This window comes from Spiroplasma mirum ATCC 29335, assembly GCF_000565195.1.
In the GTDB taxonomy this organism is placed as follows: domain Bacteria; phylum Bacillota_I; class Bacilli_A; order Mycoplasmatales; family Mycoplasmataceae; genus Spiroplasma; species Spiroplasma mirum.
On record NZ_CP006720.1, the window covers coordinates 980414 to 1095756 of the forward strand.

A 115343-nucleotide genomic window follows, 5' to 3' on the forward strand; every position below is an offset into this window, starting at 1 on the left:
TTTTATAACGCGTTGAACCCGCCGCAATTGAATTATGCATGATTTGTTTTTTCCGATCAAGTAACGACATGTCAGTTGGAAAATCAGTATTGATTTGATAAGTCTTACGAATAATATTGTGGAATTTACTATTAACCTCTTTTTGTTTTTCAATTCCTTCAAACATTGTTGTTTGTTCATAAATATCATATAAATTTTTACGCGGATCAGTTTTTTTAATTTTTTCTTTCAATTGTTCTAACTCTACTGTTAATTCTTCGGTACGATCACCAAAAATATTCTCACCATTTTTACGTGGCTTGAATAAAAAGGATTGGGTTTTTTCAGCTTGCTCAGATAATTTCTCTGGCTTTTTAACCATCGATTTAATTATTTGCTCATCTTGTTGCAGGTCATATTTTTTATAAATTGGTTGATAAGTTTTTGTTGTTGGTGTTGGTTTTTCTTCAACTCCATTATCCCCAATTTTTTGTTTAATTTCTGCTTCCACTATTTTGGCAATCGGAGAAGTATCATCACTAGTATAATTAATTATTGTTTGATAATGGGCAGAATTAAGATCTTTTCCAAATAATGGTGAAATTACTTCTGTTAATTTTGAAACTTGTTTTTCAGAACTTGCTGGTGGTACAGCGTCTGCTGGTTGTTTTTTTTCAGAAGTATTTTGTTTTGAATTATTATTTTCAAAAAAAGTGCCTTGGTGATTATAATAAGACGGGATTTTTTGATTATCTTTACTATTCATAACTAATTCTCCTCCAAATATATCTTAATTATACCTAAATTATTTGTTGTTAACTTATTTTTTTTGTAATCGGGTTGACTCGATATTATGGCGTCCATATTTTGCCTGGGGTTGACCGTTTATTAAGACCGCATCACCAGTAAAACCAATTGTTAACTTTGCTAAACTTTGGCCAACCCCATAAAAATCAACGGGAATATTTTCTTTTTCAAAATCTTCAATAATTTTTGCCGTAAAACCAGAAGAAACAATAATCTTGACATTTGTAAAATAATGGCGATCTAGTTCTTGACGCAAGGCTTTGATCAAATGTTTATTAACCCCATGAATATCTTCACCTTTAAACTCCGCTTCTTTTCCAATAAAATACTTATCAACTAAGGCTTTTGAAGTGTCAATGCGAACGGCAAATAAATCAGGAAATTCCTTAGCAATTTTTAAAGTATCATTAATAACATCATTATTATAATCAACCAAAGCAACTAATTTTTCCGTTGGAAAATGTTTTTTGTAGGCATGTAAAGCAGCAATTAAATCACCATTAAATGCTTGGATTAATGCATGGGGAACAGTTCCAATTGGTTCCGCATTAGGATTAACTTTTGCTAACTGCGCTTGTGTTACAAAATTGCTAATCCCACCCACATTAGCAGCATAACCATCATTTTCCTGCGTATAATAATAATCATTACGATCATTCATATAAATAATTGGCTTATTATTAGCAACTTGGATTAAACGATAACAATTAGTTGCAATACTTGTTTGACGAGCAAGAATTCCATCAATAATACCTTCTAAATAACCAAATTGATAATAATGACCGGTAATTTTTAGAACTGGCTCAAAAGCATTAATAAGATCACCATCTGTTAAAGCATAAATTTCCAAACTTGCTGGATCAATCGCTTCTGCTTTAATTAATTTGACACATTCATTAACCCCTGCTAATTTAACATTATTTTCTCTTTGAAAAAATTGGATGGTAATTATATCGTCTGGCCGTTCATTTTTTAAAATGGCGGCTGTTTTTAAAAAATAAATAGCACTATAGTAACCTTCTTTTATTTTACTCATCTTTATAGTAGTCCTTTCAAAAGCTATCTCCAATTTTATATTTATTATCCGTTAACACCATAATAACTTTCCCCGCTTGGGTAATTGGTAAACCAAGTTCTTGTTCGGAACAAATCATTCCATCGGATTTTTTACCCCGTAATTCTGAAGGAATAATTTGTAATAAGTTTGGCATTCGTGCACCAATATTAGCAACAACAACTCTTTGCTGATGATTAATATTAGTAGCTCCACAAATTATTTGTCGTTGTTCATCACCAAGATTAACTTCGCAAATATTTAACTTATCTGAATTTGGGTGTTTTTTAACAGTTAATACTTCTCCCACTATAAATTGGGTTGTTAAATTAATATTTGCCAAATTATAGCCATACTGTTGAAATAAAGTAATTATTTCCGCAATTAAATCTTTATTGTCACTATTAATGCCACTAGTTAACTTATTTTTAAGCATTGTTTTGGCATTTAAAATATTAAAACCAACTAGTTGTTGTTTATCATTACGGAAGAAAACTAAGTTATCTTGGATTATCCGTTCGGGATTATTAACAACTTGTAAGTAACCAAATAATGTATCAAAATTTTCATTATAAAATAAACCAACTGTATTATTTTTCATCTTTTTTCTCCTTACTAGTAAAATTAAACTGACAGATTTTTTCATGATTTAAATCCTTAATGATAGTAGTCACTAATTTAATTGTTTCATTAAAATCATCTAAATCAATCACCCCACCAGTAGTGTGCAGGTTGCGAGCAATCAAACAAGCCTGAATGGTAGGTACTCCATAATCATGTAAATGCACAGCTCCAGCGTCTGTTCCACCTGACGAAATATAAAACTGATTTTTAATATTATATTTTTTCATTAAAGCAATTTGGTATTGAATCAAATCATATCTTGTAATATATTCGCGGTCCATTCCTCTTAAAATTACACCATTCCCAAGTTGACCAAATTCACTATTTGAATAATAATCTTGGCCGGGAGACACATCAGTAACAATTGCAAAATCAGGTTTAATTAAATTAGTTGCTGTAACAGCACCTCGGGTTCCAACTTCTTCTTGAACACTAAAACCAATATATAAATCAAAGTCTAATGCTAAATCTTTAATGTTTTCTAAAACTTCTAATCCTAAAATAACTCCCATCCGGTTATCAATGGCTTTTGATAATAATCGCTTTCCATTTAATAAGACTGTCTCTCCTTCGCAAATTAAAAAATTACCCAAACGGATTCCATTAGCATAAGCATCTGCTTCAGAAGTAAATCCAAAATCAACTAGCATCGTATCAATTTGAGCTGGTTTATTACGAGCTTCTGGTGATAATAAGTGCGGTGAAATCGCTGAAATTGTTCCTTTAATAAAAGTCCCATCATCTTTTAAGAGTTTCACGCGATTTGCTAATAAAGTTTGTTCTCAAATTCCACCCAGGGGATTTATTTTAACTAAACCCTTAGGATTAATTTGGCGGACCATAAAACCAACTTCATCACCATGGGCCATCAGCATTACTTTTTGAGGGTTAACAATATTTTTTTTATTTCTAATAACAGCAAAGCAACTACCTAAATTATCTTGAATAATTTCATTAGTATATTGCTGATAATATTTCTTCATTAGTTCAATAACCCGAAATTCACAGCCACTTGGTCCAAACTCTTGCAAAATTGCTTCATACATTTTAAATTTTTCTGGATTAATTTTCATAATAACACCTTCTTGTTCTTGAAAATATTATATCAAAGTTTATAATTAATTTATTGTTAACAAATTAACAATTTTATTAAATTTGTAGAATTAAACGAGGGATAAATATGAAAAAAGTAGCAATAATAGTTGACTCCTCATCAGGAATCAAAAGAAAAGACTTAGAAAAATATGATGACATGTATTGAATGCCATTACTATTAACCTTCCCCGATGGTAGTGAAGTTGATGACGATGATGAAATTATTTCATTCGACGAATTTTATGATATTTTGGATCAGCAAGTTATTAAGACAAGCCAAATCCCAATGGGAAAAATAATTAACAAGTGAGATGAACTGTTAAAAACTTACGAAAAAATTGTTTTTGTTGGTTTATCAAAAGGTTTATCTGGTCAACATGAAAATATTTATATGCTTTCACAGCAAGATAAATATAAAGATCGTGTTTTTGTTATCGATACTGATGGTGTTAGCGAAGTATTAAAACATATGATTGACCATATTTATCAGTGTTTAAACGAAGGAGTGGTTCCTGAAGAAATACAAGCAAAAGTTGATGAATTAAAAAAACAATTTTCTGCTTTTATTATTTCAAAAAGTTTAGAAACTTTAAAACGTGGCGGAAGGATTACCCCTGCCGCGGCCGCTCTTGCTTCGCTTTTAAAGATCACACCGATTTTAAGATATGATGGAAAAATTGATAAATTTGAAAAAACAAGAACTTTTAAAAAAGCAATTGAATTAACATTACATCAAATTAAGAAAGAACGTACAAATTGAAAAGAAATTATTTTAATTCATTCAAAAACAGATGAAGAAGCATTAAATGATGTTAAAAAAATCATTACTGACTATGGTTGTGAAATTAAAAAAACAGTAATTTTAGCCAATGTCATAGCAGCCCATACCGGACCTAATACTGTTGTCCTAGTATGTTGAGAAAAATAAGAGGTGAAAAAAATGAGCAAAAAAATTGCAATCTTAACTGATTCATCAGCAGGATTTACAGAGGAAGAAATTAAAAAATATCAAATTCATGTTTTACCACTACACATTATTTTAAATGGTGAAACAGATATTTTAGATAATGAACAAGAAGTTGCAGCTAATAATTTCTATGAAGTTGTTAGAACTGGCATTACCAAAACTAGTCAAGCATCAACCGGGGAAGTTATTAATATGTATCAAGAATTACTAAAAACGCATGATGAAATAATTCATTATCCAATTGCTGAAAAATTATCTAGTCAATATTCAACAGCTTATATGATTGCTCAAGATGACGAATTTAAGAAAAAAGTTACTGTTGTTCGTAACCATACAGCAGCTTATTCTTTAAAACAACTAATAATTTTAGCAAAAGATTTGGCTGATAAAGGAATGGATAGCAAAGATATCATTGCCGAAACAACAAAATTTGAAAACTCAACCTTAATGACAATGATTCCTGGTAGTCTTGATCGTTTATCAAGCGGGGGAAGAGTTAAAAAAGTTTTACTTTCCTTAATTAATTTATTAAAAATTAAAATCTTATTACAATGAGGAGAAAACCCCAAAAAAGTTGCCTCATCCCGAACAATAAACTCATTAGTAGAGAGCTTTATTGATCTATTAAAAAACTTTACTAAAAAAGTTAAGTTAAAATATGAATTATTTGTTTTAAAAACTTCAGAATGTTCAGCAAAAGTTTGAGATGCAATTGTTGGTGTTCTAAATAAACATAAAATTAATTATCATGTTGAAAAATTACCAAATGTATTTGTTGCTCATGCGGGATTAGATACAGTTGCTTTTGTAACAATTCCGAAACTTGATAAATAAAATAAAAATCCATTCTTAATAAAATGGATTTTCTTTTTTTGATGTAAAACTTAAAAATATGGCGGAAGTAAAGAGATTCGAACTCTTGCGTGACTTTCATCACCTAACGGTTTTCGAGACCGGCCCCTTCAACCAGACTTGGGTATACTTCCTTATTTTTTATTTTGTTATGGCAGGGGTGACAGGACTTGAACCCACAGCATACGGTTTTGGAGACCGTTGTTCTACCATTGAACTACACCCCTAGTTTCTTTAAAATAATAACATAAAAAAAATAAAATCTTGGGTAAAAATAAAAAAGTATTTTTTAAAATACTACTTTTAAAATATGGCAGGGGTGACAGGACTTGAACCCACAACACTCGGATTTGAAGTCCGATGTTCTACCATTGAACTACACCCCTAATTTTATTGTGCTAAATTAACACTTATTTATTTTAACAAATAAATTCTTAAAATTAAATAATTAAATCTTAAATTTATATTTTTTAAAGCACAAAAAATCTGAAACTAATCTAAATCATCATCAAAATGAGTATGTTCCGTACGGTTTAACCGTTGACATTCTTCACACAAACCATGTCCTTCAATTTTAAAATGAATTGGTTTTCAGTAAATTTTTTCTAAAGCTTTCCCTAAACTAACAATATCAATTGATTTTAAAACTGCTTCATCTTTAATATGAAGAACTTTCTTACATGAGTCACAAATGGCATGAAACGAAGGATTCTCAGCGAGGTCATATCAAATTTGTTTACCATCAAAAGTATTGCTAAAAAGTATATGTTCTTTTAAGAGCATATCAATAGTATTGTATACTGACATTAAATTGACATTTTGGTATTCTTTTTCTAAATATTCAACAATTACGGACAAAGTTAAGTGTTTTTTATCAGTTAAAATTTTAATAATTGATAAGCGAATATCCGTTAACCGATAGTTTTTATCTTTTAAAATTTGAACAATCTTATCGTACGATAAAGCCATAAAAATTCCTTATTTCTTTAAATTATCAATAATTTTAACTAAGTCATTTAATGTTTTAATTTCTGTTAACTTATCATCTGGAATGCGAATTGATAATTTTTCTTCAGCTAAAATAACCAAATCCATTAAATCTAATGAATCAAGACCAAGATCTTTAAAATTAGTATTCAAATCAACTGTTTTACTAATCCCCCTTTGTTTTAAAACTTTCTTTAGTTCTTCCATAATATTCATAATGCAATATCACCTCTATTTATTACTATATTTATAATTATAACAAATAAAATTAAAAATAAATCTTTTCCACTTTTTTAAATGAAATCTTAAATTTTAATACGCTAAGAATTAATTATTATGTTAGCTAACGTATAATGAATAATTGTATTTACTTTTGATAACCCATAATATTCATTACTGCAATCAAAAACGAGATAACTATCTTCATTATTAATAGTTGGAAAGACATTAATTCACTGCGCTAAAAATATTTTTTTAACGCGCAAGTTTAAAAAAATAGTCATTATGTTGGAAAGTAAAAGCATTATTAAATTGGTAACTAGCTAAAGCCAGTTCATAAGAATAATCATTTGTTGGGTGGGGGTTGGTGTTGCTTAATAATAAGATTTTGGTAAATTAAAACTCCGAGACAAGTTAGAAAAGCTAAAATAACAATAATAAAAAAACTGACAATAATTTGGCGCTTAAATTTTCATTGTTTAAACTTGGTAACACTTTTCTTGTCATAAGTAACTTCCATTTGCTTATTATCTTTTGCCTTTAAAAAGGATTTAATTTTGGAAATAAAATTCTTAAACAAAGTTAGCATTGCTCGTCATCAAAAGGCTGATTATAATAATAAGAAAGTTGATTATTATTAATTAAAAATATAGTTGCCTGGGGATTAATAAAATTATTAAAAAAGATTTTTTCTGATATAGCATATACTAATAGTAACCAAGTTATGAAAATTATGATTATCAAAAACTATTTTTTAATTAATAATAATTCCTGATGTTGGAATAACCGTTTGCAAAACTAATTCCTCGTGGGCCAGAAAGGGATCTATTAATAATCTATTATTAGTCAACATATTATCTGTGATTTCAACTCGCTGTTTTTGGAAATTATACATAGTAGTATTATTACTAAAATAGTGGTAAAAATGCCGATCATGATATTTTAAATAACCGTTTATTTTATCAAAATTATATTTGGTAGTACTGCTTAAAATATAAGTTGTAACTGGTAAAGTTAAATTTGGGTTTGGCAATTTGGTGCGAAGTTTATTAATCTTTGTAATAATATCATTAGGATATTTTTTGTAATCTTCTAAATTATAGTTAAAATTATTATCAAAGTAAAACAGACTGGGAAGACTAGGATTATTAATTTTATTTATTATAATAAGTAAAAACTAGTTCATTTTTTAGTAAACTTTTTTGATAATCAAATTGCTGATTATTTTCGTTAAAATTCTTATATTCAAAAAGAGCATTAATTACAAGATTAGGAGCATCAACCGGCTGAGGGGCGAGATTTCAATAAATTTCTTGGTATGAATTTTTGGCAACTAACGCATTATTATCATTATAATCTAAGCTAACGACAACTGCGATTTGGTTTAAATTATCATTATTTAAGCAAGTTGTTGGAATACCCTCTTTTGCTCAATTACCATAACTTAAATAGTGATTTTTAGTAGCTAATAAAGTTTCAGAACTAGTTGCTAAAAATTCACGGGAATTTTCAACATATAATGAATCTGTAAATAAATTAGTGCCCAACATAAAAAACCTCCCTCAATTAAGATTTACCTAATTAAAATAAGGTTTCCTTTATTTTTTAATAAGCTCTGGCAAAATATACTAAATATTGGGCGGGATTATCACAGCGGAAACACTGTTCTGATACGTCTTGGGAAATATCAAACGGAATACAACGAGAAACGGTTTGAGTTTCTTCTTTAATAATATTTTCACAAGCAAGCGCCCCACAAAATGGTACTAAAAATAACGCATTTTTCTGTTTTAAAATTTCTTTATATTCTTCATAACTATTAACTTTAATAGTTCGCTGTTGACGATTTGCAAGTGCCCGGTTGAAAAGATTAGCACTAATTTCTGTAAATAATTTATTAACTGTTGCTAAAACTTCTGAAATTTTAACTTGGACTTTTTCAAAAGTATCACGGCGAGTGATTATTACACTTTCTTGTTCTAAGTCCCGCGGACCAATTTCAATACGCACGGGAATTCCTTTAATTTCCGCATTTGCTAATTTATAACCAAATGACTTTTCCGATTCATCAATGACCACTCGGAAATTTCCTAATTGTTTTTTAATTTGTTCAGCAACTGTTAATAAGGTGTCATCATTTTTAACAGGAACAATCATTACTTGCGTTGGAGCAATCATTGGGGGTAATACTAACCCGTGATCATCACCATGGGTCATAATAATTGCCCCAATTGTGCGGGTTGATACACCTCACGAAGTTGAGTAAGCATATTCTAATTGGTTATCTTGGTTTGTAAATTTAATATCAAATGGTTTTGCAAAGTTTTGCCCAAAATAATGGCTTGTTCCACATTGTAGAGCTTGCCCATCATACATTAAAGACTCAATGGTATATGTTTCTAACGCACCAGCAAATTTTTCGCGTTCTGTTTTTTGGCCACGAATAACTGGTAGCAATAAGGCTTCTTCGGCAAATTTACTATACACATCCAAAATTTTTAGCGTAAAATCTTTAGCTTCTTGGGCGTTCGCATGAATAGTGTGTCCTTCTTGTCACAAAAATTCACTGGTGCGTAAAAACGGGCGCGTTGTTTTTTCTCATCGTAAAACATTTACCCATTGGTTATATAACAATGGTAAGTCACGATAACCTTGGATTTCTTTCGCAAAAAAAGTTCCGAATAATACTTCCGAAGTGGGGCGAATATATAATTCTTCTTCTAATTTTTTGTCCCCCACTTTAGTAACCGTTGCAATTTCGGGGGAAAATCCTTCAATATGTTCTTTTTCTTTATCAAATAATGATTTAGGAATTAATAAGGGAAAATAAACATTAGTTACTTTTAATTCCTTAAATTTTTGGTCTAAATATTTTTGAATATTTTCTCAAATGGCATAACCATACGGTTTAAAAATCATCGTTCCCTTCGCTGGTCCATAACTAATTAAATCAGCATTAACAACAATATCAGTATATCATTGGGCAAAATTCTCATCGCGAGGAGTAATCTTCTCTAATTTTCTACTCATAACTTACTTCTTTCTATTTTTATTAGCAACTTGTTCAATATTTCCTTTTTCACCTTGGAAAACTTTAATTTTTAAATTAGTGCTTTTGACATAATTCTGAATCCGGTTTAAATATTCATTATTTTTCATTAAAATTCATTTAATACATTCTGGCTTCACATCTTCAAATAAGTGAACACGCCGCGTTGTTTCTTCATAATACCAATCAGTTTTTGTATTTTCAAATAATTTTTTAATATTAATTGCAATCACGGCAATTTGATTAGGGTCAATTTTTTGATCAGCAATTCAACTTCAAAAATAATGGCGGGTTGAATTATCTAGTTCAAATTCAATATGATCAGGTTTTTCCAGGTATGTTCATACAATATATTCGCTATCTTTAGCTAGGTGAATATTTTTAATGGGTTGGATTCCAAACTCTAACTGACGTAGAACATTACTTACATCCGTATAAAATAATAACGTACGAATTTTTTGGGCATTTAAATTCTTAATAATTTTATGGCTTTTTCTTCTTTTAAAACTAAACCCAGTTTTAATATCTTTACTGTCTTCTTCATCGTCAAAAAAATCACTCGGTTCTAGTTCCTGTGGTTTTGCCTTTTTTTCATCTTGTAATAAATTATGTTTGCCTGGTTTTTGTTTTTTATCTTCTTCCGGAGTTTTATTTTTTAATTTATTAAATAACATTGCTTCACCTCATCTTTTACCACTTAAATATACCATTATTATACTTGATTTTTAAAAGATATTATAAAATTGGACTAACTAATTTTAAGCATTGGAGTCCCACCCGGTATTTTAATGGTTTGTACTTAATTGGTCATTCGCGTCATAAAATTGCATGGTTATAATCTCACTTTCAGCGGGTTAAAAATGTTTTCACAACTTCCTTATCATAAATAATGGCGGTTGTTTGGTGGTCTGAGAAAAAACTGCGGTAATCTAAATTACATGTGCCAACAATCGCAATTTCATCATCAAAAATAGCTATTTTATTATGGCAAAAGACATTATTCATTTCATAAATCTTAACACCAGCCGCTAGTAATTCTTTACAATAAGTTTTAGTAATATCTAACACAAAAATTTTATCAGTTAAGCCGGGAATCGTTAACCGCACATCAATACCTGCTTGAGCCGCTGTTTTAAGGGCTAAAATTAATTCTCCGGGAGCAATAAAATAAGGTGTTGATAACCAAATTCTTTTTTTTGCATTATTAATTAATGAAATATAAACATCACGATTTAACGATTCTGAAAAACTAGGATAGTCATTAAAAATTTGCACTAAAGTATTATTAGTTTGACGATGATCTTTTTTGGTAAAGATATCATTTTCTAACTCACTAATGCGCTCACGTTGTTTGCTGGCAAAATACCAATCATCAGCAAAAATAACTTCCAAGGCACGGACCCCATCACCTTCAATTCGCAATTGGACATCATGAAAAAGACCAAATTTTGGAGATTGGTTAACATATAAATCAGATAAATTAATTCCGCCGGTATAGCCAATTTTTCCATCAATAATAGCATCCTTGCGATGGTTACGATAATTAGCATTCCCATTTAAGAACGGCGTAATAATCGGTAAAAATTTATACATTTTGACTCCAATTTTTTTTAGTTTGCGCAAACTCTTTTCACTAATTTTAAAATAACTTCCTACATGATCATAAATTAAATAAACTTTCACGCCAGCTTTCAAACGTTCTTTAATAATTTCGGCAAATGCTTCAAATAACTCCCCATCCGCAATAATAAAATAAGTTAAGAGAATGTATTTTTTGGCTTTTTGTAAATCAGAAAGAATCCGGTAAAAAGCAATTGTCCCGTTTGGCAAAATTTCAACAGTACTATTACCATAGACTGGTTTTTCCGCTTTATGATTAAGTAGTTCAAAAGTTCTTGTAAAATTAGGACTTAACGTATTAATCTTTGCTAAGTTTGCAAGATTATCTTCTTGAAATTGTTGGTATTCATTTTTATTAATTGCTTCATAATAAATTGTTCTTTTATTGGAAAAATGATATTTTCGTCCAAAAAAAATGTATGAACAAAGACCAATAAAGGGAACAAAAATAACAAAAATTATTCATGACAACTTAACTTCATATCTTCTTTTTGAAAAAAATATTCAAAATGCCATTAAGAAGTCAATAATTAAGATAGAAACAAAAATTCAGATAAAAGCAATATTAAAAATGATTGCTACAACCACAACAGCCGCAACTGCTAGTCCGAATAAAAATATCATTGATAAAATTATTTTTAATCAATTTTTCATTAATTTTTCCCTTTCGTTGTTTTGACTATAATATTATTTTACCAATAAAAAAAGTTATATTACTACATATAACTAAGTTTTTCTTTTAAATTAATGGCGGAACAGGAGAGACTCGAACTCTCGCGCCGGTTGCCCGACCTAACACCTTAGCAGGGTGCCCTCTTTACCAACTTGAGTACTGTTCCAATTGGTATTTTCCACTCCTATATTATATACAAAATCGCATTAATATAACAAGTATTTTTAATAATTAATTTAAAAAACGAATTTTAAATTCGTTTTATTCTATGACATGTACTTCAGTTAAATCACTATTAACTGAAGCATCGTCTTGCGATAATTGAGATTGTTGCGCAAGATTTTGTTGATGCTTTTGAAGATTTTGTTGACGACGATTGGAAAGTAGTCTTTGCTGTGTCCTCGATGATTTGGGGGTATTATTAAAAAGAGGAGTATTTTCATTAATTTCTTCGGGACGATTTCAATAAGAAGTCATTAAATTTGTAATTTTTTTAATAATACTAAAAGCACCCCGGGTACTATCAACAATTGAAGAAAATGCTGCTGGTAAAACAGCTTCTAAAATTGTTTTCAAAGAATTTGTTAATCCTTGGGCCGTAATTAGGTTTCTTGTTAAAACACCATAAGTCATTAAATTTAATCCCGGTGATACTAGCCCCGTTATATTATTAATAACTTGCACCCCTAAATTTTCTTTTTTTGAACAAATTGTGGCAATTAAGTTTAATATTTCCATTCCCTGGGTCATTGTTGATCAGAAGTTAGTTCCCTTGAAATAAATTTCTTTAAATAGTTCAAATCCCCCATCATGTTCATAAGCTTCATAGGTAGTTTCATAAGTATGAACTAATTGTATTAAAATATTGCAACCAACTGATAAGTAAATACTAGTTGCGAGAACTTTTTGGGCATATTTTGTTAAGTTATGCTTTTCATTATTAAGATACTTTTCCACTAATGGTTTAATTGATAAATAAGCAATATCATAGTAATAAAAATATAATCCTTCTGGTTTTCATAAATTAAAATTAGGCATTGTGTATTTTGCAACACAAATACTTGCCGATTCTAAAAAGTTTAGAAAGGTATCTATAAGTTCTTCTTTTTTAAAACCGTTTTGGACAATTGCTTTGACATGCATAAAAAATGATCTAACATCCGGTTCAGAAATATGTTCATTAACAATTTCATCAATTTGCGCAATAAAATCAGTAGTTTCTGAATTTACCGAATGGTTAGGTTCAACACCAACTTCTAGGTTAGTGGCACTTGCTGCTCTTGAAATAGTTGGTTCTGATGAGTTAATTTCTGCGGTGTCCTTTGTTTCTGTGGAGTTTGTTAAGTCAGATGTATCTTGGGCTGTTAGTAAAGGAGAATCTTCGTGGAAAAGAAATTCGGGGATGATATTTTCATCTGGTTCAGAAATTTCACTAGTTTCTGAGAAAGTTTCAAGATCTAAAGAAGAATCATTTCTTGGAAGATCATTAGGTTTTGATAAATTTTCAGTTGAATTATTTTGCGATTTTGGCATAGTTTTTTTCCTTTCATAATAAATTAATTATAAAAAAGCATTTTAAGTTTGAAAACTTAAAATTAAATATTAAAAAATAATTTTAAACAAAAAACACCTAATAAAATATACTTTATTAGGTGTTCTTGACACTCGTTAAAATTGATAATTATTAACTTTTCGCTTTGGAAAAGTACATTATCATTTTATCACTATAAAAATAGAAAACAATGATTATTTAATAAAATAAATTCTCATTAAATAAATTTTAAAAAATAGATTTTTATTTAAAGATTCGTTTTAGCCGAATTAAAAATTTATTAATTGTTTTATTTGAACAACTCAGAACTAACCGGAACCATTTATTTTTTAAATCATAAAAATCATCATTAAATTTTACTAATAATTTCTCTTGAAAAAATCGTTTTTTATAAAATTCTAATGTTTTTTTATCATTATTAATTAAAATGACAGTGGCAAAACTACTTGGCATTGCCATTATTGTTAGTGGTAAATGGTTTTCCCGAATAAAACATTCAATAATTTTATAGTTTTCTTGAAAAACTAAATGTAATTTATCAATTCATTTTGCCCCTTTTATTGAATAAACAGCTTTTGTTACTTCGGTTCCAAAAATATCACTTTCATATAACCAATTTTTTGATAATACTGGTAAATTTTTTGCCGTAGTTCTTGGTTTGGGCAAATAAAATAACCAGTTGCTAACCCCCCAATATTAAACCCTTTACTTGGAGTGGTACATACAATTAAATTATTAAATAATTTTTGATCACTAAGATTAAGAACTGAATTAAAACCTTGGACATTAGTTAATAAATCCCCACCACTTTCATCAGATATTAAAATAACATTATTTTGATAACATATATTAGCAATTTTTTGTTAACTGCTCAACTATGCATAACTTTCCCGGGGGATTTCATTGAGTTACAAAGCAAAAATGCTTTTACCATCGGATTACGCAACTGTTCATTCAAAACATTAAAATTAAATTTAAATTTATTATTTTTAATTTGTAATTCATTAAAAATAACTTCTCGATAATTAAAAGTACAAATTTTTGGTAGTGCTGAACGCACTGGACTTGTAATTACAAACTTAGTTCCCACATGACTAATTTGGCGAATAATAGCTACAATCTCCAACAATTCAGCATAACAATAATTAATCCATTCTTGTTTTAATTCCACATTTTCTCGAATTTTATATCATTTGATAATACTTCGGTAATATTCATCATCTAGTACAATATAACTAAGTGATTTAAACGGCATCGTTTAATGATTTGGCAAAAGATAAAACTCGGCATTGGAAAATCTAAATCAGTAAGTTGACAGGCAATAAAACTATCATCAATTCCGTATTTTTCTTTTAAATATTTTAAGTTTCATCGCCGGTCATTTGAATTTTTTCTATTTATTTCTTTCATTTATAAATAAACCAACCTTCCGCCTTAATTTTAATTTTTCTGTAAAATTATTACAACTTTATTGTGTCAATATAAAAAATATCTAATTTTATAAAGGCGTACTAAAAAGAAAAAAAGAGCTTTCACATCTTCTTTTGATAAATTTCAACCCACCATTCTTTAAAATTTGGGTCTTCTTAACTTATTTTTAAAAATTACTAGCCTTGCAGTCTTATCCAATTGTAACATCTTCTTCGACATAACTATATTCTTTGTCCCCCGTTCCCTTAATCGAAACTAATAAGGTTGAAGAAATTCCTAACTGCCCAATAAACATGTTGGCAATTAATAATAATAAACTAAAGGCGCCTAAACCATAGGTTTGTAAAAAATTAAAGGCATTTAAGCCTGTTGTCCCAAAAGCACTACATACCACAAATAAAATGTTTAAATAATCTAAGGTTGGGTTTTCAATACTAATTCCTAGCACTGTTCCTCCAACCAGCATTACCGAAATAATAGTTACTACTAAGGCTCGTTTAACAGTTTCATTCGGGATTTTCCGCTTGAACGCATTGACACTATTATTATTCCGCATAATGGATCAAATGGTAATTAGCACAATCGCAAAGGTAGTTGTCCTAATTCCTCCGGCGGTTGAAGAAGGCGCCGATCCAATAAACATCATAATTGACATAATTGCTCGTGACCCGGGTAATAACTTTGTACAGTCAATTGTTGAAAAACCAGCATTGCGGGTTGACATAGTATTGAATAAAATATTCATGAACCCATTTCATTTAGTTGGTGCATCCCGTAAAATTGTTTCAATATAAACGGTATTTCCAAAAGCATCCATTGTTGTCATATTTAAATTAACATATTCCACTAACCATACTAAGAATACTCCGACAATGGATACTAACGAATAAGATATGAAGTTAATTTTGGTAAACAAACTAAATTTTACTTTTTCTTTGCGTTTTCAAGCCGCAATTTTTCTTTTAATATCATAGAAGGTTGGAAAACCAATTCCTCCCATTACAAATTCAATCATAAAAATAAATTGTAAAAAGTAATTAGTATTATAAGGCATTAAGGACGAATTTCCAACAATATCAAACCCCGCGTTGTTAATTGCCGAAATCGAGTGGAAAACTCCACTTCATAAACTTGCTCAGAACCGGTGGTATGTTACATTATCAATCATAAATTTTCCAGTTGTACTTCCTGGTGAAAAGTAAAAATTAAAAAACAGCAAAATTACAGCAATTACTTCAACAATAATTAAAAAGTAAAAACTACTTTTAATTAAATCTAACGTATGGCCAAAACTATTATTTCCCCGTTCACCCTGTACTAACATTCGGTCCTTAATTGAAATTTTACGACCTAATAAAACTAAGATCATAATTTTAAAGGTTAAAACCCCAAAACCACCAAACTGAATTAAAATAATAATAATTAATTGACCAAAAAAGGTATAATCTGCGGCAGTAACCGGGATAGTTAACCCCGTGTCAGAAAAGGCACTCGAAGCAGTAAACAACCCAATTAAGAAATTTCACCGAAAATCATATTGCCCCAACGGAGTTCCACTCCCATTGGTAATGTCCCGGGCCCCATTATATACCACCCCAGGAATACATAGTAAAAACCCTGAAATTAAAACTACTAAAACATAAATTAAAAATAGTTTCCCTGCTACTTTTGAAAAGGGAATAAAATGAATTCTCCTTTTTTTAATTGGTGCAGCGATATCGTCTTCATTGCGTTGATTTAAAAGTTCTTTTCTTTTTTTAAAAATATTTTTAAAAAAAGGCTGATAAACTCTCATAGACTATACCTCTATTCAAATATAATACTTACATTATACCAATATTCTCTATAAAGTTTCAAAGATTGCTTATAATTTTAAAAATAGTATAATTAAGCGTGATAAGGAGAGTAATAGGATGGCTCGTAAAAAAAGTTTTGCAATAATTGGATTAAGTAACTTCGGAAAAGCGGTTATTGATACCTTAGTTGCTAAAAAACAACATGTCATGGTGTTTGACGCTGACCAAGCAAAAGTTAATAACATGATTGCTAGTTACGAACAAATTGATGGCGTGGCCTTAGACTCAACCATTAAAGCTAATTTAATTGAACAAGGTCTAGACCAGTACGATAATGTTATTGTAACAATGGCCACCAATATTGAAGCTAGTGTTTTAACAATTATTAGTTTACAAGACATTGGGGTTAATAACATAATTGCTAAGTCAAAAGATTCTCGCCACGCGCGAATTTTAAAAGCCTTAGGAATTACTAATATTGTCCAACCTGATCTTATTGCCGGAAACATTATTGCTGCGAAAGCAATGTTTGATGTTGCAATTGAAATGCAAACAGTTGACGAAAACTATGCTTCAGTTGTGATTAAAGTAACCGAACCATCAATTAATGGTAGCTCATTGTTAGATTTACGGTTAATTAATAACAAAGATTACAACATTGTCCATATTAAAAGAAAAGGAAAAGTTATCTTGCCCGGGGATATTGACAGTTTAAAACTTGGTGACGAATTATTATTTATTGCTAAAATTAATGCAATTAATGATTTAACAACCAAATTACAAGCTGTTGAAGAACCAACCGAAGTAGATAAATAATTATCTTAAAAAAACTAGCCACCAATAAGTTATCTTACTGGTGGCTAGTTTTTTTATAATGAACTAAAGCATCCCGGAGCATTTTAGACTTATTTTCCACAATTAATAAATGAGGTTTTTCATCATCAACCACAGTGTGGGCACCATATTTAATAATTAAACCCTTGATAATATTTTGCACACCCCCAGCGTTTTCAGCAAAATCACTCTATAAATACTTGTTTTGGATTTGCCTACTCACGCTGTGTGCTTAACTGAATTTAAAATATTATAAATGCGTTCTAAAAGATCTAATTCCTGGTCTGAAATTTCAACAGGTTAGTGTGAATCATCATTAGCAAGATTCCCTTCTTTTGCAGTTACTAAAAAATGGTTCTTTCTTTCGTAACATTTGGTCGTTTTTTTAAGGTTGCTAGTTCCATACTAATAGGTAATAGTAAAACTAAATAGTCATTTTAAAACATTAGCGCTTGGCTCTCCATTCTGGTTTAATTTTGCCCATAATTTAAAACTCCGAAAAATTATTATCAATCCTAAAATAGCCGGAATGATAAAAATAAAAGCAAAACTTTTGCTTGCACTGGCTGATATAAAACAACGCAAATAATTTATCTTTTTCTTCCACCGGTAAGTTTGGATTAATCATTGTATTATCAATAATGTAACCAATCGCAGCGGCAAAGACAGAAAAAGTGATAATTGAAAATAACGCAAAGAAAATAATTGCGCAAATTAATTTCTTATAATATGTTTCACTTCTCATTTCTTAAGTTTCGTACGGTCTTTCTATTTTTCAGTATTTTTACATATTAAATATAGCACTTTATATCCTTGATTAGAATAAAATTTTAATAAAAATTAAAAAAATTGAATCTTTTTTCAAAAGTAATTCAATTCTTCTCTTGCTGGTTTAAATTAAATTAGTTGTGATCTTTTTTCTTAGTAATTAATTCAAGAACAACTTGTTGGCCAATTTCGGGAGCCACTTGTCCCTTGGTTAGTTTCATTAACTCACCCATAAAGAATTTAATTACCCGTTCTGGACGTTCATGATATTGCCCTAACATTACTAGATTATTTTCAATCACCGGAGTAATAATTTTAATAATTTCTTGGGGATCAGTAATTTGTTTTAATCCTAATTTAGCAACTAAAACTTCTGGTTTAACATCCGTAGTTAAAATATGAGTTAACACCGTTTTTGCTTGTTTAGTGGAAATCACATTTTTAACAATTAAATCAATCATTTTACTTAAATTAGCAGGTGTTAATTTAGTTTCCTTAATAGTAATATTTTTGGCATTCAGATAAGCAGAAATATCACCAATTAAATAATTAGCAACCATCTCATAATTAGAATTGTTTTTTACACTCGCTTCAAAAAAATTCATTAAATCATAGTCCTGTAATAACACTTCAATATCGCTTTCTTTTAACTGGTATTCTTTACGATAGCGTTGACGTTTTTGATTAGGTAATTCTGGCACAGAAGATAAGATTTTATTAATTCACACCTTATCTAATTTAATTGGAAAAATATTAGGTTCCGAAAAATATTTATAATCGGTGGCATCCGTTTTTTTCCGCATTAAAACGGTTTCTTTGCTTTTTTCATCAAATCGTCGCGTTTCTTGTTCCACAACCCCACCGCTCAGAATAATTTGGGCTTGGCGTTTAATTTCAAAATTAATTGCTTTTTCAACATTATTAATTGAATTTAAGTTTTTAATTTCTACTTTGTTACCTAATTGGTTACTTCCCCAGGGGCGTAAGGAAATATTAACATCACAGCGTAAAGAACCCTCATTCATTTTGGCATCACTAACATTTAAATATAATAAAATTTCTCGTAAGGCTTCCACATATTTTTTTGCTTGATAGGCACTGCGTAAAACTGGGCGAGTTACAATCTCAATTAACCCAATTCCTGCACGGTTATAGTCTAACAATGTTTTATCAGCTAAATGCAATTGTTTAGCCGTATCTTCTTCAATATGTAAACGTTCAATTTCAATATTTAAGGGTTGATTATTTTCATATATTGTTAAAAAACCATTTTTCCCAATTGGAAAATATTGTTGGGTAATTTGAAAACCCTTGGCTAAATCCGGATAGTAATAGTTCTTGCGATCAAACTGTACAATTGGATCAATTTCTAAATTTAACGCCTGACAAGCTAATAAGGCTAAGGCAACCCCTTGTTTATTAACCGTTGGCAACGCGCCCGGATAACCCATATCCATGATATTTACCATTGTGTTGACAGGAGCATCATAACTAACTGGCCCTTTTGAAAACATTTTTGTTTTGGTTTTTAATTCCACGTGGTTTTCAATGCCAATAACAACTTCAAAATTATGCATTATTTAACACCTCCTTTCACTGCTGGCACCACAAGATTTTTTAAGTCAATAATATCTTCTAATAAATAACCCGCATTTAAAACTGCTTGGTCATTAAATGGTTTTGCATTAATATTAATCCCAATTGGCAACTCATTAATTAAAGCTAACGGAATTGTCAAAGACGGATTTCCCATAAAATTAGCTAATACTAAGACATCATCAATATAATGCTCAACATCTTCTTCTTTTAAAACTTGTTGTTTAATATCAGCAATTTTAGGGGCAACGTCACTAGCCGAAGGTAACAATAAAATATCGTACTGGCTAAAGATTTTTTCTAGTTCCGTAACTATTAACCGGCGGATTCTTTTTGCTTTCAAAAATAATAATGTTTGGTTTTTTCTAGTTAAAGCATATGAACCAATAACATATCTTCTTTTCACAACATCGCCAAAACCTTTCCCCCGCGAATTCAGCATTACTTCTTCATAAGTTTCACCTTCTTTGCGAACCCCAAAATTAATTCCATCTAAATTTGAATGACTACTTACTGCTTCGGCAAAGGAAATAATCATGTAAACTGGTAATAATGCTTTTAAGAGATCTTCGGGAAAATCAACTGCCGTTAACCTAATATTATGAGCAGTTAACTTTTGATATAGTTCTTCATAAATTGCCTTAATCGGAGCAGGTAACTGCTGATGAATTTTTTTAATATAAGCAAATTGGTAGTTCTTAATATCAGTTGTTAAGTTTTGATAATAATTTTGTTGATCACTTGGTAATGAAGTCGCATCCTTGCCATCTTGTTTTGCTAAATAATCTAAAACAATCGCACAGTCTTCAACTGTTCTAGTAAAATACCCTACCGTATCTAATGAGGGAGCATAGGGAAATAACCCAAAACGAGATAGAATTCCATAAGTTGGTTTTAAACCAACAATTCCGGTATAACTAGCTGGTTTACGAATTGAATCACCAGTATCAGAACCCAGGGCAAATGGAACAACACCAGCTGCAACTAATGCAGCAGACCCCGAAGAAGATCCCCCGGTAATTCTAGTTTTATCCCACGGGTTTAAAACTTCGCCAGTATGAGCATATAACCCATGACCTCCCATCCCTAATTCGTCAAGAGCTGTTTTTCCTAATAAAATAGCATTGTTATTAGCTAAAATTTTAACAACTTGGGCATCATAAGGTGGGATAAAATTATCTAAAATATGCGAACTAGCTGTGGTGCGGATATTTTTTGTTGCAAAATTATCTTTGGCAAAATACGGAATTGCAAAAAGATAATCATCTGGTTTAATTTCTAATGCTTCTAATTCTTTGGCAACTTTTAAAGCCTCAGTTTTTAAAATTGTTACTGTTGCATTTAAGTCGTGATAACTTTCTAGCGCTTGAAAAGCAGTTGTGATAATTTCTGTTGGTGTTATTTTCCCTTGCAATAATAATTCATGTAATTCTTTAATTGTATAATAATTCATTTTTTACTTAACCACCTTATTAATCACAATATAATCATCTTCAACTACGGGGGCATTTCTTAATAATTCTGCTTGGAGAACTTGTTCAATTTCTTCATCATCACGTAAACTTGTTACTGTAATTTCAAAAGGAAAGTGCATTGAATGAACATTTGTCGTATCAATTTTTTGCACTAAATCCATTTGTTTTAAAATAACATCAAATTCATTGCTTAACTTTTCTAATTCTTGTTCTGATAAATCAAGCATAATATTATGCGCTAACTGGCGCAACTTTTCTTTATCAATTCTTGCCATTTTAAATTTCCTTTCTGCTATGAATTTAATAATTTATTAAAATCCTCTTCACTTATTATTTTAACATTTAATTTCGCTGCTTTTGTAATTTTACTTCCTGGATCAGCTCCTGCTAACACATAAGTTGTTTTACTACTTACACTATCCGAAGTTGCCCCCCCCATGCTTTCAATCAAATCTTTGAAATATTCGCGGGGTTTTGATAAAGTACCGGTAATTACAAAACGATAATTTTCAAATTTATTAGAATTATTATTAGTACTTGGGTGGTATGTCATGTTAATTCCTAACTGCGCGAGTTTTTTTACTTCGTTAATATTTTCAGCAATTTTAAAATAATCAACAACACTAGTTGCCACAATTGGACCAACATCATTAATAGTTGCCAATTCTTCAAAAGTAGCCGTTACAATCGCTTCCATTGTTAAAAATTTATGAGTAATTAATTTTGCGGTTTTTTGCCCAACATGGCGAATCCCTAAGCCAAATAATAATTTTTCTAAGGAATTAGTTTTTGAATTATTAATTGAATTAATCATATTTTGATATGATTTCTCGCCAAAATTCTCTAACCCCACTATTTCTTGGTGGTATTTTTCTAATTCATACAAATTACTAAAACTTTTTAAATAATTTAAATTAAATAATTTTTCAATAATTTTTTCACTAACTCCTCCAATATTCATCGCATTGCGTGAGCAAAAATGTTCTAATGATCTTGTAATTTTTTTACTACATAAAGAATTTATACAGTACTGATCAACTTCACCTGCTGTGCGTTCTAATAGCGAATGACACACCGGGCAATGGGTTGCTTCTTGTCACTTCTTGGCATTTTTACTTCTTCTTTCTGGTAAATAACCTATCACCTCTGGAATAATATCGCCCGCTTTTTTAACTTTAACATTATCACCAATGCGAATATCTTTATCAATAATAAAAGAAGCATTATGTAATGTTGCGGCTTTAACAATAGTCCCGGCAATCCGCACGAGTTCTAAATGCGCATTATAAGTAATTCGTCCAGTTCTTCCAACAGTTGGAAAGATATTTAAAATCTTGGTAATAACAATTTCGGCCGGGAATTTATATGCAATTGCTCATTTGGGATTTTTAGCCGTATATCCAATTCGGTTATATAAACTTAAATCATTCACTTTAATAACAATCCCATCAATTTCATATTCTAAATCTTCACGTTTTGCCTGGTATGTTTGAACATAGTCTCATACTTCCGCAATATTTTTACAAATACGAAATTCCTTATTAATTTTAAACTTTAAAGCAGCTAAGCGTTGTAAAGCTTCACTTTGGGTTTTAATCCCATCATTAGTAGCATTAACATAATAATATAAAAAAGCACTTAAATTTCGTTTCGCAATAATACTTGAATCTAACTGGCGTAACGTTCCTGCCGCAGCATTCCGAGGGTTAGCAAATAACGGTTCTTCATTCGCTTCGCGCTCTTTATTAATTTTTTCAAAATTATTTTTTGATAAATAAACTTCTCCGCGGACAGTTAAATTTTCCTGGTCAATTTTTAACGGAATTGATCTAATTTTTTTAATATTAACAGTGACATCTTCACCCGTTGTACCATCCCCGCGGGTCGCCCCAATTTTTAATAAATGATTTTCATAAATTAGTGAAATTGACAACCCATCAATCTTTAATTCACAAGTATATTCAATCGCACTTAATCCCGTTAGTTCCTTGATTTGCTCATCAAAATGTTGTAGATCTTCCAAATTAAAAGCATTGCCCAAACTTAACATTGGGTTTTGGTGTTCATATTTATTAAATTTATCACTTACTTCTCCTGACACTCGTTGGGTCGGCGAATCAAAAGTAATTAATTCAGGATGTTCCGTTTCTAACGCCATTAATTCTTGCATAGTCCAGTCGTATTCTTGATCACTAACACTAGGATTATTTAAGACATAATATTCATAATTTCATTTGTTAATTTGTTCTTTTAAAAATTCAACTCGTTTTTGTGCTTCACTAAAATTCATAGATACCTCCTATTTTCTGGTTGCCTTTATTTTATGTTTAAAAGTCAGTTTCTTAGGGGATGGAAAAAACCGGCTTAACTTAAAATTAAACGGTTTTGTTTTAATCGTATAAACTGTTGTATTAATAGCAACCAGCAAGGCGACAATAAAAACCGTGGCGTTATTTAATAACGCTTGACTGTTGAAGATCCAAATTAAGAATCGCCCCACTAAAGGATTGAAAAAAGAAACTGTTAAAATTGATAGCATGGTAATTTGGGTTTTCGCCACAAAGTTGGGAATTCTCTCTATAAATAAAATCCAAACTAAAGCAAAACCTAAGAAGAAGAAGGAAATTGAGGTAAAAACAGTATCCGTAATTTCACGCCATCTTCCTAATTCTAACTGGACAAATAACGGTTGGGCAATTTTTTCAAGGGTCCAAAAATCCAAGTTAATCTGGTTAGTAGCTAAGACGATAACCACGGAAATAATGGTAAAAATAATTGGAATCACAAAAATAAATCCTCTTCGGCATTCATAAATTGCAAACTCAATTTCACAAATTCTTGTGTAATTTCGATACAATAAAAAAGCAATAAAGAACATTAATAATAGTAATGCTAAAAAGATAAAGATTAATAATAAGTTTTTTAATCGGGCATTATAAACAATAAAACAAACACTTGATACGGCACTAAACTTTACAAAATCTTTTAAGAAGTTTGTTCGGAATCGTAAAATACTAATTCAAGTTGTTACATAAATAGTAAATAAAATAATATAACTAGCATCTCAGTCAAAAGTTATGTAACTCGCAAAAATAAACCCAATAATTCAGGGCATATTACGACTGCGATATTCCCGGTTACTGTAAATACTAATGAGGATAAACAACACAAAAAATAAATTAGTTAACATGTTTTCGGGGTGTCAGGCATCATAACCAAAATAATAAATTAATAGTTTAGAAGCTAATAAAGTAACCAGGGACAATAAACCAATAATAATTTTATTACTATTTTTTTTCGAAAAGTTATTAAGTAAGGTAATAAAAATAGAAGCAAACAATAGCGCATCAAAAATATCTAATAAATTAGTAGTAATATCAATTGGATTTAATTTTGTCATTGCAAACCACATTGAAACATTAGTAAACCATGGTAAGGCTGATAAGGTAGAATTCGCACTTAAGGTAACCTCCGAATTTAAATTAAAAATAACCTTCCTATTATCAAAATTAAAATTATAGAAGGTTAACACAAAACTATTACTCAAGTTTTGTCCAGAAGGAGTAATAAATAAATTTTTTAAATAGTATAAAAAGATAAACATTGTAAAAACCAACACAAATAATAAGTGGTTTCAGTCTAATAAGCGATAATTAAATCAAAAACGAACAAATAATAATAAAATAACAGCATATAATATATTAATTGCTAATAAATAATAAACTAATACAATATATTTTAAATTACCAATAAACTCCAAGGGAATTAATAAAAAAGCGATTGTCGCAAAATAAAAGAAAAAACCCATAATCATACTTAAATAAATATTACGAGTTCTAATTTTTAACAAGTCAGCTAAAATTGTTCCTGTCGAAGAGAAAACTCAATAATAATATAAGAAAAATACAATTGCAATTAAAATTAGCTTTGTCATTAATTTCTCACCTTTCACTTAGATAGATTATAACAAAAAAAAGAATAATAATATTTATCATTCTTGTAAATTGGCATTAAATTATCTTTGACAAGTCTTATTTAATAATCGCAATTACATCTCCTTGACTAACTTTTCCTTTTTTAACAACTTCAATTGTTTTCCCATTCATTGAATCTGGGGTAAAAACCATTGGTGTATCTAAACTAGGAACTTTGTCTTTAATTTTATCTAAATCAACATTACATAATAAGTCTCCTTGACTAACAGTTTGATCTTGTTTAACTTTAATATCAAACCCTTCACCATTTAAAGAAACAGTGTCCATCCCAACATGTAATAACATTTCAACTCCTGACTTATGTTTAATTCCATAAGCATGACCAGTTGGGAAAACTGTCATTAGTTTACCTTCCATCGGAGCCACAAAATTTCCTTTCGCTGGTTTAATTCCTAAACCATCTCCTAACATTTTTTGTGAAAAAATTTCATCTGTTACTTCTTCAATTGCAATAACTTCACCATCAACTGGTGCGATAATTTGAATTTCTTTATTTTTATGTCCGAATAATCCCATAAAAATTCCCTCCTCTAATGTACTTTTTAATATATAACTACATTAAGTATACTACCAAATAAAAGAAAAATGCTAGACTTTTCCACTAAAAATGGCAAAATTGTACATTTTATGTTATTTTTGGAAAATTAATATTTTTTGAATTAATAATTTTGTAATTATTTTTAAATAAAATGTAATCCCTTCGTGCTGGATTGAAACCCATAATACTGCTTTACTTTTTGATGTTAAACATCTTACCGGTACAAGATTACCCCGGGAAGAAAAACAAAAAAGTAATAATTTATTTGGCCTAATCTTTGGCACAATTATTACTACTATTTCAGGAATAATCTTAGCTTCCATCGATGGCGCGGCTTTCGGTGCCCTCTGAACTAGTTTAGCATTATCAGCAACAATTACAGAAGTGTTAACTGTAATTGGAGAAGTTGGAACTGATTTTTTAATCAATGAATTATATGATGTGATTAATAATAATGTTAGTGCTAGTAATGCATTGCTAAATTTATTATTACCCTTAGATGAAAGTAAATTTGCAAAAGCAATCGAAAAAATGGTCTCTTAAAAGGTCTTTCTAAAACAAGCATTAAGAGAAAAGACAGTTATGATCAAAAATTATTACCAAAGGAAAACTTAGTTATGATTTAACAAAAATGATTAAGGATTATTTAAACCAGGATTCTAAACAAAATAATCCGATGTTTTATCATTTTACTAAACCTATTAATTTACAAAAAAATATTAACCAAAAATTAGGTTACCAAGCAAAGCAACTTAATCAATTAGATTACTTTAATTATCAACAAATTAATTTAATTAAAAAAAGTTGCTAACCTAATTACTAATCAACAATGAAAACAAGCAACTAATAATTTTAAAATTAGTCCGCATGATATTAATTATGTTAATAATATTTTAAATTCTCTTAACAGAACTTGGTCACAAATTATCACACTAGATTTTGAATCCTGATTAGCAATAACCAACGAGTTAATTCAAAAGAATGTTAATCCGCAAGATATTGCAAAAATTAGTTTACTAAGAACTTATCTAACTCAGTAAAAATTAATATCAGGTTTAACTAATAAATTTAATTTTTCAAAAATGCTATTAAATAATTCATCAGGAATTAAAAACCTGTTTAAAGAATTGAACAATGAAACTGAAAAATTAAGTTTAATAATTGATGAATTAGCATGAGAATTAAAAACTAATCAAATTAACTTATTAAATTTAATTAATAGTTTTTTAAATAAAAATAGTGATAATTTATCTTTAGCAAGTCAACAAGTCCATTCATTAGTTAAGCCCGTTAAATTTAAAAATATTCTTAATTTACAAAAAAACTACTAAATATAACTTATCTTCATTAAAATATTTTAATAATTATTAACTAATTCTTTGAAAATTAAATAAATATTATACTTGTCAAGAATATTACACTTTGCAAAGAAAAGATAAAAGACAATGGTAAAATTTCTTTCGCACAACCAAATACAAAATCTTTTAAAAAATAAACTAACTATATCCAAAACTATTTTTCAAAATTATGATATTAACAATTTTGATTATCTGCAAATGTTAACTAACTATGTTAGTGATCAACAAGCTAATAAATTTAATCCTTTGGATTTAAATTTAACAATTAATTCCCAAAATAAATTAGTTACTAAAATTAAAAATTATTTAACAACAAATAACTTTTATCAACAAAACTAGTTAAATGAAAAAAGAATGTCACAATGTGGCCAAGCTGCCTACTTAGTGTACCAGTATAATGACAATTTACAATTTAAAACTGTCAAAGTTATTAGTAGTGATCAAAATATCATTAACCACATTAGACTATGAACAAAATAACTGACCAAAGTTTCTCTGAAACTGAAACTTTAAAAATTAGTTATTTACCAATTATTATTTTTAAAAACACTTCATCTGTAACTAAAGATTGCGGATACCAAATTGAAAAAATTAAAACATTAGATTTAATTTATGAACAAATTATTTTAGGAACAATTTTAAGTAGTACCAAGTTCTTCTTAAATACTAATGATATTATTGGAAATAACCAAGAACAAGTTAATAATATGATTCATAAATTTATTAAAAATAATATCTTGGTAATGGAAAATGACCCTGATCATAATCCTGACTCAATCAGTGCTATTATGGGAACTTTTAACCCCGAACCGTTGACTAATTTATATTTAAAAACGTGGAACCATTTATTAACTAACTCTAATTTAGAATTATCCGAAGAAAAAACAATTAAAGATAATACCATCACTATTGCTAATAATGGTTTAGTAAATTTAACTAACCAAACCAAATTAACATTACGTGAGCAATCCTTAGCAGCCTTCATTAGTTTATTATTAACTTTTGATAAAGATATCCTAAAAGCAAAAACATTTGCTCTTAAAGATAACGCCGATAGTCTAAAAATCTTGGTGCAATTAAAAATTAATCCGTTTGGTTCATCACCATTATCTTAAGAACTTTATCAATGAAAAATATTAACGATAAAATAAAAAGAACCACTCGGAAAAGATTTTTATATTGACCAAATCCCATTAGACTTTGCTAACCTTGCAGAAAGTAAAAGTGATGCTGACTTATCATTAATTTATGGTTCGGACCGTAAACATAAATTATATATTTATTCTTTGAAACGACTATTTAATGATAGTGAAAAACTAACCTTAGAATTTGGTCCTAATATTGTTCAAATTAGATTTATTAACCCAGATGATGTTATTGTTACTGATGCTTATGAAATTAATGACTTTCAAATTGATTTAAAAGTAATCCCAATTAACAACCCCCAAAAACAAGCAACTAAATATAGTGAAATTGATACTAAAGTAATGGTGCTACAATTACCAAACTAGCTAATTTAACCTTGTTAAAAGATTCCAAAACAATTGATGGAAATGCAGTTTAAAATCCAAAAACCATTACCTAGTGATACTGAAATCACCGGGATTAAAATTAAAGATCCCAAAGCAATTAAATGGGGAAATATTAAATGTTGAGGAAAGATTGAAAATGAATATTGCTATCCACAATTATTCATAAAAAATTCCCAAATGTTTCCGTTATTTTCTTTACCAATTGAAACAACACCAAACATTAGAATTTTTGAATATTGATTAGGAAAAAGTTTTTTACCATGAAATTTGGCTAAAGAATACATTAAGCAAAAAGACATTTTATCTTTAGTAAGTGTCAGCAATAAACCACCAGCGCCAACTAAACAAACTTTTAAAAATTCTAGATTAGCTCTAGGAAAAATAAATCTTAAAGATACCCGTGCTGCAGAGGGAATGACTGTTCCAATACCAACTTGACCAGAAGGTAATGCTCTTAAAATTTAAGACAATAAATATGAACCAACAGCATGGTGAACTAAAACTGAAAAAAAGTTAACTGAGATTATATTCAATGATTTTCAACACCTGGTAGTTCCGAGTATGACGATGTTATTTTAGAATTTGCAGAAGGACCCATTAGTGGGAACCTCCAAGATGTTTTAAAAGATTTTTTAACTTATAAATATAATTATGATCGCAAATTTCCTAATGTATCATTTGAAGGCTACGGAAATCCTGATAATGAATCTGCTAGACTAAAACAAAAATTTGAAGGTCAAAAACCTGAAAATGTAATTGATGGATTACTTGAAGAATGAAAAATTAATAATCCCAGTTATGTGAATACTGAGGTTGTTACCAGATTTAAACAAATCATTTATATATTGTCAAATTATACATATAGTAAATTAGCAATTAATAAAGGGTATAATGATGACATCAAAATCGTGTCTTCTTATTATTTTGAATTGATTTCAAAACCTACAGAAGTTGAAAAAGGATATTAAGAATTTAAAGAGGTTATTGTTAAACTAAAATTGTCATATTTTGATTTTTCTGATCCAAATAATATTTCGGTAATTAACAATGACTTTTCTGGAAATCAAATGTTTAAATTAGATCTCAGCTATTTTAATTGGTTACCTTTAACTAATGAATTAGAGGCAAATGATATTCCATCTTTAATACCCGGAGATATTAATTTATCATCAGCAGAATAAGGAAAATACTTAACTTATGTACTATTATCTAATAATAAAATTGAAAAATTATTAAATTTATTTTCTACTAAAGATAATAACTTTCATAATAAACTACAATGACTTGAAATTATAGAAGTTATTAAACCAACAGATATTGAAATTAGTTTTTCTAAAAAAATGCAAAAATTAAATGAAATAGAACTTTTATTGGAATTTTAAATTTAATTGCTATTATAATTGGAGGAATTTCATTATCAAAAATTAATGATTCCAAAGTAAATTAATATAACTCTTATAAAAATAGAGCAGAAGAAGTTAAATGATGTTGTTCTACTATTTGAGCAGATGATGGAGGAAAATATATGCGTCTAATATGCGCATATAAAAACCCGTCAGAAAGCATGTGACATAAATGAGACGGTAATTATCCTGACGGTTATTTTGAAAATTAAAAGTTACTTATATATTATATTAATATTTTTATTTAATTACATATTTTTAAATTTTAATTATGAAATAATTATTTTCCTATAATTTTACTAGAATATTTAGAAGGGAAGGAAATATTTATGAATAAGAAAATATTTTGAATAGGTTTCATAGTCATCATTTTAACAATAATAGCTATTATTTTATCAATTATTTCATTAGTAAAAATAATACATCCAAAGTCCAAAGTTATGCAACTTATGAGCAAAGTGATCATACAATAGTCTTTTGAAATAGTAAAATATGAGAACGTGATTTTTCGGGATTTTCTTTATTCTGTGCAGATAGTAAACATTATCCAGAAGATAAAAATGAAATGGCATGTATCCTGATAATTATTTTTATTAAATAAAAAATCTAATAATTATAATCATTTTTTATTAATATCCTCTAAAATTAAAGCGTTCACATATGAGTAAAAATTAGTATTCAAGTAAGGTATCCCCATAATTAAAATAAATACGGACATTTTTATTTTAAAATTAAGGAGATGAAAAGATGACTACTATTTTTAAGCGACTATTATGGAACAAGAGGATTCTGCAAGTACTAAATAACCAAAAACTTGCAGAATATTTCTTATAAAACTACCATTGTAAATTTATTGCTATGCATTGATGGACAGAAATACTTATTATAATACAATTATATGAACTAAATAATAAGATACAATTTCTTATTGATAATTTAACCAATCTTAAGGATAACAATGAATAAAACTAAGTTAAAATTATTAACTTTAAAACTTATTTATTATTTTTTAAATATTATCATGATTGGATTTCTAAAACTAGTTAATTCATTAGTCAACCAAATTAATAAATTACAAGCAAAAATTAAAACATCTGGTAATCTCTTAGATGATGGTATAGTAAATAATTCATTTTTTTAAATTATCATTAGTTTTTAATTGTTATTTAATTTCTTTTCGTAAATAATGTAGATAACTTTACATCATTTTTTTATTTTAAATTTTTATCCTAATCATTTAAAATATTACTATTTTAAAATTAAAGTGATCACATATGAACAAAACATCTTTATTATATATTAATATTTTTTAAATAAATACGGACAAATTTATTTAAAAAATAAGGAGATGAAAATACATGTCTATAATCAAACCTAAATTATGAGAAGAAGTGAGTTTAAAAGAATATAATGATTCTTATCGCTTGACTGATCCAATCACGGAAGTACCATTAAAAATACAATAAATTATATTATAATGTTGAAGAATGATTTACAACTTTTGCTATCCAAGCTCAAGATGTCATCAATGCTTATTTAAACTTTATTTTTTATAAATTTCCTTATCATACTTTTAAAGATCAAAGAATTAAAGAAATCATTCGAAAAATAATTTATATTATGTTTGAGCATTGATGCTTCAACAGAATTCTAATTGAATTTATTTGTTACTGCTAACAATACACCTAAAAATGGTAATAATTTTGAAACTAGTTCAAATAATTTCCTAAACTTACAAGGGCTACATTCGAGCTGGATGAAAATTTATGGAGAATTAACTTCTCTTAAAAAATTATTTGAAACGTATAATGAAAACCCAAACAAAATTGATTTATCCCAAATTGATTTAGAATTTTATTATACTAAGAGTGAAACAGATGAATTAATAAGCTTAGAAAAAAACAAACGAGAAAAAAATAGCGAAGAATTAAAAAAAATTATTTTAAATAAACAATTAAAGCTATATGATGATGTCCCAATAAAATATAGCGTAAAAAAACAGAAACTATTTTCCATGGTCCAGTGACTAACTTAGTTATTAAAGGTCCTGTAATTACAACTCATGATCAAGAGATTGAAACAGCTATTTTTGATATTTTTAATAAAATTGGTCATATTAATGGGGAAATTGCCCAACAAGGACAAACAAAAAACAGAAAATGAAATTTTAGAAATTAAAAGCAAATACTTTTCAATTAATAATAACCCCTTATATTTAAAATTAAAATCAAATAGTAATATTTCAACTAAAAAACTTATATAGTTGTTAATAAAGAATACACCCGACTATTATTTCGAAATCGCTTATCCCAAAAAAGTTTATATATCTTTTATATATCTTATAAAAATGAAAACTACTATAATAATGAAATTTTTATAATGAAATTTTTATTGAAACTGATAGAAAAATCAAAAATACAATTTTAGTTAATAATAGAATTACTACTTATATTCTTGACATAGGAGAATGAGACATTTATGAATTTCAAGGAAATGGAATTCCTATATAAAATTAAAACTAATTAGTTAAATCTTAAAAATGCTTCTATATATTTATAACAATGGACTCTCTATCACATTATGTAACAATACTAACAATGAGGCAATAAAACAAACTGTTACAATCGCAAACATAATAAAATATTTATTATTTTTAAAAGCCTCCCAGACGGATTGTTTTATGCGTTTGTTGTTCAAAAGCATTATGTTGGCGTTTTTTTTCCGGGGTTGGTATTCTAACTTTCAATATAAGATTCCGAAAACAATTGCTAGCACACCAAAAATAACAACTAAACTAATGGCAACTGGTAAGGATAATGTCCCAATATTAGTTAAGAAGCCAATCATCTTTAAACCAACCTTTCGTAATGTAAGCAAAATAAAAATAACACTATTTTATTTAATAGTGTTATTTTAAATGAAAATCAATTATTTTAAAACATCTCCGGTTGCTTTTTCTACTAAATTAATAACTTCTTGACTAGTTTCACAATTTAAAACTGTTTCTACTAATTTGGCCATTTCAGTAGTATCTAATTTACTAATAATACTACGAGCACGTAAAATACTTGTTGCTGACATTGAGAAGTAATCTAGTTTCATTCCCATTAAAATTGGAATGGCTAATGGTTCGCCTGCCATTTCTCCACACATTCCTACTCATTTGCCTTCTTTATGAGCACCATCAATAATACTTTTTAAGAGGCGAAGAATTGAGGGATTATAAGGTTGGTACAAATATGAAACAAATTGACTCATGCGATCAGCAGCCATTGTATATTGAATTAAATCATTAGTCCCAATTGAGAAGAAATCAGCATGTTTAGCAAATTGATCTGCTAAGACAGCGGCAGCCGGAACTTCCATCATCATTCCAATTTCGATATCATCTGCGACTTTATGCCCTTCTTTTAATAAATTAGCTTTTTCTTCTAAGGTAATTGCTTTTGCTTTTTTAAATTCATCAATAGTTGCAATCATTGGGAACATAATTCCTAATTTTCCAAAGGCACTTGCTCTTAATAACGCTCTTAACTGGGTGCGGAAAACATCTTCACGATCTAAACATAAACGGATGGCGCGATATCCTAAGAACGGATTCATTTCTTCTGGGAATTTAAAATATGATAATTTTTTGTCTCCCCCAATATCTAATGTTCTAATAATAACCGGGCGACCTTGCATTCCTTCCAAGGCTGCTTTATAAGCAACAAATTGTTCATCTTCAGTTGGGAAGTAATCATTATCCATGTATAAAAATTCACTTCGGAATAAACCAACTCCTTCACCGCCATTGTCTAATACTCCTTGGACATCTTTTGGTGAACCAATATTTCCTTCTATAGTAAAGCATTTAAAGCCATCTTTAGAAACTGTTGGTTTATCTTTAAAGGTTAATAATTCTTGTTGTTTTTTAATGAAAGCAGCTTTTTTATCAGTTCATTCTTTAATTTCATTAGCTTCTGGTTTTAGAATAACTTCCCCGGTTGTTCCATCAATAATAATGTAATCACCATGGTGAGCTAAGGTTGTAATATTTTTTAGTCCTAACACGGCAGGAATTTCTAAACTACGACCCATAATAGCGGCATGACTAGTTCGCCCACCCATATCGCAAGCAAATCCTTTAGCATATTGCGGGTTCAATTGGGCTGTTTGTGACGGAGTTAAGTCGTTAGCAACAATAATAACTTCTTCATTAATAGTTGCTAAATCCAACACTGGCACATCTAAAATATATTTAACTAACCGATTAGTAACATCTTTAATATCACTGACTCTTTCTTTAAAATAAGGGTCATCCATTTCCGAAAACATCTCAATATATTTTTTGGCCACACTATCAATGGCATAAGCAGCATTTAATTTCTCATTATTAATTATTCCTTTGGCTTCATCTAACATTACTGGGTCTTGTAAAATTTGACCATGAGCTTCAAAAATCGCCGCTTTTTCGGCGCCTAATTTTTCTAAGGCAATTTTTTGTAATTTTTCAATATCCCCTTTTGCTTTGCTAATCGCTTGGTCCAATAATTTAATTTCATCAGCAACATTATCAATTGTTGTCTTTTCAATATTTAATCGTGGTTCTTCTAATTTAAAAACTTTTGCAATCGCAATTCCATTACTAGAACCAATTCCTTTAATTTTATTTGACATCTTTATATCTCCTTTTTCTATCTGTCCAAACTATTTTAATTATATACCAATTAAAATATTGTGATAAGATAAAACAAAAAAAATATTAGATAATTAGTTATCTAATACATTCTTCATCATCTTTAAATTTTAATGATTTATTTATTAATTCCAAATCTTCTTCAAAAATTTTCATTTTTTCATTAATAAAATCACTATTTTCTTCACAGAATTGCTGAATTAATTTATTAATTTCTTCCATAACTTGGAGGAGATCTTACGCAATATTTTTATTAACTACTTGCGGGTTAAAATTTTCAAGATAGTGATTAGCGACTATTCCAAAGCGTGTTGTTAGATTAGCTAAAAGTAAATTTCTTTTTTCAAAACAAATTGCTGCATAATCAACAAATAAAGTTAAGAAAGACGAAAAGTTATTTGCTAAATTAGTTTTTAAATAATTTTTTAATGTTGTAAAACTAGTATTAAAAAAATCTTTATACTTTACAACTAAGCGATTGTCACTAAGCTGTTTATTATTAGCCAATGCTTTTGCAAAATCAAGGAACTTTGTTTTAAGTGGACCCTGAATTAAGTTTAATCTTGTTCCAATAACTGGTAAGATTTTAATTTTAATTAAATTTTTAATCTCTTCTAATTTAAAAATATCTAGAAAACTATTTTCACTTAATGATTCCTTAAATTGTTGTTCATATTCCTTTTGACCAATCAATTGTTGATTAGTTTCAAATGTGAATAAGAATAGCAACAAATCAGATTCTGTGAATTTAAAAATGTCTTCCTTAAAATTTAAAAAACAATTATTTACATAATAATCAAAACAAAAATTTAAAAAGTAAAGTAAAAAATCATCAAGTTTTTCTCGATTTCTAATAAAATGGCCTTGAAAAAAAATCATTATATTTTGCTTTGAATTGTCTTGCGTTGTCGTTGGTTTTAAACAACCAAAAATATGTCCTGGTATATGGTTTTTCCCTTTCTTTAGTTATTAAAAATAAAAAAATCTAAAAAATATTAAATTATTTTTTAGGTACTTTTCGCACTCATTATTTAATTAAAAGAATGTTTTTCAATAATACTATTAGTAATTGCAGCTAAATAAGTGTTGCATCCAATTACTGTAACAATCCCAATGGTAAACCCCGATACCACCCCACCGTTGAACCCATTAAACAAATATTGGGTAGTTTTAATAAGCTACTCTCAACATTATTACTATTATAGTATTTTTTTTAACTGATCAGTTATTACCAGTAATAGCGGCTTGGTTAACATATAAGTCTTCACTAACTAAAATTCGTAAATCTGAGGGAACAAAATCTCATGGTACAATATAAATTAAATTAATGATTGTGCTTTTTTGAATTAATTCAGGAATGTTAGTTTTGGTAATTTTCAAAATTTAATTGTTGGCGTTACGAATTACTTTGGTAAAACTAATAATTCCACTAATAATTAAGATTATACTAATTAAAATAAAATTGAGTCTACCAAAAAATATGGTGAAAGAACAGGGTTAGTAAAATAAACAATTAAATTACCAATAATAATTGCTCAAAAAATTAGTTTAAAAGGACCACAGAATGCTTTTAAAAATTCTCATCCTCATTGCATTTTATTGTTTGTTAAAATATTTTCCCCAAATTCAATTTTACGTTTCTGATATTCTTTTTTTATTAACCCAAAACTAGCTAATTCTAGTTTATTTAATAAGTTTGTTTGGTCTAATTTAGCGTATTCAATTAACTTTGTTTTATTTTCACTAAAAAACTTTTCTTTTAAATAATGATGATTTGGCAATTACAACATTACAAACAGTTTTCCCAAACCATAAAATTAAGCCAATTATGGCCCGTGAAATTCTGCTTGACGAGGGTAATATTCATTGCATTACCAAAAGCAACCAACAAGTAATAAATAAAAAGTTATCTTAAATATTAAGATAACTTTTTATTTTATAATTCAATTAAAACTTTGATTCCAGGACCCATTGTTGTTGTGACAGCAATGTTTTTAATATATGTTCCTTTAACAGCTGATGGTTTTGCTTTACGAATTGTATCAAAGATAACATCATAATTAGCTTTTAAGTCTTCTGCTTTAAATGATGCTTTTCCTAAGATTGCATGAATATTACCATTTTTATCAACACGATATTCAACTTTTCCTTTTTTAACTTCTTCAACGGCTTTTTTCACATCCGGAGTTATTGTTCCAGTTTTCGGGTTTGGCATTAAACCTTTTGGTCCTAGTAATTTCCCAATTTTTCCTAATTCTGCCATAATATCAGGAGTTGCAATAATAACATCAAATCCAAATCAATTTTCTTTTTGGATTTTTTCAATCATATCTTTTCCTCCAACAAAATCAGCTCCCGCTTCTTTTGCCTCAGTTTCTTTTGTATTTGTTAACACTAAGATTTTTTGAGTTTTTCCGGTTCCTTTTGGTAAAACAACAGCTCCTCTAATTTGTTGGTCAGCATGACGAGGATCAACATTTAAGTTAAAAGCAACTTCAACTGTTGAATCAAATTTTGTGGTTGTTGTTGTTTTTGCCAATTCAATTGCTTCTGAAATGGGATAAAATTTATTTTTATCAACTAATTTGACAACTTTATTATATTTTTTTCCAAATTTAGCCATTAGTTTTTACCTTTACCTTCCTTCGAAGATTCCATTCCTTCAATAACAATTCCCATATTCTTTGCAGTTCCGGCAATAATTCGCATTGCTGCTTCAACATCATTAGCATTTAAATCTGGTAATTTATATTCGGCAATTTTACGAACTTGATCAACACTAATTGTCGCCACTTTTTGTTCTTTTGCTTTTGGTGAACCTTTTTGAATATTAGCTGCTTTTTTTAATAAAATAGCAGCGGGAGTTGTTTTTAATTCAAATTTAAATGACTTGTCATCAAAAGCAGTAATAACAACTGGGACAATATCTCCCATACGGTCTTTGGTTGCTTCATTAAATTGTGTAGTAAATTGGGGCATATTAATCCCTAATGATGCTAACTCTGGCCCTGGTTTTGCTTGTCCAGCTGGAAATTCTAATTTAGCAATTCTAGTAATTTTTGCCACGAGCAATTCCTCCTTATATATATATTAATTCTCGCTGTGGTCCAAACGAAATAATCTTATTTCTACCACATTTAAGCACATTTTATTCAGTAATTTTACTTATCTAAAATAAGTGCCTATATAAATATAGCATAAATTATTTAAAAAACAATACAATTCTAGTTGCGATCTTAACTTTTAAAAAAATAGCTAAATAATTAGCTATTTTAAATAAATTATCTTAAAAAACTAGATACTTGTTTCATTATATAAAATGGTAAACGCCCCACCTTGTAATGTTCATGAAATTGGTAAATTTAACAATACATGTTTGGGGTTAGCAATGTCATCAACTGTAAGAGAGCAGAATCACCGTGATAATCTTCTTGCACAAATATTTACTATAACCATCTTCATAAGCTAATATATGCACTAAATCTTTTATATTGTAACCATAACTATTCCCATTACTCATTCATAAACTATAAAAAGTTGCATCTAATGGTAAGTAGAATTTAATTCTGCCGTCAGCTCCATATGTTCCCTGTTCAATGATATAAGTAACATCCAAATTTGAATGCGGATTAACAGTAACCGGTTGACTAGGTGCTGTTACTTTTTCTGTTGTAGTTGTTGTATGATTATATTTACCTGATAAATCTACTTCCACATCTGCAGCAATGATGATCAAAATAATGCAAGACTAAAAGATCCACTAATTTTAAACCCAATTTCAATAAAATATGAAATTGTATTTGTTACAGATTTTGAATATGACTGGGTTTTAAATGTTTATGATAAATCAGAAGTATTAGAAAAACTACTGCTAAAAGTTTTAACAACATTTGAATTAATTGCATAAAAATTATAAGCTGAAACAATTCCTGCTTTGTTAGCAATAAAACAATTTGCCAAATCGGTTGTCGCATCAGATAATGATTCGATTGCATAAACATCAGGATTATTCCGTAAATATTTTTCATTGATATCTTGCATTAAGTTTTCTAAAGTAGTTGGTGGCACGGTTTCATTATTTTTAAAATCAAAAAATTTATTAGTTTCTAACATTGAAGCCGAACAAGATGAACCAATTTATAATAGCACTTGTAAATATCAATAATAATTTTCCTTTCTATTATTATTTAACCTTATACTCAACATTAATTTTTTTACCTTGTGAAACTCATGAAATTGGTAAGTTTAAAGAAATTTTTTGAAGGTTATCAAGATTATCAACAGTAATTACTGAATCACCTTGGTAATTATTTAACAGATACTTACCATGACCAATAGATTTAAAATATCCAACCAATCATCTAAGATTAAAAGGGATTGAATATTGCTGACCATCAGGATTTTCTCATGTTGATGTTCAAATCAAAGTATCAGAGGAAACAAAAAATCTTATCCACCCATCACTTTGATAAGTTCCCTCTTCAATAATGTAAGTAACCACCACTGTTTTATACGCTGGTAAGGTAAATTCTTGCTCTGGAACCTCAACTGTTTCGGTTTCTGTTGTTCGTATTAGTAAAGCCTCCTGAAATATCTAATTCTGCACTAATTTTTCCTTCAAATAAAATGAAATCAACTTTTTCAGTAATTTTAGTTTTAGTAGCACCATTAATACTTCATGAAGCAGTATTAGCTATTGTTTTTGAATATAATTGTTATTTTTTAATCATTACTTGTATTGTTAGTATATGTGTCATTAAATGTTTCAATAACATTTGAATTTAATGCTTTTGTGTAGTAAGCTTCAGCACAGCCTGTTGTATTTAGCAAAAGCGAAGCAATGTAGTCAGCACTAGTTGAATTGTTATGAATGAAGTGTTCTCCCAGATAATAATCCATCGCAAGATTGTCAACATCTGTGGTTAAATTTTCAATACTACTTGGAGGGAGAACATCGTTAGCACTTGAACCCAAAATTGAAAAACAAGGTGTCGTTGATAAAATCCCAACATTAAAAATTGAAATTAACTTTTTCATATTTCATGTCCTTTCTATTAAATTATTTTATTATGTCTAAGCGAGTAAAATATTCTAGTATATCCTATCCATAATAAATTATATTAATTTTATTGATCTTTATTTAAAAAGATTTACTTTTTTTTTTTTTTTGTTAAGATAAACGTAAGGAATAGCATGAATTATAAAAATATATAAATAATTGACAAGAAGGACAGGCTTAATGAAAAAAGTAACTTTAATTTTGATGATCCTAACCTTAATTTTTATGGTTCTTGGTTTAATTTTAATAAGTAGCCAAAAAATAGTTTTCTTAGGAAACGAGGTTAATGGCTTTGAATTTTTAAAATTTACAACTCCTCGTCAAATTTTAAATAGTTCAAAATTACCTTTATTAAAAAATGAAATTATTTTTACGGTTATTTTAACCCCGATTGTGGGAGGAGTAAGCATCCTTATCTTTATTTGGTCTTTATTAAAAAATAAAAAGCAAAATAATTAGTAAGATTAACGAAGAAAAGAAAAAATGTGAATTTTAAGTTAATTAAAATTCACATTTTTTAAATTATTAAATATTACTATTATAAAACGCTAAAATGTCCTGATAAACTTCACCTTTATCTTTTTCATTTAAGATTTCATGGCGTATTTCATTATATAATTTAATATTTGCTTGATAACCATATTTTAAATAATTTTTATGAGTTTTAATAACCATCTTACCAAATTTTCCAACAGGATTCATTTTATCCGATAAAAATAAAATTGGTAACTGCTTTGGAGTTTTTTGAATATTATCCTTGTTTTCAATATACATTAACCCACTAAATAAATCTTTATAGCCACTTGCCGTAAACACTGGGAAAGTTAACGGATCTTTTAAAAATAATTGTTGTACATTTTTATCACTTGATATTCATTCTGCTCCGGGATTACCCTCTTTTTTATTTTTTATTTAATGGAGCATAAGAATGCTTATGAATAAACTTGTCTAATACTTTTGGCCCATATTTTTTTTGATGACGAGCAGCAACTTTGCGTGCAAATTTTAAAGTTGAAGTGTCATATGAGCAGTACCAAAAAAGACGACCGCTTTTAACGTATCACCCGTGTTCAATTGCATAATGCCGAGCTAAAAAAACCCATACTATGTCCAAACATCACAATTGGTAAACGTGGATAATTCTCTTGAATATATTTATTTACTTCATATAAATCATCCACTAAAATTTGCCATCCATTTTCATCGGCAAAATAACCAAAATCTTCTTTATTTTTAACAGTTTTCCCATGGCCACGATGATTATTAGCAATTACTAGATAACCATTTTTATTTAAAAAATTAGCAAAATCTTGGTAACGCAAGCAAAGCATGTTCACATGCTCATGTACTAATTGTAAAATTCCTTTTGGCTTTTCGACATTTAGTCATTCATACATATGTAAATCTTTACCATCTCGTAGTTTTAATTCAAATTCTTTTACTTTTTCCATAGTTAATATTACTCCCCATAAATCATTGCTACCTTTATAAATATAGTATAAAAAACGTTTAATTAAATAAACGTTTTTGGTTATTAAAGTTAACTTTTAGCAACCCGAATATATGCAACTTTTGAGAACTGAGCGACTAAACAGTAGTCTGCAATTACCGCGATGGCAATTGGAATATAGATTACTGGTGGCGGCATAATACTAAAGACATTGTTGAAGGCATAAGGAATTAAGAATCCTAAACAAATCACAATTGTTGTTGTCATATTAACAGGTCATGTTGCATATGATTGGAAGAATGGAATTTTTTTAGTACAAAACATTTGCATAACAACAGTTTGTGTAATTATCCTCCAATAAATCATCCTGATTGGAACATTGCCACATGATGAGCAGCATTGGCTGAAGTTGGATCAGCATTATATGCTGCTAAGACACCAAAGCCATAACCAAAGATGGCAAAACTAATTACATCAAAGGCACTAATTAATTGGACCATTAACTAGGTCAAATCGTAAAAATCCTTTGGTTTTCCAACGCTGTGGGGTTAATAAGAAATCGGGGTCAACACGATCAAACGCAATCGCAAATTGTGAGAAATCATAAATTAAGTTTTGTAATAACATTTGCACATGCATCATTGGTTCAAAAGGAATTTAAGCAGCAATAATACACCACCTATATTTTAACATAAAATATTTTATTGAACTATTTTATCTTTTTTAAAGTGCCTTGTTAAGATATGTTATAATTTAGTCAAAAATAAGAAGATCATCAAATGAAAAAACTTTCGCCATTAAAACAATTATCAGTTCTTTTATTATTCGTAAGATTTTGATTGCTTTCTCCTTTTACTTTATTATTTTTTATAATAAGCAATATTACCACGCTAATTATTATTACTTGTTTTGCTATTTTTTGAATTGTTAAATTTTTAAAAAGAACTACTAAAATTTCTAAAAATTTACAAACTTACGAATGGTATAAAAATAAAAATAATCTTTCGGAATTGCAGCCACTCTTATTATTATGGCAAGGAATCAATGTGGTTTTAAATACTAACTTTAATTTAAATAATAGTATTTTATTAATCGCCTACTCATTAATAATTGCTAATTTAATTAGCTTTGGCCTAATTATTTTTGGTGTTTTTACTTGCTTAGTTTTTTGGTTTAAATTTACAGTTAAATATATTTTTAACCGGGTTAAGCATCTTACTAAATTGGGAGTTAAGAACCTCATTAAGTTTTTATATTTTAATTTTCGACTAATTAAAACTAAAATATATTATCCTTGGTTAAAAAGTATGTTTGTAATTTTTCTAAAATTCGGGTAATTATTAGTTATGTTATTAATTTTAAAAAATCTTTATATTTAAAAAAAATTAAAACAATTTTTGAGGTTAAAAATAATGTTGTCTTTCTAAATTTATAAGATTAAATTTAAAAAGGAGTGTCATAATGGAAATTGATAAAAAAATCAATTATTATTTTGGTAGTATAATTTTTATTGCAGTATTAGACGCTGCGTTAACAATTTCAATTTTTACAAAAGCAATAATTTTGTTAAGTCATAGCCAATGAATCCCACCTGTTATTCAAATAATTCCGTTGATCTTTTTTTGGGACTTTGTTATATTTTGAAATAAGTTTTCTTTGAAAATACTATCAAGAAAAAAAGAAGCATCCTCGCAGTTCTTTTAAGAATACTAAAGCGTTATTAGCAATTCAAACTAAAAATCCGCAGAGATTTAAAATAAAAATAATTTTTAATTATATTGTTTGTGGTTTTGTTGTTTTAAAGGGTTTTATTGGTATTATTCCGTTATACTTAATGATTAAAGGCCAGCAAGCTTATCAAAAATCACTGCAAAAAATATTAATAATAAGAAAATGTAGAAGTCCCTACATTTTTTTCAATAATAAAATAGGTTAACTCTATTTTATTTGGCACTTTCTCCACACAATAATAAAATTACCCCAATAAAACTAACAAATAAAAAAGTAAAAATAACTAAACAGATTGCGGACTCATTTAAATTCTTAATTTTCTTTTTAGCCGTCATTGTCATCTGAATACACCAAATCATTGGTATAATTGCAAAAGCTAAAAAGACAGTGTTAATAACCATAAAGATATAACCTGCTTGACGAAGTCCTTTTTTATTAGATAAATTATTATGTATTGAAGAAGGAGCATGTTTTGCGGTTGCTGCGTGCTGTGCCATTAGCATTCTCCTCTTCTTTTAATTGAATGGTAATAATTTAATACTAAAAAATTATATCAAGAGAAGCCACGAACCTGGCGACAAACTTTTTTCTAATTTATTAAAATACTAATTAGTAACAATTATATCAAGGGGAATATCATGAGGTTCACAAGGTAATTTTTCAATAAATTGAAAATGATAACCTAAACCGATCTTAGTTCCGCTAAACTCTTTTAAATAACCATCATAAAAACCTTTTCCATATCCTAAACGATAATGGTCAAGATCATAGGATAATAAGGGAATAATCATTACATCAATAGTTTGGGGAGGATAGATTGGCAAATTAATATCCGGTTCATATAGTTTATACTTTGCATTGTATGTTAAATCAGTTTGTAAATTATTAATTTGGTGAAATTGTAAAGCAGTTCTGACTGTTCTTGGCAAAACAACAGTATATTTATGTTTTAATAAATAGTTAATAATTTTTAACGTATCAACTTCTTTATTAATTGAATAATAAATCCCAATGGTTTTTGCCAATTTTAAAGTGGGTAACTTTAATAGTTTTTTCCGAATGATCCGGTTACTTTTTTGATAGTACTTCTTATCTAGGGCCTGACAATAAAATAATTTTTCGTGTCGAATTTCATCTTTTGATTTCACCATTGATTAACCAACACTACCTTCCATATCCATTTTAATTAATTGGTTTAATTCAATCGCATACTCCATTGGAATTTCTTTGGTAAACGGTTCTAAAAAACCCATTACAATCATTTCTAATGCTTGCTGCTCACTTAAACCCCGACTCATTAAATAAAATAACTGTTCTTCAGAAACTTTGCTGACAGTTGCTTCATGTTCAATCTGTGATTCATTGTTAAAAACTTTATTTTGGGGAATTGTATCGGAATGCGACTTGCCATCTAAAATTAAGGTGTCACATTCAACACGAGCTTTTGAATATTGGGCATTGGGACCAATTTGGACTAGTCCCCGGTAATTTGCTGAACCACCATTAAAGGTCATTGATTTTGAAATAATTTTAGAAGAAGTATTTTTTCCTAAGTGAATCATTTTTGCTCCGGCATCTTGAATAACACCTTCTTTGGCAACCGCAATTGAGATACATTGTCCCTTTGCATTTCGGCCTTTTAAAATACAACTAGGATATTTCATATTGATTTTTGAACCAATATTTCCATCAATTCATTCCATTTGACCATTTTCTTCAACAATTGCTCTTTTAGTTACTAGATTCAAAACATTATCACTTCAATTTTGAATTGTAGTATAACGCATTTTGGCGTTTTTCCCAACAAAAATTTCAACTACTGCCGCATGCAATGAGTTTTCCGAATAAATTGGAGCAGTACATCCTTCAATATAATGTAGTTCTGCATCATCATCAACAATTATTAAAGTTCGTTCAAATTGTCCACTATTTTGATAATTAATCCGGAAATATGCTTGGAGCGGTTTATCTAATTTAACACCCTTGGGAACATAAATGAATGAACCTCCTGACCATACTGCCGCATTTAGAGCCGCATATTTATTATCACTATTCGGAACTAAAGTACCAAAATATTTTTTAAATAATTCTGGTTGTTCTTTTAACGCAGCATCACAGTCTAAAAAAATAACTCCCTTTTCGGCAACTTCTTTTAACATACTGCCATAAACTGGTTCACTATCATATTGGGCTTTGACTCCTGCTAAAAATTCTTTTTCAGCTTCTGGGATTCCCAAGCGGTCAAAAGTATTTTTAATTTTTTCGGGAACATCATCCCAAGTTTTAGCAATTTTATCAGTTGATTTTGAATAATAAATATATTCATCAAAATTAATAAAAGATAAATCAGGGCCCCATTTGGGATTATTAATTTTTATAAAATTATGGTATGACTTTAAACGATATTCTAACATTCATGTTGGTTCATTTTTATAACTTGAAATTTTTCGAATTACTTCTTCATTAATTCCCTGGTCAGTATGGAAATAAGAAATATCACCATCACTAAAACCATATTTATATGTCGAAAGCTCTTTAATTTCTTTTTCTTGTTTTAACTTCGACATTTAATCCACCACCTTTATTTCTGTGTTTTTTCATGTTCTTGTAATAACTTTAAAAAACCGTTGATCCCAATACTAGCACATTTGATTCTGTTTGGTTGTTTTGGAACATTAATGAAAGCAATTAATTCATTTAACATTGTTTCATCATATTTTCTTTCAAATAACATATTTAAATAATTATCAATAATTTTGATCGCCATTGCAACTGGTTTATCAATAATTTCAACCGCCATAATATCTGTTACGGCGGTTGAAATCGCGCACCCAATTCCATCAAATTTTGCACTTGTAATTTTATTATTTGCAATTTCCAGTTCAAGGTGTATATCATCAATGCAAGAATCCGAAGCTTGATGGATATAAAGACTAGTTGGATTTTTTAAAAGACCTTTTTGGGTAGGGTTTGCATAGTGTTCCATAATTATTTGCCGTAAAAATATCGGATCTTTATTTTCCATTCTCGTTTACACCAACCTTCCTAAAAAATCTTGTTCATTAACTAATGCTAGAACTAACTTATCAATTTCCTCTTTATTATTATATATTGAAAAACTAACTCGCACTGTACTGCTTTCCCCAATAACTTGATTAATTAATTTTGAACAATGTTCTCCGCTCCGCACGGTAATATGATTAATGGTTCCTAAGTGGGTTGCAACATCTTGGGCAAATTTATTTTTAACATTAAATACTAATAAACCTGTTTCCGCATCAGGATTATAAATAATTATCTTATCTTTTAATTTTAAATTAAATTGTTCAACGGCATATTGTTTTAATTGCTGTTCATAAGCAATGATATTATCTAAACCAATTTTGTTAATAAAATCGATTGCTTTCTCAAACCCAAAAATACCAGCAATATTCTGGGTCCCCCCTTCAAAACAAAACGGAACTTCTTTTAAAAGATATGATAACTCATCACTGCTAATGCGGGCATTCATATCTCCGCCAACCATCAAGGGCGGTAATGCTTTTAAATGGTCAATTTTACCTCATAAAACTCCAACCCCGGTTGGTCCAAACATCTTATGCGCTGAAAAACAAATAAAATCAACATCCCATTTTTGGACATCTGTTTTAGTATGTAAAATTCCTTGGGCACAATCAACTACTATTATAATATTAGGATTTAAAGTTCGAACTTTTTGCCTTACGGCAACAACATCAATTTCATAACCTAAAATATTAGAAATATTAGCAAAGGCAATCACCTTTGTTTTCTCATTAATCATTTTGCTTAGGGCTGTCAAATCAGGAGTATGATTTTTTAACGGGATAAATTTAACAGTTGCTACTTTATTTTTTGCAAGACGATATCATGGTAAAATGTTAGACCCATGTTCTTGATAAGTAATCAGTATTTCATCTCCCGGCTGGATAGTATCTTCAAGTCCAAAAGCAATTTGATTTAATGCAAATGTTGTTCCGGATGTAAAAACAATTTCGTTACTATCCTTTGCATTAATAAATTTCTGCACTTTCTTGCGGACCTGGTTGAATTTTTGGTATGTTTGGAACGCTAAGTCACTATCAGTGTTATGGGGATTAGTTCCATATTTACTATAATATTCAACAACACCATCAATTACAACCTGTGGTTTTAAAGTGGTTGCCGCAGAATCAAAGTAAATCTCATCGGGATTATTTGCAAAAAAAGGAAACAACTTTTTAATATTCTTTTCATCAACCATAATGTTACTCTCCAATTTCGCGATCAATTTCGTTAATAATTTCAGTTTGAATTTTTTCATCATCAATTGCTTCAATTACATGTTTAAAATATCCCATACAAATTAATTTGCGCGCTTGGTTAACTGTTAGACCACGAGCTTGCAAATAAAATACTTGTTCAGGGTCTAGCATCCCTAATGCATTAGCATGACTAGCTTTAATATCATTTTCATCAATTAGTAAAATCGGATCTGAAATTGCCCGCGAAGTTTTATCAAAAACTAATAAGCGCAATTCTTGATGAGATTCTGATTTAACCATAGTTTTTTCAATGTGACTAGTACACTTAACTGTTTGTAATGATGCATCTTTAGCAATTGAATAAGTTTTGATTTCACTAAACGTTTGGGGTGCTTGATGATGCGCATAAATAATTTCATTTTTTTTGCTTGTCACTAGTTGATAAACTTGCTAAATAATAAATTACTTTACTTCTTTTTTTTAATAAATTAAAAGTAATATTTTCGTTGATGTTACTATCAACAATATTTAAATGATATAAATTTAAAGTACTATTCGCCAAAACATTATATTCTAAATTAACATCCTGGTGGTTATCTTTCTTTTTATAAATGTTAACAATATTAATATTACTATTATTAGCAATATTAAATTTAAGGTTGACAGTATTATTGAGATGAAGAAAAACTAATAAGGTTAAGTTTTTAATATTATTAGCAATATTAAATTCAAAATTTTCCCCATCACTAGAATTCTCAATCTTTACTGTTTGATGCTGCGAATTATCAATAATATTAATCTGATTATTAACAACCGTATTATTTAATAAAACACTCATTATTTTGCATTTTTAGCGGCACAACCAACCGCTGCGTTTATTTGTTTTTGATCTTTATTTTTAACATCATTAATCTTTAATTCGCGCATTAATCATTCATAACCCTCCTGGTTAATTTTTTCAACTAATTGATAATCACCACTTTTAACAATTTTTCCCTTAATAATTACATGAGCATGCGTTGGTTTTACCAAGTTGAAAAAACGATCATAATGAGAAACAATTAAGGCCACAAAATCTTTCCCAATTCTTTTATTTAGCTCCCCACTAACAACATTTAAAGCATCCACATCTAATCCAGAATCAATTTCATCAATTAAAACAAAACTAGGATTTAAAACATTTAATTGTAAAATCTCGTTTTTCTTTTTTTCTCCCCCAGAAAAACCACTATTTAAATATCTTTGAATCATTGATTCTTCAATTTTTAAATTTTTAGTATTTTCATTAATTGTTTTATATAAATCTGCTAATTTAATTGGGGTTTTGCGATGAGCATTAATAATTGTTTTTAAAAAATCTAAGTTTAAAACACCAGGGATTTCAACTGGTGATTGCATGGCAAAAAAGATGCCTAATTTACTTCTTTCATCAACTGTTTTGTTCAAAATAGATTCACCATCAAATAAAATGTCACCTTGTTCAACCTTATAATTGGGATGACCCATAATAGTTGATAATAAAGTTGATTTTCCATTACCATTTGGTCCCATTAAAGCATGAATTTCGTTTTGCTTAATAACTAAGTCCAAACCTTTTAAAATCATATCACCATCAGCTGAAACATGTAAATTTTTAATTTCAATTTGCTGCATTTTCCCACCTCATTTTCCTATAATTATCAGGCTTTTTTTATTAAAAATATCTCAATTTTTTTATAATAAAGTCTACTTTTATTGTACAATAAAAGTAGACTTTGTATAAAAATTAAATGTAATTCTTTACATTTTAATAAGAAAAAGTTCAGCCAAGTTAATAACTACTCAAGAAAGGATGAAATATTAATGAAGAAACTTTTGTCATTACTAGCTAGTTTCGTAATTACTGGGGTCCCAGTTGGAACGTTAGCAGCATGTAGTAATAAAGACAATACAAAGGATCAACATAAAAACAGTGCGGGGAATAGTGTTTGAGCATGGTTACCCGGAATTGGGGGAGGAAAAAGTGTTACTTCCGCTGATGTTTGAAATGAACTAAAAGATCCGTTTACCAATACTGGGGGAAATAAATGAAGTAATGACCCTAATGAATGGGATGGAATAACTAGAATTAAAATGGCCGTACAATTAATGCAAATTCTAAGTGTTTCAATCTTAGCTAATAGTAGTAAATTAGTTGATAGTGCGCAGAGTGAAAAAATGCCCGATGTTGCTGATTACCAAGATTTACAAGTAATTTTAAGTCAACAATGAAAATTATTAGTTTCTAACAGCAATCAACAAGTTGAAAATAAAAAACAATCATTTAAAAACGACTACCAAAAAAAATGAGAAGACGAGTATCATAAATGGTTAGATAAAAACTATCCTGATATTACTGGTGCTTCTGGTTCAAAGAAATATGAAATTGAAGAAAACAATTATAAAGCAGCAATTATGGCAACCGGGGCTGATAACGGCACAAGTGCTACCACAATGTTAACTAACGTATTATTAAACAATAATATGCGTAGTTACCAATCAAGTAGTAACCAAATATTAACTAATTATTTATATGATTTTTATGATTTTACTGTAGTCAAAAAAAAATCGGCTGATGATTGAAATAAAGATAATATTAATGCGCGTCGTGATTTAGCATTGGCATTCCAATGAAATTATCAAACCAATGCCTGAATTTTTACTTACCCAAATTTTGATATTTCAGCAACCCTAAAAAAAATTGCCACCGATTTGAAAACAAAATCTCCCGCGCAATATCTTCAAGAACATCCAATGGTAGACGCCCCTGTTTTTGACGGAACAACTAATGATAAGTTAGGTTCTTTAATGTTAAACTCAAACATTTACCAAGCTGGAGAATTATCATTATTCCAAAAATATTCTTTAGAACGTTGATTTACTAATCAAAAACCATTAGCAATTTCTCAAGTTACTTATGCCTTTAAAGACGCGGCCAATGCATTTAAAGATGGAATTACTAGTGATGATTTTGATAAAGGTGTTTTAGCAAACATTACTACCGATCTTGGCAAATTATCTGGAAGTTCTCCCAAAGATTGAGAAACTTTCTATCGTAATAATAATGGAACTGCTGCTAGTTCAAAAAGTTTATTAACACTAAATAATAGTGATGATACTTTTAAATCAAATGTTGTGAAAGCGAATATTTACAGAAATGTTGGTAATACTAAATATGATACTATTCCAGCAGATGCTGATGCCGCAATTAAAACATTAAGTCGTAATTCTAGTGATAGTTCATCCCATATGAGCCAAGTTTGAAAAATTGGTAAAGTTAGTGATGGTTCGCAACTAAAAGATGATTCAGTAATTGCGTTTATTGATACTGATGGATTGCATATTGTTCACATTGATGGTGGTCAGTACTTAGATCCGGCAAAAACAGATAATTACAATAACTATAGTAATAGCTGACAATTTGACTCATTAAGTTATGCCCACAATACTTTTGAAGCAGCTAGTCATAACAAAACTGATGATGTTAGTGTTAATAGTAAAATGAACAAACAATTTCAAAATGCTAAATATTTACAATATTTAGTTAACCAAAGTAACGCTAATACCATTACTGGTAGTCGCACAACATTTAACATCTTAGATGAAGTTAAAAAATACGCCAAATTAGATTCTTCAACTGATGGGACAACAAGTAATTTATGATGATTCTGAATCTTTGATTTCTTTAATAACGTTGAAAAAAACATTGTTAAGATTGCTACCCCTGATGATTGGTACAAACGTTTCTTAACTTTTAAAACGCAATCAGGCAGTGAAGCAGATACCACATGGTTTACAAACGTTATTAATTCTGCGGCAAGTAATTTAACAGGATCAGCAATTGGAACCTTTATTTCAAAAGTTCAAACTGAAAATACTACAATTCAAGGATATGCAGTTGGTTGACCAGATTTAACATTTGATGTCAGTGCTATTTTAACTAACATTACAACAACAAATGGTAAATTCTGAACAATTGCTGAATACTAAAAAGGAGGACAAAGATAAATGAAACGATTATTAAGTATCTTAGGAACAATTTCAATTTTAGCTTCAACCTCTTCAGCAGTTGTTGCTTGTAAAAATGATAAATTTGAACGTTTTGATACCCCAGCGATTGCCGATGAAATTAAAAATTGAATTATTGCCGAAATTAATGGTAATGCTGACTATGTTCAATATTCTTTCAACCAAATTTTTAACAGTGCTGACTTAAAAACATTAGCAATTCGTTTATTAGATTGTAATATTTCAAAATTCTATTACTCAGCAGAAGAAGCAACCCGTGCACGTTATACCGGGGTTACAATTGATACTTCTCAACCAGATAACATCATTGCCCGCCAAATTGTTAACTTTGTTAAACAAGTTGCTCTTGATAAACTATATACCGAATATTTAGCAGGTATTAGTAATAACTCACCATTAGAATATAAAATGGCTAGTCAAGGGTATACTCCTGATTACCAAACTGATAATTGATTTGTTTTAGGGGTTAAATCATACTTCTACGACAAAGCTGGTAGTGGTCAGCGTGATTTCTCACTTGCTGATTATGCTAAATCACGAGCTGAGTTAGAAAAAAATTCTGGTTATAAATTTAAGATTGATCAAAAATTATACCAGTCTAGTTATGATGATTTTAATAAATTGAGTGAAGATGCTAAAAAAGTAGCTTTAAAAGTGCGTTTTAATGACTATTATAACCATATTGAAATTCCCAGTGTTGTTGACCAAATTTTAGCAACTACCTATTTACACCAAAATCAAATTCGTAAATACGGATCCGGAAATGATTCGCATTTATACATTAATAAAAATGGAGCCCTATTCAATAATATCCAATCATGAGAAGATAATCCTTCTTCACGCACAACATGAAAATCATACATTAAAATGGTGTGAGAAGTTAAAATGTCAAAAACTGAATTAGAAAAAAAATTCCCTTATTCAACAATTAAAACTATTAATGACGCAGCAAATGGTACTGACAAAAAAACGATTATTGATTTATTACAAAAAGATTTTGCAGTTAATCCCACCGTTCCTAATACTACTAACCAAATTAAAGACGGTATTGACCCCATCTTTAATATTCCTGGTTTTAAGGGATTTGTTGGTTTCAAGAAAAGTGATAATTCAATTTTTACAACTATTAATAATGCTGACTTATATAAAAATAATTTAGGAAATGTGTTAACCGCTGGAATTATGCGGGCTAATAACGGGCCAACTAACCAAGTTTCAACTTATGAATTTGTTGATGCCAATAAACGTAATGCTTCATTAGTCTTTGTGTTACCAATTTATACGATTGATTTAATGAATAATATGACTTTAAATTATCAAGATAAACCAATTACTGATGCCAATAAATTAGAAATGAAATTTTACGGATCAGGGGGTCAACCAACCGACTTAAATGCTAATTGGTTAGTCCAAGGATTATCAGTTAAATGATTATATAATAGTGATGGTTACCTAGGTTCATATGATAACACAGGAACCCCATTATATAAACCCGATGGTTCTCCAACAAGTGTTAATAATTATAAAGGAAATATTCTAAAGTGAATTGAATATACCATGGCCCAAAATACTGATTTACAAAAATCAGGGAAAACAAGATTATATTCATTAGCCTTTAATAATGATCCTAAAAACATATATTCTCAAGCTTTATATGATGCGATTGGAACATACATTATTAGTCGTGATTAATAAAGCAAAAAGTCATCCGAAAAGATGGCTTTTTGCTTTTTTTGTTATAATATAAATATGGAGTTAAACAAGGAGGTACATAAAAATGTTAAAAAAAGATTGTTTGTTCTGTCAAATTATTAACGGGGAGGTTCCTAGTAGTAAAGTTTATGAAAATGAATATGTTTACGCATTTTTAGACATTTTTCCAAATAGCGACGGACATACCTTGGTAATTCCCAAATTACATTCGGATTACTTTAGCGACACCGAAGATTTGTATTTAGCAGAAGTCGCCAAAGCTTCAAAATTAATTGCTAATCGCATTTATGACACTTTAAAGCCAAAAGGAATTAACTATATTATTAATGAAAAAGAAGAGGCTTTTCAACAAGTTTTCCATTATCATATGCATGTGATTCCCAAATATCATCGTCAGGAAGGATATAATTTTAATATTAATCCCAATGATGATTTAACTAGTTTAGATGAAATTAAAAATAAAATTGCCATCAAATAAAAAAACAATTCAGGGGAAAAATTGTTTTTTTATTTTTCATTAACTATTATTTTATTATTATACAAGTAGTTTAGTTTATATTTTTTAATACCAGTTCTTAAATTTTCTAACTCTAATTTTAATTGTTTTCACATTAAAAAACTACCTAAAAAATTATGAAGATAATATAATTTAATATTGTTATTAATAAGGTTAAATTGTTTTAAAATCTTAATATTCAAATTATCACAAACTGCTTGGGGAGAACGTTTTTGTTGATAATGTTTTAAAGATAAGTAACAATATTCATCAATCAAAGTTATAATACTATTATTTAAAGATTCTTCTTGTTTGTTAATAACAGTTAAATAACGATCAACAAGGTTATTTTTAATTTTGGTGGGTTTTATTTTTTTTTAGGGAATACAATTCAATTTTTAAGGACATTAAAGAATTAATATGATTATAAGCGGATTCAATTTCAATAACTTGATTAATTTCTGTTATTATTTGATAAAATAAATTGTTATCTGGATGTATCATTAGTTCTTATTTGCTCCATTCTTATTAGGTTTAAAATTAGATAATTGATAAAAACTTAAAATTAAAAATTATTTATTAAAAAAATAAACAACTTAATAATTTAGATTACACAAATGCACCTCAATAGAAATATAAAATATTTCATATTGACTTACTGGCGTGTATTTTTATAATACTTAATATATTTATAATTTTTCATGGGTAAACATTAGTGGATATTCTTAATAGTTAATAATAGTTTTTTTCTATTTATTAATATTATAATAAGGTAATAATTTATTCTCTTCTCCACATAATATTTTACTAAAATTATAAATTCTTACAATTATCCAAACACAAATTAAATTATCAATTACAAACAAAAAAAATGTTAAAAATAAAAAGTATTATTATAAATAATACTTTTAGGCATGGTTTTTTAAGAATTCATATACTTTGTTATAGTCTGGTTCTTTACCGACGGGGTTAACAACCTCAATGTATTGAACAATATTATCTTTATCTAATATTAATACTGCACGGGGTAAAATTTGTGTTGCGTTAAAGACTAACCCTGTTTTATTCCCAAAATCACGATAATTATAATCTGAAACTAAACAGTGATCTTTATCACGGAATGATTCACAACTTCTTTCTTGGGCAAAAGGTAAGTCGCGGGAAATGGTAATTAATCATGCTTGGGGATAATCTTTGATATCCTTATTAAATTTTACTGTTTGAGTATAACAAACACTCGTATCAATACTTGGAATAACAGAAATTACTTTGTAATCACTTTTTACATCGTTAATATTAAAATCTGTCATATCACCATTTGTTGCTTTGAATTCTAATTTGTCACCAACTTTAATAATATCTTGTTTAATGTGGTCAAACACATTACCTTCTAATTTAAATGCTCCCATTGGCTATTCCTCCTCTATATTATCATTTACTAAGTGCGCCCCATCACCATTAATGATTAAACTATTTTCCTTAACAGTGAACTCGGCTTCAATAATATTTTGTTCAAAATAATTATCATCTGCATATACCGGCGATAATTTTAACACGCGTTGGTTAGCTGAACCAATTAATCTTCTTTTTTTATCTAGCTTATTAATTAAAAATGGTCCATCAATTAAAATATCCACAAATTCCAAAATCACCGGGTATTTTTTTTGTAAAACTTCATAGACATAACCAGAAAAAATAATTACTGTTAAATTATGGGCTTTACACAATTGCACTAACTCTAATAAGGCGCGGGGTTGAATAAATGGTTCACCACCAAGAATTGTAATTCCTTCAATATTAAATCTAATTTTAGCATCGAGAATTGCTTTAAACAATTCCTTAACTTCCATTACATTTTTATTGACCAAGGGAATCATTTCTTGATTGCTACACCCCTTACAATTAAGAATACATCCTTGCATTCATAAAGCAAATCTGTTGCCAGGACCTTCAATGGTAGTGAATGAAACAAAGCGATTAAAATTAATAAGATTTTTAGACATTAATTTTTAATTGTGTAGTTGATTACTGATCCTTGTGGTTCAGCAATAATCGTTTGGTTTACTCGAAAATTCGCTTGGTTAGTAAAAATAAATTCACTTAAGCCATCAACAATATGTTTTTCAATACTGTTTAATAAATCCCGACCACCCTTTTTATCATCAGCATCATTCATAATAATGGTTAAGATTTTTTCTAATTCTACAAATTCTAAATTAACTTTATATTTTTCTTTAACAGCTAATTGAATTGGTTTTAATTTATGAGCAATTAATTTTGCTTTGAAAGCAGTGTCTTTAATAAAGTTAAATGGAACAATGTTATTCCCAATTCTTCCTAATAATTCTGGACGTTTTAATTCGGTGCGAAAATGATCAGAAACCTTTTGAATAAATTCTTTTTGAATCTGATCAAATGGTTGGTAGTCATCAACTTCACTAGCCCCAATATTAGAAGTAAAAATTATAAATGAATCAGAAAAACTAACAGTTTGACCTTTATTATCCGTTAACCGCCCATCTTCTAAAATTTGTAAAAATTTATCTAAAATACGGGGGTGGGCTTTTTCAATCTCATCAAATAAAAGAACACTAAATGGTTTTTCCTTAATGGCATTTGTTAATTGCCCCCCCTCTTCATAACCAACATAACCTGGTGGGGCCCCAATTAATTTTTGGTCACTTGCTTCCTGGTTATATTCTGACATGTCAAAGCGAATACAATTTTTTTCATCTCCAAAGAGAAATTTTGCTAAAGCTTTTGCTAATTCTGTTTTCCCAACTCCTGTTGGCCCGACAAAGAATAAAGTTCCCTTTGGTTTAGTTCGTTTCGATGAATACTGCACACCCGATAAACCGGTAAATGCTTTATAAACAACTTTTTTAACTTTTTCAATGGCATGCTCCTGACCAATAACTCTTTTTCGTAGTTCATCTTCAATTGTTGCTAATTTTTGATAGTTCATTTCTTCTCATGGTGAAACTTTATCCCCATATTGATAAGAATTTAATAACTTTTCAAATGGCAACCGTTCATTGATATTATTTGAGTATTTAATCAGTTGGTAAACTTCTTTCAGAGTTCACCCTTCCATTGTATCGTAAATATCTTGTAATTTTAAGATATCTTGGTTTAAATCTTCACTAATTTTAAAGAAATTTTTATTAGTTAAAATAAACTTTTCACGTTCTTCGCGATTTGGTTTTGTTAATGTAATGGTACTTACATCCGGATTATGAAGATAAAACGATGTTGGTAGTTTTCCAATACTATTTGTAATAAAAATCAACGAAGTATCAAAATCAATAATTTCTGACTGTTCAAACTTCTTATCTTTAAAAGCTTTACTTAGGGAAATTAAATTAACCCGTTCATCTTCACTTAAACTTTGTTCATTAGAGAATAAATAATCCGAGCTGTCAGCAATAAAAGCAACTTTTTTAGGGTTATTCCCTAGCATATTTTTCCGCACAATTGCAAAAAATTCCGCTAAAGAAGTAAAATGTCCTGTTTGATGATTTGTTTGTTCATTTTGGTTATTAATTAATTCTTTGCCAAACTCATATGCTTCGCCTTCTTGCGAATGGTCCTTTTTCTCATCTTCAACTAATGTTAGACTTTTTACATTTCCCCCAGTTAACCCATCAATGCGATCCCAAGTAAAAATATCATGAAAGCCTTTTTCTTTTAGCAATGTTTTAATCCGTTCTTTTAAACTAACATAGCCATTATTATTTTCATAAATGTCATTGATACTTCCTTCAACAATAATACAACGTTTGATTCCAATTTGGTTTTTTAATTTATCTAAGTTATTTTTAACACTCATATTGTTCCCCTTTCATATGCTTGTTACTAATGATCACTATTAATTATAAATGTTTTTAACAAAGAATACTATTAAATCTGATTTAGTTTTCTTATTATTATAATCTTTGCAAAAATAAAAAATAAACTCTTTTAAGCAGAGTTTATTTCATTTTTTAATTCCTAGTTAGCACTTTTTTGTTACACTAACTTTGGCCGTTCCCACAGAGGCGTTATGTCCGGTTAATGTTAAATTTATAACACAACTGTTTTCCCATTTGTTAAATCAACATAAGGAAGATCTGATCAGACTGAATGGTGAAAATAGGTATTTCCGGTTTTAACTGTTTCAAAATTAGTTATTGCATAACTAACATCATAACTTGTTAGGATTGCATCAAGATTTTGCACAGCTTTTAAAACAAGACTATCTAAACTTGTTAGAATATATGATTCAAAGATATATTCAAAATTACCTCCACTTTTAATTGCCGAAATTCCAACGGGGTTATCGCTAATTTTATTAACTGAACTAATATTAACCGCTTGTTTAAGCCTAATTATTTTAATATTAAATTGAAAACTACCTTTAATAATTTTTGAATTAGGTTTTGCCTGTACTATCGCGGTAATATCCTTAGCAGTTTGATAATCACCAGTTTTGGCATTATTGGTTAAAATAAAATCATTAACTTTAAAACCTGTTCTTTTTGCTTTTGGGAGTTGGATGCGAATAAAACCTCAAATCTCAGCTTTGAATGTTAAATTTTTATCAATAATATTTAATTCATCTTGTGTTACACTCGCAGGATTTTTAACCTGAATTTTTGGGTTAAAAAGTTAACACAGAAATGTTAATTCTCCCCGCAATCGTAATAATTTGAATTGTTAAAGTTGTTTTTCCCGTAATAATTTTAGATTGTGCTTGGGAATTAATGGTAATGGTAATTGGTTGAGCTTGTTCATACTTCCCTGCTTTTGCATTATTAATAATATTAAAATTAGATTTTGTTATTTTATTACCATCTTTAAGATTATTATTAATTTGGGTTGTAACATATTCTAATTAATATGTCATTAAAATTAATGGCATTTAATTCATCTAATGTAACATTTTTTTCATCATTAACTGTAATTGCTAATGGATTGATCATCTTTGATATTTTAATTTCACTAAGATTAGTTTTGATATTATTATTTGGTTGGGCGCTTTTGTTATGACAAGCAACAACAGAACTTGCACTGGTTGCTGTTAAACTAATCGCACCCAAGTACTTAAAAGTTTTTTCATTACTTAATTTCATTCTTTCTTTGGTAAGTAAATTTAGTTAATGAATTTTAATAATTTTTATATTATATTCTGTCCCTTATTTTTAATTTTAATATATTATTTTCCTGAAGATAGCAAAATTGCAAATTAAAAACTATCTTTGATAGATAGTTTCCAAGAAGTTATTAAAGATTATTATAAGCAATTTCACCTTCGGAAATTGTCATCTTAACATTTAAATCATTATCTACCACAACAAGGTCCGCCAATTTATTTGGCTGAATTGACCCTGTTTGGTTGTAAATTCCTAATTGTTTTGCCACATTAATACTTGTCATTTTAATTAAATCAATTAATGAACATTTAGTAAAATGATACATATTGCGAACGTTAAAATCATAAGTCGCCGCCGCACCGGCTAACGTTCCATTTAATAAGGTAACCGTTTGGCCTTTTTTAATAACATCCAAATCACCTAATTTGTATGGGCCATCAGCTAATCCTTTTGCAATCATGGCATCTGTAATAATACATAAATGATCAGGTCCCTTAATTTTATAAGCTTCCCGGATGGTATCAGGATGGTTATGAATTCCATCCGTAATTAGTTCACACAAAATTTCATCATAGAATAGTCCCGCGTTAACCATTCCTGGTTTGCGATGCTCATAACGGCTCATTCCATTATGAAGATGGGTGAAATGATTAGCTCCCCGCCCAACTTCGGTTGTTACTTGTTCAAAACTAGCAGCGGAATGTCCCATTGAAGGAATAATTTTATTTTTAAGAAGGAAGGTTGTGAATGATCCATCTTGTAATTCGGGGGCATAAGTAACTACCCGAATGTTATTTTTGGAAGCATCAATAAATTGTTGCATTACTTTAATATCTGGTTTAATTAATAGTGTTTCTTCATGTGCTCCTTTAAATTCGTGTGAAATAAAAGGACCTTCCAAGTGGGCACCAATTTGCAATGCTTTTGCCCCTTTATTATGCTTAGTCATATATTCACCGTAGACTGCCATTAATTTAGTTACTTTTTCCACAGAACCGGTAACTGTTCCTTGGCAAAACTTTGTTACTCCTTCTTGCGTAATTTTTTTGGCAAACTCATCAAATCCAGCAATTGTGCCTTCTTCAAAATCATGGCCATAACCACCATGGACATGACATTCAATAAATCCGGGCATAACAATTAATCCGTGCAAGTCATGACCATCTTGGTTAGTTTCCCCTTTATTGACTGATTTAATTAAATTACCTTCAACTTCAATTCACCCTTTTTCAATAATTTCATTAATTAATACTATTTTTGCGTTTTTTAAAATCATGTTTTAACTCCTTCTTTCTCTAATTAATTACTTTTGCTAAATACTCTGGCTTAATTTCCACAACCCGATAAGTAATAATTCCGTCAACATCTTTAATATTACAGAAATGTTCATAACCCATTGAATTGAATTTTGAATTATCAGCAAGGATATATTTATATTTAGCCTTTGCTAAAATAATTGCTTCGAGGTATGATTCTCCCTCATTGTTATTATAGACATTACCATTATAATCAATATTTGTAACTGAAACAAATGTTTTATAGAATGGTTCAATTTCTAATGCTTTCTCAACAAAAGAACCAATAAAGAAGACCCCCGAAGGTTCTCGATATTTGTCACCAACTAGAATTGGTTTAATAATATAAGAATTTTTTAAAAGAATTTGGTAAACAAATCAAGAATTAGTTATCACTTTAACTTCAGTTTTAATTTGTTTAGCAAATTCCTCACAGGTTGTTCCGGCCCCCACCAAATAAAAAACATCACCTTGGTTAATTAATTTCTGAGCTAGTTTAGCTTTGAGATTTAAATTTAATCGATTTAAATGTTTAATTGTACTATTATCCGATTTTTCATTAGTTTTAACCCCACCATAAGATAGACTAACTAAACCTTCATTCTGCAATCCTTTTAAATCTCGGCGGACAGTAACATATGCGATTTTTAATGATTCAACATACTCATTAATTTCCGCCATATTGTGGGATGGTTTTGCTTGTAAAAAATCTAATAACATATTTTTTCTTTCTAGCTTATGCATTTTTTTACCTCTATCCTCTCCCAAACTACTTCCATCATTTTAATTATATATCAAGAAAAAATAGAAAACCAATAAATTAAAGTGATTATAAGGTTATAAAAAATAGCGTTATGATTAACACTATTTCTTATTTTTAATTGTGTTATTATTAACATTCATTTTTGCTTTATTCATTAGGCGGTCCGGATTTAAATATGTCTTTTTCTGTTCTTTAGATAAGGAAACATCATACATTGATAGATCATTAATAAATGGTTGCTCATCAGTATCATGGGCATGTCCTTCATATCCTTCAAATTTATAAGTAAATCGCCCGTCTAAATAAACTTTAAAAATTGCTTCTTCACCAGTTACTTTTTTAGAATACACAATAACAACACTATCCTCGTTTTCCTTTACCAACCGAATGTCATTATTATTCACAATAAAACCGCGTTTTTGAATTGATTGTAAAATTGAACTAATAGCGTGTTTACGGGCTGATTCGTCTAACTGTTTAGTAATAATTTTATTTTGTAAGGCTAATGCTTTTTTATTAAGTTCTTGGAAACTTTCCAGATCTAACTTACTAAATTGTTCTAAATCGGCTACTAGCTCCGCTTGCACAAACTTGTCACGACTAACTTGTTCTTTAAAACTAGTAAGATATTGGTTTTTAACAAATTCAGTTGTTGTTCGGTAATTATTAATTTCTTCTTTAACAATTTCAGCAATTTCAGTTGGACTTAAATTAACTAACTTATTTTTGTTTTCTTTAAAAAAAGTTAGAATAATTGCTTGTGATTGCTTATCATCAAACATTGTTAATAACTCTTGTTCTAATTTGTCATGGTTTAAATTAAGACGATTTTTTAAATTAAGAACTCGTTGTTTAGTTTCATCTTCAATAACTTTTATTTTTAATAATTCCATTTCTTGTTGGATTTCTGCTAGCCGTAATTTTTTTTGTTCTAAATAAAAATTTATTTGTTTAGCTTGTTCTAGTTCAACATGATCTTGTTTTGAAAAACTTTTAACTAATTCATTATTTTCAATATCCGCAATAATTAAATCTAACTCTTTTAAATATTTTTCAGTTTGTTGACAATTAAGGCCACTTGAATCAATTGCTTTTAATTGTTGCAATAAAATTGTTAAATTTTCACGAACAAAGTTAATATTGATTTCTAACTGCTCAATTTTCTTTTGATAATTATACATTACCTGTTCAACACTCATACTCATTATGTAAACACCTCTTCAATTCCTTCTAATATTTTTTTGATTTGTTCACGGTTCTTATTAGCATTCTGTTCATTACGATATTCTTCACAATAAACATATAATTTTAATTCATTATATCAATCTTTTAATTTTTTGTATTTACTTTTTTCAAAATTAGGTTTTAAAAGAAAGATTTTTTCATTTAAATATTTAACATCAGAATCATCGGCGACTAATATTTCATCGACATATCCTTCTAGTTTATTCAGCACATATACACTAGCTTTACCAAATTCACATAAGTTCATATAATCATTAAACTTAACTTCTGAATTAAATACTTCCCCATGTTTAAGCTGGCAAAACTTTAATTCTAAAACTGATAAGGAATGGAGTAATTGAATAATTAGTTCCGATAAATTTTGAAAACTAGTTAAACGGGCTTTAATTAAATTGATTTTTTCCCAAAGTGCTTTTCAATTTCGTTGTAATACATTTGTTTCTGATTGGTATTCCATTTGTTGACGAAATATTTCATAATCTTTCGCATAAGAATATAAATTAGTTAAAAAGACTGTGTTTTTAGTATTAACATCAAAATCATCATCCCGACCAATAATTTCTCTAGCAATATTTTGGTTAATTACCCTAATAAATTTGGTCACAATATTAAATAAATTTTGGTTCCAAATCTTTTCAACAATACTGGGAGTAGCAATCTTAGTTAATTCATATAATTCTCCCATTGTGGTGTTACCCTCATCATATAATTCTTGCAAAGTATTTAAAATATCTTTTTTGGAAAGAATTTCACCATTATATAAAACACTGTAACTTCGAACAATTGATTTTTGTTCATGGGCTAATTGTTTAATATCTGCCACTAAGGTATTGTGAATAGTATTTTTATAGTTAGGTTTTAAAACTAAATAATCACAAATTTCTTCTCAGCGTAAATATAAATAGTTTTTATTATTAAAATGTTCGGTTGCTTGGTTTTCCATAAAAGTTTGGAAAGCACGGTCATTATTATTAATTAAATCTAATAAATAAAAATGGATAAATAAATCTTCTTCTTTTTTACTACTAATTAGTTCGCGTAATTGACCTTGGTATTTTATTAATTTTTGATTTAAATATTGCATTATTTCTTTTAAAATATTTTTACTATAATTATCCTTATATTTATTCGCCACTAAAATTTTCTTACCTAAACTAATAATTTCGGTTTCTTGAATAGAATATGCTTCTGTTTCTAATTTGTTATTAATAAATAAAGTAATAAAATTATGATCAAAGGTTACAAGATCTTTACTAATTCGGAAAAAAGGTAACTCTGTGCGTAAATCTGCTAAAGTAGTATCTTGGCTAGCATTCACAAAAATTACTAACTCTAAATTATTATTTTGATAATACTTTTTATTGATAACTGCATTTTCATTTACATAGGCACTGTTAACAATTAAAATCCGCGGGTTAGCTAATGTTGTGGTAATATAGCGGGGATCTTGTAAATAATCACTTTCAAATAAATTAATATTTAAACGGGAAAGATTTAAATTAAAATGTTCTTTTAAGTCCTTGGTCATTTTATTTAAAAAGTAATCAACAACTGTTCCTTTAATAGCATCATTATTATCCAAAATATTTTGTAAATTATTATCATTCTCGACTTTTAACTTAATATCTTTGAATGTTGTCAATGCTAAATTAATTTGAACTGGTTCATAAATTGGATTAAATAAATTAGTAATTTTGTCAGAAGTCATTTCAATTTTTGTATTATTAGTTTTAATAAAACTAAAAGTGGTATCTTTATTAAACTGGTTAGTTTTTAATTCATTTTTTTTATATTCATTTAAATAATTAAAAAGATCATTCCCCGTCAGATCAGCAGCGCTCGGGGCATTAATAACCAAATCATCCTCAGTAATTTTATCCGTTAAGTTAGTAGTACTATTATTAACTAATAACATATTGGTAAACTGATCAAAAACAAAATCAATTAATGATTCGCGGTTGTTATGCTTACTTAATAAAGTTCCGCGTTCAAGAGCAGCAAGTGCTTTCCGTGAAATAGCAAAAACACCTAGGGTGTAATCAATTCATTCATTATTATAACTAGTACTAACGTATTGAAGAGAACTATTAGTATCAATGGAAATAATATTTTCTCGCTCAATTAAATCCTTTAAACAATCAGCATAAATCATTAAATCATTAATTTTTAACTCTGTTCTCAAAACTTCTGCTAAAGTTTTCTTTTTATTTGGGTAAGTGGCAATCGTATTTAAAATTAGATACTGAAAGAATGACGGTTTCTTAGGAGTTTGATAACCAACGATAGTTTTTAATTTAAGTCATTTTTTATATAAGTTAATCGTTCCTAATTTCATATAAATCACCCTTTCTGTTAATCTAAGATGTCACTAGCGGTAAAAACTGTTCCGTATTCATCAATGATTTTAATAATTTCATAATATGCTTTTACCATTTTTGTAATTTCAGGATTAGCAATGGTTGGAATTTCCACTTCAATATGAGCAAAAAAGTTAATGGCACCAATAATTACTAACATATTTTTTGCCCGAGAAAAAGCAACATTTAACCGTTCATATTTTTTAATAAATTCCTTATTTGCCTTTTCTTGATTTTTGGGATTACGGACAGTATTAACAATCACAATTTCGGTTTCGCGTCCTTGGTAGTCATCAACTGTTGAAACTTCAACAATAATACTTTTAAATTTTAAATTACTAATTGCGCGGCGTAATTTTTTAACATGCAACCCATAAAAACTAATAACAGCAACTTTTGGTTTTTTGGTTAACTTTATTTCTTGATTATTATATCCTTTTTCAATTAATAATAAAGTTTTAACGGTTAGTTCAATTTCTAGTCAATTAAATAAACTAGTGCTTCCTGATTCACCTTGTTCGTAAACTATGTTGGTATTATCAGCATCTTTTGTTGAATCAATTCAATAAACTGCTTTGTGGGGTTCAAAAATAGTTAACCCATTTTTATTGCTTACTTTAATATAATGTCGTTTTAAATTATTTTGATTTTCGGGATCTCCTAATTGTAATTGGTTTTCATAAAAAACATTTACGACCCGCATGATGTCCTCATGACTACGATATTGTTTTGTTAAAATTCCTTTCACAGAATCATCACACTTAGCCACTAATTTTTTAAACATTGAATTAGTTAATAATTCATTAAAATCATGATAACTATAATGTTCTTGATAAACAGTATTAATTTTAGCAATATCTTCTTCGCGGTAAGGCATAATGGGTGGTAACTGACGATAATCACCAACTAAGACAACTGCTTTCCCATAGACTAAAGGCATAAAAACTTCCATCGGGGTTAATTTACTTACTTCATCAATAATTACAACATCAAAAGCAAACTTTTTAATATCAATATCACTAATATTATAATCTTGTAAAACTTTATTTTTACTTTGGGCGTAAGATTGGTTAGCTGTCGCTGTCATTGCAACCACATTAACATTATTTTGCAAAAATTGGTTAGCATATAAAAGGGTGTCTCGTTCCATAAAAGAAGTAAACTTATTGCTACTAATATTTTCTTGATCTAAAAATTTGCCAATTCGATAATTATTATCTAAAAAATTAATTAAATTATTTACAAAATTATTTTTTTGATTTTTTTCATTAACAATATTTTTAATATTAAGATCAATCTCATTAATTGCTTGGTCAATGTCATTAATAGTTGCTGCAATATCTTTAATAGTTAAATGCATGTTAAAAATATTGTTAATACCTTGTACTAGATTTTCAATTTCTATTTTTAGACCTACCAATTTTTGATCTAATACTTTAACTTCATCTGCTAAATAAGAAATCTCTTGATCATATTGGGCAATTACGTTATTATTATTTGATTCTTGTAAATTATTCAAACGGTTTTCATAAATTACTTTTAACATTTCTAAATCATTTCGAAAGGCGTTAATTGCATGTTCATACTGTGTGATGTCAACTTCTTGTTTGTAATCAATTGCTTTTAAATCATTCAATTCTTGGTATACTGTAGTAAACTTCCCTAACCAATCATCGTCACGATTTTCTTTGCTAATATTTTTTAACTCAAAAAGTTCTTGTTCTTTAATCGAAATTAATTTAGTATTACTATTTAAAGTTTGAATAATTTTTTGGTATGCTTCCTGAATTGAAAATAAAGAATCAAATTCCATCCCTAGTTTCTCCTGCATAATTGCACTAAAATGTTTTTTAAATAATTCACCAACGTCCGAATTTGGATTAATAACTCCTGATCAGTTATAGTCATTTAACATCGAAAAAATATTATTTATATTATTTATTTCAATAATAAGTTTCTTATTTTTGTTTTTTGCAATTAATTCATTATTAATTCCGTCATCTCTTAATTTCGTTAATTCAGTCAACTTAGTTTTTAATTTTTTTGCTTCGGCAATTTCCTGTGCCAACATTTTGGCATTTGTTTTTAATTTTTGTAATTCTAACTTTTGGTTTTCATAATCATAATTAAGCGCATTTCATTTTGTTAGATACTTCTGTAATAAATGATTATAAATAAAACGATAGTGATTAAAAATTAATTTATCCGGATTAAAATCAGTAAATTTATTTTTCTTACGAACTTCTTCCCCAGTTAAACGGAGCGGAGCAATTTGGGGAGTTTTAGTTAACCGCATTAAAACATTATCAATGGCAGTATGATTCTGTGAAGATACTAAAATTTTTTTTCCTAACATCGCATATTGATAAACTAATTCAGCAATAAATTCGGTTTTCCCAGTTCCGGGAGGGCCTTGTAATAAAAAGATATCTTGTGAATTTAGGGTTTTGACAATTGCTAATTTTTGTTCCTCGTTTAAATTATTACAAGCAAAAGTTAGATCATCAATTGTTAATAAATGATTTTGATTTTTAATTTTAACATCTTCAATATTAAAAATATAATTAATTAAATAAGGATTAGCCACATCATTTTTACTAATCTTTTCTAAAATTACTGAACTACGACGAATTAACGTTGAGTCACCCTTTCCAACATATGTTAGATAACCATACTGGGGAAATTGGTTATTAATTTCTTGAAGAGATAATTCTTCTTCGTTTTGTAATTCATAATATGTATTAATTGGTTGATAATCTTTTAAATGAGTTTTTAATAGCTGAGAAATTTCCTGTTTCTCACCATTTGGTTTCTCAATATTATTTTCATTAAGATAAATATTTCATAATTTTTCTAAAATAAGTGCTAAAGTTAAATTATCATTAATATGTTGAGTTGTATTAATATTAAAACCTAAATCAATAATATCATTTGAATCTTGGGCAAAACTATCATAATAACTAAATTCCATTAAAGTTAATGGGTTATCTTTTTTATATGAACGGTTTAAATTAAGCGGAGCAACACTTAAATTTTGTAGTGATTTTAAACAACGATATTTTTCTTGATCATCCACAAACAAGGTTAAATTTGCAATAATAATTTCTTCATAATTATTTGGGTTTAATTTAATATTATTTTTTGCAAAAATATTTTTCGGAACATATCAAAAATTATTAGTACTAAATTTTATATCATGGTATTTTTCAAAATTAGAAACTGTTTTCGGAATCTTAACATATTCCATTAATTTACTATCAATATATAAACAAGAATTACTTCGTTTATATTCTAAATCTTGGGTTTGAAATTGCAAGTATTGTAACCATTCAGTTTTTTCTTCTTGAAAGGTTGAAATTAAGAATTTCATATTAGCCATTACATTTGAATCAAGAATTGTGCGAGTTTTTGCTTCGGTAAGATTAAAATTATCGGCAATTTCTAAGAGAACTCCTTCCCCAGGAGTTTCAAAGTCTTGTTTAGTTTTTTCCATGGCAGTTAAAAAAATATTTTTTACATTAATAACCCCAATTTCCGGGTTAATATCTCCTAAAATTGTTAACGATAAATTAGGATCTAATAAATCATCAACAAAAGTAATTGATTTAAAACGAACTAGAATATCAAATAGTTCTTTCTCAATGCCTTTTTTATCTTTTTTAATTTTAGCTTTATCATTAATTAAACAAATAAAAAAATCAGCAATACAAATATGCGTTTTAAAAAAATTATATAGTTCATTAACAGTATTAATATTTTTTAAATGTAAGTTTTTAACATCCTCATCGTTAAACTTACTTTTACTAGTGGTAAGAAAATATCAATTTAATAAAAGATTTTTCCCGTTAAATCTCTTACCTTTAATTAAAAACTCATTGTCTGCCATACTTCACCTACTTTATGCTACCCACTAACTAATTCATACTCTTTTAATTATACTAAATTATTAAAATATCGCAAAAAATAGAATAAATAAATAAAAAGTACACAAAGTGTACTTTTTTCATAAGCATCTATCTTTTTGAGTATTGTGGTGCTCTTCTAGCTCCCCGTAGACCATATTTTTTACGTTCTTTAATACGAGCATCGCGAGTTAGCATCCCAGCATGCCTTAAAAGGATTTTATAATCTTGCGAAGCTTCAACTAGCGCTCTTGCGATTCCTAGTCTTGTCGCCCCCGCTTGTCCGGTAAAACCACCACCAGAAACTTTAACATTAATATCAAAGTCAGATTTTACTCCTGTAATTTCTAAAGGTTGTTCTAAGTCTTGTACCAAAGTAGCATATGGAAAGAATTCCAAAGCTGGTTTTCCATTCACAATTACATTACCTTTACCAGGAGTTAAAACAACCTGCGCGATTGATGATTTTCGACGCCCAGTCCCACGATATATAACTTCTTGTTTTTTTGCCATATTCGACTCCTTTATTTAGTAGTTAATTCTAACTTAATTGGTTGTTGTGCTTGATGTGGATGGTCATTACCAGCATACACAAATAAATTACGGAATAATTGAGCTCCTAATTTATTCTTTGGTAACATTCCTTTAATTGCATGTTCAACTGGATAAATTGGTTTTTTAACTAACATATCTTTTGCAGCTGTTTTTTTTAACCCACCAGGATGTTGTGAATGGTGATAATAGATTTTACCTTTTAATTTATTACCTGTTAATACTATTTTATCAGCATTAATAATAATAACATTATCTCCACAATCAACATGGGGTGTATAAGCTGGTTTATTTTTTCCTTTTAAGATCATCGCAACTTTACTTGCTAATCTCCCTAAAACTAGACCTTGAGCATCAATAACATATCATTTCTTTTCAACTTTCGCTGAATTTAAGATAGTTGTTTGTCTCATTGGCTCTTACCTCCTTACATCATTCCGTACCAGGGTTTAATGTATAAAGCAAATATATTATATATAAAAATTACTAGTGATTCAATCAATTATGGGTAATATCTTAGATTTTATTTTATTTCTTCATCATTTTTGATACTAGGGATATCTTCCTTTTTGTTAATTAGTTGTTTTTGACATTCGATTTCTTTAAGTCTATGAGTAATTTACTCTTGACGGAAACCGGTAAATTGGTTCTTTATCCCTAAAGTAGTATAATATTTAATTCGATTTTTATTGGTATAAATATCACTAGCAATTTTTTTAATTTTATTAATTTCCCTTGCCAATCTATGTTATCAGCGCATGAATAGTTATCCAAACAATCATTAATTTTATAAAGAAGATCGTAGGCTTTTTTCGCGATTATTTCGAAAAAATTTTAGATATGATGAATCATAAATTTATTAACTAAGACATTTATTATATCCAAAAGTTGGATCTTCTAATAATCAACTATAAGACTCTTATTTTGGGTATTTTTCATCTAAAATTTTCTCAATTTCTTCCATTAATAAATGTTCATTTTTAATTTTTAAGTTTTAGTTATTATTTCATTTTTTAAATTTTTTAATTGTTAATGTTTTGATTGTTTTTATAGTTGATATTTGTTTCTTGAAATCTGAAAATTTAGATAGGATTGATGGTTCTTTCAGGATTTAAGTTATAATCTAGAAACTCTTCGATTAATAATATTTTTTTAATAAGGCAAAAATTAATATCTTGTTGTAAAAAATTAGCAGTTTTTCTTATTTCTTGATTAGGAAACTCCACTGGTAAATAGGTATAATCTTTAATATCAAACCAAAGAAAATTTGAATAATATAAACTTAACCATACATATTCTAAATTAGATGATAACATTAAGTAATTAAGAACAGTTCTTTCAAAATTAACCACTAATTCTTGAATATCTGTTCATATTTTTTCTAAATAATTAAATACTATATCTAAATAATTTTTTATAAACAATTCATAAAGTAATATTTTATTTTTTTTGCTTTGTTACTCATTGAAGAATATAATTTGATTGTTTAGTCATTATTTCTTCTTTTGATAAATTTAATAAATGGTCAAGAGGCTAACCTATAAAATCATCATTTTTATCAACATGGTATTTTTTTAAAAATTCTTTAACTTCTAATAAAATGCTACTAGGCTCATTAATTGAGTCATGATACTTTACAATTTTTTTATTCATTAAATCAATGTTTTTTTTCTGTAATTGTTAGTATTTTAGCAATCCTAGATTTAATTTTGATTTCCTTTTCGCAATTTAATTCAGTCAATCCATTAAATTGTTTTTTTAAATTAGAATAATGGTTTGTAAAAAATGAATATGAATCTTGATAATCTACTACAAATTTTCATAATTTTCCAACTTCATTTTCTTCACTAGTAATACTAGCCCACAAATTAATCAAATTATTGCTAATATTATGAATTTTTTTAATCTCTACCAGATTTAAAATGCTTAAAATATTTTTAACTGACATTTTTTAAAAAAATAATCTAAAGAAGTCGTCATTATTTTTTGAACAATTGCAAAATGCTCATTTTGTTGATTAAAATTAAGTCATAGGATTTCTTTATTTTCTAATCATTGACTTGAAAACTTACTCATCTTATCTTTTAAATCAGCAAATTTAATATTTATTTTTATTAATTCATCGTATTTTCGATTAAAATCATTTCATAATGTTATTAATTTTTCATCATCGTTTAATATTTCTTCCATAATTTGTTTCCTTTTTTCATTTAAAAAGATATAAAAAAGTGCAAAACATATTTTTTGGCACTTTTTATACTCAATAACTATGTCTTAATTATAATCGTCATTAAGTCATAATATTTAAATTATTAATACTAAATAATAAACTTTTTTTCATTCTTAAAAAATTAATTAAGCATTAGTTTAGTATTTATATTTAATATTTTGGTAAATTGGAAATCTTGCTAATAAATCACGAACTTTAGTTTGGTTAATAACTAGATTTTGATCACTATAATCTGTTAATACACTAATAATAATTTTACCTAGTTCTAAGAATTCTTGTTCTTTAAAACCTCTGGTTGTCATGGCGGGAGTTCCTAATCGAATACCACTAGTGACAACTGAGGTTTCTTGGTCAAAGGGAATCATATTTTTATTAGAAATAATTCCAATTTTTTGTAAGATTTCTTCCGCTTGGGCGCCAGTTAAATTAAAACTAGTTTTAACATCAATCATTAACAGATGATTATCAGTTCCGTTAGAAATTACTTTGCAATTATTATCAATAAATACTTGAGCCAAAGTTTTAGCATTATTAATTATTTGTTGTTGATAAATTTTAAAATCAGGTTCCAGCGCTTCTAAAAATGCTTGGGCCTTTCCTGCAATCACATGTTCAAGTGGCCCGCCTTGATTACCAGGAAAAACTGCACTATTAATTTTCTTAGCCCATTGTTCCTTGCAAAGAATTAATCCCCCTCGTGGTCCCCGCAAAGTTTTATGAGTCGTAGAAGTAACTACATCCGCATACGGAATAGGACTTGGATGTAACCCTGCAGCAATTAAACCAGCAATGTGCGCAATGTCAACCATAAAATAAGCTCCTACTTTGTCAGCAATCTCTTTAAAACGTTTAAAATTGATTTCACGAGAATAAGCACTTGCCCCCGCTACTATTAGTTTTGGTTTTAATTCAAGGGCTTGTTTTTCAATTGCATCATAATCTAACATTTCAGTTTCTGGGTTAACTCCATAACCATAAAAATTATATAATTTACCCGAAAAATTAACTTTGTGACCATGAGTTAAGTGACCTCCTGCTGATAAATCCATTGCTAAAACAGAATCACCTGGGTTTAATAGGGCAAAATAAGCAGCGGCATTAGCTTGGCTCCCGGAATGAGGTTGTACATTCGCATGGTCGGCCCCAAAAATTTTCTTAATTGTATCAATTGCTAACTGTTCAATTTCATCAATGTATTCACATCCCCCATAATATCTTTTATGAGGATAACCTTCACAATATTTATTAGTCAATACTGAACCAACTGTTGCTAAAACAGCTTCAGAAACATAATTTTCCGAAGCAATTAATTCGACATGATCTTGTTGACGTTTTAATTCTAAATTTATTAAATTTTTAATCTTAGAATTTATTATTTTAGTCATTTCACACCTCTTTCTCTTTTCTAATATTGTAAATTAAAAAAGAAAAAATAGTAAAGATTTATTTACTATTTTGTAGAATTATTTAATCCATTTGGAAAACAACGGAAAGTAATGATTACTCCAGCAATTCCAAAGATTCCAATAATAGGAGTTAAAATTATTAAAAAGACAGTTACAACCCAGTTTTGATAAAATGCTTTAGCATATCTAAGTGAAGTGGTAAAAGTTAGCTGGAGTAGTGTGGATATTAAACGTTTTTTCTTCCACATTTAACTTAATTATATGGCCTTTGTCATCTATTTTCGGAATTACATTCCCATTTTTATCAACTTTAGCGTGAACTAAAATTATTGCAAATTCACCTAAATATTGATTAAAAGTATCAGCTTTTTCTTGGGCTTTAACAGCATCCCAATGGACAATTCCCTGATAATCACTAGCTTGTCAAAGTTGGATTTTGCCATCAACCAATCGATAAGTTCTCTTTTTTGCTAACGCTTCATCACATTTTAATTCTTTTTGACTTCCTTTAGCATTATAAGGAAAGGCATTTAAATGAGTTATTCATTGAAATTTTTGTGATAAATCTCATTTCCCAGTTCCTAAATAAAAATCAGTTTGTTAATAATTGGGAGCTAATAAATTACTAATTGCTTGGTGCTCTCCCAACCAAGTTCGTTCACTCTCATAAAAAGCAAATGGTCCTAAATCTAGGGAAGAATAACTTTTATCTAACACTAACAATAAATTTGTTGCAACAATATTTAGATCATCATAATATGTCCCGGTAGCCGGATTAATCCCAATTTTATTTTTTAAAGCAAACTGACTTATTATATCAGTATCAACAGTATATTTACCTTTTGGTAAAATTTCATCAATATAGTCTTAATACTATAAGCAAAATTACAAGATTGCATCCCTAATCCATAAGCAGATAATCCTAAACCTAATCCTAAAATTATTAAAAATAATATTATTGTTCATGATGAAATAAAATATTTAAATCTCCTCTTCAGCATTTAACTATTTCCTTTATTCTAAACAACAAAAAAGTATTATTTATTTAATAAATAATACTTTTAACAAAATTTATTTTAAAAAATTCATAATTTTCACATCAAAATAATAGTTAAATAACTATTTTAATTTTAAAATTGAATTTTTACACAAACGGTGCTTACTTTTACATTCAATAAATTTTATTAAAGTACTTTTGTGTTTTTATGGCATTAATTTTTATTTTTAGTTTATTAATTTAAAATACTGTCAAAATAGTTCTATTTAATCTCTGACTTTTATAAATAAAACTATTTTAATTAAAACATAAGATAAATATAAAAGCAATTAAATAAAACCTTATAATTTTTTCACATATTTGTACCAAATTTGTTTCACTTATCTTCGCGCATAAATTAATGAGCGGGTAATTGGATCATTTGTTGTTCCTAAATAGATTAATATTAACCCTAAAGTGCCAGTTACTTTAAACCCACTAATAATTATAAAAGCAAAGACATCTTGTCAAATAAACATTGAAAAAATTGAAACAATTAAGGAAAATCAAACATCATTGACGGTTCAGAGTGCTTGTAAAAATTATTAAATTAACTGTATCACAAGTCGTCATTTTAAAAACAAGAATCAAAAATAAATAATACCCACAACTGTTAATTAAGATTGTTGGCATATTAAAAATTTTTAATAACGGATAAGTTAAAGCTAAAATAATTAAACTGCCAACAAAAGAAACATAGGTGGTAAATTTTCAACATTGAATCCCATATTGATAAGTCCTTCTTTATCATCTTCACCAATTTTATTGGCAACTAAAACAGAACAAACTGTTGCTAATGCTTGAGTAAAAACAGTGACATACTGAATAAAAGTGCTCACAGCCCGGTTAAGACTTAATAATTCATCGCCCAGTTTAGAAATTGCCATTTGGTTAATTAAATTAACAACATTTCAAATTCCCATTTCCACGGAAATGGGAACCCCTAAAAAACAGTTTGTTTAATAAATTTTAATTTAATCTTTTTAAAAAAATGATAATCATTATGATAATTAATATATTTTAAGTTAAAACCTAACATATAAAATAATTGAAAAACTCTGGCAATCACAATAGTAAATGCTGTATATAAAATATTAATTTTAAAAACAATTAACATTAAAGTAACAATAATAATGTCAATAATATTAGAAATAATTGTCCCAATCATTACATGACGATTATGTTTACAAGCTTGTAGGCCACTAATAAAAACGTGGATAATACTCATGCCGATCATTCTTAATAATAAAAAGCGATAATATTAAATTGCAAATTGTAACTCATTAGTGTTAGTACCAGGGATATTAGTATTTTGAGCACTTAAAGCAGATAATAAGAACGGAGTAATCATAAACATAATAAATGCTAAACAAGTACAAATTAAAAAAATTAACAGCCAAGTAGCCTGACACAATTACATCCGATAATTCATTTTCCCACTGCTGACCAATTAAATTACCACAAACAATTAAAGTTCCTGATGCAATTAAACTAGGAGTAAATTGTAAAAAGTTAAAAGCAATTGTTGCTTTTGTCACCACAGGAAAATACAAACCATCTAAATACCAAATAATAACCACGGTATTAATTTGGGTAATTAAAACATTAAAAAATAATTGCAAAAATATTGGAAATGTTAATTTCCAAATAAGTTTGGCATCTTTGATTTTTAATTTGGCAAGAAAAGATTTTTATCACTCCCTGACAATTTTGGTTCTTGTTTTTCAAACGCATTCACAATCTATAAATCCTACTCTAATAATTACTAAGAATATTTTATCTTTTTTCTAAAAAATTAATAGGAAATTACCTTAATTTTCAACAAAAAAATAAAATTAAGTAACTGATTGGATTAAATATATCAACGCGGCTAGGGCAATCGCAGCTGATAAACAAGCAAAAAATAATCACAAATTACGCTTAATTCGATTTGCTAAGCTTAAATTACTCTCCACAACAAATCCAGCATTAATTCGCTTGTTTTTAGAATAAATATGAAAAATTGTGAAAACTACCCCAATAATTGTAAAAACAATTAAAATAATTAACGATATCAAAACTTCTAGCTTCATCTAATTACGCTCCTTGGTTTTTCCCCTCGATTGCTGCTTTAATTTTATCAGCATACACTAATTCGTCTTTCGATTTAATATTAACACTATTATTTAATAATACAATTTTAGTTTGTTCAGTTTCTGGCATTTCATCTGTTAGGACAAAGTAAAGATAACCACTTTAAAATAATTTTGGTTTTTGAATAATAATTTCTTTAATATCATTTATTTTAATCTTAACATACCGTTTTTTATGTAAGCCAAAAGTAACACTCCCCGAAGGTGTTAATAACAAGGGTATCATCTTCAATATTAACAAACGCTTTCCCGTATTCACTTTCAAATCATCAATGTCGCTTTTTCATTTAAACCAGTCCTTTATTTAATAAAAATAGCAAGTATTTAAGATACTTGCTATTTAATTATTGTTATTTATTAATACTATTTTTTTTCTTTGCTAATTCTAAAATTCGCATAAATCCTAATAGTCAAGCATTTCAACCTAATGATTTTTCTTGTGCGGTAAATAATTTTCTTCCCAAAACAGTTGATGTTAACGCGCATCCCCTAATGGGGCGATTGGGGTCGCCGTAGCAACTGGCCGTATTAAACACCATGGTCTTGCACTATCATTGAAGTTGCTACTAACACCGCAATTTTATTGATTGGTCCTCCCATATCAAAACCAACCATTGCTCCTAAGATTAAACCAACTAAGAATCCAATGTTAGGGTGAATTCCCATTCAACTTAAACCACAATCTAAACCACCCATTACATATCCAAAGAGCAGCTAATAAGAATGGTGTTGGAATTGCCACGATTGCAGTACAGAATAATGAAATAATAATAATAATAATAATTGGCATAATTGGTGCTAATCATTTTGGTACTTTTCATGAATTAACATATTTTACTAGATATCCACAAATTAATCCCGAATAGATGGTCCCAAATAATGTTCATGAGTTATTAGCGTTTCCTTGGAATGGTTGATGAGCATCAATAACTCCTCCATTCAAGTTTAATGCCCCGTTAAAGTCTCACCATAATCCTGATCCAGGATTAACTAACATATAAGTGACAATAATTGCTGGGGCAATTCCTGGTCTTCCCGCAATTGAGAAGGCAATATAACCTCCCATAATTGGAATAATTAAACCAAAACCAATATTTGCAATATTGTTAATAATCATTAACACATGCGCCATTTGTAATAAGTTAAAGTTTTTAGTTGCTCCTCAATCTGCTAAAGTAATGACATGACCATCTGCCGCGGTTTCGCCAATATTTCATGATGAACCAAAGCCAAAGCCATCACCATAAGTTACTTTCGCGATTCCTGACATAATCGCAAAACATAATCCCGCAAACACAACAAACGGAATCATTATAAGAAACCCTACTTAATAAGTGTCTTAATATGGCTGGTTTCCCCTGTCCAGAGTTAGCAATAAAGTCAGAATTATCATTACTTTCTCCGTAAATATAACCTTTTGCTAAAGCGTCTTTAATTACTTTTTTTAGCATCTTTAACACAATGGGGGCAGTTCCACAGGGATAAACTTTTTTCCCAATAAAACGGTCCATATCAATTCCCACATCATTTACCAAAATAACAACTTCTGCTTCATCAAGCATTTTTTTCGGAATTTCATATTCTAATTCTTTTTGTCCTTGACATTTAATGTGAATATTATATTCCATTTTTGTGCCAGCTTGTTCTAGTAGTTCTTTACACATATATGTATGAACAACCCCAGTTGTAGAAGCTGAGGTCCCAAGAATTGTTTTACCACAGTTGGGACTACTTTTTTTAGTTTGTTTAACATCACTACCGATTAATGTTAAAACTTCTTGTGGTGTTTTGGCATGTTTTAAATTATCACGAAAACTTTTATCCACTAATTTAACTGAAATTGAACTTAACACATCTAAGTAGAGTTCTGTTTGCCTTATCACCAGGAATAATAATTGCAATGGCAATTTTTGTTGGTTTACCATACATTGATTTTCAATCAAACCCATTTATCATTCGTAAGAACAAAATTGCTGGTTTTGTAACTTCCGGAATTAAAGCATGCGGAATGGCAAAACCATCTTCAAAACCAATTGATGATTCACTTTCCGGTTTTGTAAATCCAGCAACCAAAGCTTCAACACTAGTAACATAACCTAATTTAAACGCTAATTCCGCTAATTCTTGGAAAGCTTTTCGTTGACTTTTTTTGCCTTTGATTCTAAAATAATATGCGATTCATTAAATAATTTATGATCTATTTCCATTCTGTATTTCTCCTTTCAAATGAATTATACGCTTTTTTCAATAATTTTTTTGATTAATTATATTAAATTGGAAAAAAATATATTATTTTTAAATTTTAATATTTATGAATTTTTTATTACTTTTAAGCAAATAAAAAAGTAAAACCTATTTTAACATTGGTTTTACTTTAACTTTATCTTGCAAAACTTCATTCGTATCTTTATGAATTAAAGGTGAAATTGCTCGGTATGTAATATAAATAATTGCCGAGTTAAAGAGAATTTTAACTGGGGCCATTGCTAAACGGGAGATCATCGTCACTCCATAACCATCAGTTCCCGAATTCTTATTCTGGGACACGGTTAGGAATGCAATATCTCCCCAGGCAGATATTAGCGTGGTTACTCAATATTCATTAATAACAGCTAGCATAATAACCGCTACTAAGTCTCAATAGTGTTGTTTATTTTTATCAAAATAACGGTACACAAACATAATAATTCAAATAATTACTAATGATGCGCCCGTTCCAATCACAATAATATAAACTAAGACATCCTTATTAGTTTTTAAACCCGCAAATAATTCAATCGTATCAACAGGTGAATATCATGTCATTAAACTAGCAAAAGTTCCAAAAACAATAATAAAAATATTAGTTAATAAAAATAAAATTCATTTCCGTTGTCCAACCGCACGGTTTAAAGAAGAAACACAGCCAGAAATAAACCCAAACGAAGCAATTACAATAATATACGCCACATGGACATATGAAGGTACAAATAACATCACAATCATATCGGTAACTACTCCCGATAATAATCCTACAATTGGTCCAAAAATAAAACCACTAATCTTGACCATTAATCCCTCAAAAGCAATCCTGATCGGCGGAAACACCGTAATTGGCACGGTTACTGAAATTATAATTGTAACAGTTGCTGAAACTGCTGATAGCATTGTGATATAAGCAATATTTTTAGTTGTAAACCGAATTCCATGGTATTTCTTTGGATTAATTAAAAAATACAACCCATTATATACACAATAAACTAAAAAAAGGGCCCCGACTACTGCACTAGCAAAGTAAGCCATCTTGTTACTATATAATATTTTTGATATGTTACTAAAACTTGCTAATAAGCCCATAGTCGCCTCTCAATCCTTTATTTTTTATCAATCGCATAATAATCCTAAATAATTCATGTAATTATTATACCTTACATTTTTCAATCAATAGATTTTTTTTTGTTTTTTATTAATAGCTCATTAATTTGTTGAAAAAAATGTTGATCTTTAAATAAATGGTAACTAAAAGGTGAAGGATGAGCTCCCTTAATAATATTATCTTTATTTTTGATATATGGGGCAAAACTTTGCGCATAATTACCCCATAAAACATAAATAATGTCATCACGAATTTCATTTAAATAAATTAATAAATTAGTACTAAATTCTAACCATCCGATATCCTTGTGACTTAGCGGTGATTTTTTAACGACCGTACAAATTGTATTGTACAAAAAAACACCCTGTTTTACCCAACCAATTAAATTACCACTTTGAAAATGATCAATATTTAAATCTTTTTGTAATTCTTTAAAAATATTAACCAAACTAGGTGGTAATTTAACACCATCATTAACACTAAAAGATAACCCATTTGCTTGCCCTTTATTGTGATAAGGGTCTTGACCAATAATTACAACTTTAATCTTGCTCGGAGTAATTGTATTAAACAATGCTAAAATATTTTCTTGAGCTGGATAACAAGTTTTGGTTTGATATTCTTTTTGAATTGTACTAACTAATTTAATAAAATAAGGTTTTTTGCTTTCTTGTTCAAAGAATGGTTTTCATTCTGAAAAATATTTAAGTCACATTTTATTTCTCCTTATCTGTTTACCTTTATTATATAATTATTATAATCAAAGAAAGTAAAAATAATGAGGTTTCATATAAATATTGCTAAAACCCTAATATCTTAATATCCCAAACAATTATTAAAAAATCAAAATTTATTTGTTTATTAAAAACTGTGGATACGGAAGCAGCCCGCAATTTTTTAGCAGCCCACCAGGATCTTAGTGCAACATATAATTGTTATGTTTATATTATTGGGGAAAATAAGAATATCATCCGCAAAGATAATGATGGTGAACCGACCAATACCGCTAGTAAACCAATGTTAGAAGTATTAAATCATCATAACTTAACAAATATTGTATGTTTAACAATCCGTTATTTTGGGGGGATTAAATTAGGTAGGGGCCGGAGGATTAATTAGAGCTTATGCTCATAATGTTAGTGAAACTTTAAAACAAGCAACCATCGGTGAATATCACCAACAAATTTCTTTAAAAATTAATTTTTATTTTTCGAATAGTAAACTGAACTGGTAGATGAAATTTGTCGGAATTATTTAATTACTAATATTAAAAAAAGTTATCATGCTAATAACGTTGAACTAACTGGCATTGTTAACGAAAAATAGGGGCGAGTTAACAAGAACCTTAAATCTTAGCCAATTATCTTATTACTTTTCTTAGCATATAAATAATTAATATTTTTATTCATTACCACAAAACGTTTTTCATATTCAGTTGGAATATTATTATCTAAATACTTACTATTATATAAATCATTAGTATAATCAATAATATTTCATTGGTTCTCTTCTAAGCTACTTAATGAAAAGGCAAACAGATTATCATTATCAGTTTTAAAATGAATTTCACCATCGTTTTGCAAAATATCTTGGTACAAAGCTAAGAATGGTTTACTTGTTAAACGCCGATTTTGATGACGTTTTTTTGGTCACGGATCAGAAAAATTTAAATATATTTTCTGAACCTCATTGTTAGCAAATATATCCTTTAATTTAATGGCATCATATGATAATAATTTTAAATTATCTAAATTTTCAGCGACTAGTTTTTTTAAGGCTATAACTAAAACAGACGGATATTTTTCAATCCCCACATAATTTTGATCAGGGTTAGCCTTTGCTAAATTAATAATAAAATTACCCTTACCAGTTCCAATTTCAATATTTAAGGGTTTGTTATTTTTAAAAACTTCCGAAGTTCAATGTCCCTGATATTGTTCAGGGTGTGGAATGCAAAATTCAGGATGTTCATTAAGATATTCATTTGCTCATGGTTTATTTCTTAAGCGCATTTTTGTCTCCTTTCATAAGATTCTTTAACAATAAATAACGGACTTCATTGTTAATTGTTGTTTGGGGTTCTTCAAAATAACCAAATAAGTTTCCTAACATATAGTTAATCCCAAATTCATTAAGTTTTTTATAAGTTAAATAACTATTTACTTGGGGGGCAACTAAATTAATTCCTAATTTCTTTGCTAATAAAATTAAGTCTTTAATTAATTCTTGATTATGTAAGTGGATAAAGATTTCCCGGATGACTTCCGGAGCAATTAACCCAAATTCTGGTTGATAGTAGTATAAACTAGTAACATCCGTATTATCACTTCCTAAATTTTTAACTGCAATACTAATTCCTAACTTGCGTATTAGCGCCAGGTTTTTAGTAAATAATTTAGTATTAAAACTTGGTTCTTTTAAATCAAAAGTTAAGATTAAATTAGATGGTTTAATTTTTAATTCAATTAATTTAGTAGCAAATTTTTTTAAGTTAAACATTTCACTGGCAATAAAGTTTGCGGAATAAGATATAAAGACTTTTCGCTCTAGATAATCATCTAATTTTTTAAAATTCTTAATATTTAAAGCAGCATTAAAACGGGACAAAATATGTTGCTCAGTTTTTAAAAAAACATTTTTTAAATCATTATCATAAAATGATTCCAATTTTGACCCATTCACAAGATTGCTAGTATAGTTAAATTCAACTTGGTAGTTATCGTCAACATTAATAACAGGATAAAATAAACTAATAATTTTTTCAAGATTAGTTGATTCATTTAAAGCTAAAATATTTCTTTTTTGCGTTTTAATTTCACGAATTACAGCAATATCTGCAAAAATTACTTGGTTTTCATATTCAATATTACTGCGGTTATCAGCGGTGGTAATATTATACTCTTTTAGTTTTTCTAAATTGTTTGATTGAATCCCATAGATTGAAGCATAACCTTGTAATTTAATACTAATTTTATAATTATGTAAAGCAAAAGTTGTGTTAACTTTTTGTAAAAGCGTTTCAAATTTTTTTAAAACATCATCAGCGGGACGTTGTTTAAACCGGTTATTTTCTAGCAAAGTATTAATTTCTACTTTTAAATTTTTATCAAAAGGTAAGAAAATTCCAAAATGGTTTAAACTAGCTTTAAAAAATAGCACATCATCATTTTGCCACTGGTTAAAAACTTGTCGCGCAACAACATCAATAATTTTATTTTTGATATTCCCACTAACAATTTTATCTAATTTATTAATATTATTAATTTCAAAGGTAAAGTAAACTCCCCGTTGAATTTTTTGGCGATTAATTAAATCATAAATTGCCTCATGCGCTAATGCTTCACGAATATAAGTTGTCCGGTCATATTCAATAATATTTTGTAATTTAATCGCATGTTCATAAACCATTTCAATAATTCATTCAATCCCATAGCCAAGATAACTAAAGGCAATTCAAATTAAAACATTTAATTCTTTGACTAGACCATTGGTAAAGGAATCACTTTGATGGGTAGTTAATGTTACAATTGAGACTAGAATAAATGAGATTAAAATAATTAATGATCACATTGTTCACTGTGTTCATTTTAAATATAATCCAATAATTGTTACAATAATGGCAATAATAAATAACACAAAATAAATTAAAATACTGGCAGTCCCCGATAATTGGACAAATTCAATATTAGTTGCTGGAATTAAAACAAAATTCCCCAGTAAGATAATGGTTAAATATAAAATAATTGAAATTCATGAAATAAAAACACTAATAATTCACCCTAATAAAACAGGTAAATAAATGGTTGCAATATTTTTATCAATATCTTTGACAAAATAAGGAATTAAGCCCTGGGCAAGAACAACTAAAATTCCAAACAATCCCCCAATAATTAATTTATAATATAAAGCAAACCGAGTAAAATAATTTCGAACTAACCCTCAGGTAAACATATAGATAATAGAAAAAATTCCAATAAAAAATAAGTAAACAAATATTGTATTTAGTATATTGCCCATTTTATTACCACCTCAGTTATTTCTAACATTATTATATCAAGAATCTTTTTGAAAAAGGGGCCCAAAATAAAAAAATGGTGGAGATGGCGGGAATTGAACCCGCGTCCACAAACAATTTCCAATCATCTTCTACAGTTTAGTTTTATCAGTTTTAATTCATTATAAGATAATAGGACAAAACAACTAACCTTATAACTAAATAATTATTTTTAAAGATTATAACACTATCAATTATAATCCCGATTAGATTAATTTTCTTCTACATTAGCTCATTAATAATCTACAATTAATAACACTAACGATTAGCCAAAACTCTAACAGCGAATATTAAGCGGCTAACATTGCCCCAGCAAATTGATTGTTCATCATAAATACTGGCATTGCAATTTTGTCTTGTTTTTCTTTTTTGTTTGCGTTTCTTCAAACCTAGAAGCATTATAGTCTGCCAAACTACTGCCGATGAAATTCTACCATTCCTGTCGAAGCCAAGACATCCCCATATTTATAGTATACTTAAAATTAATTAATTTTTCAAGATAGTGGTGAGGCTCGTAAATAAAAAGAATTTTTAACTTATCAGTTAAAAATTCTTTTCTAAATATTATTTTAAGATACTATTCAAATCAATATCTAACATCACTGTTGTTGTCATATTATCATTTGTTTCGAAAGAAATTGTTGGATCATTTTTCGATATTACTTTTAATTTTAAATTTTTAATTTTAAGGTGCACATCCTTGACTGTTTCATTTAAAATAGCATCAATATTATTAGCAACCTCTCAATTTTTACCATCCTTGGTAATTTTAAAAATACTTTTTCCTGATAAAATTGTTAAATTATTATTAGTAATTTCATCATTATTGTATCCTTGTTGTGCTAATAACTCAAGTATTAATGAATTAACTAATTTAGTTAACGGAATCGGAACCGGAATTGTAGGAATGATGCTTCCTAAATCAATTTTTAAGGAAACATCTTTCGTAAGATCATGGTTGAGAAGTTGATCAAAAAGATCTTTTCCGATTTTATTAATATTTTTATTTCCTAAATCAATATCACCACAATTTCATTTGATTTGATAAGTTTCTCATCCCCAGAATGGTATTTTTATCATCGCCACTAATTTAAATGGTTCAGTAATCTTTGAACTTTCACTAGCTGCTGTTTGCCAGGGTTGTAATAAATTATGAATAATGATATCTAGATTAGTAGTTATTGGGTGTTTTACTTGGGAATTAATTTTAGTAAAACCATAATTATTAATATCAGTTGGTTTTTTAAATAAATACTGTATTAGCAATAAAATAAGATTATTATGGTTTTCAGCTTTTTGAGATAGCAAGAAATTATGGAAATGAATTAAATCAGGAGCCAAGGCGTTGATGATATCCCCAACATTTTCACTAATTTTAATTTTTACTTGCGAAGTAACTTCAAAAGTTTCATCAAAAGCAATCTTCATAATATTACCAATGGTAGAGAGTCTAGTTAATTGGTTAGTAAATTCTGTTCATTGTTTTTGGTTAGAATCCTCACTCGCAAATGAGGTGGGTATTCTTGTGGGTAATTTGCCAAAGCTAACCAAGCTGGGAATTAACCCGAGGATTATTTTTAATGGCATTTTTGCCCCATTAAAATTTAATTGAAGATCTGTTAACCGCGAAACTGAACTTGGGGTTTTTCATTAAGATCTCTTCAAAAGTTTTTAGCATCATTAATTTCTTTAGTTAAAAAATTAACTGTGAAAACTGATTGCTTTGTTTCACGGTCCGCAATTGCCGTTCCATTATGTAAAACAGATACATCAACACTAACATTATTAACTTCCGTACCCTTCACATTAATTGGTTGGTAAGTTTCATTGTCTAAAACAACTTCATAATTTTTATCAATTAGTAACTAGCTAGTAATTATTTGTTTAAGATCTTATACTTTTAAACTTTAATAATTAGTCGAATTAAATAATAACGGACTGTCAACTGTTCATTTAGTTAATTTTTTAATAATTTTGTGATCTTTATCAATAATTGGATCAACCACCGGGTCTTCTTTGGTTTTTTTGCTTGTTGAACCGGGGTTACATGCTAAAATTGTTGAAGCATTACTAGTTGTAATAGTTAATGCTCCTAATCAGGCTAAAAGTTTCTTCATTGTATTTTCCTCTTTATTAATTAAACTTTTATTTAACATAAGGAAAAATTAATTTAACATTACTTCAAATCATCCCTTTTTATAAAGTTATTTTAATTTAAGAGGGTTATCAGCTGTAATTGGTGGTTCTTTCTTTAAACAACTTTTGTCATTAAAAAGCATTAGAACATAAATCAATAATTAGATGTCCTCACCAGTAATCTTCCATATTTGTAAAAACTGTTGATGGAGGTGTGGCTTAATAGCATTTCTCATTTTAAACGATTGACATCAAATAAAATCTGAAAAAGAATCTGAATCCCATCTCTTAAAAAATTAGCTGTATTTTTTGGCGGATAACTAAATAAATCATCCCTAAAAACATTCCATCATGCACAAAAGAAACAGGTAATTGTAGGTCAAAATAAATTATTAATTTATAAATAAAATTGATAATAACAAATAGAATAAAACAGAATAAAAGTAAATACCGTTCCTTGTGATTTTGCACAAATTAATACACCATTGTTGTATATAAAACCGAAATCGTAAAAAATGCTTAAATATTAATTTCCAAATTAAAAATTAAAATAGTATCATAATAGGCTAAATAATTAATAGATATAAAATCAATAAGATTATAAAATGCAATAAATGAAAAACAAAAGGACGATAGTAAAAGAAGCCTTCGCCAACTTTTGTACCATGGCGTTTTTTTTTTTTTTGAAATTGTCGAAAATAACAAACGAAAATAGACAAAAATATAAATTATTAAAATAATTTTAACTAACAATAATAAAAATTTTTTAACAAGATTATCCTTCATAACAATAATTATTTTGTTTTAAAAGAGTAGTAATGTTATTAATTGTAATTTTAATTTCTTCAATAAATTTTTTAATGGTATCGTTATAAAACTTGTGATATTTATTAATAAAATTTCTTAATTTTGAAATAATTAAAGCTAACTGATTTAATAAAATTTGTTTTTAATGAAGAAATTTTATTTTTAAGGTTAGTAAAATAATTAAATATGTTTTATTCAAAGAAATATTATGATTTAGGAACTCTGGTTGTTTTCCTTGCTTGGGAATTATTTAATAACTCTAATTTATTAATTTCAAGATCTAAATTATCAAAATTATAATTTAAATTTTTAATTAATTGTTGGTTTTTCTCTAATTTTATTTGTAATTTAAAAGAGCATTTGAAGTATCTTTAAAATAATTTTTTAAATTAAAAGCAAGATATAATTTGCCAATATTTATTCGCCAATGCTATTTTTAAGTTTCAATCTTTCGTTGCTTAAATCACTTTATAAATGTTTGATTTTGTTAATAATATTGCTAACTTATTTTTAGTACTTTTAAAAACATAATATTGCATTTTAATTTCATCTAAATCATGCCTTAAATTAATATCAACTTTGCTATTTTTAATACTAATATTTTTATTTAAATTAATTTCTTGTGTTTTTAATTTTTGTAGTTTTAAATCTAATTCCGTCATCTTTTTATAGTGGAGAATATCCAAAATTTTTTCAACTTCCATCATATTCACCTAGCGTGTATTATTATCAATATTATTTTTATTTTTCTTAATTAAGTTGACTTTTTCATTAAAAATTCCAATAACTGATAATATAATTTCTTTTCTATTTTGTAAAATTTGTTTTAAAAAATCTAACTCATGATCATCTTGTTCAGTACTCAACTTCTCATGATAGTCTTTAAATAATCTCTGAATTTCTGCTAATAAAATTTCATTATTAATATCTTTCTTTAAAATATCAAGGTCAAAGACAGGAAAAACAGTGTTTTTAAATTTTAAATAAGTTTGAATTTTATTATTAGAATATAAATATACAACATTTTTAACATCATTTAGCAAGTTAGTTATGTTACTAATACTCTTAATTTCCATTAAATCTTTTGTGAATTCTGTCAGCAAATCATTTTGAAAAACTGATTGCTTTATTGAATTAAGGGTATTAAATTTACCTTTTAAGTCTTGCAATATTTTTTTTTGAATTATCTTTCATTCAATAAAAAAAGAATTATGAGATACATGTTGTTTTCGTTGATGCTCAAAAGATTCAAAAATTAAAGAAATATCTGTAATTTCTTGGGGTGTTGCATTTGCAAGCATACTGGAAATACTTGTTTTAAATTTAAAATACTTATTTTTTTGAATAAATACTAAATTTTCTTTTTGATTAAAAAATTGTTCTATTTCAGTCGCATTAATGGTACTAATTTGCGACAATTGTTGCAAAAGCTCCAATTTAAAATCAGCAAAAGCTTTGAAAGACTGCTGATCAAGAACTTCTAACGAAATTAATTCGTTTAAAAATAACTTAGTTTCTTCCTCTAATTTTAGTTTTATTTCTTCCAAGATAAATAAGCTGGCAGGGGCTTTGGTGTTGATACTCATATAAATGGTCCTTTCTTTAAATAAAAAATGCCATAAAAATCAAAGACTTTTATGGCATTTTAAATGCTCTATTCATCATTTATTAACTTAATTATATAAAAAAAAGAAAATTAAAAATGAAAAGCAAGCAATTATTTTAAACATTTAATTTGTTTAAATCTTAAGTTTTAATTTATTCTTAGTTTTCTAATATTTTTAATAATTATTTTATTTAAAAGTGATATATTAATTATTAAGAAAAGGAGAAAAACTAATGATAAAACAATTTACTGATAAAAACTTAAATAACCAAAACACTTATGTAATTTCTAACAATAACAATGCGATTATGATTGATACTTCTACAAGTGTTGAAGAAGCAATTCAATATATTTTGGATAATAATCTTAACCTTCATGCACTAATTATTACCCATGGCCACTGGGATCATTTAATTGGTTTGAATACTTTGTTAGCAAAATTTCCGGATGTTAAGACCTATATTAATGAATGAGATAAAATTTGTTTAACTTCAACAGAGCACAATTTATCAAAATACCGCCAAATTAATTTTACTGTTACTGAACCAATTAATAATTTAATCCCCATTCAGGGTTCGAAAAATATTTGTGAAATTGGTTACGAAATTCAGTTAAAACATATTCCGGGCTATACCCCTGGCAGTCAATATATTTTAATTAAAGAGTTACAAGCAATTTTTATTGGCGATACTATTTTTAAAGAGAAAATTGGTTTTCATGATATTCCATATTGTGATATTGAATATTTTAAAAATTCATTAATCCAAATTATGATGCTAGATGATGAACTTCTGGTTTATCCTGGCCACCATGAAAGTTTTTCTTTAAAAGAAGCAATTAAAAACAATGATGAGTTAAATGAGTTTCTACAAGTTAAATAAATTATGCTAAGGTTGTTGGATAATAATCTCCCCATGTGGTTCATGAGAATCTCCAACAATTTTTTTATTTCAGGGTACAATTTTATATAAAAGATAAGAAGTAATAAAATCAATAATTTTACTTAAACAAGAAATCATCATAATTCATTTGATATCAATATGGGCTCAGCGTAATAGGGTAAAGGTTATAAAAATATCAACGATTCAGATTAAAAATAAGTCAAAGACACTAACAATTAAGGTATAACCCCCTGAATACAAAAAGTTAAATAAATGTTGGAGCATATTAATACAGAAATAAGTAAAAGCACTAAAGGCTATAAACCAAGTTGTTAAGTATAATGCTTCAGCAGTTAAATTAGGGAATAGTGTTTTAGGTACCCAAAATGAACAACTTACAATAATTAACGAAATAATTAGCGAGCTAATAAAACTTAATTTTAAAATTTTCGTCGCATTTTCTTTGGCTAAATCTAATTCTCCGGCGCCCAGATTTTTCCCAACATATAAACTAACTAAGGCATTATAGCCCCGGAAGGTTGAATAAAAAATTGCGATTGCACTACCAGTAATTTGAGCAGCTGCTACCACACTTGTATCACCATAATAAGAATATAACGAAGTTTGAACCACGATTGAAGTACCAAATAACATGTTACTAATTCATAATGGTAAAAACGCTTTAATATATTTTTTATGCATATCACGACTAATTTTAAAAATATTTAAATTTGGCCGATAAATTGGTTTTTTAATAATTAAATAACCTAAAAAAATAAACATTCAACTGCTCTGGCCACAATTAAACTAATTGCCATTCCAACAATTCCCAAATTAGGCGAATTATGATATGGTAATGATAATATGCACACCAAAAAAGTATTTAAGCATAAAGATGATAAGGCCGTAAAAAATGGGACTTTCACATTACCACATGTATTCATAGTCAACGACATCAAATAACCAAACCCTAATAAGGGATAATTTCAGGCGGTTAACTGACTATAACTTGTGCCAATTTCACTCGCCTTTTGATGATGCTGATCAGTCGTTCCTAAAATTAGTCCTAAAATTTCTTTACTAAATAATTTTAAAATAATAATAAACAACACCGTAAAAATTAAAGTATAAAATAATTTAATATTTGTTGTCTCTTGAACTTTATGATCATCTTTACTTCCTAAATATTGGGCGGTAAAAATATTGCCCGCGGCAATAATGGAAAAAAAGATGTACCATACTAAATCATAAATATTACTAGAAGAAGCAACCCCCGTGACTGTATCAGTATCACCAAATTGGCCAACAATAAAATTATTTATTAATCCTAATAGTGTTTCAACCAATGCTTGAACACAAATTGGAATCATAAATAACCAGGCATTTTGATAAAAAACTCAAATTGATTCCGTTGATTTTTGGCTTTGCATTTTGTCATCCCTTCTTGATTCTTTATTCCATATAAAAAAATATTTTAATTTACATTAAGTCTCTAGATTAAAATATAATAATTATTTCTAAATTAAATAACTTTCCTAATATTTTAATACTATCATAAAATTTCCGCTTTTCTTGGTTTGAAATTTATTCATTAATAAAAAGCAATGGTGATCACCATTGCTTTTGTTACGAGTAATAATTAAATTATTTTAACTCAACTGTCGCTCCTGCCGCAACTAATTGACCTTTAATTTCTTCTCCTTCTTCAGGTTTAACTTTTGCTTTAATAATGGCTGGCAATTTTTCAACAACTGCTTTGGCATCCATTAATCCTTTTCCTGTTAGTTGACCAACTAATTTAATAACCGCAACTTTACTTTGTCCAGCGTCAGTTAACACAACATCAACTTCAGTTAGTGCTCCCGTTGTAGCTCCTCCATCAGCAGCAGGGGCTGCCACAGCTGCCGCTGCTACTACTTCAAAGTGATCTTCGATTGCTTTTACTAATTCATTTAATTCAGCTAGTTTCATATCTTCTAGCGCTTTAATAATATCGTCTTTTGTAATTGCCATAATTTCTAATCCTCCTGTTAATTTGGTATTTTTTAATTTTAAACAATTAAATTATTCACTACGAGTTTTTGCAATTTCTTTAACTGCAATTGCAAACATTCGTAATGGGTATAATAAACTTGATGCAAACATTGAAAGTAATTCATCCTTGGTTGGTAGTAATGCAATTTCAGTAATTGCTTTAGTATCCAACACTTTACCTTCATAAATCCCCGCTTTTAATTTTAACGCTGGGTGTTTTTTTGCAAATTTTGCTAAAGTTTTTGCTGCTGCCATCTCTTCACCTGTACCAAAAGCAAATGCATTGGGACCTGTTAAGAACTGATCCAATTCTCCAAATCCTGCTTCTTTAGCCGCCAAGCTTACTAAATTATTTTTATAAACTTTAATACTAACACTTTTTTCAGTTAATGTTCTTCTTAACTCTGTAAACTCTGCTACTGTTAATTTTTGATATTCAACAATAACCGCTGAATTAGCAGTTTTTAAATTATCAACAATTTCTTTAACAACAGCTGTTTTCTTTTGTAATGCTGGCTTCATTCTTTGCCTCCTATAACTACTAATAAAATAAAAGCAATTAAATAATAAATATTAATTGCCAGAAACATTATAAAAATAAACATATAAATAAATATTTAATTACATGTCATAATGCCTCGGCAACATTATTAAGATTATAAATAATCCGTTGCTGTCTATGGTATTTTAGATGACTATTGGTATAATACCAAAATATATATTAGTCTATTTGAAGGTTAATGTCAATGAATTTTTAAAAGTTTGAATAAATTATATTTTTATTGGTTTAAGGTTATTGAAGAAAATAAAAAAATATCGGTATTCTTACAAAAAAATAATTTATTAAAAATAATTTAATTAATCATTTTCACAAAATTAATTAAAAATATATTAAAAAATAAAAACCGCTAGTCCAGAGATTTTTATTATACTAATTTAATTTTGTATTATACTTCTAAAACTTTTTATTATTTTTAAAATAATATATAGTAGGTAAAATATTATATTTATTATTTGTATATATTGTTTTTAGCCAAATCCTATTACTACAGTAGTTGTAGTTGGAATATTATCATATAATAAACTAACATCTAAAAATACTAGCTCACTACTTTTTAATTGGGAAAGTTCTGTAATTTCAGTTCTTTGTTCTCTAATGTTAATATATTTGTAATATCTATTTTATTCTCGTCTACAATTCACCTTAAAGAAGGTGAAAAGTTAAAATATCTTTTAATTTCTTCTTTAAATTTTACAAATGTCGAAAAAGGATCAAGACTATGAAATGTTAGTCTTATTCTTTTAATATATCCAGCAATTTCTTTACTATCAAGATCCTTTAATATAAGTTTTACAGATTTTAATCTAAAATTATCTAAAGAAGCGCTTCTCCCCCGAAACTTGATGTCTAAATCTAATGTTTTATCAGACTGTAAAAGACTCCACGAAACTTCTTGAAACTTGCTGCGAATAGAATCAACGATAACTTCATCCATGTGAATTTGCTCATAAACTTCTTTAGTATAAGTAAATTTAGTCATATGCTCACGAATAATATGTTCTATAGTATGATAGTTAATAAGATTATGTGAATTATTACCTCCCGAAAAAATATCTGCATTATCGCTGCTGTTAGTCTAAAAAACAAGCTCAGTAGCACCTAAAGTTTTTCAATTGAGTCGTATACATTGTCTTTATTTGAGGAATGTCCATCCTTATCAGAATGGTTATTAGTATTTTCACAACTTATTAATGGTGCAGTACCACTACTAATTAATGCAGCACTACTTAAAATACTTAATATTTTTTTCATATTATATTCGGTCCTTTTCTAATTTTTATATAGTTGAAATTAAACAACTAAAAATAATATCGTTAATAATATTTAACTTTAAAAAAACTATAATTAATAAAATAAATCAGTTTTGAATAGATTGATTTTTAATTTTAAATTCAATAATAAATAAAATATTAGGTTTAACAGCGACAAGTAAATTAATATTAAACTGAAGTTTTTTAAGACATCTCACACCAATACCAAGTATTATAAAGATAAAAACTAAACTGATAGTAGATAATATTGAAGAAGTATAAATTAACACTACTCCAATTGCATTTAAATTTGCAATTAATTGCAAAAAAGGAATTTTATAAAATAATAATATATTTATTTGATAAAAATATATTTCAAAGCAAAATAATATAAAACAATAACTTCACATTATAATAAGCAATCAATTATTCTGTAGTGTTGTTTTTACAAAACTAATATTATTTATTAAATTTTATTGAAAACTTTAATAATTTTATTAAAACGCTTAATAAGACTAAACTAATAATTCCTATATAGAATATATCAAATATTAGAATAAAATTTGGAAATAAAAATGATGGGCGTAAATAAAGGATAAGGTCATATAAAAAAATATTAGGCTAAAAAATAATAACATATAATAATTATTAATTAATTTTGCCTGTAATTTCTTAAATTTGACCTTTTTTAGTATACTAAATTACCTCATGTTTAAAATTAATAATTTTAATAATTTATTATTTATAATAAATATTATCATTTTTTTATAATTTGTAAAATCACATACATATATGATTATCTTTGCTTGTTATTATATATATATATATATATATAAAATTGTATTGCAAAATTATGCAATACAATGGAAATTTAGCTTCTTGTTATTTGATCAGATTTTACTGATGTTTGTTTGGCCTTGTTTTCTTCTGTTTTTTCTAAATTTTTTAACTTTTTCTTAACTAATGAATCAGCTTTTTCTAAAGTCCGTGTTTTTGATAAATTAGTACTAGGTTGGGGTTCGGGTTGCGATAAGGATAATGAGGGATTAACTATTTCTCGTAACCTAGCAATCGGTTCTGACTCTCTAATTACTCTTAAATTTAAATTTACTGCTAAATCATTATATGAACAATTATCAATTATCTCAAAAATTTGACTAGCATTAAGAACTTGGAGCCCTTTAATCTCTACTAGTAATTTATTATAATAGTCAGGATCTGAAGCCCTGGTCAATTGTTTCAATAATGATTCTGAAATTGTTCTAGCTTTATACTCTACTTTTTCTAAAAAGAGATCATAAAATTTATTAACTTTTGCAATTGATTCTAAAAATATTGGATTAATATCGTTTCTTGAAATATTATCTAACTTTTTTTCAATTTCTTTAAAATATGCAAGGGTTTCTTGTTTGTGTTTAGTAATCGCTTCATATTTAGGTTTCCCATCTTTTTCTAATAAATAGGAGTGATTACTTAAATTAATAAAATTTTTCATTAATAATTTTAAAGCAATTACCTGCGGAAATTTTTGATTATTTTCCTGCATTAAATTTTTAGCGGTTGCCATAAGTTTTTTTACTTCTTCAATTTTTTCTCTTGTTTGTTGCTGTTGGTGTTCAAAATTAAGTGGTTCCTCATTAGAATTTTCTGGTTGCGGATTTGCCACATTATCGCTTTCTTGGGCTGATTGTTGTTCTTCATTTTCAAATTCTTGTTCATATTTTTTAAAAGTTATATTAAATAAAAAACAAAAGAATCATCGAAAATAACTTTTTTTCTTATAAAATTTTAATCTCCGCTTTTGTTTAGCAATTTCTACTTCCGTTCTTTTTTTTCATCAATTAAACATTCAATCCAATCCTTCCTTTAAAAATTAAAAATATATTTGCTCAAATAGCGTTCATAATTTTTAAATAAAAGTTTATGTTCAAACGTTATGTCAAATATTTTTTCTTTTTAAATTCATATTAATTTAAAAAATTAATATTGGGATTTTAATGAAAATTAAATTAATTTCAGAAAAACGAACCATTAAATTTATGTAAAAGAATACATAAAAAATAAAAAAAGTACCTAAAAATTATTTTTTAGGTACTTTTAGTACTCAATTTACATATAATTATTATAAATAATTTTTAAAAAAAAACAATAACTAATTTGAAGATTATCCCCTCTAATAGTTAGGAAAAAAATACAAATAATGGTTTTTATGTTAAGATAAAAATGGTTATAAAAAATTGAGAGTTAACCCTCCCATTGTAGTTTTATTTAATCCTATAAATTTCTGAGGTTAGTAGGGCTTTTTTTAATGCCTAATTAATTAGGCTTAAAACTAAAATTATGAACTGCAATGTTGTGGTTATTACCTGGAGAAAAACTAAAAGTTTCCTCACGGTAACCAGCCCCATTTTTTTCGAAGTTATGGAAGTGATTTTATTCTAACCATTATTGTAGCATAACTAGTAAAAAAACTTAATTTATTTTTTAAAAATACTAGTTAAATTAAAATTATTAAAATAAAAAAACACATTTAATAAATGTGTTTTTTTAACTTTAAATTTTAATAGTAACGTTTGCCGTTATAATATCAAGCAAAATCTGATAATTTATAAGATTGTTGGTTTAAATCACCTTTACCAGTGAAGACATTAATTAGGCGAGCTTCATCATCAAATTCAACAACATAACTATATTTAACTTGTTCACTGTTTGCTAAATAAGCATTGCCATCGCCATCATATGCTTTTCAGTCATTGCCATCTCAAGTTCCCTCATCTTGAGGAGCAATATTGTGCTTATCAACAGGTTTGGGATTTGGATCTGGTGCTCAAGACGGAACTTTCCCGGTTGTTGGATCAGTATAGCCTAATGGAGAAGTATGATATTCTAATTTAGTTGAAGCATCTTTTGGCCCATAATAATCTAATTGGTAACGGACTCCCACAATTTGGCCATCTTTTACTACTTTTCCTAATTTGCTTCCATCAACCCCTGTTCCATTAGCACTAATATATCATTTACGATTTAAGAAAATATTATCAAATCAATCATTAGCCATTGCTTGATCAACATTATTCAATAATTTCCCTAAGTAACCATTTTTTAAATCTAAGGCATTAACAATAAAGTGGTGCATTGCTTCATTATCAGGGTTTGAACCATCACTACCATGTGCCCAAGTATTAATCATGTCAAATAATGAACCTTTAGTATAAGTGTTATTACTACTATCTAAACCAAATTCTTTTAATAGCATTTGTCCATAATCACTTTTTGTATTAACACTAGTTAGATTTGCATTATAACCTTTGGTTGTTGGCCCATCATTATATACCTTTGTAATATGTTCAACATTTGTGGTATTAACTACAAAGTCTTCTTGGGTTGAGTCTCATTTGTAGAACCAATTAGCTAATCCGCCAATTCCTTGTAATAAATTAAATAAATCAAACCCAGGTTGATGACACATCTCTGTAACTGTTCGAATTAATAGCGCAGAATCAGTAGCCATGGTAACATATTTTAAAAGCCCATCTTGTAATTTTTTTATTTCTTCATAAATTGCTGTTGGCATCACTTGGTTAAACTTAGTAGTATCAAATTTTTGACCAGTCGCTGTTTCTTCTTTGGCGATTGCTTTTTTAAATCAGTCGCTTAAAATTGCATATCATTTTAAGAAGCGGTTTTTATGATTGGGGTTTGTTAAATCTAAATATTGTTCTTCTTTTGCTCCACTAATAAAATATGACATAATTTCAGGATTAATTTTTTCAAGAATTCCTCCAAGATTTAAATCTTGGGCGGTACCTTTATCATCCTTAAATTTTACTTTTAAATTATTTAAAGTATCTTTACTAAAGATTTGCAATAAAGGAGCCTCTTCTTTGATAGTATTATTACTCTCAAATCAATCTGAATATGCTTGAACCGCTATGATTGCCATTGGTGCTGCTAATAAAAATCCCATTGTTTTTTCACCAAATTCATCAGTTGATGCTAATGGGAAAATTTTTGTTAATGTTTGAATTGTTGGCATTTCCATACCAGGTCCAAAATTAGCTAACGAACTAATTGCTAAGTTAAAGTATTTAGTTCCGTATAGATTAAATAAATTAGAAGCTTGGTTAGCAATTTTGCTACCATAGTTAATTGTTTGTTTACCACTATTAGTTGTATACCCTAACTGCGAAGTTGTTGGCGAAGTTCCAATAAAATTATTATAAATAATATTAGATGCCCCTGGTTCCCCAGATTCACTTTGGTAGTATGGCCATCAACCTAAAGTTTTATTAACATAATCTAACACTGAATCAGCTTTTTGTGAAATACTATTAACCATTGCTCCGGTGTCATAAAATGCTCATGCGGTATTGGAATTAACTTCAAAGTCATTATTAGTAGGGCGACCACTTTCAACATTTCACTTGTTAAAATTATTCATTTCAACCATTGTATTCATAATGTCATATTTATTAACTTCACCATTATAACTACTATTTCTAGCTGATCTTGTATTTCATGTCATGTTATTTAATTTTTTGTATCCATCAATATAATCTTTAATTTTAACTTCTTGTCCTGATTTAGTTTTAAAGGTTCCTTTTAAATTTGTTCCCACATTATTTAAGAAATATTGTAAAGCAGGGAACGCGTAAGTATTCATATTTTCATGGCGAGCAGCAATTAGAATTTTTGCAATACTACTTGTGTATTTAACTTGATTACGAATTGTGGGATCAACTTTGTCTAGTTCACTATCAAAATAACTATTGTCAACACCCCCACCATTTTTACCACGACAAGCGGTTAATGCTAATGTGGAAGACATTACTAAAGTTGATACTCCTAAAATTGAAATTAATTTTTTCATTATTTTCATCTCCTATCATATGTAAACTAATATTGTTATTAATTATTAAAATAAAGTTTGATAAATTAAATCAATGAAAATAAGATAATCTAGTTAATTAACACCTGGCGGTAACCATTAATAAACGTATCGGTATTTTTAAATCAAGTGTTATATTTTAAATTATTATGCTTAATTTTAAATAGCAATGATTCTTGATCTAAAATTTCTTCGCCTTCTTTGGTTTCTTGTTTTTTATGGTAAATAAAGAAAGTTAAAATTGCAAATAATTCAATAATACTTTCTAAAAAGAAATCTTGGAGGAAATCTTTAAATTGTAAATTTTGATCACTAGTTGTAATATAAATATTACATAATGCTAAAAAACGAATAACAAAAAACCATCACATAAATTTTTTTACTAAAGTTAACATTGCATCATTATTAACACGTAACATTAATAAAAAAATTAGTCCTGTTTCAATTAAAATTCCGCAAGTTATAGTAATTATTTTTAAAGTCATTATTGTTTTTGTAAAGTAAATAAAAAGTTTAAATAAAGTCACACTTAAAATAATCATAAAAATAATACTAAATAATTTATAAAATTCAGCCCCGATATTATGATATTTATAAGCAACAATTGCCGTTGTTAAAAAAATTAAACCTAAAATCAAATTAACTCAAAACATTAGACTAGGATGATAAATTGCTAATATATAAATTAATAATAAATTAAAGGAATAAATAATTATGGCCCCTAAGACTAGGGATAAGAAAAACTGCATTAAATTATTTTTCTTGGTTTTTTTAAAACTATAACGAATATTATAAAAAATTGTATACGAATGCATCACTAAAATAAAAATAAAAAGGAATCAAAAAAATGATGATTTAAAAATTATATTTACCACCTCATTAATAAACACAATTTTTTCATTAAAGAAATTCATTGAATCCCCTGCTTTCTCTTTGTAATCTAATTATATACTTTTCAAAAATACTTGCAATTAGATTAAAATTGAAGTTTAAATCTGAAAATCTTTTTTTACCGAAGTAAATTAGTTTAAAAAAATCTAAATAAGATTTATTTAAATTTATATTTCATTAGCATTAATTTGTTCTTGAATACTCATGTGTTTAATTTTATAATTTAAAATTCAATAAGTCACAGCATAAATAGCAACTATAAAGAAGAATGTAATTGGAATAATTAATCATGGGAATCCTAACGGAATAATAACTGAACTTGTCATTGAGAAACCATACATTCCTAACTTAACAATTAATCACATAATTCCAACCCCAACTCCCCAGGCAATCACCACAAATGGTGTGAAAATTCCTAACATTAAACTATTAACTTCTCAGTTGGAGTATCCTAACGACTTCATTACCGCAATAAATTTCAAGAAACTATTAACAAATGATTCAGTCATAATATAAATAATAATAATGGCTGCCATAATGGTAATTATCACAAACAAGGTCGAAAGAATTGTTGAAATAACAGCTAATTTTTCAATAACTTGGTTTTTAATAATTAAATAATCTGTTTTTCCAATTGCCCCTCCCATTGAACCATTCATAAAATCAATCATTGAATAAGTACTATTTGAGGATGATAAATTATATCGTCCAGTCTGGTCAACTTGATTGGGATACTTACTAAATTTTCCATTAAATCATGATAAGGGGTTATTTTTTTGATCTTGGGGATATAAATTAGCAGTTGTTGTGGGATAACCAAGAATTTGGTTCGCCACTTTTTGGTTAATATATGCCCTAGGAATATCATATGATTCTTGTAATCCAATAACATTATAAAATACTTGTTTTTTAGTAACTCTAATTTTTAATAATCCCTGTTTAAATGCTTCACGATATCAATTTGTCGGAAAGCCGGTTGTTAAATCACCAAGCCCATTAATTTCACGGTCATAACGAGAGGCAAACGGATGAATTTTAATATACCCTTTTCCATCATCTTCCACAACTTTTTGGTCGGGGTAAATTGCAGGGTCGGGGTTAGTATCTAATAAACCTGGCAATTTTTTACCCGTTGTCTCACTTACACTTGGGGTCATAAAAGCACCGGCTGGTGGTTTTGGTAATCTTAAAGTAAAATTAGCTAAATTATAGTAATCTTGTGGTGTTCCTGACTGATCACTAAAACCAAAACGGTTAATTGAACTAGAACCAACAGTTAATTTTGTTAAATCCATTTTAAAAGGATCAGTTTGATTATTATTAAAACCACTAGGAGGCTCATAACCCCAATCTAATTGACTAACTGGAACACATGTATTAGGAGTATAACAAAATTGCAACGTATTACTTTCGACATTAGCGGGGAAAATATCACCTGGTTTAATGCCATATTTTTTTTGGACAACTTCATTAATCACCATCGGAATTAAGGCATTCTTATTTTTATTAATATCTAACGTAGCACTTTCTGCTAGTTGACGTTTTAGACTATGGTTAGGAAACACAATAGTTTTATTATTCCCATTAATTCCATAAGTGAATAAACCAATGCTATTTTTAATTTGTGAATTAAAACCAGTATATAAATCTTCATCCTGACGATTATAAGTTGAAGTACCAAAAGTAAAATTAAACTGTTCTTTTGCTAATTCATTTTTTAACCACATATTTTTAATTTTACCAGGTAGCATTCCATCAGTAGCATGCTGCACACAATAAGTTCAACGGTCAATGACATTCGGATCAGTTGGGATAATTGGTTGTTTACCAAATGCCATTGGTAAGGTTGTACATACTAACGTGTTAATTTGGTTTTCAATATCGCGGTTTTGTCCAGAACGTTGATATAAATCATAAAAAGCCCCAATTGATAAGCTTGCTCCCTTCCCGGCCATAAAGTTAAATACTATCATATTATTAATATCTAGCGCATATTTCCCCGGATTAGTAGCTAACACATCATTGGTTGTTAACCAATTACCGCTTTTATAAAAGTATTTTGTAATTAATGAATTATTTTCCAATGGGTAGATTGGATATTGCGAAGCTTGCGGACCATTCCAATCATATAACTGATAACGAGAAAACGGAATATTTCCAACAACATTATTATAACCATACTCATTTTCATAAGCTAAATTCCGATAATAATCATCGCTCACCTTATTAATTGAAGTGGGAATTAAAATCGCAAAAGTTAAGGATAAACTAGCAACAAAGAAGGTTAAAAAGAACCACCCAATTTTTTTCAAGGAAATTGCCATAATAATAAAACGGAATTTATTATTAAAATGTTTAAAATGAACGCGGCTAGTAATTTTTTCAATTCACTTATTAGGATGAATATTCTTATTTGGATTTAATAAATCTAACGGACTAATTGATAATTGCCGAGCAGCGGTAAATAAAATTACACTAACAGTTACAATTAAAATTAAGCCAAAACAAATTACTAATGGGATCGGATTAAAAGAAAATACACTCGGGATGACAAAATATTTATTAAAGACTACCATAATTGGATACTGTAACACAACTCCAATTAATCATCCTAATGGTACTCCGACCAGGGTAACAAAAATTGAATATACTAAATAAGAACTAGCAATATGCATTCCGGTATAACCATTGGCTTTTAAAATTCCATTTTCAACTTTTTCCTGGTTAATAATTTTTTTAATTAAAATAACTAGAGTAAAAATTAAAATTAGTAAGAAAATAACAACTAAAGTAATACTTACCGCACGATAAATTTTAATTGAAGTTCCTAATAATGAATAACGAACATAAATTAATTTCGTATCATCACGGTTTAAAATAGGAGCATTTTTATTAGTTGGAGTATTTAATGATAAATAATCACTTGCTAAATATGTTTTAAAGCGTTCTAAATCAGTTAATTTTTGGTTCGGACGTTGGTAAGATAAAAACGCTGTACTATCTTCTTCAATATCTAAATCGGGAGCAATATTATTTTGTAAACGAAATACTTGTGGTGAAACATATACCACAGAATCTATTTCTAAATCAGGAAAAACATCCGTATTATAAATTGTCGGGTAAATATTAGCCACATCTCCCCCAATGGCACCCACAAAAAAGCCAGTATTTTGACCAATTGTTAACTGATCTCCTAAACTTAAATTGTGATTTTTAGCATACTGAGGAGTAATAATAACATACACTGAATTGGTTGAATCATTAATATCAAATTTACTATATTTACTAATAATTTTTAATTGATCATAATCTAATAATTGTTGTCAATTAATAACTTTAAATTTAACATTTGAAGCTAAATCTCAATATTCATATTGCTCACGCATTTGAATTGCAAAATTTGTCGCATCTCCAACTAGTTGATAATAACTACTTGTAAAAGCATAAGGTCCATATTCCTTCCCATTACGTAAGTTATTTTTAAAATCAGCATTCGTATTTTTTGAATTATAAAAATCATTAACAGTAAAAGTAGCATTATTAATATTATAGTTAAATCCTGGTTCTGAATTATTAGTAATTGTCGGTGAATAATACATTTTAACTGAATTTAATAATTGCGAATTATCAGTTTTGTATAACATGCTAAAATTACCATCTAAACCTTTAGTATAAATCTCATTTAAAATATCAGTTTGGTTAGGAAGATCTTTTTGTGGAGTTCCTTTACTATAATCAATGTCTTTTAACCAAACATTTCCGGTGGTTGGGTTAATAAAATCAGCAATTTTTTGACGATTTGCACTATCATCACTAGTAATCCCCACATGGTTAGCATAGGCCACTAATAAATTAATGGTATTTTTTGAGATGTCACTCTTCACAAAATTTTCCATAAAATAAGTAATAACATCAATATTAGAAAATTGTTTTGTATTCGGATTATAAAAACTACCAATTAATGATTTACGAAAATTATCATTATCAACATTAAAATTATATAAACCGTTATTAGTAAATTTTAAAGGGTTAGTGGGATCATTAATTTCAATGCTACTAACTTGTCCCCCACTAATAATAATTTTAATATTATCAGGATTAATTTTTTTTAAAACATGATTGTCACCTAAACTTAAAAATGGCAAGGTTTTTGTTTTTCCCGCCTTATCCGTAATCATGTGATACTCATTATCAAAAGCAAACCAAGGAATAATTGTTTCAACATTATGAGTGCTTTTTTTCTTACTATTATAATTTAAAAGATAGTCATAGTTAAAAGTTCCTTGCCCCATAAAACGATAAGCATCTGTTAACCGTTCATTGACAATTCAAGAAACAGATAATAGCAATGTTGAAAGAATAACTAAAATTACAAATATTAAAATTTGAGTTTTTTCCTTCAACATATTCTTAAATGTTTGTCAAAACAATAACATACATTTTCTCCTTTTGTTTACCAATAGTTATTAGGAAAATAATTCCTACTGGGTGCGAACTTTTAAACATTCTGGCTTTGTTTAAACATTATACTAATTAATTATATGCTATTTCTTAATAATTTAAAAATAAAAATAACTAAAAATTGCATACCCTACTGTTCCTGTAAAGCTAAGACCACTAAAAGTAATGGCAATTACTTCGTTAACCCCGGCTTTAATTCCAACAAAAGATGATAAGGTATAATTAAATTTTCAAGGATTATTATCTCCTAATGGTGCTCCTTTTAAATAAGAACTGTACTCAAAAAGACCAGCAAAATTAACCGTAATTAAACTAAATACAATTGACATTAAAACTGTACCCCCAATGGCAATTGGTAAATATTCTATTAATGAATCATTATTAAAGTAACTAACAATCCCATAAGTAAGATAACTAAGCAAAATTAAGAGTCCAAATAAAAATATTAATAATAAAAATAACGGTTCGGAATGTGACCAGTTGATATGATGATTATCATCAAAATAGTTTTTAATTCACTGCGAATTATTTCAAGAAGTGTCTTTTAAAATTGCATTATTTGTTGTTGCAAAGGTAATAATACTAAAAATTAATGTTACAAACACAAAAATAATCGTAAAAGAAAAAACAGAAATTTTAAACTTATTCATTTAAGGTCTCCTTTGTAATTTTAGTTAAGTATTTTTAACCCTTTATTATTGCTAGTTCTTTGATAGTTTTTCTTACCAATATAATAACGAAATATAGTTTTATTAACAATAGATAATAACTAAAAAAATAAAAAAATTATTTGTATTTCAAACAAAATTTTAGTGTGAAACAAATAATTTTTAACTATGCAATCGTAATATTTGTTAACCGGTTATTTTTAATTCTTCATAATCCTAAGCTTATTGTAACACCTAAAATAATTAAAATAACGGCAATGGTAATTCCTACTACGGATAAATCAAATGGTAAGCCCAAGAGCATTCCACTTTTTTGGAACAAGACATTAATAATAATTTCTCATGCTAGTTCGGAAACAAAATAACTTAATAAATATCCAATTATAACTGCTAATAAATAAAATCCTAACACCATAAAGACAATTTTGCGAACTTTATATCCTAAAACTTTTAAAGTTAGAATAATTCGTTTATTTTCATCTAACACCATACTAATTAGCACAGCCAGAATCAAGGCCACAATAATAACTGTTAAGATTTCCAGAACTGTTAAGACATCATTAACTGTTTCCATTCCCTTACCAAAAATTTCCCGCAAGGTATCAAATGGTCATATTTTATTGAACCCGTTAATTAATTTGGTATTTGCTCTTAATTCTGCAGCCTTCCCAATATCAATTTTAGGAGTTCCCCCACTGGTATCTCATAAAGTAAAATCATAATCATCTTTTAGCGAAAAGGCCGATAAAATTCGATATGGCTGTAATATTCCTCCGTTATTATCAATTTTTGTTGCAATTGAATTATGATAAGGGATTGTGGGAAATGGGACACCTTTCCCCAATAAATTTATTCACTGATTCATTACAATTTGTAAAGAATTCTCATTGGTATATAAATTACCAGAACTAATATCAGCATCATCACTACCAATTACTTTAAAATTAACTGGCACATAGCCAATCATATTAGTTATACGAACATTAACAGTAATGACATCCCCGGGGTTCACATGCGAGGATTCATAAACCCGTTTTGCTAGGACAGTCGGAATTGGTTCGTTAATTGCTTTTTGGGGATTATTACCAACAGGCGTTGAAGAAATTGTATAACCAAATACCTTATTCTGAACATCTTGTAAACTTAAATGACGAGATTCAAAATTAAAATAACTATCACGAAATTCTTGTTGAGCTGGTAATCCTACTGCAAACAAATCACTAACGGGGTTATCCGCATTCTTATCATCATAAGGCCCTCACCGCGTTGGTTTTGAAGTATAGGGCATATCAAACTGCGGATTGTAAACCATATAAGGACCAAAATATATTTTTGGGTACAATCCCCCTGTTAAACTACTTAGATTTCGAATTGTAATTAAAATTTGACTAATTTCTTTAATTTGGTCAGGAATTACTCCTTGTTGTTCTAAAATAGTTTGGATTCACGGACTTGATAATAAATTTAGTAAATAATCTCAGCCATTAACTTCGGTCCCATTTGCAATCACTTTGTAATTAACAATTGCTTTCAAAGTTTCGGAATCTAATAATGGGTACTTACCATTTTCAATACTAATTTTACTTTTTGGAGTGGGATTATTTGGATCACCAATAATATTTAAGAAGTCCCCACATACCGAAGGAGCAATCGGATAAGCAGTCGGTGTAGCTAAGGCTGGGAAACATAACAAGGGATTAGGAAAATTAAAAGTCTTCCCATTATTTAAAATTTTTGCCGGATGAAATTTTGCTGCTTCATCTTGCGTTGATAGCCACTGATAAGTTGTCCCACCTTTTGTTTCAGTAGTAACATCTTCTTGGTCATAACTTGTTATTAAATATGACTTAACATCATCTTTAAAATAACGGAAAGAATTTTTAACAACATTCTTCGCCATTACCCCCGCATCAAGTTGGAACATTAATAAAAACGAAGCAAAGGTTAAAACAACCATTACCATTATTCATTTTCCTAATGATTTTAGAGCAAAGGTAAACGATAAGTGAACGTTAAAAGATAATCCTAAATGTCAAATTTTTTTATGTTGTTTTTTAACTTTGCGAGTTTTAAAACTTAGATTATTACTTTTTAAATCATAGATTAAATCAAGCACACCTCGGTTTAATAAAATAAAGGCGATTGTAAAAGCTAAAATAATAAATGCAACTGGGACAAAAATAATTGCGCTGGTAAAAATTAAGGGGTTAAAATAAAACATTGTTAATGGTAACCCAATTGAATAAATGTTTAAACTAGTAAAATACATTTGCATTGGAATACTTAATGCTCATCCTAACACACAACCAATAATCATTGTAAAAACAATGTTGCAAGTGAAGATAAAAGCTAATTTATATTTCTGGTATCCTAATGCTTTTAAAACTCCAATTTGGCGTTTTTGATTCTCGATATCTTTTTTGATAAAGAAACCAATAATAATTGCAATAATAATTGAACAAGCAATCGCAATTGAACCATCAATAATAAAACTAGCATTTGTTAGCATTACCACTTGGCCAGGAAATGAATTCGAAAAACTAGTGATTATATCATCGGCGGACACAAAATAATTATTTAAAGCATCACTCAAGAGCTTAATGCGACTCGCTCCGGTTAACCCCCTACTAATATTAATATAAGCAGTTAAAGTTTCAAAACCGTTTGGAAATACTGCTTCAATGTTTTTAAAATCATTGGCATTACCATATAATAATGCGCCGTTTTTAAAATCAATTGAAGTGTTACTTTGAACAAGGGTTACCATATTTGCCAAAACCGGATAAATATCACTATACTTAGTTGCCCATCCTTTAACTTTGTAAATCATATTTTCACTACCCGCATTTTGGAAAGATAAGTTTAAATTACCCCCAACCGGAATTCCATTATAATCACCATATTGGCGGGAGATATAAATTGAGCCCTGGTCAATTGTTTGGATTAATTTATTTTTATCAGCATCATAAACAGTATTAAAAGGAGCTCGAAAAACATTATCACTTCGTCAACTATCCCCATCATAAAATAACTGGTCTGGATTTTTATAGACCGCAGAAATGTTATAATATTGAACATCACTGTTAATTAAACTTTTAAAAGTAAATAAATAATTTAAAGAATAACTAATATCTAATTGAATATGGGGATTATTAATAATTTTATCTAAACCACTATCATGGGGATGTAAAATAATATAGTTCAATAAGGCCGCTTGTAAACTCTCATTATAGTTTTTATGCAAGCTTGTAAAAGAAGCTGTTCCAGTAGTTGGGTTTAAATATAGTGGGGGAGTTGTTCAAGTACATAATTGATCATCATTGGTACATTGTAAATTACTTAAATCAGATTTAATTGTATTAAATGTTAACTTATTAGCATCAATTTTACTTTCATCATAAAACTCACTCAAAAATTTTCGGTTGAGTTTATTATATTCTCCCGTTGAAAAAATATTATTATCAATAAATAACCTATCCGCTTTAACTTTATACTGATATGTACCACTATAATGAGCTAAATCTTTCACCCCATTTTTAACTTGAAAAACAGAAGAAAATAATGCAGTAAAGGTTAACATTGCTGCAATAACAAAAAATATTAAACCAATAAACTGGGTTATTTTTTTAAGAAACCCCCGGGTTGCTTCACAAAATAAATTCTTCATTTGGTAACTATCTTTCTAAATTATCCTTTATTTTCCCTAATCTTTATAAAATATATTATACTCATTTATCTTAGCAAAATAATAAATTTTTTGCAAAAATTAAAAATAGTTGCTAGATTTTCCTCACAACTATTATTTGTTTAAATAATCACAACTAAATTTTTTAATATTAAATAATAAATTAACTAATTCTGATCCCACTTGGGTAAGATTATACTCGGAATAATGAACATTATTTTTAACAACCACCAGTTTTTCAACAACATTTTGGGCGACTAAATTATTTAAAAATTTGGTCACAACCTTTTTCGTACAATCTTTTAAAATATTGTGTAATTCATTAAAACCTGTTTGTTGCTTATTTAAAACATTAATAATTTTAATTGCTCATTTTTGCTTAATAATATTTATAAAATTATTAATGGTTGTAATATCTTCATCACAACAATTAAAATCACAATTACAAACTAGCGCACAACAAGTTTTTGTGTTAATTTCGCACCATTCTAACATTTTTTTCATCCCTACTTTACTAGATTGTTTACACCTTAACTATAACATAAAAGTTCTCAAAATAAAAAGGAATTACCCTTGTAATTCCTAATTATAACTTCGTGTTATTTGCCTGAAATTGTTGACAGTTCTTTTGAAACTGATTCAACATAAACACCCACAATAATATGAAGACCTTTATTTTTAGCAGTTAAAACAACCCCTGGAACTCCGGTTTTTTTAATTGTATCAACATCAACTTTCGTATTATCTTCAACTGTTAAACGTAATCTTGTCATACAGTTATCCACTTTAACTAAATTATCATGACCAATTGCATCATAGATAATTTGGGCCATTTTTGTAGCACCTTGTGGATCTTTCGCTAAGTCAATACGAGTAATTTCTCCGCTAGCATTAACTGGTGCTGTTCCGGCTGATACTGGTGTAGCTGTGCTGCTAACTGTGGCAGTTGCTATTTTAGCTTTTTGTTTTGCTAATTTTTTTTCAGCATGTGTTTTCACAACTTTACCTAATTTTTTAGCAATTTCAGCAGCTTCGTCTTCACGTCCTGGAGTAACTAAGTTTAATTTTTTAATTAAGTATTTGAAACTAAAGAAGTAAGCAGCACCTTGGATAATTCCAATTGGAAGAATCATTAATGGGTTACCAATTACTTTGTAAGCACTGTTTTGAAGTACTCCTGAAATTGTTGACATATCTCATGATGTTTTAATTGAGATGGCTCAGTCAACAAATCCAGCACTAAATCCAAATCCGGAACGAATTCCCATTCCAACTGTTAACGCTGCGAATGCTCCTGTTAAAAAGGCGTGAATTCCTAATAATAATGGTGCTAAGAAAATAAATGAGAATTCAATTGGTTCAGTAACCCCCGTTAAGAATGAAACCCCAGCCGCTGAACCTAAAATTCCGGCAATTTCCGCACGTTTAGTTTTATTTTCAACTGATAAAATCATTGCCGCACAGGCTGCTGGTAAACCAAACATCATCATTGGGAAGAATCCAGTTTGGAAGATACCACTTCCTCCAGCTAATCCAAATTCAGAGTTAGCATACATTTTTCCTAAAAAGGCATTAATATCCCCATTAATAGTTGTTGTAATACCTGTATAATTTCAACCAACAATTGTTGCTAAGTGGCCATCAGGTGTTAAGGTATATTGTGCTCATTGCAATGTTCCATCCACAATTCTTCATAGGGCAACCCCATCTAAACTCATTAAGTGCCCTGAAATTGGTTGTTGGAATCATAAGTATGTATTTAAAACTTGGTGTAATCCAAATGGAATTAATAAACGGTTAAAAATTCCATAGAAGAACGCTCCCAGAGGTGGAATTGCTCCTAAACCATATCCTAAATATTGAAGAACTAATTGGAATCATGGTCAAATTGCGGCTACCACAAATGATCCCCCTAAGAAGAATAATGCTGTTACCATTGGTACAAATCTTCTTCCTGAGAAGAACCCTAAAGCAGCTGGTAATTTAACATCTTGGTAACGGTTGTAAATTAACGCTACACAACAACCTGATAAAATACCACCAAAGACTCCCATGTCAATGTTATATTTAGCCCCATAACCACCACCAGGTAGTTTTTGACTAAAATCAAAGACATATAAAATCCGTGAGTGTTCAACTGCTCATTGTTCACCATTTCCAAAGTTCCCAATTGGAGTATTTCCTAATAATACATTGTTATAGTATCATTGGGGAATAACACCCATTAAGCCAGTTAATGCAAATCAACCAAATAAAGCAACTAAGGCCGCTTCACCTCGGAAGTCTTTTGACATCCCAAATCCTAAACCAACGGCGAATAAGGGTGCTAAATTACCAACAGCGGCATTCCCAATTGCGGATAGAATTGTTCCAATGTATCATAACCCTGATAAGTTACCATTTTGGGTTAATGCTGAATTAATACTTGAGTCAGTCATAATTCCACCAATCCGCAACATTAAAGCGGCAATCGGCAATACAACAATTGGGAATTGCAAGGCTTTTCCTAATTTTTGCAAATATTGCATTTTTACTTTTCTCCTTTCATAATTTTTAACAAATAATTTCTTTAATCAAAAAAGGACTAAATTAAGTGGCTAACTTAATAATAGTAACTATTCCTACAACAAAGGCAATGGCAAATAATGATGCTAAGATTAAAAAAATATTACCCTTAATTTCATCAAGGATTTCTCATTCTCTTGCTATTTTCATGGTTTGATCACGTTGAAAGCGGATGCGATTTTTTCACCAAAAAAAGTGAAGTAATATCAAAATAACAGCAATGACAAAAGAAACCCCAATAACTCATCCCCAAATTACCATTTGGGTGTGATGATCAAGATTATTGGATGCATTGTTATTACTGTTATTTTCAGCTAATAAAAACAAAATATTGATAAATCGTTGCACTTTTGTTACTTACCCCTCATTGTAAAAAATATATTTCATTAAAGAAATCTACCTATATGGTACAACTACTTCGGTAAAATTAAATTTCAAAATAATCGTATACAAAAAATAATTCCATATTTTTTTAGGTCTCTTTAAAAATGAATTTTAAAAAATTATTTTTAAGATTTCTTATCTAGTTTCCGTCAACGTTTAACCATCTCACCAGCCCTTGCGACTGCACGTTCGGCACCAGGGTATTTTTTTAATAATTGTGAATAAATAATATCAACAATTAATAATTCAGAAACTTTTGCCGACATCGTGTTAAATTTATAATCACCATCATAAGTTTTGAATTGAATAATATTATCAATAATATTTTTAAATTCACTATGCTCGTTAGCAGTAATTAAAATAACCCGTAAATGATTAGCTAAACTTACCCGGATAATTTCCCGAATTTCATTTGTTGTTCCGGATGTTGAAATTAAAATAATAAGATCCTCTCTGGTTAAAGCTGACATATTCGCAATATGGACATGAATATCCTGACTTAAAATTGCTGGAATGCCAATTTTATTTAAGTTTGAGGCTAATTCAAAACAAGGAATTCAAGAGGAACCAACCCCAAATAATAAAACTTTCCGACTTTTAATAATATCATCAACAACTTTATTAATTCGCTCATGGTCAAGAGAATCAACTGTCTGGTTAATCGCATAAATATAATAAATCCGGTTATTATTAATATCACCAGCTAATTCATTATTTAAGGATAAAGAATAATTATATTTAATAAAATTATTACGTTCATAAATATATTGTTGCAATAGTTTTAACGAATGATAACCAACTTTTTTAACAAAACGGGTAATCCCAGATACAGAGACATTTGCTTTGATAGCAATTTCATTAATTGTATGCGTTGTAAAGTAATTAGGATTTTCATTAATAAAATTAAAAATTGCGATTTCAACATTTGTTAATTTAGTTCGATCAAATTCTAAAATATTGAATTGCTTCATCTTATTGTTATTGTTTACCATCTTGATTCTTCCTTTTTGCTAGCTAGCTTTGTGTAAGGGCTAACTACTTATTTTATTGTAATTAAAAAAAAAAAAAAGCAATCTGCCCGCGTATTAATAGACTTAAAAACAAATTAAAAATCAAGTTTCCATTATTGGAAACTTGATTAATTATTAGTTATCTTTTAATTAAATAACGAATTTGCCCATATAAGACAATTCCTGCTAAAGGAACACACATCATCGCTAAGGAAACTAAACTCATCTGTCATGACAAGGTTGGTGGCGTGGAATAAATCACACCGGTCGGATCATTTAAGAAAATTTGGTTTAAACCAGGAATATAAACAATCATAAAGTTTAAAATTAAGGTTAAAAATATTGAACCTAGTAAGTAATAATTTAATTTATGTTTTTGATGATATTTTATTTTGTAATTTGGTAAGCGAATTGCATACACATAAATCGCAGGAGCACAAGTCATTACTAACACCGCCACTATTTTGGCATCGGCATTACTATCAAACACTTCGCGACCAATAAAGAAGGTTGCAATAACACTAGCTGCTGTAATGAAACTAATAAAGAATAATGTTAACAACTCATGGGAGAAGAATGATTCTTTTTTATTTCGCGGTTTATCGAGCATTAAACTGCCATCATTATGATCAAGACCAATTGGAATCGCTAATAAAGTTTCAATAATTAAGTTAAACCATAGAATATTTACTGATTCAAAAGGTTTGATAGTTGTGATAATTGAAATTAATAAGAACGCCAGCACCTCGGCAATATTAGCAGAAATAACAAAAATAATTGCCCGTTTAATTTTTTGATAAACATTGCGCCCTTCTTCAACCCCTTTAATAATAGTTGAAAAGTTATCATCTTGTAAAATAATATTGGCCGCTTCTTTTGAAACATCGGTACCGGTAATTCCCATGGTGACTCCAATATCAGCTTTATTTAAACTTGGCGCATCATTAACACCATCACCAGTCATTGAAACCACATAATTTAATTCTTGTAAACACTCGACAATTCGGGTTTTATGTTCAGGATTAACCCGGGCAAATACATTCACAGTTTTTAATTTTTCTTTTAACTGATCATTATCAATACTATCAATTTGATGACCACTCATCACATTTTCTTCGGAATCAACAATTTTTAATTGTTGCGCAATAGCAAAGGCTGTAACTTTATGATCGCCAGTAATCATTAACACTCTAATCCCAGCATGGTGAGCTTTTTCAATTGCGACAATTGCTTCGGGACGTGGAGGGTCAATCATACCGACCGCTCCTAAGAAAATCAAATCACTTTCCAGCGGAGAGTCATCTTGTTCTTTGAACGCAAATGCTAATACCCGTAACGCTTCATGGGATAATTTCATTGCTTTCGCATAAACTATTTTTTTAAGTTCTGTTGTTAACGGAATGATTTTTTCATCTAAATATATTTTCGTACACTGTTCTAATAGTTGGTCAATTGCCCCTTTGGTATAAACAATTTTTTTATTATTAACCTTGTTAACAGTGGTCATTAGTTTTCGATCAGAATCAAAGGGAATTTCATCCACTCTTTTGTATTTTTTTCTCCATTCGGTTTCGCGAATGATAATTGCTCGCGTAAAATCAACTAAGGCAATTTCAGTTGGATCACCAATTTTTTCCTTTTTCTCATTAATAGCATCGTTACATAATGTTAAACAGTTAATAAAATGCTGGTGGTGAGGGCTTTCTTTATGACATTTATAAGCATTTGTTTTTAAGATATTATTATTAAAAATAACTTCTTTCACCGTCATTTTATTTTGGGTTAACGTTCCAGTTTTATCTGAACAAATAATGTTAACAGATCCTAAGGTTTCTACCGCATCTAATTTTTTAACAATAACATTAACATTTGACATCCTTTTCGTTGACAATGACAAAATAACAGAAACAATTACCATCAACGACTCAGGAATAACTGCAACTGCGATGGTAACCGAAGTCATCATATTAACTGGTCAATCATTTTTATCAGTGAAAAAGAAGAAACCGAAGACTGCAATGGCTAAAATAACAGCAACCACTGAAACTCATTTTGTTAATTTTGCTAACCGTAGTTGAAGTGGTGTTTTATTTTGTTTTGTTTCCGAAACACTTTTAGCAATCTTTCCAATTTCACTATCAACAGCATTAGCCACCAAAACTCCAATTGCCCGACCATTGGTAATAAAAGTTGACATAAAAGCAATGTTATGTCGCTCAGCTAACACTAATTTATCTTTATTAATAATTTTACTATTTTTTTCAACGGGAACTGACTCTCCGGTTAAAGCTGATTCATCAATTTGTAAATTACTTGCTTCAACCAAGCGAATATCCGCTGGAATATATTTCCCCGCTTCTAAGATAACAACATCTCCAACTACTAATTCAACAGCTGGGATTTCAACAATTTCCCCATTCCGTTTCACAACCGCCATGGGAATTGTTAATTGCTTAAGTGCTTCTAAAGATTTGCGAGCCTTCATTTGTTGAATTGTTTGAATTAAAGCATTAATAATAACAATTGTCATAATTACGATAAAATCAATAAAATCAATGTGCTGATTAATAATGCGCTCGACAACAATTGAAATAACTCCGGAAATAATTAAGATCAATGATAATGGTTCAATTAACGCTAGTAAAAAAATTAAACTTCAATGGCGATTTTTAGTCTTCACTAATTCATTTTTACCATTTTTCTTTAATTTTGCTTGGGCTTGTTCAGTTGTTAGTCCCTGTTCAATACTTGTTTCTAACTCTTGTTCTAATTCTTCTTCTGTTTTGTTAAATCACATTTTTTATATCGTCCCTCTCCTTTTAATTTACTTTTAAACTAGCAACTAAGTTTAAAATATTACTTTCAATATCACTATTAATACTTAACAATTCACCATAAGTTTTAATAAAAGTATTATTTAAAGTTGTTAATTTTTTATTAGCATCCGTTAGTAATTCATTAATCTTTTTAAAAAGTGCACGAAATTCAGGAGAATTAATTTTTTGATAAATTTCATTTTTTAAATCATATTCTTGTTGATTGTTAATTTTTATTTTTTCAGTTTCTAAAACTAGTTTTCGTAAGAGAATAAATAATACCCTAGCTGCTTCAAAAGTACAGACAAATAATCCAGGATGGTTGTCAATTTCTTTGATATATTCACCATTATTTCTTCAGTCTGCTGGGATATTGCGGGCAATGATAGCCCCAAATTGTAAATTATGATTGTTGATATCCTGAATAAATTTGGTAATATAGTTGGAATGGAAAGTATCAACATCCTTAATTTCATAATAAATTTCTTCAAATTTATGATTATTAATTTTTACTTGGTGAATAATATCCGCCCCGTTTTTACCAGGATTAACACGCTCAATAACATCACCATATTGCTTAAATTGATTAGTTAAAAAATCTGCAAAATCTTTTTCTGATTGGTTTCCTTTATTTTTAACATTTGTTAAAATCCGGATTTGCTCATTCAGCTGATCAATTTTATTGTGATATTCTTTGGTAGCTTGTTCATAACTGTAGTCAAAATTTTTTTGAATGGAATCTGTCAAAGCATCTTTTAAGTTATTAAATGTTTGCATTAGTTCAGTATAATTTTTTCTCTCATTTGCTAAATCTGTCTGGTGAGTTTTTTGCGTTTCTTGAAAATGAATATTAAGTTCACTTAAAACACTTAACTGTTTTTGCAATTCTTTTTCTTTTTCATTAAATTCATTTGTAATTTTTAAGCGTAAATTTTCCTCTTGTTCTTTAGCTTTAATAATTAATAAATCATTGTATTCAGCTTTTAATATTAATTGGCTAGTTTCTAACTTTTTTTTTACTTCTTGATTAATAAAAGCTTTAATATGTTCATCTTTTGCTAAATCCAATTTTTGTAAATCAATTGTTTTTTCGCAATAAGGACAAGTTATTTTATAATCCACAATTTTAATTCTCCTTTCCTAACTCCCACAGCACATCTATTATATAAATTATATCTTAATAATAAATAAAAAAACAATGTTCTAAAACATTGTTTTTTTATCCTCGGTGCCGTTCAGAAACATGAATTTCTGCTTGTAAATTTTCATTTTCTAAATTCGCGGTTAAATATTTTTCATTGGTTGGTAGTACTAAAAGTGTTGTTGTTAAATAAGAAATCTCAACAGTGGGATTTACTAATTGAAAGTTAAAAACATGGCCACCTTTTGTTTTACTATCATCTAAAAAATGAAAATGATAGTTGTGTACTCCAATTGTGTTAGCAAATTCGGGAGTTCAAAAACCAACTAATGAACCACGTAAGTTTTCAAATTTAGCAATTCCCTGATCTTTGGTTGCATTAATCAAAGTTGGGTATGGTTTTTCTTGATAAGCCACTGTTCTTGTTGAAATTTTTTCAAAATAACCAGTAACTTTTAA

129 protein-coding genes, 4 tRNA genes, 1 other RNA gene, 1 pseudogene and 1 other annotated feature (2 of these 136 running past the window's edge) are annotated in these 115343 nt (G+C 28.4%); of the genes and pseudogenes, 22 read left to right on the forward strand and 113 right to left on the reverse strand.

What is annotated here, in order from left to right; genetic code table 4:
• The 4 genes in view from P344_RS05025 to P344_RS05040 are tightly spaced (at most 54 nt apart) and all read right to left on the reverse strand, a layout consistent with a single transcriptional unit that may run on beyond the window.
• Nucleotides 1–745, reverse strand: partial view of a hypothetical protein gene (locus P344_RS05025; RefSeq protein WP_025317785.1) — the 5' portion only. It extends 272 nt beyond the left edge of the window; 745 of the gene's 1017 nt are visible here — the first part of the coding sequence; its start codon is at nt 743–745; its stop codon lies off the left edge, out of view.
• 54 nt (nt 746–799) lie between these two features.
• The gene (locus P344_RS05030; RefSeq protein WP_025317786.1) at nt 800–1822 is read right to left on the reverse strand and encodes a nicotinate phosphoribosyltransferase; all 1023 of its coding nucleotides are present in this window, start codon (nt 1820–1822) and stop codon (nt 800–802) included.
• Nucleotides 1815–2441, reverse strand: a complete 627-nt coding sequence (ytpR, locus tag P344_RS05035) for a YtpR family tRNA-binding protein (RefSeq protein WP_025317787.1) — start codon at nt 2439–2441, stop codon at nt 1815–1817. The genes P344_RS05030 and ytpR overlap by 8 nt, the downstream gene beginning before the upstream one ends.
• The gene (locus P344_RS05040; protein WP_025317788.1) at nt 2431–3537 is read right to left on the reverse strand and encodes a M42 family metallopeptidase; all 1107 of its coding nucleotides are present in this window, start codon (nt 3535–3537) and stop codon (nt 2431–2433) included. The genes ytpR and P344_RS05040 overlap by 11 nt, the downstream gene beginning before the upstream one ends.
• A 107-nt stretch (nt 3538–3644) precedes the next feature.
• Here P344_RS05040 and P344_RS05045 point away from each other — a divergent pair, with 107 nt between their 5' ends.
• The gene (locus P344_RS05045) at nt 3645–4487 is read left to right on the forward strand and encodes a DegV family protein (protein WP_025317789.1); all 843 of its coding nucleotides are present in this window, start codon (nt 3645–3647) and stop codon (nt 4485–4487) included.
• Between the two features lie 12 nt (nt 4488–4499).
• The gene (locus P344_RS05050; RefSeq protein ID WP_025317790.1) at nt 4500–5360 is read left to right on the forward strand and encodes a DegV family protein; all 861 of its coding nucleotides are present in this window, start codon (nt 4500–4502) and stop codon (nt 5358–5360) included.
• Between the two features lie 59 nt (nt 5361–5419).
• On the opposite strand, the gene P344_RS05055 is transcribed toward P344_RS05050, so the two are convergent.
• From P344_RS05055 to P344_RS05135, 17 genes are all read right to left on the reverse strand, one after another.
• Nucleotides 5420–5512: transfer RNA gene (locus tag P344_RS05055), tRNA-Ser, on the reverse strand.
• An 18-nt stretch (nt 5513–5530) separates the two neighbouring features.
• Nucleotides 5531–5605, reverse strand: a tRNA-Trp gene (locus P344_RS05060).
• 84 nt (nt 5606–5689) lie between these two features.
• Nucleotides 5690–5764 (reverse strand) — tRNA-Trp (locus P344_RS05065).
• Between the two features lie 106 nt (nt 5765–5870).
• The gene (locus P344_RS05070; RefSeq protein WP_025317791.1) at nt 5871–6347 is read right to left on the reverse strand and encodes a Fur family transcriptional regulator; all 477 of its coding nucleotides are present in this window, start codon (nt 6345–6347) and stop codon (nt 5871–5873) included.
• 9 nt (nt 6348–6356) lie between these two features.
• Nucleotides 6357–6581, reverse strand: coding sequence for an acyl carrier protein (locus P344_RS05075; protein ID WP_025317792.1), 225 nt, complete (start codon nt 6579–6581; stop codon nt 6357–6359).
• 322 nt (nt 6582–6903) lie between these two features.
• Nucleotides 6904–7104, reverse strand: coding sequence for a hypothetical protein (locus P344_RS05080; RefSeq protein WP_148552335.1), 201 nt, complete (start codon nt 7102–7104; stop codon nt 6904–6906).
• Nucleotides 7105–7338: 234 nt separating this feature from the next.
• Nucleotides 7339–7617 (reverse strand): hypothetical protein, encoded by a 279-nt coding sequence (locus P344_RS05085; RefSeq protein WP_025317794.1) that lies wholly within the window; start codon nt 7615–7617, stop codon nt 7339–7341.
• A gap of 121 nt (nt 7618–7738) precedes the next feature.
• Entirely contained in the window at nt 7739–8134 is a 396-nt protein-coding gene (locus tag P344_RS05090) for a hypothetical protein (RefSeq protein WP_025317795.1), read from the reverse strand.
• A gap of 55 nt (nt 8135–8189) precedes the next feature.
• A complete protein-coding gene (gene proS / locus P344_RS05095) occupies nt 8190–9614 on the reverse strand; it encodes a proline--tRNA ligase (protein ID WP_025317796.1) in 1425 nt (474 codons plus the stop codon).
• A gap of 3 nt (nt 9615–9617) precedes the next feature.
• The gene (locus P344_RS05100; RefSeq protein ID WP_025317797.1) at nt 9618–10307 is read right to left on the reverse strand and encodes a hypothetical protein; all 690 of its coding nucleotides are present in this window, start codon (nt 10305–10307) and stop codon (nt 9618–9620) included.
• A gap of 61 nt (nt 10308–10368) precedes the next feature.
• Entirely contained in the window at nt 10369–11907 is a 1539-nt protein-coding gene (gene cls, locus P344_RS05105) for a cardiolipin synthase (RefSeq protein WP_025317798.1), read from the reverse strand.
• A gap of 94 nt (nt 11908–12001) precedes the next feature.
• Nucleotides 12002–12092, reverse strand: a tRNA-Ser gene (locus tag P344_RS05110).
• Between the two features lie 95 nt (nt 12093–12187).
• A complete protein-coding gene (locus P344_RS05115) occupies nt 12188–13459 on the reverse strand; it encodes a hypothetical protein (RefSeq protein WP_025317799.1) in 1272 nt (423 codons plus the stop codon).
• A 262-nt stretch (nt 13460–13721) separates the two neighbouring features.
• On the reverse strand, nt 13722–14144 hold the full coding sequence (locus P344_RS05120; protein ID WP_025317800.1) for a PLP-dependent aminotransferase family protein: 423 nt from the start codon (nt 14142–14144) through the stop codon (nt 13722–13724).
• The gene (locus tag P344_RS08135) at nt 14057–14335 is read right to left on the reverse strand and encodes an aminotransferase class I/II-fold pyridoxal phosphate-dependent enzyme (RefSeq protein WP_148552355.1); all 279 of its coding nucleotides are present in this window, start codon (nt 14333–14335) and stop codon (nt 14057–14059) included. The genes P344_RS05120 and P344_RS08135 overlap by 88 nt, the downstream gene beginning before the upstream one ends.
• Nucleotides 14299–14733, reverse strand: a complete 435-nt coding sequence (locus P344_RS05125; RefSeq protein ID WP_025317801.1) for a beta C-S lyase family protein — start codon at nt 14731–14733, stop codon at nt 14299–14301. The genes P344_RS08135 and P344_RS05125 overlap by 37 nt, the downstream gene beginning before the upstream one ends.
• A gap of 366 nt (nt 14734–15099) precedes the next feature.
• Nucleotides 15100–16704 carry a TrkH family potassium uptake protein gene (locus tag P344_RS05135; protein WP_025317803.1) on the reverse strand — a complete coding sequence of 535 codons (1605 nt, stop codon included), beginning with the start codon at nt 16702–16704 and terminating at the stop codon, nt 15100–15102.
• Nucleotides 16705–16822: 118 nt separating this feature from the next.
• Here P344_RS05135 and P344_RS05140 point away from each other — a divergent pair, with 118 nt between their 5' ends.
• A complete protein-coding gene (locus P344_RS05140; RefSeq protein ID WP_025317804.1) occupies nt 16823–17521 on the forward strand; it encodes a potassium channel family protein in 699 nt (232 codons plus the stop codon).
• 34 nt (nt 17522–17555) lie between these two features.
• Here P344_RS05140 and P344_RS06860 read toward each other — a convergent pair whose 3' ends face one another.
• The 8 genes from P344_RS06860 to P344_RS05175 all read right to left on the reverse strand — a co-directional run bounded on the left by P344_RS06860 (nt 17556) and on the right by P344_RS05175 (nt 25889).
• Complete coding sequence (locus P344_RS06860) at nt 17556–17702, reverse strand: hypothetical protein (protein WP_156028586.1); 147 nt, start codon at nt 17700–17702, stop codon at nt 17556–17558.
• Nucleotides 17703–18026: 324 nt separating this feature from the next.
• Nucleotides 18027–18284 (reverse strand): hypothetical protein, encoded by a 258-nt coding sequence (locus P344_RS05145; RefSeq protein WP_025317805.1) that lies wholly within the window; start codon nt 18282–18284, stop codon nt 18027–18029.
• Nucleotides 18285–18441: 157 nt separating this feature from the next.
• Nucleotides 18442–19884, reverse strand: coding sequence for an Asp-tRNA(Asn)/Glu-tRNA(Gln) amidotransferase subunit GatB (gene gatB / locus P344_RS05150; RefSeq protein ID WP_025317806.1), 1443 nt, complete (start codon nt 19882–19884; stop codon nt 18442–18444).
• Nucleotides 19884–21356, reverse strand: a complete 1473-nt coding sequence (locus P344_RS05155; RefSeq protein ID WP_025317807.1) for an amidase family protein — start codon at nt 21354–21356, stop codon at nt 19884–19886. Before P344_RS05155 ends, gatB begins: the two co-directional genes overlap by 1 nt.
• Before the next feature lie 3 nt (nt 21357–21359).
• Nucleotides 21360–21653, reverse strand: a complete 294-nt coding sequence (gene gatC / locus P344_RS05160) for an Asp-tRNA(Asn)/Glu-tRNA(Gln) amidotransferase subunit GatC (protein ID WP_025317808.1) — start codon at nt 21651–21653, stop codon at nt 21360–21362.
• Between the two features lie 17 nt (nt 21654–21670).
• Nucleotides 21671–23668 (reverse strand): NAD-dependent DNA ligase LigA, encoded by a 1998-nt coding sequence (gene ligA, locus P344_RS05165; protein ID WP_025317809.1) that lies wholly within the window; start codon nt 23666–23668, stop codon nt 21671–21673.
• Between the two features lie 9 nt (nt 23669–23677).
• Nucleotides 23678–25312 (reverse strand): hypothetical protein, encoded by a 1635-nt coding sequence (locus P344_RS05170; RefSeq protein ID WP_025317810.1) that lies wholly within the window; start codon nt 25310–25312, stop codon nt 23678–23680.
• Nucleotides 25313–25409: 97 nt separating this feature from the next.
• Nucleotides 25410–25889 carry a PTS sugar transporter subunit IIA gene (locus tag P344_RS05175; RefSeq protein ID WP_025317811.1) on the reverse strand — a complete coding sequence of 160 codons (480 nt, stop codon included), beginning with the start codon at nt 25887–25889 and terminating at the stop codon, nt 25410–25412.
• 406 nt (nt 25890–26295) lie between these two features.
• Here P344_RS05175 and P344_RS06865 point away from each other — a divergent pair, with 406 nt between their 5' ends.
• The 12 genes from P344_RS06865 to P344_RS06870 all read left to right on the forward strand — a co-directional run bounded on the left by P344_RS06865 (nt 26296) and on the right by P344_RS06870 (nt 32382).
• Complete coding sequence (locus P344_RS06865) at nt 26296–26454, forward strand: hypothetical protein (protein WP_156028588.1); 159 nt, start codon at nt 26296–26298, stop codon at nt 26452–26454.
• Nucleotides 26455–26542: 88 nt separating this feature from the next.
• Entirely contained in the window at nt 26543–26722 is a 180-nt protein-coding gene (locus P344_RS05185) for a hypothetical protein (protein ID WP_025317813.1), read from the forward strand.
• 271 nt (nt 26723–26993) lie between these two features.
• A complete protein-coding gene (locus tag P344_RS05190) occupies nt 26994–27242 on the forward strand; it encodes a hypothetical protein (protein ID WP_025317814.1) in 249 nt (82 codons plus the stop codon).
• A gap of 114 nt (nt 27243–27356) precedes the next feature.
• Nucleotides 27357–27608 carry a hypothetical protein gene (locus tag P344_RS05195; protein WP_025317815.1) on the forward strand — a complete coding sequence of 84 codons (252 nt, stop codon included), beginning with the start codon at nt 27357–27359 and terminating at the stop codon, nt 27606–27608.
• A gap of 15 nt (nt 27609–27623) precedes the next feature.
• Nucleotides 27624–27749 (forward strand): hypothetical protein, encoded by a 126-nt coding sequence (locus P344_RS07975; protein WP_269078592.1) that lies wholly within the window; start codon nt 27624–27626, stop codon nt 27747–27749.
• Nucleotides 27737–28384 carry a hypothetical protein gene (locus tag P344_RS05200; RefSeq protein WP_025317816.1) on the forward strand — a complete coding sequence of 216 codons (648 nt, stop codon included), beginning with the start codon at nt 27737–27739 and terminating at the stop codon, nt 28382–28384. Before P344_RS07975 ends, P344_RS05200 begins: the two co-directional genes overlap by 13 nt.
• A 171-nt stretch (nt 28385–28555) precedes the next feature.
• The gene (locus P344_RS05205) at nt 28556–28780 is read left to right on the forward strand and encodes a hypothetical protein (protein ID WP_025317817.1); all 225 of its coding nucleotides are present in this window, start codon (nt 28556–28558) and stop codon (nt 28778–28780) included.
• A 42-nt stretch (nt 28781–28822) separates the two neighbouring features.
• Nucleotides 28823–29266 (forward strand): hypothetical protein, encoded by a 444-nt coding sequence (locus tag P344_RS05210; protein ID WP_148552336.1) that lies wholly within the window; start codon nt 28823–28825, stop codon nt 29264–29266.
• Nucleotides 29267–29799: 533 nt separating this feature from the next.
• A complete protein-coding gene (locus P344_RS05215) occupies nt 29800–29982 on the forward strand; it encodes a hypothetical protein (RefSeq protein ID WP_025317819.1) in 183 nt (60 codons plus the stop codon).
• Between the two features lie 1180 nt (nt 29983–31162).
• Nucleotides 31163–31345: a hypothetical protein gene (locus P344_RS05220; RefSeq protein ID WP_025317820.1), complete on the forward strand. Its 183-nt coding sequence runs from the start codon at nt 31163–31165 to the stop codon at nt 31343–31345.
• Nucleotides 31346–31960: 615 nt separating this feature from the next.
• A complete protein-coding gene (locus P344_RS05225) occupies nt 31961–32239 on the forward strand; it encodes a hypothetical protein (RefSeq protein ID WP_025331908.1) in 279 nt (92 codons plus the stop codon).
• A complete protein-coding gene (locus tag P344_RS06870; RefSeq protein WP_156028590.1) occupies nt 32227–32382 on the forward strand; it encodes a hypothetical protein in 156 nt (51 codons plus the stop codon). The genes P344_RS05225 and P344_RS06870 overlap by 13 nt, the downstream gene beginning before the upstream one ends.
• A 375-nt stretch (nt 32383–32757) precedes the next feature.
• On the opposite strand, the gene P344_RS05230 is transcribed toward P344_RS06870, so the two are convergent.
• From P344_RS05230 to P344_RS06885, 6 genes are all read right to left on the reverse strand, one after another.
• Nucleotides 32758–33051 carry a hypothetical protein gene (locus P344_RS05230; RefSeq protein WP_025317822.1) on the reverse strand — a complete coding sequence of 98 codons (294 nt, stop codon included), beginning with the start codon at nt 33049–33051 and terminating at the stop codon, nt 32758–32760.
• Between the two features lie 81 nt (nt 33052–33132).
• A complete protein-coding gene (gene ptsP / locus P344_RS05235) occupies nt 33133–34863 on the reverse strand; it encodes a phosphoenolpyruvate--protein phosphotransferase (protein WP_025317823.1) in 1731 nt (576 codons plus the stop codon).
• Between the two features lie 97 nt (nt 34864–34960).
• Complete coding sequence (locus P344_RS06875) at nt 34961–35104, reverse strand: hypothetical protein (RefSeq protein ID WP_156028592.1); 144 nt, start codon at nt 35102–35104, stop codon at nt 34961–34963.
• Between the two features lie 15 nt (nt 35105–35119).
• Nucleotides 35120–35611 (reverse strand): hypothetical protein, encoded by a 492-nt coding sequence (locus P344_RS05240; RefSeq protein ID WP_156028594.1) that lies wholly within the window; start codon nt 35609–35611, stop codon nt 35120–35122.
• A 441-nt stretch (nt 35612–36052) separates the two neighbouring features.
• The gene (locus P344_RS06880) at nt 36053–36262 is read right to left on the reverse strand and encodes a hypothetical protein (protein WP_025331910.1); all 210 of its coding nucleotides are present in this window, start codon (nt 36260–36262) and stop codon (nt 36053–36055) included.
• 71 nt (nt 36263–36333) lie between these two features.
• The gene (locus P344_RS06885; protein ID WP_025317825.1) at nt 36334–36663 is read right to left on the reverse strand and encodes a cation-transporting P-type ATPase; all 330 of its coding nucleotides are present in this window, start codon (nt 36661–36663) and stop codon (nt 36334–36336) included.
• On the opposite strand from P344_RS06885, the pseudogene P344_RS08140 reads away from it, so the two are divergent.
• Nucleotides 36651–36797, forward strand: a pseudogene (locus P344_RS08140) (agmatine deiminase family protein); the annotation flags it as partial. The gene P344_RS06885 and the pseudogene P344_RS08140 overlap by 13 nt on opposite strands.
• 21 nt (nt 36798–36818) lie before the next feature.
• Here P344_RS08140 and rplA read toward each other — a convergent pair.
• The 6 genes from rplA to P344_RS05275 all read right to left on the reverse strand — a co-directional run bounded on the left by rplA (nt 36819) and on the right by P344_RS05275 (nt 39919).
• The gene (gene rplA, locus P344_RS05250) at nt 36819–37505 is read right to left on the reverse strand and encodes a 50S ribosomal protein L1 (RefSeq protein WP_025317826.1); all 687 of its coding nucleotides are present in this window, start codon (nt 37503–37505) and stop codon (nt 36819–36821) included.
• Nucleotides 37505–37948: a 50S ribosomal protein L11 gene (rplK, locus tag P344_RS05255; RefSeq protein WP_025317827.1), complete on the reverse strand. Its 444-nt coding sequence runs from the start codon at nt 37946–37948 to the stop codon at nt 37505–37507. Before rplK ends, rplA begins: the two co-directional genes overlap by 1 nt.
• A 316-nt stretch (nt 37949–38264) precedes the next feature.
• A complete protein-coding gene (locus P344_RS05260; RefSeq protein ID WP_025317828.1) occupies nt 38265–38618 on the reverse strand; it encodes an ETX/MTX2 family pore-forming toxin in 354 nt (117 codons plus the stop codon).
• A gap of 101 nt (nt 38619–38719) precedes the next feature.
• Nucleotides 38720–38995: a hypothetical protein gene (locus tag P344_RS05265; protein WP_025317829.1), complete on the reverse strand. Its 276-nt coding sequence runs from the start codon at nt 38993–38995 to the stop codon at nt 38720–38722.
• 70 nt (nt 38996–39065) lie between these two features.
• Nucleotides 39066–39476 (reverse strand): ETX/MTX2 family pore-forming toxin, encoded by a 411-nt coding sequence (locus P344_RS05270; RefSeq protein ID WP_148552338.1) that lies wholly within the window; start codon nt 39474–39476, stop codon nt 39066–39068.
• A 128-nt stretch (nt 39477–39604) separates the two neighbouring features.
• Complete coding sequence (locus P344_RS05275) at nt 39605–39919, reverse strand: hypothetical protein (protein ID WP_025317831.1); 315 nt, start codon at nt 39917–39919, stop codon at nt 39605–39607.
• 202 nt (nt 39920–40121) lie between these two features.
• On the opposite strand from P344_RS05275, the gene P344_RS05280 reads away from it, so the two are divergent.
• Nucleotides 40122–40400: a hypothetical protein gene (locus P344_RS05280; protein WP_025317832.1), complete on the forward strand. Its 279-nt coding sequence runs from the start codon at nt 40122–40124 to the stop codon at nt 40398–40400.
• A 66-nt stretch (nt 40401–40466) separates the two neighbouring features.
• Here P344_RS05280 and P344_RS07670 read toward each other — a convergent pair whose 3' ends face one another.
• From P344_RS07670 to sufC, 13 genes are all read right to left on the reverse strand, one after another.
• Nucleotides 40467–40757, reverse strand: coding sequence for an alpha/beta fold hydrolase (locus P344_RS07670; protein ID WP_236681378.1), 291 nt, complete (start codon nt 40755–40757; stop codon nt 40467–40469).
• A gap of 236 nt (nt 40758–40993) precedes the next feature.
• Nucleotides 40994–41392, reverse strand: coding sequence for an alpha/beta fold hydrolase (locus P344_RS07675; protein ID WP_236681379.1), 399 nt, complete (start codon nt 41390–41392; stop codon nt 40994–40996).
• 89 nt (nt 41393–41481) lie between these two features.
• Nucleotides 41482–41715: a hypothetical protein gene (locus P344_RS07120; RefSeq protein WP_201773790.1), complete on the reverse strand. Its 234-nt coding sequence runs from the start codon at nt 41713–41715 to the stop codon at nt 41482–41484.
• Between the two features lie 23 nt (nt 41716–41738).
• Nucleotides 41739–41891 (reverse strand): hypothetical protein, encoded by a 153-nt coding sequence (locus tag P344_RS07125; RefSeq protein WP_201773791.1) that lies wholly within the window; start codon nt 41889–41891, stop codon nt 41739–41741.
• Complete coding sequence (locus tag P344_RS07130; protein ID WP_201773792.1) at nt 41875–42033, reverse strand: hypothetical protein; 159 nt, start codon at nt 42031–42033, stop codon at nt 41875–41877. The genes P344_RS07125 and P344_RS07130 overlap by 17 nt, the downstream gene beginning before the upstream one ends.
• 1301 nt (nt 42034–43334) lie before the next feature.
• Complete coding sequence (locus P344_RS05305) at nt 43335–43619, reverse strand: hypothetical protein (RefSeq protein WP_025317836.1); 285 nt, start codon at nt 43617–43619, stop codon at nt 43335–43337.
• A gap of 108 nt (nt 43620–43727) precedes the next feature.
• Nucleotides 43728–44273: a 5-formyltetrahydrofolate cyclo-ligase gene (locus P344_RS05310; protein WP_025317837.1), complete on the reverse strand. Its 546-nt coding sequence runs from the start codon at nt 44271–44273 to the stop codon at nt 43728–43730.
• A 3-nt stretch (nt 44274–44276) separates the two neighbouring features.
• Nucleotides 44277–45689, reverse strand: a complete 1413-nt coding sequence (sufB, locus tag P344_RS05315; RefSeq protein ID WP_025317838.1) for a Fe-S cluster assembly protein SufB — start codon at nt 45687–45689, stop codon at nt 44277–44279.
• Nucleotides 45690–45703: 14 nt separating this feature from the next.
• Nucleotides 45704–46147 (reverse strand): Fe-S cluster assembly sulfur transfer protein SufU, encoded by a 444-nt coding sequence (sufU, locus tag P344_RS05320; RefSeq protein WP_025317839.1) that lies wholly within the window; start codon nt 46145–46147, stop codon nt 45704–45706.
• A gap of 6 nt (nt 46148–46153) precedes the next feature.
• Nucleotides 46154–47383: an aminotransferase class V-fold PLP-dependent enzyme gene (locus P344_RS05325; protein ID WP_025317840.1), complete on the reverse strand. Its 1230-nt coding sequence runs from the start codon at nt 47381–47383 to the stop codon at nt 46154–46156.
• A 4-nt stretch (nt 47384–47387) separates the two neighbouring features.
• Nucleotides 47388–47819 carry a SufD family Fe-S cluster assembly protein gene (locus tag P344_RS07680; RefSeq protein ID WP_248679135.1) on the reverse strand — a complete coding sequence of 144 codons (432 nt, stop codon included), beginning with the start codon at nt 47817–47819 and terminating at the stop codon, nt 47388–47390.
• Nucleotides 47761–48222 (reverse strand): hypothetical protein, encoded by a 462-nt coding sequence (locus P344_RS07685; protein WP_248679138.1) that lies wholly within the window; start codon nt 48220–48222, stop codon nt 47761–47763. The genes P344_RS07680 and P344_RS07685 overlap by 59 nt, the downstream gene beginning before the upstream one ends.
• Nucleotides 48222–49037 (reverse strand): Fe-S cluster assembly ATPase SufC, encoded by an 816-nt coding sequence (gene sufC, locus P344_RS05335; protein ID WP_025317841.1) that lies wholly within the window; start codon nt 49035–49037, stop codon nt 48222–48224. The genes P344_RS07685 and sufC overlap by 1 nt, the downstream gene beginning before the upstream one ends.
• Before the next feature lie 189 nt (nt 49038–49226).
• Between sufC and P344_RS05340 the strand changes: the two genes are divergently transcribed.
• The 3 genes from P344_RS05340 (at nt 49227) to P344_RS05350 (ending at nt 53622) form a co-directional block, all read left to right on the forward strand.
• Nucleotides 49227–51392 (forward strand): Vmc-like lipoprotein signal peptide domain-containing protein, encoded by a 2166-nt coding sequence (locus P344_RS05340; protein WP_025317842.1) that lies wholly within the window; start codon nt 49227–49229, stop codon nt 51390–51392.
• Between the two features lie 18 nt (nt 51393–51410).
• The gene (locus P344_RS05345; RefSeq protein WP_025317843.1) at nt 51411–53123 is read left to right on the forward strand and encodes a lipoprotein; all 1713 of its coding nucleotides are present in this window, start codon (nt 51411–51413) and stop codon (nt 53121–53123) included.
• A gap of 85 nt (nt 53124–53208) precedes the next feature.
• The gene (locus P344_RS05350) at nt 53209–53622 is read left to right on the forward strand and encodes an HIT family protein (RefSeq protein ID WP_038677634.1); all 414 of its coding nucleotides are present in this window, start codon (nt 53209–53211) and stop codon (nt 53620–53622) included.
• Nucleotides 53623–53651: 29 nt separating this feature from the next.
• Here P344_RS05350 and P344_RS05355 read toward each other — a convergent pair whose 3' ends face one another.
• From P344_RS05355 to P344_RS05485, 32 genes are all read right to left on the reverse strand, one after another.
• Entirely contained in the window at nt 53652–53918 is a 267-nt protein-coding gene (locus tag P344_RS05355) for a hypothetical protein (protein WP_025317845.1), read from the reverse strand.
• Nucleotides 53919–54548: 630 nt separating this feature from the next.
• Nucleotides 54549–55049, reverse strand: a complete 501-nt coding sequence (gene tpx / locus P344_RS07690; protein WP_025317846.1) for a thiol peroxidase — start codon at nt 55047–55049, stop codon at nt 54549–54551.
• A 3-nt stretch (nt 55050–55052) separates the two neighbouring features.
• Nucleotides 55053–55643 carry a 4Fe-4S single cluster domain-containing protein gene (locus P344_RS07695; protein WP_236681381.1) on the reverse strand — a complete coding sequence of 197 codons (591 nt, stop codon included), beginning with the start codon at nt 55641–55643 and terminating at the stop codon, nt 55053–55055.
• Nucleotides 55643–57469 (reverse strand): AAA family ATPase, encoded by a 1827-nt coding sequence (locus P344_RS05370; RefSeq protein ID WP_025317848.1) that lies wholly within the window; start codon nt 57467–57469, stop codon nt 55643–55645. Before P344_RS05370 ends, P344_RS07695 begins: the two co-directional genes overlap by 1 nt.
• A 233-nt stretch (nt 57470–57702) precedes the next feature.
• Nucleotides 57703–57858 carry a hypothetical protein gene (locus P344_RS06995; protein WP_158500477.1) on the reverse strand — a complete coding sequence of 52 codons (156 nt, stop codon included), beginning with the start codon at nt 57856–57858 and terminating at the stop codon, nt 57703–57705.
• 421 nt (nt 57859–58279) lie between these two features.
• Complete coding sequence (locus P344_RS08145) at nt 58280–58513, reverse strand: spiralin repeat-containing protein (protein ID WP_148552356.1); 234 nt, start codon at nt 58511–58513, stop codon at nt 58280–58282.
• A complete protein-coding gene (locus tag P344_RS05375; protein ID WP_025317849.1) occupies nt 58488–58751 on the reverse strand; it encodes a Vmc-like lipoprotein signal peptide domain-containing protein in 264 nt (87 codons plus the stop codon). The genes P344_RS08145 and P344_RS05375 overlap by 26 nt, the downstream gene beginning before the upstream one ends.
• A gap of 151 nt (nt 58752–58902) precedes the next feature.
• Nucleotides 58903–60048 carry an N-acetylglucosamine-6-phosphate deacetylase gene (gene nagA, locus P344_RS05380; protein WP_025317850.1) on the reverse strand — a complete coding sequence of 382 codons (1146 nt, stop codon included), beginning with the start codon at nt 60046–60048 and terminating at the stop codon, nt 58903–58905.
• A gap of 19 nt (nt 60049–60067) precedes the next feature.
• Complete coding sequence (locus P344_RS05385; RefSeq protein WP_025317851.1) at nt 60068–60811, reverse strand: DeoR/GlpR family DNA-binding transcription regulator; 744 nt, start codon at nt 60809–60811, stop codon at nt 60068–60070.
• A 120-nt stretch (nt 60812–60931) separates the two neighbouring features.
• Nucleotides 60932–62035, reverse strand: coding sequence for a hypothetical protein (locus P344_RS05390; RefSeq protein WP_025317852.1), 1104 nt, complete (start codon nt 62033–62035; stop codon nt 60932–60934).
• Nucleotides 62035–64410 (reverse strand): hypothetical protein, encoded by a 2376-nt coding sequence (locus P344_RS05395; protein ID WP_025317853.1) that lies wholly within the window; start codon nt 64408–64410, stop codon nt 62035–62037. Before P344_RS05395 ends, P344_RS05390 begins: the two co-directional genes overlap by 1 nt.
• Before the next feature lie 17 nt (nt 64411–64427).
• Complete coding sequence (locus tag P344_RS05400) at nt 64428–68318, reverse strand: AAA domain-containing protein (RefSeq protein WP_025317854.1); 3891 nt, start codon at nt 68316–68318, stop codon at nt 64428–64430.
• Between the two features lie 127 nt (nt 68319–68445).
• Nucleotides 68446–68847, reverse strand: a complete 402-nt coding sequence (gene rpsI / locus P344_RS05405) for a 30S ribosomal protein S9 (protein WP_025317855.1) — start codon at nt 68845–68847, stop codon at nt 68446–68448.
• A gap of 11 nt (nt 68848–68858) precedes the next feature.
• A complete protein-coding gene (gene rplM, locus P344_RS05410; RefSeq protein WP_025317856.1) occupies nt 68859–69299 on the reverse strand; it encodes a 50S ribosomal protein L13 in 441 nt (146 codons plus the stop codon).
• A gap of 669 nt (nt 69300–69968) precedes the next feature.
• Nucleotides 69969–70310 (reverse strand): hypothetical protein, encoded by a 342-nt coding sequence (locus P344_RS05415; RefSeq protein WP_025317857.1) that lies wholly within the window; start codon nt 70308–70310, stop codon nt 69969–69971.
• Between the two features lie 221 nt (nt 70311–70531).
• Nucleotides 70532–70834 (reverse strand): hypothetical protein, encoded by a 303-nt coding sequence (locus P344_RS07000; protein WP_025317858.1) that lies wholly within the window; start codon nt 70832–70834, stop codon nt 70532–70534.
• Nucleotides 70813–71076: a hypothetical protein gene (locus P344_RS05425; RefSeq protein WP_025317859.1), complete on the reverse strand. Its 264-nt coding sequence runs from the start codon at nt 71074–71076 to the stop codon at nt 70813–70815. The genes P344_RS07000 and P344_RS05425 overlap by 22 nt, the downstream gene beginning before the upstream one ends.
• A 177-nt stretch (nt 71077–71253) precedes the next feature.
• Nucleotides 71254–72501 carry a serine hydroxymethyltransferase gene (locus P344_RS05430; protein WP_025317860.1) on the reverse strand — a complete coding sequence of 416 codons (1248 nt, stop codon included), beginning with the start codon at nt 72499–72501 and terminating at the stop codon, nt 71254–71256.
• A gap of 207 nt (nt 72502–72708) precedes the next feature.
• Nucleotides 72709–72972: a hypothetical protein gene (locus P344_RS05435; protein ID WP_025317861.1), complete on the reverse strand. Its 264-nt coding sequence runs from the start codon at nt 72970–72972 to the stop codon at nt 72709–72711.
• Between the two features lie 1260 nt (nt 72973–74232).
• On the reverse strand, nt 74233–74487 hold the full coding sequence (locus tag P344_RS05440; protein WP_025317862.1) for a hypothetical protein: 255 nt from the start codon (nt 74485–74487) through the stop codon (nt 74233–74235).
• Between the two features lie 14 nt (nt 74488–74501).
• Nucleotides 74502–74786 (reverse strand): hypothetical protein, encoded by a 285-nt coding sequence (locus P344_RS05445; protein WP_025317863.1) that lies wholly within the window; start codon nt 74784–74786, stop codon nt 74502–74504.
• Nucleotides 74787–74862: 76 nt separating this feature from the next.
• Nucleotides 74863–75180: a hypothetical protein gene (locus tag P344_RS05450; protein WP_025317864.1), complete on the reverse strand. Its 318-nt coding sequence runs from the start codon at nt 75178–75180 to the stop codon at nt 74863–74865.
• A 213-nt stretch (nt 75181–75393) separates the two neighbouring features.
• On the reverse strand, nt 75394–75630 hold the full coding sequence (locus P344_RS05455) for a hypothetical protein (RefSeq protein WP_025317865.1): 237 nt from the start codon (nt 75628–75630) through the stop codon (nt 75394–75396).
• A gap of 4 nt (nt 75631–75634) precedes the next feature.
• Nucleotides 75635–75760: a hypothetical protein gene (locus P344_RS07980; RefSeq protein ID WP_269078596.1), complete on the reverse strand. Its 126-nt coding sequence runs from the start codon at nt 75758–75760 to the stop codon at nt 75635–75637.
• A gap of 33 nt (nt 75761–75793) precedes the next feature.
• A complete protein-coding gene (locus tag P344_RS07985) occupies nt 75794–75922 on the reverse strand; it encodes a hypothetical protein (RefSeq protein WP_269078597.1) in 129 nt (42 codons plus the stop codon).
• Nucleotides 75923–76040: 118 nt separating this feature from the next.
• The gene (locus P344_RS05460; RefSeq protein ID WP_025317866.1) at nt 76041–76229 is read right to left on the reverse strand and encodes a hypothetical protein; all 189 of its coding nucleotides are present in this window, start codon (nt 76227–76229) and stop codon (nt 76041–76043) included.
• Nucleotides 76219–76356 carry a hypothetical protein gene (locus tag P344_RS06900; protein ID WP_156028596.1) on the reverse strand — a complete coding sequence of 46 codons (138 nt, stop codon included), beginning with the start codon at nt 76354–76356 and terminating at the stop codon, nt 76219–76221. The genes P344_RS05460 and P344_RS06900 overlap by 11 nt, the downstream gene beginning before the upstream one ends.
• The gene (locus P344_RS07005; RefSeq protein WP_158500480.1) at nt 76340–76960 is read right to left on the reverse strand and encodes a PTS transporter subunit EIIC; all 621 of its coding nucleotides are present in this window, start codon (nt 76958–76960) and stop codon (nt 76340–76342) included. Before P344_RS07005 ends, P344_RS06900 begins: the two co-directional genes overlap by 17 nt.
• A complete protein-coding gene (locus P344_RS05470) occupies nt 76842–77543 on the reverse strand; it encodes a PTS sugar transporter subunit IIABC family protein (RefSeq protein WP_025317868.1) in 702 nt (233 codons plus the stop codon). Before P344_RS05470 ends, P344_RS07005 begins: the two co-directional genes overlap by 119 nt.
• Nucleotides 77521–77868, reverse strand: a complete 348-nt coding sequence (locus P344_RS08150; RefSeq protein WP_081717410.1) for a PTS sugar transporter subunit IIA — start codon at nt 77866–77868, stop codon at nt 77521–77523. Before P344_RS08150 ends, P344_RS05470 begins: the two co-directional genes overlap by 23 nt.
• A gap of 174 nt (nt 77869–78042) precedes the next feature.
• Entirely contained in the window at nt 78043–79026 is a 984-nt protein-coding gene (locus tag P344_RS05480; protein ID WP_025317870.1) for a hypothetical protein, read from the reverse strand.
• Between the two features lie 71 nt (nt 79027–79097).
• Entirely contained in the window at nt 79098–79760 is a 663-nt protein-coding gene (locus P344_RS05485) for a uracil-DNA glycosylase (protein ID WP_025317871.1), read from the reverse strand.
• 155 nt (nt 79761–79915) lie between these two features.
• Between P344_RS05485 and P344_RS07705 the strand changes: the two genes are divergently transcribed.
• Nucleotides 79916–80164 (forward strand): YigZ family protein, encoded by a 249-nt coding sequence (locus P344_RS07705; protein ID WP_051413800.1) that lies wholly within the window; start codon nt 79916–79918, stop codon nt 80162–80164.
• A 233-nt stretch (nt 80165–80397) separates the two neighbouring features.
• Here P344_RS07705 and trmB read toward each other — a convergent pair whose 3' ends face one another.
• The 8 genes from trmB to P344_RS05525 form a co-directional block, all read right to left on the reverse strand.
• A complete protein-coding gene (gene trmB, locus P344_RS05495) occupies nt 80398–81057 on the reverse strand; it encodes a tRNA (guanosine(46)-N7)-methyltransferase TrmB (RefSeq protein ID WP_025317872.1) in 660 nt (219 codons plus the stop codon).
• Complete coding sequence (locus P344_RS05500) at nt 81041–83062, reverse strand: EAL domain-containing protein (RefSeq protein WP_025317873.1); 2022 nt, start codon at nt 83060–83062, stop codon at nt 81041–81043. The genes trmB and P344_RS05500 overlap by 17 nt, the downstream gene beginning before the upstream one ends.
• Nucleotides 83063–83137: 75 nt before the next feature.
• Nucleotides 83138–83560, reverse strand: a transfer-messenger RNA (tmRNA) gene (gene ssrA, locus P344_RS06415).
• Nucleotides 83561–83663: 103 nt separating this feature from the next.
• Nucleotides 83664–84686: a hypothetical protein gene (locus P344_RS05505; RefSeq protein WP_025317874.1), complete on the reverse strand. Its 1023-nt coding sequence runs from the start codon at nt 84684–84686 to the stop codon at nt 83664–83666.
• Between the two features lie 32 nt (nt 84687–84718).
• Nucleotides 84719–84904 carry a hypothetical protein gene (locus P344_RS05510; protein WP_025317875.1) on the reverse strand — a complete coding sequence of 62 codons (186 nt, stop codon included), beginning with the start codon at nt 84902–84904 and terminating at the stop codon, nt 84719–84721.
• Nucleotides 84905–85006: 102 nt separating this feature from the next.
• The gene (locus P344_RS05515) at nt 85007–85216 is read right to left on the reverse strand and encodes a lipoprotein (RefSeq protein WP_148552340.1); all 210 of its coding nucleotides are present in this window, start codon (nt 85214–85216) and stop codon (nt 85007–85009) included.
• A gap of 1284 nt (nt 85217–86500) precedes the next feature.
• Nucleotides 86501–86746 (reverse strand): hypothetical protein, encoded by a 246-nt coding sequence (locus P344_RS05520; protein WP_025317877.1) that lies wholly within the window; start codon nt 86744–86746, stop codon nt 86501–86503.
• Between the two features lie 9 nt (nt 86747–86755).
• On the reverse strand, nt 86756–87628 hold the full coding sequence (locus P344_RS05525) for a hypothetical protein (RefSeq protein ID WP_025317878.1): 873 nt from the start codon (nt 87626–87628) through the stop codon (nt 86756–86758).
• A gap of 253 nt (nt 87629–87881) precedes the next feature.
• Between P344_RS05525 and P344_RS05530 the strand changes: the two genes are divergently transcribed.
• The gene (locus P344_RS05530) at nt 87882–88529 is read left to right on the forward strand and encodes an MBL fold metallo-hydrolase (protein ID WP_025317879.1); all 648 of its coding nucleotides are present in this window, start codon (nt 87882–87884) and stop codon (nt 88527–88529) included.
• 6 nt (nt 88530–88535) lie between these two features.
• Here P344_RS05530 and P344_RS05535 read toward each other — a convergent pair whose 3' ends face one another.
• The 19 genes from P344_RS05535 to budA form a co-directional block, all read right to left on the reverse strand.
• Entirely contained in the window at nt 88536–89312 is a 777-nt protein-coding gene (locus P344_RS05535; RefSeq protein ID WP_025317880.1) for an MATE family efflux transporter, read from the reverse strand.
• On the reverse strand, nt 89297–89959 hold the full coding sequence (locus P344_RS05540) for an MATE family efflux transporter (RefSeq protein WP_025317881.1): 663 nt from the start codon (nt 89957–89959) through the stop codon (nt 89297–89299). Before P344_RS05540 ends, P344_RS05535 begins: the two co-directional genes overlap by 16 nt.
• A gap of 214 nt (nt 89960–90173) precedes the next feature.
• On the reverse strand, nt 90174–90542 hold the full coding sequence (gene rplL, locus P344_RS05545) for a 50S ribosomal protein L7/L12 (RefSeq protein WP_025317882.1): 369 nt from the start codon (nt 90540–90542) through the stop codon (nt 90174–90176).
• 51 nt (nt 90543–90593) lie between these two features.
• Complete coding sequence (rplJ, locus tag P344_RS05550) at nt 90594–91085, reverse strand: 50S ribosomal protein L10 (protein WP_025317883.1); 492 nt, start codon at nt 91083–91085, stop codon at nt 90594–90596.
• Nucleotides 91086–91162: 77 nt separating this feature from the next.
• Nucleotides 91163–91264, reverse strand: a sequence feature (ribosomal protein L10 leader region).
• 414 nt (nt 91265–91678) lie between these two features.
• Complete coding sequence (locus P344_RS05555; RefSeq protein WP_025317884.1) at nt 91679–92059, reverse strand: hypothetical protein; 381 nt, start codon at nt 92057–92059, stop codon at nt 91679–91681.
• 164 nt (nt 92060–92223) lie between these two features.
• The gene (locus tag P344_RS06905; RefSeq protein ID WP_156028695.1) at nt 92224–92376 is read right to left on the reverse strand and encodes a lipoprotein; all 153 of its coding nucleotides are present in this window, start codon (nt 92374–92376) and stop codon (nt 92224–92226) included.
• A gap of 870 nt (nt 92377–93246) precedes the next feature.
• Nucleotides 93247–94224: a hypothetical protein gene (locus P344_RS05560; protein ID WP_025317885.1), complete on the reverse strand. Its 978-nt coding sequence runs from the start codon at nt 94222–94224 to the stop codon at nt 93247–93249.
• Nucleotides 94225–94935: 711 nt separating this feature from the next.
• Nucleotides 94936–97245 carry a hypothetical protein gene (locus P344_RS05565; RefSeq protein WP_025317886.1) on the reverse strand — a complete coding sequence of 770 codons (2310 nt, stop codon included), beginning with the start codon at nt 97243–97245 and terminating at the stop codon, nt 94936–94938.
• A gap of 89 nt (nt 97246–97334) precedes the next feature.
• Nucleotides 97335–98177, reverse strand: a complete 843-nt coding sequence (locus P344_RS05570) for a hypothetical protein (protein ID WP_025317887.1) — start codon at nt 98175–98177, stop codon at nt 97335–97337.
• Between the two features lie 144 nt (nt 98178–98321).
• The gene (locus tag P344_RS05575) at nt 98322–102590 is read right to left on the reverse strand and encodes an ABC transporter permease (protein ID WP_025317888.1); all 4269 of its coding nucleotides are present in this window, start codon (nt 102588–102590) and stop codon (nt 98322–98324) included.
• Nucleotides 102591–102713: 123 nt separating this feature from the next.
• Entirely contained in the window at nt 102714–103265 is a 552-nt protein-coding gene (locus tag P344_RS05580) for a hypothetical protein (protein ID WP_025317889.1), read from the reverse strand.
• A 184-nt stretch (nt 103266–103449) separates the two neighbouring features.
• The gene (locus tag P344_RS05585) at nt 103450–106950 is read right to left on the reverse strand and encodes an ABC transporter permease (protein ID WP_025317890.1); all 3501 of its coding nucleotides are present in this window, start codon (nt 106948–106950) and stop codon (nt 103450–103452) included.
• A 132-nt stretch (nt 106951–107082) separates the two neighbouring features.
• Entirely contained in the window at nt 107083–107463 is a 381-nt protein-coding gene (locus P344_RS05590; protein ID WP_025317891.1) for a winged helix-turn-helix transcriptional regulator, read from the reverse strand.
• A gap of 104 nt (nt 107464–107567) precedes the next feature.
• Nucleotides 107568–109496 (reverse strand): PTS transporter subunit EIIC, encoded by a 1929-nt coding sequence (locus P344_RS05595; RefSeq protein ID WP_025317892.1) that lies wholly within the window; start codon nt 109494–109496, stop codon nt 107568–107570.
• Between the two features lie 61 nt (nt 109497–109557).
• Nucleotides 109558–109881, reverse strand: a complete 324-nt coding sequence (locus P344_RS05600; protein ID WP_025317893.1) for a hypothetical protein — start codon at nt 109879–109881, stop codon at nt 109558–109560.
• A gap of 161 nt (nt 109882–110042) precedes the next feature.
• Nucleotides 110043–110909 carry a MurR/RpiR family transcriptional regulator gene (locus tag P344_RS05605; protein WP_025317894.1) on the reverse strand — a complete coding sequence of 289 codons (867 nt, stop codon included), beginning with the start codon at nt 110907–110909 and terminating at the stop codon, nt 110043–110045.
• Between the two features lie 157 nt (nt 110910–111066).
• Nucleotides 111067–113724, reverse strand: a complete 2658-nt coding sequence (locus P344_RS05610) for a cation-translocating P-type ATPase (RefSeq protein WP_025317895.1) — start codon at nt 113722–113724, stop codon at nt 111067–111069.
• A 22-nt stretch (nt 113725–113746) separates the two neighbouring features.
• Nucleotides 113747–114865, reverse strand: coding sequence for a DUF2130 domain-containing protein (locus P344_RS05615; RefSeq protein ID WP_025317896.1), 1119 nt, complete (start codon nt 114863–114865; stop codon nt 113747–113749).
• Between the two features lie 97 nt (nt 114866–114962).
• A protein-coding gene (gene budA, locus P344_RS05620) for an acetolactate decarboxylase (protein ID WP_025317897.1) crosses the window boundary here: on the reverse strand, nt 114963–115343 show its 3' portion. 345 nt of this gene lie beyond the right edge of the window; the window shows 381 of its 726 coding nt (coding positions 346–726); its start codon lies beyond the right edge, outside the window; the stop codon is at nt 114963–114965.